This window comes from Glaciimonas sp. OK215, from assembly GCF_057787885.1.
The window spans coordinates 3,849,456-3,963,532 of sequence record NZ_CM173544.1; the positions used below are offsets into that span (position 1 = coordinate 3,849,456).

A 114,077-nucleotide genomic window follows, 5' to 3' on the forward strand; every position below is an offset into this window, starting at 1 on the left:
CCCATCCGCCGCCGTGCCAACCTCGGCACCCGACCCGGCCATCGACGAAATCCGTTCGTCTCTCTCCGTGTCGGGCGCAGTTGCCTGCCTTGTTGCGTCATCGATTTGCATCGAGGTCGGATGTCCTAATCGCGTTGTTCAATGTTCAGGCCTTCAGTCATGGCTCTCTCCGGCTCGCCGCCTCGTCCTCGACCTACTATGCCCTCTGCTGACTTCTGCATACGCATCCCAACACCTCTCGATGTCGGTAGCACTAGGCACGCATGCAGATCTCCCCGGGTATTGCGCACCTACCTTCACGCTTATGCCTGTCGGATCTACGTCATAGCCTTCCGGACAAGTATCGGGCTTTGATGATATTTGACATCTCACCCGGCTACGCCGCCTCATATCCGCTTCCTGTTCGTCAGGCCAGCGCTTTGCCTTCGGCTTCCTCCAGATTCGCAGTCGCCCGCGACACCCTTGCCTTCAGCTAACTCTTCCCCTTGTCGGGCGAGTAGAGGACTTCCACCTCCAAGTAAGCACGCCCTGCCGGGCGCACAAATAAAAAAGACAGGGCCAGCCTGTCTTCTTTTTCTACTAAATGACTTGATTACTTAGGTGCGGGCACTGTCGCATCCACCTTGACTTCGGTAGCGTCCGCTTTCGCTTTCGCCTTGGCTTTTACAGCCTTATGGTGCGCCTTCGCTTTTGTTGCCTTGGCGTCGGATTGAACGTCCGCTACTTTTGCATCGACTTTTGCATCGGTTTTCAATTCCTTTGCATCGGCTTTGACGTCAACCTTCGTTTCCTTCGCATCGGCTTTAGCAACTTTGGCGCTGAGTGCGGTTGGCGTTGCCGGAGCAGCCGGTGCAGCAGCTTGAGCGAAAACAGAAGTAGCGAACAGGCCGGCGATCAGAGTAGCGAGTAATTTATTCATTTGTATTCCTTTACGTTATCTTGATTTTCTCAAGTGATTCTTGAGGACTTGCGCTATAAACGACCGGCGCAAGAGTAACGTTGACCGCTATTACAACCCGTTACACTCTACGAGGAGCCTGTCGGACTTGGGAGTAATCGGCTGCAAAAATATCTGGACGGTCCATATTTCACCGCCTTCTCGGTCAATAGCTCGCTATTGACACTTCGAATCCGGCAAAATCTGTCCTCGCCCAGCTATTTTTTCGCTTCGATTCCCCAAGTCCGACAGGCTCCTAGGCATATGTGTCAGAATTGGATCGGCGCCGACGGTTAGCCCACAGAACCTGGAACCAAGAACCTGCATCTTTTCCGAACCGACTTCGTATACGTATTTCACGATCCGTTTTTAAGCGGCCCGGCGTGGCGTCACTAACCAAATGAAGGCTCAAACGATGAGACAACTTCGCTGGAGCAAGATGATGATGGGTCGGTTCCACTTTTCGCTTGCCGTGCTGCTGGTCGCGCTACTCAGCGGTTGCGCGTCGCTGCCGCCGGGTTCCGCTTTTCCAAAAACTGCTTCCTCGGCGCTGGCGCATCCGGAGCAGACCCGGCTTGGCCGCCAGTTTGAAACTGCGGCGCGCGAACATGACGGCAACTCCGGATTTCGCATCGTTCCGGTGGGCGCCGACGGGTTCCTGCTGCGCATGCAAATGATCAATGCCGCAGAACGCACACTCGACCTGCAATATTTCATTTTTCGCGGGGACGAAACCGGCCGGCTGCTGACCGACGCGGTATTGCATGCGGCCGATCGCGGGGTGCGGGTGCGGGTGCTGATCGACGATGGCGAAACGGTGGCCGGCGACGAGCAGCTTAGCGCGCTGGAAGCGCACGCTTCCATCGACATTCGCATCTTCAATCCCTTCGCGTATCGCGGCCACACTACGCTGTTTCGCGCCACTGAATTCATGCTCAACGCTTCCCGGCTCGACTATCGCATGCACAATAAATTGCTGGTGGTGGACAATGCCATGGCGCTCATAGGCGGGCGCAATATAGGCGATCAATACTTTCAGATCGACCCGGATTCGCAGTTCGCCGACGACGACGTATTTGCCGCCGGCCCTATCTCCCGACGACTCTCGGGAACCTTCGACGAATACTGGAACAGCGCACTGGCGATCCCGGTTCAGGCGCTTTCAGGTGGCAAGACGTCCCATGCCGACTTAAACGCGCATCGCACGGTATTGCACCAGCAGACCAGGCAGCTGAAGGCGGACGGTATCGACTATGTGAAGCGGGTGGCCACCGGCGAGCCGTTTAACGGGATCATCTCCGGCCGCTTGCCCTTGGTCTGGGCGCACGCGGAGGTGGTCTGCGACAGCCCCGACAAGAAGAAGGTGGAAAGCGGCGCGATGGTCGGCAGATTGATGCAGCGGGCGGTGGCGAATGCCGCTGGCGCGGTGCAATCCGAATTGCTGATGGTCACGCCCTACCTGATACCGGGGCACGAAGGCATGCAGTTGTTCAAAGACCTGCGCCAGCGCAACGTACGTGTCCGTATCCTGACCAGCTCGCTGGAATCGTCGACAGTGTTGGCGGCACAATCCGGCTACATGCATTATCGGGTGCCGCTGCTTGAGAGCGGCGTGGAGCTCTATGAGATCCGCTCGCTGCTGGGCAACACCAGAGGCAGCGGCGAAACGGCGGCCATCTCGCGCTATGGGAATTATTCGCTGCACGCAAAACTGTTTGTGTTTGACCGCCAGCGGCTGTTCATCGGTTCGATGAATTTCGATCAACGCTCGATGCACCTGAACACCGAAATTGGCGTGATCATTGACAGTCCCGCGCTTGCGCAACAGATCGCCGCGCGTTTTGAAGCCATGGTGCAGCCGGTCAATTCCTACATGCCGGCATTGCGTCCGCACGACACGGGGAGCGCGCCCGGTTTGGTGTGGCGCACCCAGGAAGACGGCAAAGCCGTTGAATACGACACCGAACCGGCGCGCAGTGACTGGCAAAGAATCAAGGTCCATATGCTATCGCTGCTGCCACTGGATAAGGAACTATAAACACTCTGGTTGATGAAATTCACAACTGGCAAACAGCGCCGCAGCCCATTCGACAAAGGCCCGTACCTTGGTCGATAAATGCCGGTTTTGCGGATATAAAACGTAAAATGGCCGGGCCAGGGTTGGGTACTGACTCAACACCACCCGGAGTTGTCCTGATGCGACGTAGCCCCGCATCAAAAGTGTTGGTAGCTGAGCGATGCCGAGACTGGCAAGACAAGCCTCGATACACGCGTCTGCATCGTTCAAGGCTATGCGCCGCAGCCCTTGCACCGTCGTTTGAATCCCATCGTTCACATATTCGAAGTGAAAAATCTTCCCTGTTTTTGGCGAAAAAAAGTTCACCAGCATGTGCCGCTCCAGGTCGGCCAGTGTCATGGGCGTGCCGGCTTTTTCAAGGTATGCGGGAGTGGCGCATGTCAACACTTGATAATTCCCCAGTCGTCGCGCAACCAAAGACTCATCCAGGATTTCGCCGCCGCGGATAACGCAATCGATGCCCTCCTGCAGCAGATCGACCGGGCGGTCGGTGCAGCCCACCTCAAGATCGATTTCGGGGTAACGCGCAAAAAAATCAGGCAGCGCGGGCACGATGAAGCGCCTTCCAAACGAACCGGGGACATCCACCCGCAGCCTGCCTTTGGGCACCATCGCGGCGTCGCTGACGGCGGCTTCGGTTTCTTCCAGATCACTGAGCAGACGGACGGCGCGTTCGTAGTAGGCCGCGCCGTCCGGCGTAACGCTGACATGGCGCGTGGTGCGGTTCAACAATTTCACGCGCAGGCGTTTTTCCAGGGCCAGCACCTGAGCTGACACGGTAGCCTTTGGCAGGCTCAGCGACGCGGCCGCCTTGGTAAAGCTAGTCAACTCGACCACTCGGGTGAACGCCAGCATGGTATCAAAGCGATCCATCAGATTACCCAGTAAATGAAGACAATACCGCTGATTTTAGCGCATTTATCTTGGTTGACTTGATGCCGAGCCTAACGTTGCGGCTTCACGGCGTGTGGAAAAATTGGCTTCATTTACCTCATCGGCCGATATTTCGCCGCCAAGCCTTGGATCTTATTATCCAATAAATCGAGACAGTGTTTCTAAATTTGCCTTATTTATCTTTCCCTATTGGATGCCTATACTCATCTCAACGCTTCACTATTGTACGAAGGAGATCCGAATGAAGACCAGTTTCCACCGCGTTACCGCTAATCAGGCGGGATGACATGATGCAACAATTACCTGCTTCCAGCGCCGCCTTGCATACAGCCTTTCGCGCCGCTTCGGGCGCCTCTGAGATCGCGCTGAACGTGTTTGGCAAAAGAGCCGGCGGCGCGGCGGCACCGCTCATCGTGTATTTTCATGGCGGCCTGTTCAATAGCGGCAGCTTGGAAGATGCGCAAAGCATCGCGCAGGTGCTGGCCGATAGCGCGGTGGTCGTCTGCGTCGACTATCCGTTGGCCCCAAAAACCCAATTCCCCGCGACCGTGGAAATTGCCTTCGAGGCGCTGCAATGGGCCTGGGCTCACGCCGCAGAACTCGGCGCGGATGCCGCCCGGGTTCTGGTCGCAGGCGATCAGGCCGGCGGCAATCTGGCGGCAGCGCTCGCCATGATGGCGCGCGATCGCGGCCTGTCCGCCACTAGCGGCGGCAAGCTCAAAGGCCAGATTCTTATCACCCCGATGCTCGATCCCATCCAAAGCACGCTGTCGATGCGCGCAGCCGCCGATTGCCCATGCCGGCAAGCCTGGGCCGACTACCTGCCGGCGGCCAGCGATGCGATCCATCCGTATGCCGCGCCGCTGCACTCCAGGCGCCTGGCCGGACTGGCGCCAACGCTGATCATCACGGCGGAACGCGACCCGCTGCGCGACGAAGCCGAACAATACGCCGCCAAACTGATCGCCGCCGGCGTTCCCGTGCAGGTACGTCGCCTTGAGGTGGCCGGCAGCGGCCCGCTCGATCAGCACTGCCCGCACTTTACAGCGGCCGCCGACGCGATCGTCCGGTTTATCGCCGACACCCTTTAAAAACCCAGCTTTCCACTGCGCTACTCGCCATCACCACACAGGGATATCCCATGAAAACGGTCACACCATTATTTTCCCGCAAGGCCATTGCCATTGCCGTAGGCATTCTGATTATCGCTGCCGCCGGCGGTTTTGCCCTCAGCAGCCGGGCCGCGAAACCGCTAGCCGCGGCACCCGCCCCCGCGTCTGTCACGGTCGCCGCAGTTCTGCAAAAATCGGTTACCGAATGGGACGATTTCTCGGGACGAATAGAGGCCGTCGAACGGGTTGAGATACGTCCGCGCGTATCCGGCACGATCGATGCAGTCCACTTCCAGGAAGGTCAACTGGTCAAAAAGGGCGACCTGCTGTTCACGATTGATCCGCGCCCCTATCAGGCCGATCTGGCGCGTGCCGTTGCCACCCAGGCCGGCGCGCAGGCGGGACTGTCCCTGGCTAAAACCGAACTGGCACGGACCAGCCGCCTGATCGAAGAACACGCAGTGGCACAGCGCGAACTAGACCAGCGCAACAATGCACTGCAAGAAGCCGATGCCAGCCTGAAGGCGGCAGAAGCCGCCGTGCTGAGCGCACGCCTGAACCTGCAATACACCGCGATTACCGCACCGGTCAGCGGTCGCGTCTCGCGCGCCGAAATCACCGTCGGCAATCTGGTCGGCGCCGGGGTCAGCTCCCCAGCCTTGACCACGGTGGTGTCGGTATCGCCGGTCTACGTCAACTTCGAAGTGGATGAGCAAACTTACATCCGTTACGCCGCCAACGGTGCCGTCGGCAACTCCGGCGTCAGCCGGCTGCCGGTCTCGATCGGGCTGGCCAGCGAAGACGGCTACCCGCACCAGGGCCAGATCAAGTCCTTCGATAACCGGCTCGATACCGCTTCCGGCACGATGCGCGTGCGCGCTGTCGTCGACAACCCCAATGGCGCCCTCACCCCAGGCATGTACGCCAGGGTCCGCACCGGCGGCTCAGCGGCAGAGACAGCCATGCTGATCGACGATAAGGCAGTCGGTACCGACCAGGACAAGAAATACGTGATGGTGCTGGGCACCGACAACAAGGTCGCTTATCGTCCGGTCAAGCTGGGCCCGATCGTCGATGGCATGCGTATCGTCCGCTCCGGGCTCAAGACAGATGAGCGCATCGTCGTCGACGGCTTGCAACGGATTCGCCCGAACGACGTCGTCACACCGGTGACGGTAGCCATGGGCGGGGAAAACCCGGCATCCGCGCAGGCGGCACCGGTTGTGGCGCTAGCCAAATAACCAGGGCGCCGGCGCTTACGCCAACTCGCATCGACCGCATCGACGCCAAATACCCAGCAGAACCCAACACCATGAATATTTCAAAATTCTTTATCGATCGCCCGATTTTTGCGGGCGTGCTATCTGCGATCATTTTGATCGGCGGGCTGCTGGCCATGCTCAATCTGCCGATCTCCGAATACCCGGAAGTGATTCCGCCGTCGGTGATCGTCAAGGCGCAGTATCCGGGCGCCAATCCACAGACCATTGCCGAAACCGTCGCCACCCCGATTGAAGAACAAATCAACGGCGTCGAAGGCATGCTTTACATGTCGTCGCAAGCGACCTCCGACGGCCTGCTGACGCTGACCATTACTTTCAAGCTCGGCACGTCGCCCGACCAGGCCCAGCAATTGGTGCAGAACCGTGTCAACCAGGCGCTGCCAAGGTTGCCGGACGTAGTCCAGCGGCTCGGCGTCACCACGGTCAAGAGTTCGCCCAACCTGACCATGGTCGTGCACTTGCTGTCGCCCAACGACCGCTACGACATGGCTTACCTGCGTAACTATGCGGTGCTGAACGTGAAAGACCGGCTGGCGCGCCTGCCTGGCATCGGTTCGGTGGCGCTGTTTGGTTCCGGCGACTATTCGATGCGGATCTGGCTCGATCCGCGCAAGGTCGCTGAACGCGGACTCGCCGCCAGCGACGTGGTCAACGCGATCCGCGCGCAAAACGTGAATGTCGCCGCCGGTGTGATTGGGGCCTCGCCGTCGGTGCCGGGCGTCAATTACCAGATTTCGGTGAATGCGCGCGGCCGGCTGGCCAATGAAGAAGAGTTTGGCAACATCGTGATTCGCACCTCGCCGGATGGCGTGGTGACTTATCTGAAAGACGTCGCCCGGATCGAACTCGGCGCCAGCGAATACGCGCTGCGCTCGCTGCTCGACAACAAGCAGGCGGTGGCGATTCCCATCTTCCAGGCACCCGGATCGAACGCGCTGGAAATCTCCGACAACGTCCGCCGCACCATGGCCGAGCTGAAGAAAGACATGCCGGAAGGGGTTGACTACAAGATCGTGTATGACCCGACCCAATTCGTCCGCGCATCGATCGAGGCGGTGATTCATACGCTGCTGGAAGCGATTCTGCTGGTGGTGATCGTGGTCATCATTTTCCTGCAAACCTGGCGCGCATCGATCATCCCGTTGCTGGCGGTGCCGGTATCGGTGATCGGTACCTTCGCGGTGATGCTGGGACTGGGCTTTTCCATCAATGCGCTGAGCCTGTTCGGACTGGTGCTGGCAATCGGGATCGTGGTCGACGACGCCATCGTCGTGGTTGAAAACGTCGAACGCAATATCGAAAGCGGCTTGTCCGCCAAACAGGCAACCTATAAGGCGATGCGCGAAGTCTCGGGACCGATCGTCGCGATTGCACTGACCTTGTGCGCGGTGTTCGTACCACTCGCCTTCGTCAGCGGTTTGACCGGACAATTTTTCAAACAGTTTGCGCTGACGATTGCGATTTCGACCGTCATTTCCGCGTTCAACTCGCTGACCTTGTCACCGGCGCTGGCGGCCTTGTTGCTGAAAGGTCACGGCGCCAAGAAGGACGGCTTCCAGCGCGCGATCGATCGCGTGTTTGGCGGTTTCTTTGCCGGTTTCAACCGAATATTCCAGCGCGGCTCGACCGCGTATGGCGGCGGCGTGACCGGCATCCTCAAGCGCAAGACGGCGGCGCTGGGCTTGTATGCGGTATTGATCGGCGTCACCGTGCTGCTGTTTCATACCGTGCCGAACGGCTTTATCCCGGCGCAGGACAAGCAATACCTGGTCGGTTTCGCCCAGTTGCCCGATGCGGCCTCATTGGACCGTACCGAAGACGTGATGCGCAAGATGTCCGAGATCGCGCTGAAGCAACCGGGCGTGGAATCGGCGGTGGCCTTCCCCGGCCTGTCGATCAACGGCTTCGTCAACAGCCCGAACTCCGGGATTGTCTTCACCACGCTCAAGCCGTTTGATGAGCGTCGCGCAGCCGATCAGAGCGGCGCTGCGATTGCGCAACAACTGAATCAGAAATTTGCCGCGATTCAGGGTGCCTTCATTGCCGTGTTCCCGCCCCCGCCGGTGCAGGGACTGGGTACCATCGGCGGCTTCAAATTGCAGATCGAAGATCGCGCCGCACTCGGTAACGAAGCACTGAATAACGGCTTGCAGGCATTCATGGCGAAAGCGCAAAAAGCCCCGGAACTGGCCGGTATGTTCTCCAGCTTCCAGATCAACGTGCCGCAGTTGTATGCTGACGTCGATCGCACCCGTGCACAGCAACTGGGGGTCTCGATCCCGTCGGTATTCGACACCTTGCAAATCTATCTGGGGTCCTTGTACGTGAATGACTTTAACAAGTTTGGCCGTACTTTCCAGGTCCGGGTACAGGCCGATGCACCGTTCCGCGCCCATGCCGAAGATATCGGCTTGCTCAAGGCCCGCAACGACAAAGGCGAGATGGTGCCGCTGTCGTCGCTGCTGAAGATGACGCAGAGCTACGGCCCCGATCAGGCGATGCGCTACAACGCCTTCCCGTCGGCGGATGTGAATGGCGGACCGGCGCCGGGTTACAGCACCGGCCAGGCCCAGGCCGCGGTCGAACGTATCGCTGCCGAGACACTGCCGCGCGGCATCGGTTACGAATGGACTGAAATCACTTATCAGGACAAGATCGCCGGCGACACGCTGTTCATCATCCTGCCATTGTCGATGTTGCTGGTGTTCTTCGTGCTGGCCGCGCAATACGAAAGTCTGGCGCTGCCGCTGGCGGTGTTGCTGATCGTGCCGATGGGCATCCTGTCGGCCATCGCCGGTGTCTGGCTGACGCGCGGCGACAACAATATCTTCACCCAGATCAGTCTCATCGTTTTGGTTGGCCTGGCGTGCAAGAACGCCATCCTGATTGTCGAGTTTGCCCGTGAACTGGAACATCAGGGCCGCAGCATCTACGCCGCCGCAATCGAAGCTGCCCGCCTGCGTCTGCGGCCGATCCTGATGACCTCGATCGCCTTCATCGCCGGTGTGGTGCCGCTGATTCTATCGAGCGGCGCCGGCGCCGAAATGCGCCATGCGATGGGTGTCGCGGTGTTCTCGGGAATGATCGGCGTGACCGCTTTCGGGCTGTTCCTGACACCGATCTTTTACGTACTGTTGCGCACCCTGGCGACCCGCTGGACCAATGCCAGACCGCAAGCCGGCCGGCCTGTCGAGACGGCTCCTGCACCAACAACCACAGCGTCGCCAGCCGTAGCAAGCGCTGCGCACATTGACGGAGTCTGAACATGAAAACTTTGCATTTAAAGCTCGCCACGCTGGTTGCGGCGCTGGTCCTGGCCGCTTGCTCGACCACCAAACCGCCGGAAAAGGTCGACCTCGATCTGCCGACCCGATATCGGGAAGCGGCGGCAACGCTGGATGGCAGCTGGAAAGTCGCCCAGCCCGCCGACGCCGCCGATCGCGGCGCCTGGTGGTCGGTGTTCGGCGATGCCGAGCTAAGCAAGCTGATTAGCGCAGCGACACAATCCAGTCCGACCCTGGCGATGGCCATGGCCCGCGTCAAGGAAGCGCGCGCCACTGCCGGCCTGGCCGATGCCGACCGCGCATTTCAGTTGGGGGCCGGCTTCGGCCCCACCCGCCAGGGCGATGCCGCTTCCGCCTCGACGCAGTGGCGCGCGCAATTCAACGCCTCATACGAAGTCGATCTGTTCGGCCGCCTGTCGGACAGCAGCCATGCCGCCCGTCTGGATGCAGAAGGACAGGAGGCGGCGTATCGCTCGGTCTTGCTGGCCTTGCAGGCTGATGTGGCGCAGCAGTATTTCGCCATCCGCTCGCTCGATTCCGAGCGCGATGTACTGCAACAAACGATCAAGCTGCGGCAAGACGCCTTGCGTCTGGTCCAGCATCGTTATGATGCAGGCGACACCAGCGAACTGGATGTGGCGCAGGCCAGGACCGAGCTGGCGGTAACCCAGGCCGAACAAGAAGGCGTCAGCCGCAATCGCGCCCAGCGCGACCATGCGCTGGCGATCCTGCTTGGCCGTGCCCCGGCCCAGTTCACGCTGGCAGTGGCGCCGCTGCAACCGGTCACCGTCAGCGTACCGCCCGGCTTGCCTTCGGATCTGCTGGAGCGGCGGCCGGATATCGCGCAGGCGCAGCGTCAACTGGCTGCCGCCAGCGCCCGCATCGGCGTGGCCAAGGCAGCGTTCTTCCCGAGCCTGGTATTGACCGGATCCGGCGGGTTTGAGTCGAGCGCGCTGCACAACCTGTTTCAGTGGTCGAGCCGCAGCTGGCTGCTGGGGCCGCTGGTCGGCACGATGCTGAATCTGCCGTTGCTGGACGGCGGGCGCAACAAGGCCAATCTGGCACGTGCCGATGCCAGCTACGAATCGGTGGTGGCCAATTACCGGCAACAGGTGCTGGTCGGCTTCCAGGACGTTGAAGACAATCTGAGCGCCCTGCGCACGCTGGATAATCAGATTCGTTTTCAAGAGGATGCGGTGAATTCGGCCCAACTCGCCGCCCGACTGGCCGATTCACGCTATCGGAATGGCTCTACCAGCTATTTTGAAGTGATCGATGCGCAGCGTTCGAGTCTTTCTGCCCAGCGCGCGAAAAGCCAAAGTGTCGGACAGCGGGCGGTGGCGTCGGTGGGCTTGATACGGGCGCTGGGCGGTGGTTGGGACCGTGCGGAGCCGGTTGCCCTGGCCAGGTAGCTCGCGCCGGAATTATTTGGTTCACCGAACAAAAGCGGCTCACATCGATGTGAGCCGCTTTTCATTACAGCTTGGTTTTTGGCTATACAGACTTCTCTCAAGGCAAATAATCGATACATCACTGTGAGTCAGGGAGCGTACACTAGTCACGACACAATCAAGAACTCCCGGCTTCTTAACTACCCTTGAAAGAGGTACGCATGGAAAACAAAATCACCACAAATTTTGCCACCCTGCAGGTCACACTGATGCGTAACTCGGATCCGCTCAAGGAGTCGCAGTTGCGAGTCGATGTGCGCTACGAGCTACCGACGCAGACAGATCCGGAATCTGTTCAAATATCTGTCCTTGTAACAGCTGGGGATCGAAGCCTGGTGGAAATTCAAAAGGAAGCGATCTCTCGCGCGATAGCGATACTTCAAGGTGTCGGCTTAGGAGACAATCGGTTCCCATTGCTTCAACCGCACGAGTAACGCGCATTTCCGCCGGAGCCGATTCCGGTTCCGGTTCCGGCAAGTCAGCGTCCGCTCCGACAAAGTCTAATGGTAGCCACCTTCGTTGTGACGTTCGCCGCCACCTTCATGTCGATCGCCCCTGTCATGGTCATGCCAATCGCCGCCATGACCATAGCCTCCGTCCCGTCCCGGGCCATACGGCCACACCACACATCCGCCGAGTAACACAGCCAGGGTAAGCAAAATAGTGAGACGTTTCATAGCAGACTCCACAATAATCGGCAACATTCAATTCGACGCCGAAATCTGCCTATGGTTCACTTCATATTTTCGATCAGACACCGGTCAAGTGCGCTGATAAGATTCCGGATACTTGCATCGGTATCTGTATGCATGCGCCTTAACTTTTCTCTGTAGTCTTGCAAGCTCAGATCGTAGCCGGCGATCAGAGATTCATCAAAATCTGACTGATTGGCATTAAATCTGACCTTCGCAGCCGCCGCTTCCTCAAGCAGAAAGGCATTCATTTTGACGGTCAGAATCAATCCACGCGCCTGGGCATAAGTTCCAATGATATTTCTACGCAGCGCCTCATCCGGAAGTTTGCCGACCTGGCCGACGCAAGCGTCAAAGGCCGTAAATTGCCTTTCAGCGGGATACCATTGGTACCGAAATAGTTTGCCATCCGCGCTGTCATCGAGCACGTCGCCAACGTGACTCGCAAGTCCTTCGCTCATCACCGCTATTTCATCGCGCAGACATTGCAGAACGCTGTTTATCTCATTTCTTTCCTTGGATGCATCGCGCTCTTTGCTCCTTTTGATCTGATCGAAAGCAACCCACACCGCGGCCGATATCGCGCCGATGCTGCCGAGCGCCTGCGCCCAAGCCAGGCTATTTTCACGGTTGTTCTCGAAAAATATAAGCGTCAAGATGGTGCTGACCGCTACCAGGCAGAGTATTCCGATTGCCAAACTTTTCTTTATTTCCACCGTTCCGCCCTTGCGATTTTGGGGAGAATCCTACCATGTCCCAAACCCGCTGCGGATACCTGTTCGACCCCATAGTCAACCTGCTGATGGACTACCCGAAGACATTCGACTTAACCCCATACGCATCGCTCGGCCAATGCAAGCCCGCCTACAGCCGGGAAGGATGTGGGTCAATGGATTCTCTACAGCGGATCTGTCTCAGGAAGCGGCTCTTGAATGGGATGCGGTATTCCACCGGGAATTGGCTCTTCGACCGGCGGTGGCGTCTCCGGGACAGGCTTACTGGGGGGCACTTCGTCTGGGGGCGGCTCTTGGGGCGTATGCATGGTCACTCCTTGCGCGATGTCGTCATGGACATCAGATTATGAACTCTGCCGATAGTTGCATGCGAGCCGGCAGGCTTGGGCATATTCGTTCAAGTAAATTAACAATTAACGGCTGGCATTGATCTATGCTGCCCTATAATCAAAAATAGTTTCCATAAGAAAATACTGATTGGATGCCGCGACTAATCCAAGTCCCCCAATCTCGCCAACCTCCGAATTTGTAGTAATTACGCCCGAAAAACCTATGAGCGGTCTCCTCGACATACCGGCACGCAAAGCTGGATTAACGACTAAACAGATACCGATTACGTTGCTGGGTGTGATTTTCGTGATTCTCGTTTGCCTCTCGCTTGTTTTCATTGATGGATGGCGCAGCTGGACGGCACGTCAAATACAGTTGCACGAAATGGAAATTTCCACGGTCAACATGGCGCGTGCAATAGCCCAGCATGCCGACGATACGATCAAAGAGGCCGACACCACCCTTGTGGGTCTCGTCGAACGCGCACAAACGGACGGCACCAGTCGCGCCGCCCTAAAGCGGCTACATGCGTTGCTGATGCTGCGGGTCGCCGAATTGCCCCAGCTCAACGGCATATTCGTCTATGACGAAAACGGCCGCTGGCTCGTCAATGCACAGCCATCGATGCCAACCAACGTGAATAATTCAGATCGGGATTATTTTGTTTATCACCGCACCCATCTTGATCGGAAACCATATATTGGCCTACCCATACGCAGCCGCTCGACGGGCGCCTGGATCATCACCTTGTCGCGCAGAATCAACCATGCCGATGGCAGTTTCGCCGGTGTCGCACTGGCAACGATCAGCATGGATTATTTCAATAAATTCTACGATAGCTTCAATATTGGCCGTCACGGTGCGATCGTGCTGGGTTTAGACACTGGCGTCATGCTGACCCGCAGTCCGCTTTTGAAGGATTCCGTCGGAAAAAACATGGTAGACACCGTCCTGTTTCGTGACAACGTAGCCAAGACGGCAGCCGGCACAGTTTCCATCACCTCGGCGCAGGACGGGGTGAAACGGCTGAACAGCTTTCGCCATCTGGAGCAATACCCCCTATTCGTCGCTGCAGCGTTGTCAGAGAAGGAAATTCTCGCCGCCTGGCTGGCAGACACTTATCTGCATTCAGCCGGCGTGGCGATCCTGCTCGTTGTACTGAGCCTGCTAGGATTTCATCTGGTTGGTCAAATCAAGCGACGCCTGGATGCCGAAGCAGAAATCGTTCGGACTCGCGATGCCCTGGAGACACTCAACCAGACACTTGAAAGGCTGTCGCTGCAAGACGGTCTCACCGGGCTGGCGAATCGTCGTCACTTCGACATTGCGCTGGACAAGGAGTTTAGTCGTGCGATACGCAGCGCAAGTTCACTGGCCCTGGTAATGATCGACGTCGACTGCTTCAAACAATATAACGACATCTACGGTCACGTGGCCGGCGACGAATGTTTACGCAAGATCAGTCAGGTCGTCCAAAGCAGTCAAAATCGGCCGGGGGATGTAGCCGCTCGCTACGGCGGCGAAGAGCTTGGCGTGCTGCTTCCCGGTACTGACGCGAGCGGAGCGATGGCGATTGCCGAAAAAATCCGCGTGGCGATACACAATCTGGGAATCGAACATGTCGGCAACCCGGCCGGCGTGGTCACGATCAGCGCCGGCGTCGACGCGTTTGTCCCTGTGCGGCACCAGAATAAGCCGCTGGAACTGATACAGGCTGCGGACAAGGCGCTTTACACCGCCAAAGCCAGCGGACGCGATCGTGTCTGCGACAATACCGGTTCGGCAGCCTGCGCTGATCCGTTGTCGGCCACGCTCCGGTAGCTGGCGGCATGCAAAGCTGAATAGCGTTCAAGTCTGAGGCAATCAGGCAAGCTGCTGATACAAGCCGGTAACGCCATCCATCACCTCCAGGATGCGCTCGCTGGTGGTAGCAACATTGCTGGCATATTGCTGGCGATTTCTCGGGTCTCCGCTTTGGCGCAGCGCATTGTCAAAAAACATCCATTGCTGTTGCGCCAGTGCCAGGTCGTCGCGGATTCTTGCCGTGTTGGCGGGCGCATTGTTCAGGGTCTGCATGCCGGCGATAAATTCCTTGCGCGCCAGTTCCAGCTTGCTCACGGCATCGGCGGGCGCCACGCCCCATTGCAGTGCCTGATAAAACTTGGCCATTCTTTGCGACAGCATGCGTTGACGACCCGAGATGTTCACCAATTGCCCGCTTGCACTGCCGGAATATTTTTCCAGTTGTACGGTAGCGGTTTGCGCCAGCGTCAGTAGCTCTTCATTGATGACCATGACGTTCCTGGCATCTTGCTGATTCGGTGTTTTCCCCATCAGTGCCTGCTTGTAACCGAGCCAGGCTTTTTCCATCTCGGCCAGTACCAGTTTATTCTCGGCAGTCGGAGCAAAAGTGCGAAGTTCGACCAACTGGCGATCAAACAGGCTGAGGGAAGTATCCAGAATTTTTTTGGAATGCTCGACATCAATGGCTTGCCCCAGTTGCAGATAAGCCTTGGCCAGGCGCTGCGACAACATCCTTTGTCGTCCCGATTTGTTGATGGCGTCGTTGATGTTGAGAACTTGTGCCACCGCGTAGGAAAGCAGCCCCACGCCACCCGCAATAACCAGCGTCCGGCCAATAAAACGTCTTCTATTCATCATGCTTTTCTCCCGTGATCAAGACAGTGCATGTTCACGGCAAGCAAGCTTCATGCCCAATATCATTCACCAAAATGATGCATGCCGCCATCATGATAGCGGCCCTGGCGCTACGTCTCGGCAACTGCGGCCGATCCTGGGCCCACTGCTGCGATTGCATGCCTCAGTTTTTGCCAGCGGAAAACCACGTCGGCCGCCAGGCTGCATACCTGAGAGCAGCGACGCGTAGATTACGAACCCGTTTCCGGCCGCTACCCTTGCGGCAAACTACATTTTGTGATCTTCGTGGTGACGGGGCTTCGCATGATGCGGTGCATGACGCATGTGCTTCGCACGGTCATGATCGTGATGTTCCATGGCGCCACGGTCATAGGACTCCATTCGCCGATCGTTACGTGCGTCTTCATGACCGGGCAGTCCCTCTGCCTGTGCGAGTGGCGTAAACGCCAGGATGAGTGCAGCAATGCCAAGTAGCTTTTTCATTTTCAATCCTTCGAATGGTTGGATTTCACTTTCCGCGTCAGCAGCGGTATGACCTAAAACGCGGCCGGGAATATTCGGTTGACAGCGGCCAATCCGCCAGGCCGTACAGGCTATTCCGAAGTGCCGACGTAACGGCTACTCCCGGGAAAGCCAATGCTTACTTAATGCTTGTCATGATGCATGTGCTCCATCATTTTGCGATCCCATGCGTTCTTCTCGAAGAGATCGAAGATTGTCTTTTGCTCTGCGCTCAAACCGTTATAAAAAATCTTGGTGTCCGCAGCGGTCTTGCTGAGGCTGTCGGCATGGGCGCGCATCATGGCGGCCATCTTTTCCATTTTCTCAGGCGTCGACATATTTTCGTAGTCGCGGCCGAGGGTGTCTTTCATTTTTTCCCTGGATTGCGCTTGCGCTCTGGCCTGAGCGGTCATCGCATTCGAGAACGTGTCCCATGCCGTTTGTTGGGATGGCTTCAGGTTCAGCTTCTGTTTCAGTTCAACCAGGCGTTTTTGTGTTGCAACGACCGGATCCTTCGTAGGGCTGTGCGATCCCTCCGCGCTCCCCTGTGCCGCAGGGTGCGCGGTGTGCGTTTCTTGCGCCATGGCATAAGAGCCCGCTCCGGCCATAAACAAACCGGATATCAAACATATGGCTGTGATAGATTTTTTCATTATTTTTCCCTATTCGCTGGGCGGAATTGACCTTGCCGGTACGAAAAATGAAAAAGAAGACAGGGCCTGCCTGTCTTCTTTTTCTACTAAATGACTTGATTACTTAGGTGCGGCTTCTTTCGCATCCGCCTTGTCTTCGGTTGCCTCCGCCTTAGCTTTGGCTTTCGCTTTTACAGCCTTGTGGTGAGCCTTTGCTTTCTTTGCGTCGGCGTCGGCTTGCGCGTCGCCTGCTTTCGCATCTGCCTTTGCGTCAGTTTTCATTTCCTTTGCATCTGCCTTGGCGTCAGCTTTGGTTTCTTTTGCTTCAGCTTTGGTGGTTGGTGTGGCCGGGACTGCCGGTGTAGCCGGCGCTGTAGCTTGCGCGAAAACAGAAGTAGCGAACAAGCTAGCGATCAGAGTAGCAAGTAATTTATTCATTTGTATTCCTTTACGTTATCTTGATTACCCCGGTGATTCCTGGGGGCCTGAGCGATAAACGACTGCGGCAAGAGTATCGTTGACCGCTCTTACAACCCGTTACAACATTGCCTGGTCGTCAAGATTGTAAAAATACCGCCCGTCAAGAACCTGTAATCCAAAAACAAAAAGGCGGCGCCCTAAGGCGCCGCCGCAAATCGACCATTCAAGGAGACTCAAAAAGCCGAGGAACTCAGGTTTGTGCGTCAATCGCAATCAACGCTTCAAATCGCCCAACCGCCTGCGTAGAAAACCACCAGTGCGATGGCAATGGCAACCGTACCTACGTTCAGTTTCCGATATTCGCCACCGACAACACGACCGATCACCAGCGTACAGAAGCCCAGCATGATGCCCGTCACGATATTGCAGGTCAGCACGATGAACACGGCGCATACCAGACCGGACAATGCATCGACCTTATCTTCCATATGCATGCGGCTCACGCTGCCAAGCATCAGCAAGCCGACATACATCAGCGCCGGAGCCGTCGCGTAGGAAGGCACCAGGCCGGCCAACGGCGAAAAGAAGATTACACCGAGAAAGAGCAGGCCGACTACGACTGCCGTCAGGCCGGTCTTGGCGCCGGCAGCTGTACCTACCGTCGATTCAATGTAAGCGGCAGCAGGTGCGCCACCGACCAGGCCTGCGAAAATCGAACTGAGCGAATCGGATGTCAGCGCGCGGCCGCCATTGTGAATGTAGCCTTTGTCATTGACTTGCCCCGCCTGACCGGCTACCGCCCGGATCGTACCGGTGGCATCGAATACCGCTGTCATCACCAACGCCAGCACACTCGGCAGCACAGCCATGCTCAGCGCACCCTTGATATCCATCGCGCCGATCAATGAGGCGTGACCAGGAGCGCTCAGCGCCGGCAAGGCAAACACGCCGGTGAATTTGACCGCCGGATCGAACATCAGGCCGATGGCCGATAAGGTGACAACTACGAGCAGAATTCCACCCGGTACGCGGCGATGCTCAAGACCGAAGATGGCAGCCAGGCCGAGTACGCTCATCACCACCGGAAACGCGGTGATATGGCCGAGCGCCACTGGCAAGCCAGGACCCGCATTTTTTACCACCAGCCCTACGCCGTTCGACGCGATCAGCAGCAGGAACAGACCGATGCCGACGCCAGTGCCGTGCGCCACGCCGGCAGGCAGGTTTTGCAGGATCCAGGAACGCACGCCGGTAACCGAAATAGCGGTGAAGACCAGGCCCATCAGGAACACCGCGCCTAGCGCCACGGCTGGCGACAAACCTTTGCCGAGCACCAGTCCGAAGGCAGTGAAAGCGGTCAGCGAAATCGCACAGCCTACCGCGATCGGCAAACGTGCCCACAAACCCATCAACAGCGAACCAAAAGCTGTGGTCAGACATACGGCAACGAACACCGCACTGACATCGAAACCGGCCTGACCCAACATGCCGGGCACAACGAAAACGGAATAAACCATCGCCAGGAAAGTGGTGATACCGGCAATAACTTCACGGCGTTGCGTACTGCCGCGTGCGGTAATCTGAAAGTATTCGTCGAGTTTACCTACGCCGACGGCGATAGGCGCGTCCAGGCCCACTGCGGGCTGGAGTTGTTGTTCAATCATGATCGAGCTGCTCCTGTATTTGTCCGCTGAAACGGTCTTCGTTCGACCGTCATCAGGGTGTCTCGTGTTATGTTTTTGAGTAGTCAGTGACCAATATGCCGAACCCTGGTAACTGGACTGCTCGCCGTGGGAAAGAAGATGAGCCCGGCGAAGACAGCTTATGGTATTGGAAGTGGCGAACCCATCATGGCAGCTAAATAGCCGCCATTTGCAATTCCACATACAGAGCTGTTCCCAGCCGGCAAGAAACGGATGAGAAACGGATGAAAAGCGGGATCATAAGCGGATGAGAAGCGGACGCTTGTCCATTGCAAGGCAATGACGGGGCATGGAGGAGCACTTCAGCATCAACTCAACGGCGCTAGCAGGAATTGCAGATCCTCCGTACTGAATTTGGGTGCCAGCGCAGCATCGCTACCCAGCACGCCTTCGGCCAAGGCCGCTTTGCGAACTTGCAGCTCCAGCATGCGTTCCTCGATACTGCCCTCGACCACCAGCTTGTAGACGAACACGACCTGCTCTTGTCCGATGCGGTGAGCGCGGGCGCTGGCCTGCTCTTCCACGGCCGGGTTCCACCACGGGTCCATATGGATCACGGTGTCGGCCGCGGTCAGGTTGAGCCCGATGCCGCCGGCCTTCAGACTGATCAGCAGGATGGGCACGCTTTTACTTTGGAATTGCGCCACCAGGGCAGCGCGTTTTGACGGCGGCGTCTTGCCGGTCAATGCCAGCCAGGGAAGTTGCAAGGCATCGAGTTCGGCTTCGATCATGCCCAGCATTTCCGTAAACTGGGAAAACACCAGGATGCGGCGGCCCTCGGCCACCAAGGCCGGCAGCATGTCGCGCAGCATTTCCAGCTTCCCGCGTTCCATGGTTTTAGCTGGCTTGATGCCCTTCAGCAGATACGGATCGCAACACACCTGCCGGAGTTTCAGCAGCGCGTCGAGGATCGTGATGTGTGCGCCGGCAAAGCCCTTGCGCCGCAGGACGCGACGCACGTGTTCGTCAGCGGCCACGCGCACGCTTTCGTATAGATCGCGTTGGTGGCCCCGCAATTGCAAACGTTTGACCACCTCGGTCTTGGGCGGCAACTCGGTGGCCACATCTTCCTTGCGTCGCCGCAAGATGAAAGGCCGCACCCGCTGCGCCAGCAACTGGGCCCGTAACGATTCTCCGTTGACCTCAATCGGCTTGCGCCACAAGCGCATGAAACTGCTGGCATCGCCCAGAAAACCGGGCATCAAAAAGTCAAACTGCGTCCACAGTTCGCCCAAGTGATTTTCCAGCGGCGTGCCGGTGATACAAAGACGGTGGCGCGCCTGTATGCGCCGCACGGCGTTAGCGCTGCGGCCCGCCGCGTTCTTGACGGTCTGCGCTTCATCCAGGATCAGCAGGTGAAACCGCTGTGCCTCCAGCGCTGCGCGGTCACGCCACAGCAACGGGTAGGTGGTCAGCACGACATCATGCTCGGCCATGCGGCAAAAATCCTGCTTCCTGTCTGGTCCTTGCAAGGTCAGCACGCGCAGACTGGGCGCCATGCGTTTTGCTTCGGCCTGCCAGTTGAATAGCAGCGAGGTAGGCAGGACCACCAATGCCGGACAGTCCAGCCGGCCGGAGCGCTGTTCGATCAACAGGTGCGCCAGCGCCTGCGCGGTTTTGCCCAAGCCCATGTCATCGGCCAGAATACCGGCCAGATGCTGCTCGCGCAGGTATTGCAGCCAGGCGACGCCGTGCAATTGGTAGGGCCGCAAGATCACCCCCAAACCCGCGGGGGCGTCGACCGGTTGCGGGCCAGCCGTCCCTTGCAATCTCTGCGCCAGGTCGCGTAGCCCCGCCTCTCCTCGCAATTGCCAGGCACCCTGCGCACCAGCGCGCTGCTGCCGGGTTTCCAGCAGGCTCAGCCGCATGGCATCGAGGCGATAAGCGTCCCAGGATGACAGTCGCAACGGGCCGTCTTTGCGACGGGGGTCGGTCAGCAGCTCCAACATGCTCCCCACGATGGCCTTGAGCGGCGCGGCCAGGGCCTCAATCCGCTTGCCGCCCGGCGCACGGAGCAGCACCAATGCATGGTCGTCAATCAAGCCGATCTGCCTGGCATCCAGCCAGCGCGCATCACGCTGCAGCAGATCAGCCAGCAACGGCGTCAAATCCAGCATCTCGCCATCGATCTCGATACCCAGCGTCAACAGCCACGATGCGCCAGCAGGTTGACCCAATGCCGTCACCGACGGAGTCCGGCCGCGCATGCGCGCAGCCACTTCTTTGCTGAGTACCTCGCCGGTCTCCGGGCTGACGATCAGGTGCCATGCATCTACCGGCACGCTCTCATGTGCAAAGCCGGGATGCACCGCCACGGCCCAGCCCTCGGCCTGCAAAGCGGGCAATTGCTCGGCCCAGAAATCGCCAAAGAAATCTTCTTGCACCAGCGTCCATAGGGGCTCATCACCTTGGCCCCCGTCTTCCGTGCGCCACTGCAAGGTCTCGGCAGGTAGCGGGTAGAAGCCCAGATCCCACACCCGGTCCAGCGCATCGGCCTCGGCCCCCAGGTCGCGCAGCAACACGCACTGTCCGCCGGCATCTTCAACCAACTGCGAGGACGCGGGACGGCGGTTCAACAGGGTGGTCGGTGCCGGGGTTTCCCAGTGCACGCCATCGTCAGTGGTATAGGTCCAGGTGATCCGTACCACCGTCACGTAACCGCCGCGCGGCCCAAACGGGCCGGACGGCTTCATTCCCAGCAGGCCGTCGCCACGGGTCAGGGTTTGCAACGTCAGACGAGGCCGGAAGTGGCCGGGGGATGCGGTCGTACGGATCATCTATCGCGCTGCGAAACGTACTGTCAACCGGCCGAGGTCGCCGTATTGAATGACGATCTCCTGTCCCAAAGGCAAGTCGACACTGCCCGCATACGACCCCGTGATCACGGCTTGGCCAGCTTGCAATCCCTGCCCTTTACTGCGCAAGAACTCGGCCAGCCAATACAGCGGCGCGTGTGGATGGGTGTCCGGGTGACGGCCCGCCAGCTGGATTTCGCCAGCGCTCTCAAGGCTGATCCGTAGCGCCATCTCGCTGGTCGTGCCTGCGCTCTCCCCCGCCACCTGCGGGCCGATGAACAGACCCTGATTGAGCAAGCCATCCGCCAAATTTTCAACAAAACCGGCGTCGGCGGAATCGCTGTAGCGGCTATCGATCAGCTCAAGAGCGAGGTGGGTTTGCTGAATCGCGGCATCGACTTCTGCCGGCGTGTAGGGGGTGTCGCGCGTGGGCAGATCCCGGCCCAGAATGAAAGCCAGTTCCGGCTCAACCCGCACTTGGCCGGCGCGGGCCCATACGGCGCAGGGACTGCCGGTATCAACGGTATGGATGGTGCCGGCATAGATCGGCGCCACGACCAAACGACCCGCGGCAGGCATGCCGCATTTCCAGGCCCCGATGCCAGCGCCGAGTTGCGCGGTCACGGCTTCTTGAATCGCCAACGCGGCGTCAACGTCGAGCGGCCGCAAGGATTCTGGCAGGCGCGGCCCTTGCTCGCCACATCTGCGGCGCGCCGCGAGGATGCCGGCGGCGATGGTGACGTGATGCTGAGCTTGCGACATGGTTGCCTTCGAATAGGGAACGGATTTGTGGTTCTGCAGGAGATCAAGCCGGCGCTGCCGTATTGATCTCCTGCAGACCTCCGCCTGCATTCTAGCCGAAGCGCTCAACCGAAGTGCTCATCCGACCTGGCCGCCATGTGTTACTTGGTGACCGCCAGTTGCTGGCGTTTACCATCTTTGTAGGTATACAGCGTGAGGACGCCTTCCTGCATGTCGCCTTTAGGATCGAAGGCGATATTCCCGGTGACGCCTTTGTGATGAATTTTGGCCAGCTCGGGCAGGTACTTTGCGGGTTGCGCGGAGCCCGCTTTTTGCATCGCCTCCGCCATGGTCATGACCGCATCATAGGCATACGGCGAATACGTCTGGACCTCGATGCCGAACTTCTTCTTATACGCCGCCTTGAAGTTCTCAATGCCGCTTTTCCCGGACTCTTCAACACCGCCGGCTTCGGCACAAATGACCTGGCCATTCACCATGCCGTTGCCTGCCAGTGCCGCCAGTCCTTCGGAGCAGATGCCGTCGCCGCCCATGAACTTGGCATTGATGCCCAGTTGTTTCATCTGGCGCAGCATCGGTCCGGCCACGGCATCCATCCCGCCGAAGAACACCAGGTCCGGGTTCTTGGCCTTGATCGCGGTCAGAATGGCATTGAAGTCGGTGGCCTTGTCGTTGGTGAACTGGGTCGCCACGATGTTCACGCCAGCGCTTTTTGCGCCTTTGCTGAACTCTTGCGCAACCCCTTGGCCGTAGGCGGTACGGTCATCGATGACGGCGACGTTTTTGGCTTTCAGGACCTGGGCCGCATAGCGGCCCAGGGTGCCGCCCAGTTGGCCATCGTTGGCGACCACGCGGAATGCCGTGTTAAAGCCTTGCTGGGTGTATTTCGGGTTGGTCGCAGCAGGTGAAATTTGGGGGATACCCGCTTCGAAATAGATCTTCGACGCCGGAATGGTGGTGCCGGAGTTCAAGTGGCCGATCACGCCGTTGACTTTTTCATCGACCAATTTCTGGGCGACGGCAGTTCCTTGCCGGGGATCGCCGCCGTCGTCTTCAGCCGCCAGTTCGAATCTGACTTTCTTGCCGCCGATGCTGGTCCCTTTTGCATTCAGTTCATCAATCGCCATGCGGACGCCATTCTCGACGTCCTTGCCCAGATGCGCGATGGGACCGGTAATTGGGGCGACCTCGCCGATCTTCACAACTTCCTGCGCGTAAGCAGCGCCTGCAAATACGACCGCAATCGCGCCGGCCAGCGGCATCATTTTCATTTTGAATTGCATCTCTCATCTCCTAAGGATTAAAAAGCCAGGAACTACAACACGCAGCTATTCGCCGATACGAACAGGTTGAACTTTGACAGATTGAGCGCTGACGAATCACTTGCAGCATTCCGCGATGCTGCCGCGCAACTTCATACAAATTGGGCTATCCGGGGGGCCGCTCCGGAAGACAGTGCGAACGGTTTTTGCGCTACAAACTGATACAAGTCTTTGGGATCGGATGGCGCGGGAATCAGGTCGATTTTTGTCCCGATATCCCGGGCTTCAGCCACGTCGCGCAGATAGCGCAGTGCAGAAAAGTCTTCCAGTGCAAAGCCGACGGAGTCGAATACGGTTACCTGTTCCGCACTTTCCCGTCCCACGGTCTGGCCCGACAGGACGCGCCAGAGTTCGATGACAGGGAAATCCGGGGCCAGCTGCTGAATATCGCCTTCGATGCGTGTCTGCGGCTCGAACTCAACGACAACCCGGGCATGGGTCAGGATGTCGGCATGCAACTCGGTCTTGCCCGGGCAGTCGCCGCCAACCGCATTGATGTGCATACCCGGTTCAATCATGTCCGGCGTCAGAATGGTGGCATTGGTCTTGTCTGCCGTCACGGTAGTGACAATGTCGGCGCCGCGCACGGCCTCGCTGGCAGAACTGGCGCGAATGATGGTCAAGCCCTCGATGCCGGCCATGTTGCGGGCAAATTTCTCCATCGCCGCCGGATCGATATCGAATACCCGAATTTCGTTAATGCCAAGGATGGCTTTGAAGGCAAGCGCCTGGAACTCGCTTTGCGCGCCATTCCCGATGATGGCCATCGACTTCGATTCAGGCCTTGCCAGCGCCTTGGCAACCAGCGCCGAAGTAGCCGCCGTGCGCAATGCGGTCGTGATGGTAAATTCGCTGAACAGCAGCGGGTATCCGGTATCGACTTCGGCCAGCACGCCAAAGGCCATCACCGTCAGCATGTTCTGTTTGGTATTCTTCGGATGGCCGTTGACGTACTTGAATCCGTATAGTTCATTGTCTGATGTCGGCATCAACTCAATGACCCCGCCCGGAAAATGGTTCGCCACCCGCGCCGATTTTTCGAATGCATGCCAACGCAAATAATCGGCGCGAATATACTCCGCCAAGGTCGTCATGAATGGTTCGGCACCAACCGTTGTTACCAGTTGCTGAATGTCGTTTACGTCAATATATCTAGTCATTTCTGTTTTCCTTCATCGATTTTTCCGGGATTGGACGACGCGTCCTTCCTGGATGGCGCACATTGCGCCAGCAGTAGCGCCCATGCTGAAACGCGTGCTCAGCGGCCTTCAAAGCCCAGCAACACGTTGACTGCATTCACGCCGATATCGTCCACCATGTAGCCGCCTTCCATGACGAACAGCGTTGGCTTGCCTACGCCGGCAATGCGTTCACCCATGCGCAGGTAATCGTCGCTTTCCAGCTTGAACTGGCTGATGGGATCGTCCTTGAAAGTATCCACGCCGAGCGACACCACGATCGCATCCGGCGCATACGCGGCCAGCCTGCTACAGGCATCGGCCAGCGCGACGCTGTAGGTATCCCAGGCGGTACCGTGCGCTAGCGGATAGTTGTGGTTAAAGCCGACACCGGCGCCGTGGCCTTGCTCGTCCCGATGGCCGAGAAAATACGGATACGAGTTTTTCGGATCGCCATGCAGCGAGATGAACAGCACGTCGGCGCGATCGTAAAAGATGCTTTGCGTACCATTCCCGTGGTGATAATCGACATCGATGACCGCCACCCGTTTGGCCCCCTTGGCAATGAAGCCCTGTGCCGCAATCGCGGCATTGTTCAGATAGCAGTAACCGCCCATGTATTCGGCTGCGGCATGATGTCCCGGCGGGCGGCATAAGGCAAAAGCACTGGCTGCACCGGCGGCTACTGCCTCCATGCCTGTCAACGCAAGGTTGGCGCTGGTTCGGACCGCTTCCCATGTGCCGGCTGTAATCGGCACACCGGCATCCATCGCGTAGAAGCCCAGCTTGCCATCGATATGCTCGGGTTCGATGTCACTGCGCATATCGCGTACCGGCCAGATCAGCGGCAATGCGTCATGCGAGCGCCCAATGGCGCCCCATTCGGCCCATGCATTCTCAAGAAAATTGACATAGCGCGCACTGTGGACGGAACTGTATGAGGAAGACGGATAGTCACGCGGCCCAATGATGTCGCCCAAACCGACAGTCCGAACGCGCGCCAACACCGTGTCGGCGCGGCCCGGCATTTCAACACTGGGTTTCAAGACGCCATCTTTCAGTTCAGTGCCATGATGCAGGCGATGATTATTGCTATATATAGTGAGCATATTGGCAAGACAGAGGAGGTAGAAGTTGGGATTATTATGACGCCGGGGAGATGGAATTACTTTGCTTTATTGGCGCACCAGAAGCTATGATTTGAGCATAACAAACTAAATAATGGCGAAAAATGAGTAGCAAGAAACTAAAATATGATCTGGACGACACTGATCGGACTATCTTGCGTCTTTTGCAGCAGGACGGCACCATGTCCAATCCCAAACTGGCTGAGCATGTTTCGTTAAGCGTTACGCCCTGCTGGCGGAGATTAAGGCGGCTGGAAGAAGACGGCTTCATCACCAGCTACCAGGCGAATCTTGATCGCCGCAAACTCGGCCTGGATGTCTTGGCTTTCGTCCAATTGAGCTTCCTCGTTGTGACGGATGTCTCGACTAAACATTTCGAGGAAGTGATCCTGGCGCATCCGGAAGTGTTGTCCTGCCACAAAGTCACCGGCCAGGCGGATTACTTGCTGCAGGTGGTGGCGGAGGACTTGGATGCCTACAGCGATTTTGTTGAGAATGTGCTGCGCGTCGTGCCCGGAATCAGTTTGATCCACTCAAGCCTCGCGATGCGCGAAATCAAATCATCGAGCCGGCTTCCGATACCCGCTTAGGCACGCGGTGTTGAGCGAACGCTTTTAGCAAAACCAGATGAATGGGGACGATGCACGCATCCCAAGGCTGGTTGCGAAAAAAAATCCCTTGAAATCAAGGGATTTTTTAACAACAAAAAGCATGTTCCAACCTTACGCAGGCTTCGGACCTTTGCGATGCGGCTTGGGTTTAGGCTTGCCGGCATCGGCGCGATTACTAAAATCGCTTTTGCTTTTGAACGGAGGCTTGTCACCCAGCTTTTCGCCCACCCTGCGATCGCCGCCTGTCTTCGGGGCAGCGAAAGGCTTGCTCTTGCCGGCGAACTTGTCGGTTGCCTGTGAACGCTCGCCGGCGTGGCTGATGCGTAGCTGCTGTCCCGCCACCCACACGGTTTTCAGATGTTCAAGAAGCTCTTTCGGCATGCCTTCCGGTAAGTCCAGCGTACTGTGGTCATCGAATATTTCGATGCGGCCGATATATTTGGAGTCCAGGCTGGCCTCGTTGGCAATGGCCCCGACAATATTGCTGGCTTTAACACCGTGCTCATGACCTACTTCGATTCGGAAACTTTCCATACCGACGTCTGCTTTGCGACCGCTGCGCTCCTTCTTGGGCAGATCGGGATGCGCAATTTGATCATTGCGCTCCGGGCGCTCTTTGCGTTCAAATTTATCCGAGCGCTCGCCTGCGCCGTCGCCTGCCTTGCTTGCGGCAAAAGACGCTTTCGTTCCAGCTGATTTAGCGGATACATCCGCATGCTCGCCATCGCGGCTGATGCGTAGCTGCTGCCCTGCTACCCACACAGTTTTGAGATGTTCGAGCTGTTCGGCTGGCATGCTATCCGGCAAATCCAGTACGCTGTAGTCATCAAAGATTTCAATGCGGCCGATATTTTTAGAGTCCAACCCCGCCTCGTTAGCAATCGCACCCACAATATTGCCGGGCTTGACACCGTGTGTATGACCAACTTCAATTCGGTAAGTCCGCATGCCGACATCGGCTGCGCGCTCGACACGCTCTTTCTTGGCGAAAGCAGGACGATCGCTACGCTCCGGGCGCTCACTGCGCTCAAACCTGTCCGAGCGCTCGCCTCTATCGCTACGTTCGGAGCGATCAAACTTACCCGCATGTGCAGGCCTTTCATCCGACCAGGAGGTCGTACTTTGTGGCTCGCGCTGATTTTTATCCAGCAATAGCGGCACACTGCCGCGCGCCATTTTGGCGAGTGCCGCTGCAATTTCAATCGCCGGAATATTATTCTCGCGCTCATATTCTTCAACGATGGATTGAAATTGATCCAGTTCGCCGAGGGACAAAATCTCGCCGATTTGATTTTTGAACTTGGCAATACGCACATCGTTGACGGCTTGAATACTCGGCAATACCAAGGGTGCTACCGGCTGGCGGGTAGCGCGCTCGATGGCCTTGAGCAGATTTTTTTCGCGCGGGGTAATAAATAAAATCGCCTCGCCGCTGCGACCGGCGCGCCCGGTGCGGCCGACACGGTGGGTATAGCTTTCCGGATCGTGGGGCACATCGTAATTGATCACGTGGCTGATGCGTTCCACATCAAGGCCGCGCGCTGCCACGTCGGTGGCGACCAGAATATCAATCCGGCCATCCTTTAGCTGCTGAATGGTGCGTTCGCGTTGTTGCTGTGCGATATCGCCATTAATCGCCGCCGCAGAGAAGCCGCGCGCCTGCAATTTGCTGGCTAATTCTTCGGTGCCCAATTTGGTACGCGAAAAAATGATCATGCCGTCAAACGTTTCGGCTTCCAGGATACGCGTGAGCGCGTCGAGCTTATGCATGCCGCTGACTAACCAGTAGCGCTGACGAATATTGTCGGCAGTGCCGGTTTTGGCTGCAATAGCGACCTCGGCGGGATCGCGTAAATAGGTCTTGGCGATGCGTTTGATCACCGACGGCATGGTGGCGGAGAAGAGTGCCGTCTGGCGTGTTTCCGGGGTTTTCTGCAAGATGTTTTCGACATCGTCGATAAACCCCATGCGCAGCATTTCGTCGGCCTCATCCAGCACCAGCGTTTTGAGTTGCGACAGATCCAGCGTGTTTTTGTCCAGGTGATCGATCACGCGGCCGGGCGTGCCGACGACCACATGTACGCCACGGCGCAATGCCCTGAGCTGCGGCTCATAACTTTGGCCGCCGTAGATAGGCAGCACATGAAAGCCGGGAATATGCGCGGCATAGCGCTGAAAGGCTTCCGCCACCTGGATCGCAAGTTCGCGCGTCGGCGCCAGCACCAGGGCTTGCGGCGAAGTTTGCTTGAGGTCGATGCGGGACAGGATGGGTAGAGCAAAAGCAGCGGTTTTACCGGTGCCGGTTTGCGCCTGGCCAAGTACATCGCGATTGGCTAGCAGGATAGGGATCGTGGCGGCCTGAATCGGCGACGGAGACTCATAGCCGACTTCCTTCAGCACCCGTAACAGCGGCTCGCTGAGGTTTAAATCGGCAAATAACGGAATAGGTATTTCAGACATGTCATAACTCGCAAGTTTGCTCGAATCGCACTATGCGAAACAATGTGCTGCGTAGTTTACTCTGTTGTTGCGCAGGCGGGGCTACTGCCTACAGAGTGACGAGCAACATGCAAGCGGAAAAATACCTGCGCAACCGACAGCTCCGGCACCAACCACGCGACGGAAGCGCGTCTGAACGCGATGGCAAATTTCATGCTCCGGTCATATATGAGGAGTATTGTCGCCTTCTCGTATCAAAAAATATAAAAACCATTGCCTTTAAGGCTGGAGACAGAAATTATGGATTTTGATATTGTGATCGTTCGCGTTCATGACGGCTATCGTGTCGCCCATGGACACCTCCATCTGGCCAGCGCCCTTAACACAGCGAATGAAGCGGTCGCCTATGTGCCGGGCGAGGGAAATGTCAAGGTCGTCAAGACCCGTCGCGGATTTCTTGTGGGCAAAGATAGCCAATGCTACCGGTTCTCGTCAATTGAGAGAAAGCAGTCGCTATCCGCTACGCAACTGCACTATCTTGGCCTTGTAGCCACAACGCGCCACTAAGTTTCGAACGTTTGTGCGGCACTCAAGCTAAATCGCGCAAAAAGTTGACGACACGTTCGCTGGACACCTTGAATCCGTTTGCGAGCAGCTTTTCCGCTTCTTCGACCTTCCCGGCTTGGGTCAGGCTTACTACATTCGATGCGTGGAAATGAAAATGCTTGTGCTCAGCGACAAGTTGCTGGAACGATGTGTACTTGCCCAGCTGCTCTCGCCCCGTCCCGTACAACCATTTCCCAAGCTCGCAGCGGTTATCAAAACAAATAGTTTCCGGACGTAAATCCTCGGTAGATTCGCCTGACAGATAGGCCGTCAATCTGGCTTTCCAGTTTTCATGCGCCGCTATGGCTGCGCGAATATCCAGTTCACGGATGGTGTTGAGCTCAATTTCGGAAACCTTTGTCGGAGCGTTATGCTTTGCGTCGGAACCCGATCCAAAGATATTTTTGAAAAAATTTAACATGATGTGCAGCGGTCCTGTGTTCTGATTTACGGGCAATTAAAGTTGAATTACAACAACATTACTTTAAATCAATTTTATTGGATCGAGGGAAATAATGATGTTTTGACCACAAACTTCAATTACTGGCAGCCTGGACAGAACTTGAAACGTAACGTTACCAAGAGAAATGTAACGAAAGATACGAGAAACATTTCTGGCATTCAGCGTTCGTATAATCGAATCACCCAAACAGCCAGGAATCCATCGTGAAGCTTCCTCTCAGCATCGCTGCGATCATCGCCCGCAAGTTTTCCGTCGTGAAATCTTTCCCAGAGAAATGCCCCGCAAGCATCGACATCGTTCTTAAAAATGCACCGCCGCCGCCAAAGGCGGAAGCGACGCCAAGCCCACGTGCCGGGCTGGTGTGGATTCCCGGATTCTGGAACTATGTCGGCGGCTGGTATGCATGGCAGGCCGGTGGCTGGGAACTGGCCCGGGAAGGACAACACTACGTGCATGCTGAATGGAAGCAATGCGTCGACGGCTGGCAACTTCATCGCGGCCGGTGGCAAGATCTGCCTGGCAAAAAGCACTTGGGCGATGACGATACCAACGCAAATTCCACTTACGATCCACTTGCGGCTTATCGCTGACAGCCGGCAAACGCGATCGACTTGAGCGTCTTAATGCTGAACCAGCTTTCAGCAAAGCCATGCTCACGAAAAATAACAGGCATCGCAACTTCCCATCAGTACGGCGCATTTAGCGCCGCCTGCCGCACTCCCCTTCTTCGCGCCATCGGCAACGCCGATGCGCTTCGTGACGTCCAGCCATTTCAAAGTCAAGTTCCAGACCGCAGCCGATCCGACTGCGCCAACTCTTGAACACAAAAAAGAGCCCGCGAACCTTGCGGTGGCGGGCTGAATCCAAACCTTGGGGGAATTGGAGGAGACGCATTCACTATATCGCACAGCAACATTTGGTCGTCACGCTTTTACACTCTCTTACAGCTGCAACAATATGAAAAAAAACGACACACGTACAAAACCGAGAACCTGTGCAGTTGATTCGCCTCGGTAGCTGCGTGAATTGGTGGTCCCTGCATCATCCGCTACGCCGCTCCCGGTCGATACGTTACTCAGCGCCCGCCAGGCAATATCAAAGCAGGCCGGCTGGCCCCTTTCCTACGTCGTAATGAGTAATCGTCCTACTTCGCGACCTGGATTCAGGGACTATAGTTAATTCTTAATTCGCCTTGAATGCACCGGCACGCGTCTATCCATATACGTGTTCGATGCCGCCGTTGACCACCAAGTAATGATGACGGCCGACATGGAACCCATCTGACAAGTCAAGCAAGAAGCGAATCCACCTGGCAAGGAGATCCAAATGTATATAGGCATCGGAACCATCGTCTTGATTCTCGTATTAGTTCTGCTATTTAGATAGCCAAAGCAGTTACCGGAAGTCTCATCGTGCAGCAGGAGTCCGCCCGGATTCTTGCTGCAACAGCATGCATGACAAGACGCCGTAATAGCCACCGCTGCTGTTCAAGACATCCGGCTGGAAATGGCTGTGCGTGTCCATGTCGTCGACATCCAGCATTAAACAGATCCTTACATCACAATTTATAGTGGATAATTCGCCCCCCAGCCAACAGCAACTCCCTGGCTCACCAATTATTGTCGGAGAATCCCGTGATCATCGAAGCACAACTACCTGCCATAACTGAACTTATTAAAAAAGCATCAATCTTGAGCGACAGCGTTGCTTTTAATGCCTTGTATGCGCTATTCCCGAAGAACACCCCGGCGCAAAAAGTCCATGCAACGCTTGACGCCGCCTGTACCGGCATCGTGGATTACGACCAGGCGATCTACTCGGTTGTCATGGTAAGAAAAGACACCGGCTTGCCTGGCGACGGTTTCTTTGCGACGTTTAGGGCCGTGCGCAATGCCGAGTACACAGCGATTGCCGGCGACACCGCCATCCTGAATTTAACGTTGGCGCAGAAGCAGTTGATGGTGAATGCTGAAAAAGCCAGAGTCTACGCGCACGCGAAAGCCTGATTAACTTCCTCAGCGGACGATATCGCGCAGCACCTGCCGCAAATCATCGGTAATCGGCACAATCGCTAACACCATCAAGGTCGCGGCGAGCGGCGCCGTTGCGATAAACCCGATGTTTTTAAATCCCAGCGCGCCGACAAAACCACCGCTGAAGAACAGGAAAACCAGGGTTGCCAGCAAGCGCAACTTGACCAAATCGGCGCGGACCGCGTATTTGGGGTCGTGCCGGGTACTGTTCCAATAAAACATCTTGCCCAGTTCTATGCCGATATCGGTGACCATCCCGGTCATATGGGTGGTACGAATTTCTGCCTTGGAGATTTTGGTAATAATGGCATTTTGCAAGCCCATGATGAAGCACAGGAGCAGCACCGTAACGGGTACAAATAACCACTTGTGACTTTCCAGATTGCCGCCCAGCAGGCCGAACAATAGTAGCAATGCAGCTTCCAGCATCAGCGGCAGTGCATATTCTCCGTGCAGGTGACGTTTTCTGCCCCAATTAATGCAGATTGCGGAACAAGCGGCACCGAACACGAAAAATAGCAACGATGCCAAACCGGCCAGCATCAGACCGACCGAGCCAAGCGCGAGATGATCGCCCATCGCGGAAATAATCCCGGACATATGCGAGGTATATTGTCCTACTGCCAGAAAGCCGCCGGCGTTGATAGCACCGGCAATAAACGACAGGAAGCACGCCAGATGGCGATTAGCTTGCTGGGTACGCTCTTTTCCGGTCAATTGCCTCAGGTACGGGATCGGCATTTACGCTCCATCATGGTGAGCACGAAGATAACCCGCTGCAATCAAATTACAGCCGGCCGGCAAGAAAGCCAACGCGTACCACAATACCACTTGCGTCAATACTTCCCACGGTAATCCGCCTTCAGCACTGCTTCGCGCACCTTGTCGTAACCCAGGTTAAACAGCAAGGTATACGGCAAGAAAAAGAGAACCAGACCGATATCGAGCAAGAATGCATCGAGCAGACGCATGTCCCACCACCACGCTGCCAGCGGAACCACTGTCACGATCAGTCCCAACTCGAACGAGACCGCATGAACGACGCGCACGCCAAATGTGCGGACCAGATTAAAGTGCCGCGCGATCCGGTCAAACAGCGTATTGAAGACCATGTTCCAGACCATTGCGATCAGTGAAATCATCAAGGTCAGGAGACCGGCAGCGGCCATCGACACGCCCATCAACCATGACAAGGCCGGAGCGCTGAGCATGATTGCCAGCACCTCAAAGGTCAGGGCATGGAAGAAACGTTCAGCGAAAGATTTGTTCCTGCTCATATCAGCTCCTAAGCTTTATTGAAAAACCGATGCTTGCTATTCTCTCCAGTTTTTTGGATACTACAAAAGCAGTAACCATCGGAATTTCCGATATATTGAAATACATCACAAACCTAAGCTGCCGCTCCCATGTCACATTCGTTCGAATCCCTGTTCATGTTTGTCGAAACGGCCGCGCTAGGTTCGTTCTCGGCGGCGGCGCGCAAACTTAACAAACAGCAATCGACTGTCAGCGAAGCCATCGCCAATCTGGAAATTGATCTGGGCCTGACACTGTTCGATCGCAGCACACGCCGGCCGACGCTGACCGAACACGGGAAGGCGATGTTGATTCATGCGCAGCAGGTGCTGGATGCCGGTGACCGGCTATCGCGTTCGGCGCATCGGCTGGCGGATGGTCTGGAGCCGACGCTCACGCTGGTGCTATCCGATACGTATCAGTCGAATCGTTTCGAATCCGTCCTGACGGAATTTGAGCAACGCTACCCCGCACTGGAACTCGAATGCATGATCGCCGAACACACCGACGTGGTGGCCTTGGTACAGGAGGGTCGGGCTCAACTTGGCTTGGTTGGGGCGCAGCCGGACTATCCGCCCGACGTCGGATTCGCGTCCATTTCCGAACGCTCTGAGATTGGACTGTATGTGAGCAAGCGTCATCCTCTGGCAGCGGTTACACACGTGACCACGGAAATGTTGCGCGCTGCACGTGAACTGCGCCTCAACACGTATCTGGACGACATCGTCGAGCGCCGACGCGGCCTCTGCTGGTCGTCGTCCAGCTACCTGCTGTTACTGGAAATGACCGAACTGGGATTCGGCTGGGCTGAGCTGCCGCGCTGGCTGGCGCAACGCTTCGCCGCCGATGGCTTGCTGGAATTGCAAGTGCGAGGCTGGCCCAAAACCGTTCAGGTCGACGCAGTGTGGTCGCGGCGCCATGGGCTGGGGCAGGCTGGCGGCTGGCTGCTGGATACCTTGCTGGCGCCCTAGCAACTCAAACCGCAAAAAACGCAATGCCCGTCACCATTTGAAACATTTCTTCGGACGGCAGTATCGCGGTTTCGACTTATAATGCAACACTGTTGCAGGCTGACGACATCGAACATTATTCAGTGCACTCCTGCGGCAACTCAGCATCAAAAAAAACATGAAAGGCATCATGAAACGAGTACTTTCCGGCTGGGCCGTCAGCGCCCTGCTCTGCACCGCATTCTCCCCCGCGATTGCCCACGAAGCGCATGTCCACGGTGTCGGAAAGCTGGACGTGGCGATAGATGGGTCGCAAGTCAACCTCCACCTGGATACCCCGTTAGCGAACCTGTTAGGGTTCGAACATGCCGCCAAAAGTGTGAAGGATCGTCAGGCCACCCAGCAAATGGGGCGACAACTGCGCGATGCCGGAAAAGTGTTTGTGACAACACCCGCCGCCGAGTGTCGGCCGGCGTCGGTCAAGCTGGTATCCGCCGCGCTTGATCCGGCATTGCTGGGAGAGCCGGCAACACCGGTTGCAACGGACAAACCCGCAGAACCGGGACATGCCGACCTGGATGCCGATTTCGTGTTCCAGTGCGCCCATCCTGAGCGCCTGCAAAGTATCGACGTCAGGCTGTTTACGCAATTCAAGGGTTTTCAGCAAATCGACGTGCAAATGGTTACCTCCAAAAAACAGCTGGCGGCCAAGCTGCTGCCATCAGCCACCCTTATTTCCTGGTAACAATATGAGTTCAGCGTCATGACCGAAGTTGTCATTCATCTACAGGATGTGTCCTTCAGCTGGCCGGGTCAGCCTGCGCCAACCTTGCAAATGGACGCATTCATGGTGGAGCGCCAGGATCAGGTCTTTATCTCCGGACCCAGCGGCAGCGGCAAGAGCACCTTGCTGGCACTGATCGGCGGCATCGTGGTGCCGCAACTCGGAACCATTACGATACTCGGCACCGAACTCCACAGCATTTCCGCTTCGGCGCGCGACCAGTTCCGGGTCGATCACATCGGCTTTGTTTTCCAGCAGTTCAATCTGATTCCGTACTTGTCGATTCTGGACAATGTGCTGCTGCCGTGCCAGTTTTCGCGCTATCGACGGCAACGCGCGCTGACGCAAGGCGCGACCTTGCGCAGCGCTGCCGAGTCGTTGCTGCGCAGTCTCGACCTGGTACCGTCGTTGTGGAGCAAACCCGTGACACAGCTATCGATAGGTCAGCAACAACGGGTTGCCGCCGCCCGTGCGCTGATCGGCCAACCGGAGATCATCGTCGCCGATGAGCCGACCTCGGCACTGGATGCCGACCGCCAGCAAGGCTTTCTGGATCTGGTACAGCGTGAATGCGAACAGGCACGCTCTACCTTGCTGTTCGTCAGTCACGATCAGCGCCTGGCGTCGCATTTCAGTCATCGGCTGGCATTGAATGAACTGAATCATGCCGCACACCTTGAGGATCAGGCATGAACATGTTGATCCGACTGGCCGCGCGCAGCGCCTGGAACCGCCGGTTTACGTTAGGACTGATCCTGCTGGCGATTGCACTATCGACCACCTTGCTGCTGGGAATCGAGCGTATCCGCCACGATGTGCGCGAGAGCTTTTCGCAATCAGTGTCCGGTACCGACCTGGTGGTCGGCGCCCGTACCAGTTCGGTACAGCTGATGCTGTATGCAATCTTTCACATCGGCGGCGCCACCAACAATATCGGCTGGGACAGCGCACAAAAACTGGCGCACAATCCCGCCGTGGCATGGACCATTCCGCTGTCGCTGGGCGACTCGCATCGCGGCTTTCCCGTACTGGCGACCAATGGCGACTATTTCACGCATTTTCATTACGACGACAAGCAAGCGCTGCGTTTCCAGGGCGGCCAGCCGTTTCACGATGTGTTTGACACCGTGCTCGGCGCCGAAGTAGCGCAACAACTGCATTACAAAATCGGTGACAAAATCACCCTCAGTCACGGCAGTGGCGTCCATCTGACCGAGCACGCCGATAAACCGTTCGTGGTCAGCGGGATTCTGGCCGGCACCGGCACGCCGGTCGATCGCACCGTGCACATCGGGCTGGACGCGATGGAAGCGATACATCTCGACTGGGAGGCTGGCGCGCCCATCAAGGGCCTGGTGATTCCATCCGAGCTGGTCAAAAAATTCGACCTGACGCCGAAGACGGTCACCGCCGTGCTGGTCGGTCTGAAGAACCGCGCCAGCGTATTTGCAGTGCAACGCGCCATCGCCGGCGACAAGGACGATCCGCAGATGGCGGTATTGCCGGGCGTGGCGCTGGATGAACTGTGGCAAGTCGTCGGTATCGGCGAAAAAGCCCTGCTGGCCGTCTCGGCCATGGTGGTCGTGGTCGGACTGGCCGGACTGGTATCATCTATCCTTGCCAGTCTTGGCGAACGGCGGCGCGAGTTAGCGATCCTGCGCTCAGTCGGTGCCCACCCGATCGATATCTTTTTCCTGTTGGCGCTGGAAGGCTTTGTCGTCATGCTGATCGGTGTGCTGCTGGGGATCGTGTTATTGAATGTCGCCATCCTGCTGCTGGGGCCGTTGCTATCCTCGCAATTCGGTATCGCGTTGCATCCTGCCCTACCGACCGCTGGAGAGCTGGAGTTACTGCTATGGACCGTGATTGGCGGCTTGATCGCTAGTCTGCTGCCCGGCTTGCGCGCCTATCGCTTGAGTTTGTCGGACGGCTTGACGCCCAGAGTTTAAGGTAAAGTTATGAAGATGTTTTTATGGATAGTGGCGATCGTCATCGCCGGTCTCGGCACCGGAACAGTGGGCCGCTATATTTATGCCGAGCGCCATGCCACAGCAGCGCTGAAAGCATCGGCAGCCGCACAAGCGGCCGCCCAGGACGGTGGATACAAGGTCGGGGATCGTCTGCAACAGGCCCCGCTGGTGGCATCAAAGCCAGGCACACCGGCCACTGCATCGCCCTTTCAGGAAATCAAATGGGAACAACTCGCCCCCGCCAGTTGGGACCCGATGAAGCCGTTCAAGGGGATCAATCTCGACAAACTCGACGATGCCGATCCGCGCGCCGATGAGGCGCTGCAAAAGGCCAGGGAATACTGGAAGAACGCGCCGGTCAATCCCGCCATGAACGGCAAGTCGATCAGGATTCCCGGCTTCGTCGTGTCGCTCGACCGCGAAGGCGAAGCCTTGAAAGAGTTTCTGCTGGTGCCCTACTTCGGCGGCTGCATCCACGTGCCGCCACCACCGGCGAATCAGATCATTCATGTGAATAGCCTCAAGGCCGTCAAAGGCGTGCGCACCATGGATGCGGTCTGGATCAGCGGCGTATTGAACGTCAAGCCGTCATCCACCGAGATGGGCGATGCCGGTTACTCGCTGGTGGCGCAAAGCGTGGAAATGTACAAGGATACGGATGCCAGGCAATGAGTGTGATCGGGATCATCCGCCCGACCAACGCTCAAGTATGCGGCAGCACAATCGTCGCCACCAGTCCGCCGTCAGGATGATTCGCCAATAACAACTCGCCGCCGTGCGCCTGCACGATATTGCGGGCAATCCCGAGCCCGAGCCCCATCCCGCCGGCGTTTTGAGCGCGTCCATGGTCGAGTCGCAGATACGGCTGAAACAGGCTGCCGAAGGCCTCTTCCGGCACACCGGGCCCGTGATCGCGGATCTGGATCTGGATGTTATCGGTCACCTGATCGCCAGACCGCGCGGTCACCTGGCGCACTGAAATCTCCACTTTTTCGCCGTAAAACAGCGCATTGTCGAACAGGTTGCCAAGCGCGCGTTTGAGTGCCAGCGGTTTCGCCATCACTGTCAGTCCCGCGTCGACGAACGCCACCTCATGTCCGGCCATCCGGGCGTCGCGGATCATCCGGTGGATCAGCGCATCGAGCCGGACCTCCGTGCGGTTTTCGTGGATATCGCTATCCTTTACCGACTGCAACGCGCCCTTCACCATCATGTCGAGTTCATCCAGATCCTCATGGAAATCGGCACGCAAGGCATCGTCATCGAGCAATTCCGTGCGCAGTTTCAGGCGCGTAATCGGCGTGCGCAAATCGTGCGAAATGGACGCAAAGAGTCGCTCCCGGTCTTCCAGATAACGCTTTATCCGTTCGCGCATGGCGCTAAAGGCGCGCGCCGTTTTGACAAACTCGCGACTGCCGGTTTCCGGCAATGCCGGTACCGTCTCACCTTTCCCGAAAGCTTCCGCGGCATCCGACAAAGCCGCCAACGGCCGCGTGGTCCAACGCACGACCAATATCGACAATAGCAACACCGCAGCCAACGACAAGGCCTGCAGCACCAGCCGATCCGGCGACAACGGACTGCTGCTTTCCAGAAAATACGGATTCGGCATCAGCGCCGCCAGATACAGCCACTTGCCCGGTTCGAGCTGGGTCTGGATCACCAGTACCGGCGCCGGATTTGGCTTGATCAGCAAAATATGCTGGACCCAGCTATCCGGCAGGTCGGCAACTTTCAGACCGTCATCGGATACGGTTAACTCATCCGGCCAGGCGAACACCAGTCGAAATTCGGGCAAAAACGGCAAGTCTTCCCTGAGCGTTTTGAGGACAGTCTGGCTGGCCATGTCGGCCAGCACGTTATCGCCTATCGCTTGAATCTGAAGCGGCGCATCATTCGCGTTGACAAAAAAACGGGTGCCGCCCATTTCGCGCAATTGCTGGATCATGAGCGGCCGGTAGTTCGCGGGCAAGCTTTTGAAAAACCGAATCGCGCTGGCGGCGCTGTGCCCAAGATGCTGCGCCGCGATCCTGGTTTCGATTTCGGATCTGGTACGCAACTGGGCCGCCCATATCAAGCCGCCGACCAACTGCGTCACCAGCACTCCGAGCACCATCACCACCGATAACTGCCCGAGTAAGGAATGCGGTAACGCCCACGCCAGAAAGCGGGTGGCAAGCCGACGGTGGGAGGCGCGTTCCGGCATGGCTCAGGTATCGGAGACGACGACGTCGGCAGAAAACACGTAACCCGCACCGCGCACCGTCTTGATCAGTTGCGGCGACTTGCCATCGTCATTCAGGCGCACGCGCAGCTTGCTGATTTGCACATCCAGCGAACGATCCAGCGGCCCCGCATCGCGCCCGCGGGTTTCTTCGCACAACACACTGCGGTCGAGAATATCGCCCGGATGCTCGACAAAATATTTCAGCAACTGATAATCCAGGCCGGTCAGCGCCACCGCCTGCCGATCGGCGTCGAGCACGGTGCGCTCCACGGTATCCAGTGTGAAGCCCAGAAAACGGTAGTAGCGCGGCGGCGCGGCATGATCGACGCCCATGCGGCGGTGGATCGCCTTGATGCGCGCCAGCAGTTCGCGCGGACTGTAGGGCTTGGCCATATAGTCATCGGCCCCCAGTTCCAGCCCGACCACGCGGTCGGTCTCATCCGAGCTGGCCGTGAGCATGATAATCGGCACGTTCGAACGACGCCGGACGATTTTGCACAACGCAAAACCGTCGGTATCGGGCAGCATCACATCCAGGATGACCAGCGACAACTCATCGACATAGCGCTGGAACTCCGCCAGAAAAGCTTCACCGTTATGTGCCAGCTTGACTTCGTACTGATTTTTTTCCAGATAGGCCTTTAACAGGGTCCGGGTTTTCTGGTCATCGTCAACGATCAAAATCTTACGCATGGTGTGTGCTCATCTTTGTGTTCGGGTCGTTTTGGTGCGAAGGTATTGCGCCCATTACTCCGACTTATCTGTTTTAGGCGAGGTCCGTGCAATCGCCGCCAGGCGGTGTTGCGTGTCGGCTTCGGTTATTTGATCGTCCATGAAATAGCGTCGTACTTCAGCCACGATGGCATCCTTGGTGATCTCATCGGTCGCCATTCTATGCACCAGACTCGGCGCCTGAAATGCCGCGCCTTTGCTGAAGCTCTGCCACGACGCCACCGAACAGCTATCCATTTTCGACAAGGCCGGAGAACGCCATACCGGGATCGCACCCTTGAATCGATTGTAATCGGTTTGAACTGGCGCAGACATCACGATCTGGGCCAGCTTCTCCTGCGCCTGCTGATGCGAATAATCGCCGGCAAACATGGCCAGCGTATCCACGCTATACAGATGATAGTCGGTGGTGCCCGGTACAGTGCTGCACCCGAAGTCGACATCCGTCGCCTGCCCCCAGGCATTCAATTCACCTTTGGCCCAATCGCCCATCACAAACATGGCCGCCTCACCATCGGCAAGTTGCTGCGTCATGTCGTTCCACGGTTGCTCCTTGAGCGGCGCCGGCATCCACTGCTTGAGCGCGCGCAGTCGTTTTAGCGCGTGCAGCAGACGCGCATCGTTGTAGGCGTTGGGATGCAACTCGACAAACAGCTGGCGATAATACGCCGGGCCGCTTTCGGCCAGCACCAGCGTCTCAAACAAGGTGGCGACCTGCCACGCTTCACTGCTCTGTGCCAGCGGCACGACACCCGCCTGCTTCAACTTAGCCGCGACGCGCTCGAAGTCGGCCCAGGTTTTGGGTACGGCCAGCCCCAATCGCGCGAACACCTTGCGGTTATAAAACAGCGTGTTGATGCGATGAATGCCGAGCGGAGCGGCGACCACATGATCGCGGTTTTGCACCAACGACCAGACCGTCGGAAACAACAGTTTTTTCCAGCCCGTGGCCACATCATCTAGTTCCAGCAGCAAGCCGAGATCGGCCCATTCCCCGAAGACTACGCCGTTAAGTTGCGTCACCTCCGGCGCATGGCCCGCCAGTATTCTGCTCTTCAGGACTTTACCGGCGCCAAGACCGGCGCCGCCCGGGATCGCCGCGTCGTGCCATGCGATATTTTCTTGCGCCAGTCTGGCGACCAGCACGTCGACCGCCTTGCGTTCGCCGGCCGAAGTCCACCAATGTAAAACCTGCAGCGAGGCCGCCTGGGAATTTGCCGGAACAGCCGCTGCCGCGCCATACGAAAACAGCGGCAGCACTGCACCCCCGACCAGCGCATGCCTGCACCAGTGCAGGACCCGGAATGCGCGCAGGTCCGTCTTCGATCGTTCGTTCGCTGGTTTTTTTATGGATATAAACATTTTCATCTTGTCCCACATCGCGAGTGACTATAGCGTAAGTCGGCTGCAAGACGTTAGTTCCCGCCCGTGTTCTGCCGAAGTTAACGCTTCGTTTTGTAAAGATTTGTAAAGATAAATTAATTTTCATTTCGACACCAAAGCAGCGCTCGCCTGGCGCCGGAAATTTACAGGATGAAAACAGAGGAGTGACCTGAGGCGAACGTAAATATATGTAATGCCGGCATTCTTGAGATAAGCAAACTTATCCATAAAAATCAATCACTTACAGAATTTCATTGCATGCAAACAAGTCGGATTGGCATCACAATTACTATGGTGCTACTGTCTTTTCGCGTTAGCAAAGAGCTGCGATCACGACACCTTCGGAATCCAACAAAGAGGAGACAAACAATGCATGCCGTTCGCAAAATTCGTACCATCCGCAATGCCGTACTCATCGCACTTGCCGCCGTCGGCACCGCCCAGGCCGGTACGCTGACCATAGAAAGCTGGCGGGTCGATGACAAGGCGTTGTGGGAAAGTGTCCTGATCCCCGCTTTCCAAAAGAAAAATCCCGGCATCCAGGTCAAATTTGCGCCGACCGCACCCACCGAATACGATTCCAGCCTGACCGCGCGTCTGGCCGGCGGCACCGCTGGCGACCTGGTCGCCTGCCGCCCGTTCGACGTTTCCCTGTCGCTGTATAACAAAGGCAACCTGGAAAAACTGGATGGCAAGCCCGGCATGGAAAACTTCCCGGCATCCGCCAAAGTCGCGTGGCAAACCGATGATGGCAAAGATACTTTCTGTATGCCGGTCGCCTCGGTGATGCACGGCTTCCTGTACAACCAGAAAATCTTCAAGGAACTGAACATTCAAGCGCCGAAGACCGAGGCGGAATTCTTCAAGATCCTCGACATCATCAAGGGCAATGGCAAATACACGCCGCTGGCGCTCGGCACCGCCGATCAGTGGGAGTCCAGTCAAATCGTATTTACCGGCGTCGGCCCCAACTACTGGAAAGGCGAAGAAGGCCGCAAAGCGCTGATCTCCGGCAAGGAAAAATTCACCGACCCGCAATTTGTCGCGGCCTTCGCCTATGAAGCCAGGCTCGGCAAATACCTGTCCAGGGGTGCCAGCTCGCAAACCTATGGCGACAGCCAAAACCAGTTTGCCTTGGGCAAAGCGGCGATCTATCCAACCGGCTCCTGGGATATCGCCTACTTCAACAGCAATGCCAAATTTGAAATGGGCGCCTTCCCGCCGCCCGTGCCTAAAGCTGGCGACAAATGCTACATTTCCGATCACAACGATATCGGCATGGGCATCAACAAGAAGTCCAGGAACAAGGAAGACGCCTACAAATTCCTGGCGTGGCTAGGCTCGCAGGAATTCGCCGACATCTACACCAACAAGGTCACCGGCTTCTTCTCGCTCTCGAATCACCTGATCTCGGTAAAGGATCCGGTCGCCAAGCAAATGATCGACTGGCGCAAGACATGCGCATCGACCATTCGCCTGAACGCGCAAATTCTTAACCGTGGCACGCCCAGCATGGAAAACGAACTGTGGAACGTGAATGCGCAAGTCCTCAACGGCAAACTGGCGCCCAAGGATGCCGCCGCGCAAATCGAGACCGGTTTTGCCAAGTGGTACAAGCCGCAGCAAAAATAAATGTCTGGAGATTCGCAGTGAAAAAAGCATTTCCCTGGCATATCGCAGTTTTTCTGGCGCCGGCGGTGGTCATCTATTCGATGTTCAGCGCGCTGCCGCTGCTGGACACACTCCGGCTCGGCTTCTACAGCAGCAGCGACGCCGGCGTCCATACCTTCGTCGGCCTGTCCAACTATCACACCATCCTGTTCGATTCCGACTGGTCCGCCGCGTTCTGGAATGCGATGTGGAACAACGGCAAGTTTTTCGCGATCCACATGCTGTTGCAAAACCCGATAGGACTGTTGCTGGCGACGCTGTTCAGCTTGAAAGGCCTGCGCTGGGCACGCAGCTATCGCACCATGATTTTTTTGCCGACGCTGTTATCCGTGGTCATCATCGGCTTCATCTGGCAACTGATTCTGTCGCCGTTGTGGGGCGTCGGTGAAAAGCTGATGGGCTTCGTCGGCATGGCCGACTTGTTCGCGCCATGGCTAGGCCAGCAAACTACCGCGCTGATCACGCTGGCGCTGATCTCGGTCTGGCAATACATCGGCATCCCGATGATGCTGATCTATGCCGCGTTGCTGGCCGTGCCGGAGGAAGTGCTGGAAGCCGCGCATGCCGAAGGCGCCGGCGGCTTGCGCATCTTCTGGCAAATCAAGCTGCCGCTGATTCTGCCCACCCTGGGGCTGGTGACGATTCTGACCTTCGTCGCCAATTTCAATGCGTTTGATTTGATCTACTCGGTCAAGGGCGCGCTGGCCGGACCGAATTATTCGACCGACCTGCTTGGCACATTCTTTTATCGCACCTTCTTCGGCTATCAGGCGCAAGTCGGCAGCCCGACCATGGGCGCCGCCGTGGCGACCCTGATGTTCCTGGTCATCCTGCACGGCGTTGCCGTGTATTTCTATTTCGTCCAGCGCAAGCTGACACGCTACGAACTGTAAATATGAACGCATCCTCTTACCTGCCACGTCGTCCATTCAGCAATCTCGGCCGCATCTGGGTCCACATCGTGCTGTGCGCGTATGCGCTGATTGCGCTGTTTCCGATTGCGCTGATCCTGATCAACTCGGTCAAATCGCGCGCCGCCATCTTTGACAATCCGCTGGCGTTGCCAGGCATGGACACCTTCTCGCTGATCGGTTTTCAGAAGGTGCTGACCAACACCAACTTCATGCTGTATTTCGGCAACAGCCTGATCGTCACGCTCGGCGCATTGCTGCTGATCGTATTGTTCGGCGCCATGGCAGGCTGGGCGCTATCGGAATACAAATTCCGCGGCAATCGCTGGATGGCGCTGTATCTGGCGCTCGGCATCATGATTCCGATCCGGCTTGGCACCGTGTCGATCCTGCAGTTGGTCGTGGCGCTCAACCTGATCAATACCCGCACCGCCTTGATACTGGTGTACGCCGCCCAGGGCTTGCCGCTGGCCGTGATGATACTGTCCGAATTCATTCGCCAGATACCAAAGGAATTGAAGGAGGCGGCGCGTTGCGACGGGGTCGGCGAATTCAAGATTTTTTTCCAGGTCATTCTGCCGCTGATTCGGCCGGCGATTGCCACCGTCGCGGTGTTCACGATGATTCCGGCCTGGAACGACCTCTGGTTCCCATTGATTCTGGCACCCGGCGACGACACCAAGACCGTGACGCTCGGCGTCCAGCAATTCATCGGCCAGTACGTCACCGACTGGAATTCGGTGCTGGCAGCCCTGTCGATGGCAGTGATTCCGATTCTGATTCTGTACGTATTGTTTTCACGCCAACTGATACGCGGCCTGACCTCCGGCGCGGTGAAATAAACTAACATCTCACGGTAAAACAGGTAAACACCATGGCTAACGTCAGTATCAAACAACTCAGAAAAACTTACGATGGCAAGCAGGATGTGCTGGCCGGGATCAATCTTGAAGTCGAGGACGGCGAATTCTGCGTGCTGGTCGGACCGTCCGGTTGCGGCAAATCGACCTTGCTGCGCATGCTGTGCGGCCTGGAAGACATCAGCGGCGGCGAATTGTCCATCGGCGATCAGGTCGTCAATCATCTGCCGCCGGCCGAGCGCGGTATCGCCATGGTGTTCCAAAGCTATGCGCTGTATCCGCACATGACGGTGTATAAAAACATGGCGTTCGGCCTGAAAGTCGCCGGTACCGACAAAGCGGCGATCGACCAGCGCATCCGCCATGCCGCCGGGATTCTGAAGATCGATCATTTGCTGGAGCGGCTGCCGCGTGAGCTATCCGGCGGCCAGCGCCAGCGCGTCGCCATCGGCCGCGCGATTGTGCGCGAACCGAAGCTGTTCCTGTTCGATGAGCCGCTCTCCAATCTGGATGCCGCCCTGCGCGTGCAGACCCGCCTTGAGATCGCCAAACTGCACCGGCAACTGGCGGCCACCATCGTCTACGTCACCCACGATCAGGTTGAAGCGATGACGCTGGGCGACAAAATCGTGGTCATGAACGATGGCCATATTCAACAGGCAGGGACACCGCTGGAGTTGTATCAGCAGCCGCAGAATTTATTTGTGGCGACGTTTATCGGCTCGCCGAAAATGAATCTGTTTCAGGGACTGGTGACTGCTATCGAAGCGGATTGCCTGACAGTGCAACTGGAGGGCGGCCAGGAAGTGCGTGCCGATGTCTGCGCCACCGAAGCCAATGGCATTCTCCGCATCGGTGATCAAGTCACCTTAGGCTTACGTGCCGAGCACATTCTGGAAAATCACAATGGCAGTGAAGCCTTCAGCGGCACGGTCAACATCGTCGAGCATCTGGGCGAAGCGAATTTCATTTATGTCACGCTGCAAAACGGTCAGGATGTGGTGGTGCGCGGCGACGGCAACAATCCCGTCCGTATCGGTGAGAACATTATCCTGTCGGCCGCCAGCAGCGCATTTCATGTATTCGATGCCAACGGCCAGGCGCTGCGCCGCGTCAAGCCGGGGAACATGATTTCATCCAAACAAACCACGCCGCCACAGCAGAACCTACAGAACCCTCCTATGTTAAATGTCCCCATCGGACAAGAAAATAGATAAACTTTTGCCCCTCTGCCCCAAAAAACAGGACTCGAAGTGAAAACAGCGCATGACTCGGTTTACGACTACTTGATCGGCGTCGACGGCGGCGGCACCAAAACCCAGGTGCGTATCGCACGTGCGGACGGCACCGGGATCGCCGAGGCCACCGGCGGACCATCGGCACTCATGCATGGCCGGGATAAAGCCTGGGCCGCTATCGGCTCCGCGATTAATGAAGGCTTTCGCAACGCTGGCGTAGCGCCGCCGCCCTACGAACGGATGGCGGCGGGTTTCGGCCTGTCCGGTGTAAATGTGCCGGCATGGGCTGCGGAGTTCACGGCGTTGAACCCGGGCTTCGGCCGCATTGCCGTCGTTTCGGATGCGATTACCACCCTGCTCGGCGCCCATCAGGGCCGGCCGGGGGCCATCATTGCGCTGGGCACCGGCAGTATCGGCGCGGTGCTCCAGCCCGATGGCGTACAACGGATAGTCGGGGGCTGGGGCTTTCCGTCCGGCGATGAGGCCAGCGGCGCCTGGCTGGGCTTGCTGGCGATCAATTATGTGCAACAGGTGTTCGACGGCCGCGCGCCATGCTGTCCGCTGGCCGCGAGCGTCATCGCGCACTGCGGCGGCGACGGCAGCGACCAGGGCAATCGCGCCAGCGTGCTCGGCTGGCTGGCGCAGGCTAACCAGAGCATGTATGCGCAATTGGCGCCCCTGATCGTCCAGCACGCCGCCCGCGACGACGTAGCGCGCAGTATGATGGATCAAGCCGGCCTGGAGATAGCCAGAATGGCATCCGCACTGGATCCATCCGGCCAGTTGCCGCTGGCGCTATGCGGTGGCCTGGCGCAGGCGCTGCGCGATTATTTGCCGCCGGCCTTGCAACTGCGCGCCGCCGCGCCGCTGGCGGATTCGGCAACCGGCGGCCTGCTGCTGATTCGTCAACACCTTGCGGAGCAAATCTGATGTCTTCGATCACACAACTGCACGGCAACGTGCTGACCACCCGGGGCTGGATCGCCGGTGCCATCAGCTTCAACGATCTGATCACCGGCATCAGCGGCGACGCCCTGGATGGCGATCCGACGCAAGACACCCATAGCGGCGACTACATCTTGCCCGGCTTTATCGATTTGCATGTCCATGGCGGCGGCGGCCGGGACGTCATGGATGCCGGCGAAGCGGTGCATGTGATCGCCAGGATGCATGCGCAGCATGGTACTACCAGCATGCTGGCGACCACCATGACAGCGCCGCCGGCCGATCTTGAAGCTGCATTGAGCGCCATCGGCCGCGCCTGTCTGGCGCGCCGCGCTGGCTGCGCGCGCGTGCTGGGCGCCCATCTGGAAGGTCCGTACATCAATCCGGGCAAACTTGGCGCGCAACCTGACTTTGCTGTGGAAGCAACACTCGAACAGGTCGACTGGCTGCGCAGTTTCGCGCCGCTGAAACTGATTACGATCGCGCCGGAAGTGGATGGCCATCTGGCCTTGCTCAAGACCCTGAGCGCCAGCGGCATGCGGGTGCAGATCGGTCATACGCTCGGCACCTACGAGGACGGCGTCGCCGCGCTCAACAATGGCGCCGCCGGATTTACGCATCTGTTCAATGCCATGAGTTCCTTCCATCATCGCGCGCCAGGCATGGCCGGCGCCGCCCTGGCGCATGCCGAATATGCCGAACTGATTCCCGACCTGCTGCACGTGCATCCCGGCGCCATCAAAACCGCATTGCGCGCCATTCCACGCTTGTATTGCGTGACCGATTCGACCGCAGCGTCCGGCATGCCGGACGGCGAATACATGCTGGGACGGCAAGTCGTCCATAAATGCCTGGGCGGCGTGCGCCTCGCCGACGGCACGCTGGCCGGCAGTACGCTGACCATGGATCAGGCCTTGCGCAACCTGGTGTCGCTCGGGCTCGATCTGGCCGAAGCCTCGTTGCGCACTTCGACTTATCCGGCCGATTATCTTGGCCTCACGGAACGCGGCCGTCTGAAAACCGGCTGTTTCGCCGACATTCTGGTGTTTGACCGCCAGCTCAACCTCAAAGCAGTGTACGTAGAAGGAGAATCGATTGACCTCAAGCTCACTCATGCTTAAAGAAGCCTGCTCGGCCAGCGCCCATGTAGCCGTCCAGCTGGGACAGGATCGTGAACGCTATGCCGAACTCGGCCGCAGGCTGCGCGCGGCACCGCCAGCCAGCATCCTGACCGTGGCCCGCGGCAGCTCGGATCACGCCGCCAGTTACTGCGCTTACCTGATCATGGCCCGGCTCGGACGCATCGTCGCGTCATTGCCGATGTCGCTGGTGACGTTGAACAAAGCCCCGCTGCTGGCGCGCGAGGCGCTCGCCATTGCGATTTCGCAATCGGGCCAGAGCCCGGATGTGATCGAACCGATCCGTTATTTCCGTGCGGGCGGGGCCACCACCGTGGCATTGGTGAACGACGCCGCATCAAAGCTGGCCACCAGCGCCGAATGGAGCATGCCGCTGCACGCCGGCGCTGAACTCAGCATCGCCGCCACCAAGAGTTTTATCGCCAGCCTGGTCGCCGGGGCTCTGCTGACCGCGCATTGGCAAGACGATCCGGCCTTCCTGGCGGCGCTCGATACGCTGCCGGAAGCACTGGATGCCGCCAGCCGTTGCGACTGGTCGGCCGCGCTGGAGGCACTCACGCCAGCCACCAATATCATGGTGGTCGGACGCGGCATCAGCTTCCCGCTGGCGCTGGAATCGGCGCTGAAATTCAAGGAAACCTCGGCCATTCAGGCCGAAGCATTCAGCGCTGCCGAAATCAAACACGGCCCCATGGCGCTGATCGCCGAAGGCTACCCTCTGCTGCTGTTCGCCACCCGCGGGCCAACCCAGGCCGGCTTGCTGAAACTCGCTGAAGAAATGCGCGGACGCGGCGCCAAAGTGTTGCTGGCAGCGCCGGACGACATCGCCGAACGCGACCTGACGCTGCCGACCGCAGCGACCCCCGATCTGGATCCGATAGTCGCCATTCAGGCATTTTATGTGATGGCCGCGCAGCTATCGGTCGCCCGCGGCATGGACCCCGATTGTCCGCGCCATCTGAGCAAGGTGACCAGAACCAGCTAGAGCGCAGTGTCAAACAACGCCATATCGTCGCTGCACATCAATCTTTCGATATCAAGCAGAATCAACATGCGTTGTTCTATCGCACCGAGTCCGGTCAGATATTCGGCCGCTGGCGCGGCGCCAAACTCCGGCGCCGGCTTGATCTGGTCCGCGCTGAGCGTCAGCACATCGGAGACGCCATCCACCAGGATGCCGACCACGCGCTTGCGGATGTTCAGGATGATGACCACGGTCTGCTGGTTGTATTGAATATTTTCCAGCCCGAACTTGATGCGCAAATCGACAATCGGCACGATGATGCCGCGCAAATTGGTCACGCCCTTGATAAATTCCGGCGCATGCGCGATGCGCGTCACGGCTTCATAATCACGGATTTCCTGCACCCGCAGAATGTCTATGCCGTACTCTTCGGTGCCGAGTGTAAAGACCAGGAATTTTTCTCCATCCCGTTCTGCGCCATCTTCCGGCGTATCCACTTTATTTAGCGCAACCATCTCTCTCCTTATGTAAGGGTCATGTTCATTTCACGCTGCCCGCGCTGCAATGTCGCCACATCGACAATCAATGCAACGCTGCCGTCACCCAAGATGGTGGCAGCAGAAATGCCGGGGACTTTGCGATAGTTGGTTTCCAGATTTTTCACCACAACCTGATGCTGACCGACCAGTTGATCGACCAATAATGCGAAACGCCGGCCTTCCGCCTGCACGATCACTACAATCCCTTGCGTCGGATCGCGGCGCGCAGCGGCGACATCAAACACCCGATGCAGTGCGTAGAGCGGCAAATATTCGCCGCGCACGTGCAGCACCCGCTGGTCGTGGGTGACAGCGTAGATATCTTCCGCGCGCGGCTGTAACGACTCGATCACGTAGTTCAGCGGCAAAATGTATACTTCGTTTCCGACCTGCACCGACATCCCGTCCAGAATCGCCAATGTCAGCGGCAGGACGATCTTGACGGTGCTGCCCTTGCCCTGCCGCGATGCGATGCCGACATGGCCGCCCAGCTCCTGGATATTCCGTTTGACGACGTCCATACCGACGCCGCGTCCGGAAACATCGGTGACTTTTTCAGCGGTGGAAAATCCTGGAGCGAAAATCAATTGCCAGACTTCGTCGTCCGAAATAGCCTCCGCGTCGTCTATCGGCATGCCCTGCTGCATCGCCTTGGCCAGAATTTTCTCTCGATCCAGGCCGGCGCCGTCATCGCTGACTTCGATCACGATGTTGCCGCCCCGATGCTGGGCCGACAGCAGCAAGCGGCCGAGCGGGTCCTTGCCGGCGGCGATCCGTTGTTCCGGCCTTTCAATCCCATGATCGAGACTATTCCGGACCAGATGCGTCAACGGATCAACGATACGTTCGATCAGGCTTTTGTCGAGTTCCGTCGCTTTACCCAAGGTCTCGAGCTGCACTTGCTTGCCCAGTTTGGCGCTCAGGTCGCGCACCAGGCGCGGGAAGCGGCTGAATACATACTCCATTTGCATCATCCGGATCGACATCACCGCTTCCTGCAAATCGCGGGCGTTGCGCTGCAACTGCCCCATGCCGCCGAATAGGCGCTCATGCAGGACGGAATCAAGGGTCGCAGCGGTTTGCGCCAGCATCGATTGCGTAATCACCAATTCGCCCACCAGATTGATAATCTGGTCGACCTTCTCGACATCGACGCGAATCGAACTGGATTCTTTTGCTATACCTGCGTGCGGGTCAGCGTTCGGGGCGGCTTGCGCCGGCTTGACCGCATCGACCGCTGCGCGACTGATCTCGATCTGGTCCACGTCGACAATAAAACAGCACACCGCGATGATGTCGTCGGGATCGCATGCGGTCTGCAACCACAGCGTCGAACTGTCCTCGGTTTGGGTCTGCTCAAGCACTTCACCCAGATTGGCCAACTCGCCGGTCAGCAAGGAACGATCGCTCTCGGAGATGTCGATAAAGCGAACCTTCAGGCGGGTTGAGCCCGCTGGGTTAGCTGGCGCTGCAGGGGACGGCAGCGCCATCGCTTCGGCGGCAGCGGCGCTTGCGCCACCTTCCTCCTCCATCTGCCGCAACAGCGCGCAGATGCGGGCAACCGACGCCGGTTCCGGTTCCGTGCCGGCGCGATAAGCGCCTAATTGTTCTTGCAACGCGTCTTTGGTTTCCAGAAAACCATCGATCATTTCCTTGCGCAACGTCAATTGACGTTGCCGCGCCCGGTCCAGCAGATTTTCCAGAAGATGCGTCGTCTCCGTCAGGGCGGCAAAACCGAACGTTGCAGCGCCGCCCTTGATCGAATGCGCGGCGCGAAATATGGCATTCAAATGCTCGCTGTCAGGCCTGTCGATGTCGAGTCCCAGCAGCAATTGCTCCATTTCAGCGAGCAATTCATCGGCTTCCTCAAAGAAGGTCTGGTAAAACTCGGTAATGTCCATGGGTAATCACATCCTATGACTTCGGCGCAAGTGGCTTGACCGCTGGCGCCGGCAATACCGCCCGCAATTGGCCGGCTGCATCTGGCGGGCCGGCCGTGCCGATATCGACGTTGTCACTGCCGGCATTTTGTTCCGAGGGGAGCCTGCCGGCGGCGTTCCTATTGGTGGCGTTCTCGCGCTCGATCTGCGTCTGCGCGCGTCGATTCAGCACAATAATGCTGATCCGCCGATTCACCGGATCCAGAGGATCTTCCTTGTTCAAATGCATGGTCGAGGCCACTCCCGTTACCCGCAACACCTTGGCCTCCGTCATGCCGCCGGCGACCAGCTCGCGGCGCGACGCGTTGGCCCGGTCAGCCGACAATTCCCAATTGCTATAGGATTTTCCACCCGCCACATAAGGCGTGGCGTCGGTATGGCCGGACAAGGTGATCTTGTTCGGCAAGTCATTCAGGACCGGCCCGATTTCTCGTAAGATCACGCGCATGTAAGGCTCGACCGTGGCACTCGACAGATTGAACATCGGCCGCTTCCGGCTATCGACAATCTGAATCCGCAAGCCTTCGCTGGTGATATCAATCAACAGTTGGGGCCGGAACTGCCTGAGCAGCGGATTGGCATCGATCACCTGATCCAGGCGCTGCTTCAACTCCCGCAACCGCTCAGTATCGCCGGCATCGCCAGCAGAGCGCCTGACTTCGCCATCCACCCGGCTCGGGTCCTGACCGCCGCCGGGAATGACGCCGCTGCTCATGCTGCTTTTGGGCCCGCCATTTATCGCCACCTTCAGCGGCATGCGGAAATACTCCGCAATGCCGGCCAGTTGTTTCGGCGACGCAATCGCCAATAGCCACATCACCAGAAAGAACGCCATCATCGCAGTCATGAAGTCGGCGTAAGCAATTTTCCAGCCGCCTCCGTGGTGCGGATGTTTGGCGTTTGCATGGCGTCTTACGACGATGCGATGTTTTTCTTTACTCATTGCCTCTCCGCATCACGGTCGTGCACAATAATCTATTGGTCATCAGCGGCTCTTGACTTCGCGTACATGCTGGTCGAGCTCGGAGAAGGATGGCCGTTCGGTGGAGTACAGCACCTTGCGGCCGAATTCGACCGCCAGCTGGGGCGCGTAACCGTTCAGGCTGGCCAGCAAGGTCACCTTCATGCATTGATACAGCTTGGTCGACTCGGCGACCTGATGTTCAATCAATGTCGCTAACGGCGACACGAAGCCATAGGCCAGCAAAATGCCGAGGAAAGTACCGACCATCGCATGGGCAATCAATTCCCCCATTTGCGCCGGCGGCAAATCCGCCGAGCCCAGCGCATGCACCACCCCCATGACCGCCGCAACAATCCCGAATGCCGGCAAGGCGTCGCCTACCTTGGACAAACTTTGGGCCGGCACCTCGGCCTCATGCTTGTAGGTTTCAATCTCGTGATCCATCAGCGATTCGATTTCGAACGCATCCATATTGCCGCTGACAATCAGGCGCAAATAATCCGTCAGAAACTCAATCACGCCGGGATCGCTCAATATCAACGGGTATTGCGCGAACACCGGACTGTTATTCGGATCGTCGATATCGGATTCCAGCGCCAGCATGCCGTCCTTCCGGCCTTTTGCCAACAGCACATACAACAGCGCCATCAGCTCCATATACAGCGCCTTGTCGTGTTTGGAACTGCGCAGCAGCTTAGGCAATTCCTTCAACGTGGCACGGATTGCCTTGCCGTTATTGCCGACCACAAAGGCGCCAATGCCGGCACCGCCTATCATCAGCACTTCGATCGGCTGAAACAGCACGCCCAGATGCCCGCCCATCAGTGCGTAGCCGCCGAACACCGATCCCAATACCACTGCATAACCAATAAAAACTAGCACTATCCATTCCCTCTTAAAAAGCCCTATGCCGGACATGCACCCTGTGCATCCGGGCCGATGCAGCACACGTGCGATTACGTGCGCTTATGTGTGATTGCGCGCTATTCCGGCTGCGCAAGCGCAATCCCTGCTGCCGCCGGCGTGCAGGCATAAGCTGTTTGATTGTTGAGATGATTCTGCGCCGCTTCAGCTTTCGCCTGAATGCCGGCAGCCCGCTTGCGGGTCTTGCCCGCGCGTGAAGGCGGCCGGCACAGGACGCAGACGAAGCCCTGTTGCGGGTCATGCGCATGCGCCACAAACCGGCCGTTGCAACGGCTGCAGGCGGTGAGTTGCAACATGCCGCTATCGAAGAAACGCGCCAGCGTCCAGGCCCGTGTGAAATCGAGAACCGGTGCGCCGTTTTGTTGCTGCGCCTGTTCCAGATACAGCCGATAACTTTTGACGACCGCGACAATCTGCGCGCATTCACCGTGCGTGACCATGAAACGATAGGTGTTGTAGAACATCGACGAATGGATGTTGGACAACCACGTCATGAACCAGTCGGTGGAGAAAGGCAACAAACCTTTAGGGGGCGAGATCCCTTTGATTTCTTTGTACAACTTAATCAACCGGTCACGACTGAGGCTGGTTTCGGCCTCCAGAAAATGCAGCCGCGCCCCAAGCTTGATCAGATCCATTGCCAGCTGGATTTCCTGCGCTTCCAGAATCACACTTTTTCTAGTCATGACGCAGTACCCGCAACGCATGACAGGTGGCGCCGGTGATTGCAGCAACGCTGAAGCCACGATGAAGGGTAACCATCAACGTATCCCTTCAAGCTGCTGCCCGGCCAGCAAAATCGCTGCATGCGCCTGTTGCAGGCTGTTGTCTTTTCCCTCATGCGTCAACGATGACAGGATGGCGTGGTCGTTAAAGCGAAAGCGGCACAACAACAAACTTGAACCTGCCAGCCTGACCACCTGCGACAACGATAAATTTCCAAGCAGATCCGCCAGCTCCCCGGACAGTCCGAGGCGAAACATGGCTGTCGCCCGATCTTCTCTCAACAGCCGCTGCGCCAGCAGCAGATAAGACAAGTTCACTTCCCCGATTTCATTCCCAATGCCGCCCATGTCTTCCTCCTTAGATAAAGCCCGTTACCCGACAACATTTCGACTACTGTTGCCCTTGAGCAATTATCAAATATTTCCACACGGAAATAAGTCGGCACTGGTCTCAATCTGAAAGAAATATTCGGGCAATCCGTTGTAGGAACTACTTCTACAAAAAAACATGCGTCAACATCTCGACCGGATGCCGACAACCTGGCGTGAAGCCCCGGATCCTGCTGGATTCAGCCTGGAAACAAACCAGGTATGGTGCGGCCATTCGGTGCTTGCTCCACTTTAGCGATATGGCGGCGCAAATGGTCCAACAGGTATTCCAGGCGATCGGATGCAGCACTCAAACCGGCAGTCAGCCCGAGCCGCGACTGGGTTTCTATTTCTGTCGCCGCTTGCGCGATTTGCGCACATTGCAATACCGCTGCTGCGCCGCGCAAACCATGCGCGATGGCTGCTGTCTGATCCAGCGCGCCGGTGTTGATGCTGCTGCGCAATCGCAGCAACTGATCCTCACCGAACTGCACCAGATCGACCAGCAAGTCGCGCGGCATACCGGTTATTGATGCATTCAGGCAATAGGAGGGGTTGGCAAGAACAGCCGCATGCTGGCGGCATTCGGCTTGCATCAGGGAGGAACTTGCATCGATTTGCGCCAGCACCGCGCGCAATTGGCTACGGCTGATCGGTTTAGTGATAATCGCGGCGTAATCGAGCCCGCGAGATTCCAGCTTCAAATAGTCGAGCGACATGCCGCTATACAGGATCATCGGCAGGCGCGCATGGCTGGCAGCGCTATCCGGCTTGCTGGCGGGGTTGCCGGCGGCGGCAGCCAGTTCCGCTTCCCATGCGCGCACCCGATGCAGCAACTCGATGCCGGTCATATCCTCCAGCACATAATCCGTCACCACCGCTGCCACCACCGCCGCCGACAGCAGTTGGCTATCTGCATGGCGCCGAGCCAGCCAGAGCAAGGCTTCCGCACCGGTCGCCGCCACCTCGCTCTGCCAGCCTTCGGCAGCTAGCTGTGCCTGCAACAGACGACGATTGATGGGATGGTCTTCGACCACCAGAATGCGTGGCGAGCGCATCGTCACTACGCCACTGAGACGAACGTGAACGTCCGAAGTGACAGCATTTCTTGCCCCCGGAATTTTGTGTTGCTTTTACGCTCTATTAGGACTTACGCAAAATTGTCTCGGCATCCATGGGAATAGTGAGTTCGACCACCGTCCCGACACCGGGCTCGGACTCAATGCGAATACTCCCGCCAATCAATTCCGTGAATTCTTTTGCCAGGGAGAGTCCCAGCCCCAACCCATGTCCACGCTGTGCGCGTACCGTGTCGGTTTGATAAAAATGTTCAAACAAGTGCTTCAGGTCTTTTTTTTCCATACCGGGACCGGTATCCGTCACCCTGAAGCGAATTTCCCTTTTCAGCGCCGCTATCTCCAGAGCAATACCACCATGTGCCGTAAATTTTATGGCGTTGTCCAGGAGATTGTTCAGCACTTGCGATAAGCGCAGCCGGTCGCTAAAAAACTGCGCCGGCAGGTCTGGCGCCAGCAACAGCCGGAAACTTAACTTCTTCTTCTGCGCCGCGAGTTGGTGCAGCGCACCGATGTAGCTGAAAAATGGCGCTGCCTGTATCGGCTCACGAAATATCGCCACCTTGCCCGCTTCAATTCTCGCCAGGTCGAACAATGTGTTGAGCAAGCTATGCAGATGGATCGCACTTTGATAAATCAAATCGCTGAATTCCCGACTCAGTGCATCGCTGCTCTCATCCCGTACCAGTTCGGAATAACCCTGAATACCGGTCAACGGCGTCCGCAGTTCGTGCACCACGGTCGCCAGGAAGCGTGATTTGCGCTTGCTTGCCTCCACTGCACGACGCCGCATTCCATCATATTTGCGCACCACCATATACTGACGCCGCAGCGTCTGGTAAATGAAAAACATTAATACCGATATCAGTAGCGTCGGTATCACAGCGAACGTCATGTAAGCGCCCAGCTTGCGCCTGGCCAGCCTCTCGCCAGCGCCCGCCACATCGGCATGGCGATCAACATCCGGCACGGGCGGCAAGCGCGACGGCGCTTGCGTTTTGTCGCCGCTTCCCGAATAGTCGGCGCACAGCTGTCGCAACAATCGATTCCGCTCCTCAATTTCACGCACCAGGACTGCCCGCTCTCGCAGCGACGCGTTCAGCTCACGGTCAAGCTCAGCCTCGATGCGATAGCCTGCATGCAGCCAGATATAAGCAATCGTCAACGCAGCAACGATCGCGATAGCACGCAAATGCCGCATGACGCGCATCCCGCGAACGACGTTTCCTTCCTGAACCGTGTCGGACCGGCGTGGCCGGCGCGAGATGAATCTTTGCATCACGGTCGCCAGAATGTCAGTTGGAAGCTGTGACAACATCACCGTCCTGGTGCTAAATAAAACAAATTAATCTGGCCTTGACGTAAGCAACGCTTATTTCCGGAACACTGAATATAAACAGAACGACGCTACATTAATGCTTCGAAATGGGCGTCAAACAGCAGGCAGTTTGCTGCATCGGAACCGTGCTTCATCGGCGCTTATCTTTTGCGGGGTTTACGCAAACCAGGAAAATATCGCCTATCCGTTCGGACTGGAATGTGTTGGATTGGATTGATGGAAATCAATATCCGGCCCGTTCGGACCGGGTAGCCCGCAGGGTGCAATGGGGAGTGGAAATTTTTAGCCGGTCCAGCAGCCATTTCCCGGTTAGTCGAGTAAACCATGCTTGATAACGTATTGCGTCAGCTGTGCATTGGTACGCACGCCCATTTTTTCAAATACGCGTGAACGATAAACACTGACGGTCTTCGGGCTGATCGACAAGGTTTGTGCAATTTCGGTACGTGTCTGCCCCGCGGCGATCATCCGGACCGTTTGAAATTCGCGATCGGATAGCGTCTGATGCGGCATCAAATCGTCCTCGCCGACGACATGATTGGCCAGCGATTCGGCCATGCCTCTGGTGATGTATTTCTTGCCGCGCGCGACAACGCGAACGGCCTCGATCAATTCGTCCGGCGCCGCGTCTTTGGTCAAATAGCAGGCAGCACCGGCTTTCAGTGCGCGCACCGCAAATTTTTCCGGACCATGGCTGCTGAGAACCATGATCCGCAACATGGGTTCGCGTTTCTTAATAAGATGCAAAATTTCGATGCCGTCTTTCCCCGGCATCGAAATATCCAGCAACAACACATCGCACGGTTGCTCACGCAGCACCTGAGTGATGCCGCCATAATCGCCGGCCTCCCCGACCACCATGATGCCGGGACTGGAACTCAAAATATGCGACAAACCTCTCCTGACAATCCGATGGTCGTCGGCAATCACAACCCGGATTGATGATGCTGCAGTCGTATTCATACCTTTTTGCCTTGCCTGTCGCCGGAGCGGTCCGCTGAATCTCCGGATACGGCACACTTTTAAACCTAGAAACGGCAGTTGACCGCTTCAAGTTACCTATAAAAGATTGAATAAATTGAAGATTTCTTCAATCAATACAATCACCTGTTGGGTGACCCCGCTACCGGCACGATTGCACGCTTTTCCGGCTCCCTGGCGGTTGTGCGGGGAATTCTGGCGACATGTCGCCTGCCCGCGCAACGGTGTTCCCTTGCAAGGGAACACTCCTGCCCTACAGGGCCACGGGCGTTGCTCCTCCTTGCAGGGAAAGCCCTGCCGCGTCGTCGCCCTTGCAGGGCGCATATCCGCTTGCAAGCGGATATCGTTTCGCAGGCAGACGGCATGCCGTCTGAAACCCCTGCTACACCCTAGCCAGAAAGCCGGAAAAACGCACACTCCTGCCGGTCCAACTACCGTTTCTAGGTTAAATTGAATTGCCCGGCTTATTACCAATGCCGATTATTCTGCAGAGGAAGAATTAAGGTGTATGTAGGAAATATCCGAGATGGCGTGTTGCAACTGCAATAAAGGCTGAAAGTGGAGAGCCGCACAGGATGGGACTATCCCCTGCGAGGGCGGCTCTCGCGGCCCGTCAAATCTGGGCCACCCTTGCATTCATATTGCCAAGAACATTGCTGAGGCTGGTCAAGTTGACGTCGGTATTGACCACGGTAGGCGCAAACACGCCGATTTGCGTGTTGGGGCTGGCAAACCCGCCGCCTTGAAGTGCGGCCTGGTTGAAGCTGCCGATATTCGAGACATTAAAACCGCCCCGTACGGCAGCCATTTCACGGCCGTCGAGTTGTTGGTCGAGGGACAGGTCTTTGATCATCAGAGTCGATTTCATTTCAGTTCTCCTAAGGGTAAGGATCGGGTGAGCATGCCGTTGCAATTGCACCCATGTTGTAGCTGTAAAATTGCCTGGAACGGAAAAGCGGAGAGCAGCACAGGAGGGGACTATCCCCTGCGAGGGCGGCTCTCGCGGCCCTTTAAATCTGGACCACCCCTGTACGCATATTGCCAAGAACATTGCTGATGCTGGTCAAATTGACGTCGGTATTGGTCACGGTAGGCGTAAACACGCCGATTTGCGTGTTGGGGCTGGCGAACCCTCCGCCTTGAAGTGCGGCCTGGTTGAAGCTGCCGATATTCGAGACGTTAGAACCGCCGCGTACGGCAGCCATTTCACGGCCGTCGAGTTGTTGGTCGAGGGACAGGTCTTTGATCATCAGAGTCGATTTCATTTCAGTTCTCCTAAAAGTTTGGTTCCGGTTGGATGAGCATTTCGTTGCGCTCGATGAACATAGAGCATAGGCCGTGCCAGCCCGGGTCATGTGCTGTGCAAATAAACGCAAGTGATTGAAAAATATAAGGATATTTTGATTTCAGCCCATCGTTTCGCGATGCATTTCGAAATGGCCGGAGATCAAGTGTCTGGCTGCACCAAACACATTTCATGGCAACTGTCGGATCGAACCCAACACCTTCGCCGCTATCGTAGAAATTCGGCCTTAACGTAAGCCTGATTCAGATTCTGCTGACGCCGCAGGCTGTCCATCAGGGCGCTCAAGCGCGCAAACTGCGGCGCCGCCAGATCGCGAATCTCTGCATCGTCGGCCAATATCCGTTCGAGCAACAACTGTTTTTGCGCCAGTTGCGATTGATCGAGCACATGCCCCGGCTCTATCGTTTTCAGACGCTCGACACAGGATTGGAATTCCTCTTGCAGCGCCGTCATGGCATCCCAATCGCCGGCACGCGCCAATGCCAGCATATGTCCGGTGATCGGCACAATTTGCGCGTAGCAATGCATTACCTCGCTTTGATCTTCCATCGCACTCTCTTGATTGTTCGGTATCCGGTACTCCGCCGGACCGTTCCCGGGCAGACTAGCCCGATATCTTGTTGCCATCGATTTCACGCCAGGCAGAACCGATATTTTCCAATAAGCGCTCCGCCTCATCCAGCAACGCCGGATCGTTGCGCAGGTTGGCGAACAACAAACGCTGATTGATATAGTCGTACAACGCAGATAAATTCGCCACCAGCTCGGCGCCCGCCCGGCCGCCGGCTTCAGCGTCGAGACTGGCCTTGAGACCGTTCTCGATAATGTCGATGGCCTTGGAGATCGCGTTGCCTTTGGCGCCAATCTCCTTATTTGCCATATGCTGGCGCGCCATGCCGATAGCGGCCCTGGCGCCGGCGAACAACAGGCTGATCAGTTGATGGGGCGAGGCGCTCAGCACCGCGCTTTCGACGCCCATCCTGGCATAGGCGCGTGCGCCCGGATTGACGACTGGACTGGATCCTGGTGGCTGGTACATGGCTATTTACCTTTTATTCAGCGCGTCGAACTGCTCGGTCAAATATGCGCTGGTCTTATTCAGTCTGGCGACCAACAGATCGAGCGCCGTAAACTGCTTTTTATAGCGCGCCATCGTGTCATCCAGGCGAGCGGACATAGTGTCGTACTTCTTGTTTAAATCATCCCGTGTCTTCGTCGCTCCTGCCGTCGCCAGCGTCAACAAGCCGCCGGTTCCACCAAAATCCTTCAGCAGGGATGCCATTTGTGTTGCGTAACCAGTGCTACGACCATCACCGCTGCCGACAAATAATTTGCCGACCGCATCCGGATTGATGTTGAGTTCCCTGGTCAGCTTGTCGGCATCGAGCGCCAGTGTGCCGTCCTTCTGCAGCGACACCCCGATTTGCATCAGTGAAGTCAGCCCGCCGCCGCTACCGTCTTGTTGCGTGGTGAGCAAGGACCGAATCCGGCTCTGGATCGCGTGCAAGGCTGAGTCGCCAGATAATACCGGCGATACCCGCTCGTCTCTTTTTGTCAGGTCATTGTATTTTTTTGCGCCATCGTATTTGGTGAATGCCGCGGCAGCGTTTTGCAGATTGTTATACGCCGTCACAAAAGCATTCACCGCCGTCGCCGCTACGGGCGTGTCGCGCGCCACCGCAACGGTCGAACTGCCAGTAGCCACCAGCGTCATGGTGACACCCGGTACTGCGTCTTGCACAACGTTGCCGGCTCTTGCGACAGCAATCCCGTTGACGGTCAGTTCGGCATTCCTGGCAGCCACCGTTTGCTGCATGTTCTGCGCCCCGCCGCCGACATCCTGCGCCAGCAGTTTTTGCAGCGCCGGATCGCCCGCCACCGAAATCTGCATGCTGGAGGCGGCGCCGGTGGCGTTTGAGGTCAGTACCAGGCGATGCGGACTGCTGCTGCCGTCATTCATAATCGTCGCCGTGACGCCAGGCGCCGTGCTTTTGTTGATCGCATCGCGGATGCCCTCCAGCGTGTTATTCGCACTGTCAATCGTCACGGAAGCTGCGCTACGGTCTGCATCTGCGGTAAATTTCGCATCGTTATATTTACCGGTCTTCAGGTCCAACGTACCGCCCGAAATTGTCCCGAATGCGATAGTCACCGTGCCGTTTCCAACGACGGTTTTCGCACTGGACAGTCCGGCAGTGGCGAGCGACTGCGCTTGCGCCAGTTGCGTGACGTTGACAGCATACGAGCCGACAGCGGCGGTCGCGCCCGCGCTGGCGCTCAATACGCCCGCAGCGCCCGAGCCGGCCTTGACTGCCTGATACAGCGAGGCCGCAGCCAGTCCTGTAGAAGCTGCCTGAAAAGCGCCCAGCAGACTTTTCAGCGTGCCATAGGCCGACAACCTGGCGGTATAACTGTTCGACTGATTCTGAATCTCCACTAGCGACTTCTCTTCGAACTTCCTCAATTCAGCCAGCGTTTTCGCCAGCGGAAGCCCCGAGCCGACGCCATCGGTAACGATACCCGCCATGATAATCCTCCGAATTCCCTAAAATGCGCGCCATCCGCGCTATCCGTACAACTTGCGCCAGGCGGCGCCCGCCGACGCATCAGGCCGGCGGAGCCCCGCCGGCCTGACATGACTACCGGCAGGCATCGGATCGACATGCCTGCCGCCGTCAAGCTTATTGCAGCAACGACAGAACGCTTTGGGTGGTCTTGTTCGCTTGCGCCAACACCGAAGTACCGGCTTGTTGCAGTATTTGCGAACGTGTCATGTTCGACACTTCGGTCGCGTAGTCGGCGTCTTCAATCCGGGAACGTGAAGACGACAGATTGACAGTGGTCGTGCCGAGGTTGGCGATAATGGAATTAAAACGGTTTTGTACCGCACCCAGCGCGCTGCGCAGGTCGTCGACTTGCGTTAATGCCTTGTCGATCGTTCCCATCGCCGATCCGGTGGCAGCCGAGCTCAGCTCGGACAAACTGATTTTGGCGGTATCGATTTTGAAGTCGGCTTTTTTACCATCCGTCGATTTCTCCGCTGCTTTCGGATCCAGTGCAATGTAGAAATTGACCGTCGCACCGCCTGCAATATCGAAGCCATTGGCTTTCAGCTTATCCGACTCAGCCTGGTCCTTTGGCTTGATCGCCACTTCGGCATACCAATTCCCCGATTTATCGACCATAGTGGTCTTGGTAAACTTCGCGCCACCGGCGGCAAGACCGAGACGCGTGGACAAAGCATCAGCAGTAACCTCGGCAGAGTCACTGCTGGTCACCGCTGTACTGTCGCCAAAAGCAGCCTTGAATTCAGGCGCGCCCGCAGCACGCACACCACCTTGCGGTCCGCTGACATTGAAGCCTTGCAGACCCAATGATTTCGAACTGATTTCTTTCAAACCGATCGAAATCGTCTCGCCGTCGTTCGCGCCGACCTGAACGCTCAGGGATTTGGCCGACGCAGACAACACTTTGACCCCGTTGAAATCGGTTTGCGCCGAGGTCCGGTCGATTTCCGCCAGGCGCTGGGTGATTTCATCCTGGATCGATTTCAGATCGCTGCGCGAGTTGCTGCCGTTGGCCGCCTGCACCGCCAGTTCACGCACACGCTGCAGGTTGTTGTTGACTTCGTTCAACGCGCCTTCGGTGGTTTGCGACAGCGAGATGCCATCGTTGGCGTTGCGCGATGCCTGGGTCAGGCCTCTGATGTTTGCAGTAAACCGGTTGGCAATGGCTTGACCGGCGGCGTCGTCTTTGGCGCTGTTGATGCGCAGGCCGGACGACAGGCGTTCGATTGCCGTGCCTAACGTGCCTTGCGACTTTGTGAGGTTATTCTGGGTCAGCAACGAGAGGGAATTGGTGTTAATGACTGATGCCATGGTACGACTCCTGTTTACAAAGAAAGATTAAGGTTGCCGGCTACGGTGCCGTAACGCTGGCCGTGCTGCTTCGTGCAAGCCACCGTTGTTCAGGTTATCGGCAGGTGTCGGGCAAACCTTTAGGGCCGCCTTGAAAAAACCTGAAATCACCTGCGCTGACCGCATGCCAGCAACACCTCAGGCAGGCAGATTCATAATTTCCTGATAGGCGGAAACCACTTTATTCCGTACCTGCAGGCCCATCTGAAAACCGACATTGGCTTTTTGCAAGTCCACCATCACATCATTCAGCGCCACCCCCGGCTTGCCCAGTTCAAACGCTTCCGCCTGTCCCGTCGCACGCGTCTGCGCGGCACTGATGCGCTCCAGCGATTTTTTCATTTCGTCGGCAAAGCCGCCGCCGACCGGACCCGCGCCCGCGCTGGAAAATGCGGATCCCGCCGCCTGGGCCGTCGCCCGTAATTGCTGCAGTACGGATTCAATTGCCGCTATCGCCATGTTGTTCTCCGATGTTGAAATCCTGCAGCCTACCAGCTGTGCATGTGCGGCAAAGCGCCAGGTGACGGCAAAAATCCCGGCTATTCAAGCGATCGAAAGCGGGCCAGGCGGCCGACAATCGATAAGGTCGTCAGAGCCCGCACAGAGTCTCTGCCGCGCGTTCTGTATCGACACCAACTCTCACATCTTTAAGAAAGACTGCTGTATGTCACCCAAGCAGAAGCATGAAGTGAACGACACAAATCACAGGCGCCACTTATCTTCTACGGACCAGCCTTGCCGGTCGTTGCTGTTGGCATCCGCCAACTGCATTCTCCGGGTGTCTGCATGAGCCCGGCGGGCACAAATGCCGGGACATCGGGCAACGGCAAGCCGGCGCTGCTGGCGCAGCTGCGGGCCATGCCGCGGCTGCCGTTGATGATTGGTGCGGCCGCGGCGATTGCCACGATGGCGGCAGTATGGCTGTGGAGCCGCGCCCCCGACTATCGTGTGTTGTACAGCAATCTGTCCGATCGCGACGGCGGCGCGATCATCGCCTCGCTGCAGCAAATGAATATTCCGTACAAATTTGCAGAGGGCGGCGGCGCCGTGCTGGTAGCCTCCGGACAAGTCCACGAAGCACGCCTGAAGCTCGCCTCCCAGGGCTTGCCGAAAGGCGGCTCGGTCGGCTTCGAGTTAATGGATAACCAGAAATTCGGCGTCAGTCAGTTTGCCGAGCAGGTCAACTACCAGCGCGCTCTGGAAGGCGAGATCGCCCATTCGGTCGAGTCGATTGCGGCGGTAGCGTCGGCCCGCATCCATCTCGCGATTCCCAAACCGTCGTTGTTTGTGCGCGACCGGCAGAAGCCCAGCGCCTCGGTCATACTCACGCTGCAGCGCGGGCGTTCGATTGACGACGGCCAGGTCGGCGCCATCGCCCACCTGATTTCCAGCAGCGTGCCCGACTTGAACGCAAACAACGTGACGGTGGTCGATCAGGCCGGGAATTTGCTGTCGGCGCCGCATGCCGGGAATCGCGGACTGGATGCCAGCCAGCTGAAATACGCTCAGGAAATAGAACAAAACACCATCCGTCGGATCGAAGCGATTTTGCAGCCGATCGTCGGCGCCGCCAACGTCAAGGCGCAAGTCGCCGCCGATATCGATTTTTCAACGGTCGAAAATACCGACGAAAAATACCGTCCGAATCAGGACCCGGCGAGTGCGGCGATCCGCAGCCAGCAATCGAGCGATTCCAATCAGCAAGGCGCGACGCCGCCCGGCGGCGTTCCCGGCGCGTTGTCGAATCAGCCGCCGCTTAACCCCACTGCTCCGATCACCGCTGCCGCGAGCCAGGCAAATGCCTCCCCTGGCGCGAACGCCAACCGCAGTTCCAGCAACGTGCGGCGCGACGTCACCACCAATTACGAGGTGGACCGGACGATTCGCCATGTGCGACAAGGCGTCGGCGGCGTCAAACGCTTGTCGGTGGCGGTAGTCGTCAACTATCGCGGCGTGCGCAACGCCCAGGGCAAGGCAAGCGCGCAAGCGATGCCGGCGGCGGAACTGGAACAAGTCAGGAACCTGGTCAAGGAAGCCATGGGATTCAGTGCCGAACGCGGCGATTCGCTGAACGTCGTCAATAGCCAGTTTGTAGCGACCGACAATGTGGCAGCAGATTTGCCATGGTGGCGCCAGCCGGACAACATCGCGCCGGCCAAAGCCGGTGGCCAGTACCTGTTGCTCGCCCTACTCGGCCTGTGGCTGTGGCTGGGTGTTGTGCGGCCGTTGTTGCGCAAGCATTTGGCGCCCCCGGTCGTCGCGCCGCTGGCGTTGCCCGGCGGTGCGGCTGGCGCTGCAGAGCCTGCGCCCGTCGCCTTGAGCCCCGAAGCGCAGGAGCGGCTGGACCAGCGGTATCAGGACAACCTGGAACACGCGCAAGCGATCGCGGAAAAAGATCCACGGCAAGTCGCCATGGTGATTAAGAACTGGATGGAAAGCGGGACGGACAGCAATGAGTGACGACGGAATCAGAAAAAGCGCCATCCTGTTGATGGCGCTGGGTGAAGACAGCGCCGCCGCTGTGTTCCAGCATTTGGCCCCACCCGAAGTGCAGAAGCTCGGCTTCGCCATGTCCACATTACGGCATGTGACACGGGCGCAGATCGCCGCGGTGCTGGAAGAGTTCCGGCTTGAAACCGAGCAGTTCTCGGCCATCACGCTGGATCCGGGCAGCTATATCCGGGCCGTACTCAACAAGGCGCTCGGCAGCGATCGCGCTGCCAGCCTGATCGAGGACATTCTGGAATCGGGCCAGAATGCCAGCGGTATCGATAGCCTGAATTGGCTGGAGGCGAGCGAAGTCGCCGAGCTGATCCGCGAGGAACATCCGCAGATTATCGCTACCATGCTGGTCCACCTGGATCGCAGCAAGGCCTCGGAAGTGCTGGAATTGTTCAGCGAACGGCTGCGCCACGACGTCATTCTGCGGGTCGCCACCTTCGGTGGTGTGCAGCCTGCCGCGCTCGATGAATTGACCGATGTGTTGTCGGGATTGCTCTCCGGCCAGGGCGTCAAGCGCAGCCGCCTGGGCGGCGTCCGCGCCGCCGCCGAGATTCTGAACCTGATGAGCAGCGCCCAGGAAGAAAGCGTGATCCGCCACGTGCGGGATTTCGACGGCGACCTGGCGCAGCGCATCATCGACGAGATGTTCCTGTTCGAAAATCTGCTGGAAATCGAAGACCGCGGCATCCAGTTGCTGCTCAAGGAGATCGAATCGGAATCGCTGATCATCGCGCTCAAAGGTGCGCCGCAAGAACTGCGCGACAAGTTCCTGGGCAACATGTCGCAACGTGCCGCCGAGATGCTGCGCGAGGACCTGGAATTGCGCGGCCCGGTACGGGTCTCCCAAGTCGAGACCGAACAGAAAGCCATTCTGCAAACCGTGCGCCGCCTGGCGGATGCGGGCGAACTGGTCCTTGGCGGACAAGGCAGCGACGCGTATGTCTGAGTTCTACGACCACCCCGCCGGAAAACTGTCCATCAGCGCCTGGCAGCGCTGGGAAATGGGGGCTTTTCCGCCGCCGCCGGACCCAGCGACGGACGCGCACAGCGACCGCGCCACCCACGCGCCGCCAAGTGCCACATCCGCGCTCGAACAATTCCAGCCGATCCTGCTGATCGATGAAGCCGAACTGACCCGCCTGCGGCTGGAAGCGCAGCAGGCCGGCGCAGAAGAAGGCCGCCAGCTCGGCTATCTGGAAGGCCGGCAACAAGGTTATGCAGCGGGCGCGGCGCTGGCCGCCAGCGAGCTGGCGCAGTTGTCCACCCTCGCCGCCGCGCTGCCTGCAGCGTTGCGGAATGCCGATCGGGAAATCGCCGATGCGTTGTTGACGCTGGCACTGGACATCGCCCGACAGCTGGTATTGCAGGAATTGACCGCCGACCCGGAAGTCGTTCTGGCCGCAGTACGCGCGTTGCTGCAAACCGAACCGGCCCTGAGCGGCAGCCCCCGGCTATGCATGCATCCCGAAGATCTGGCCCTGGTGCAGCACTATCTCGCCGAAGATTTACACGCCGCAGGCTGGTTGCTGCGCGCCGACCCGAGCCTGAGCCGCGGCGGTTGCCGGGTCCATGCCGGCAGCGGTGAAATCGATGCCACGCTGGAAACCCGCTGGCAGCGCGTCACGGCGGCACTCGGCCGCAGCGACGCCGGCAGCGGCCGCTTACTCCCTCCCGCTCATGACTAAGGACGACACCGGCAGCGCCAACCCGCATCTGCTCAGCTGGCGGCGCAGCCTTGGCAACGCCGGCATCAACGTTGGCCGCAGCATGCCGATCCGCAGCTACGGCCGCCTGACCCGCGCGGTCGGCCTGGTGCTGGAAGCGGTCGGACTGCGTTTGCCGGTCGGCAGCGATTGCCTGATCGAACTGCCGCCCGGTTATTCCCAACGCAGCACCGAAGCCGAAGTGGTCGGCTTTGCCGGCGAGCGCATCTTTCTGATGCCGCGTAGTGAAGTCGCCGGCCTGATACCGGGTGCGCGCGTGTATCCGATGGAATCGGCCCCGTCCTCCTCTGCCTTGGGCGGCAACCCGCTCAGCGCTGGCGAGCCTGCGCTCCAGGCCGGCGCGAAGCGGCTGCCGGTCGGCGCCGGCATGCTGGGGCGCGTGGTAGACGCCAGCGGCCGGCCGCTGGACGATCTGGGACCGCTCGATTTTTCCCGCGAAGTGCCGCTCTCCGCCGCCCCGATCAATCCGCTGGCGCGAGCGCCGATCGATGCCGTGCTGGATGTCGGCGTGCGTGCCATCAATGCCTTGCTCACCGTCGGCCGCGGCCAGCGCATGGGCCTGTTCGCCGGTTCCGGGGTCGGCAAGAGCGTGTTGCTCGGCATGATGGCGCGTTATACCAGCGCTTCGGTGATCGTGGTCGGCCTGATCGGCGAACGCGGCCGCGAGGTCAAGGATTTCATCGAAAACACACTCGGCCCGGAAGGCATGGCGCGCGCAGTGGTGGTCGCCGCCCCAGCCGACACCTCACCCTTGCTGCGTTTGCAAGGCGCTGCGTATGCGACCTGTCTGGCCGAGTATTTCCGCGATCAGGGCCAGGACGTGCTGCTGATCATGGACTCGTTGACCCGCTACGCCATGGCCCAACGCGAAATCGCCCTGGCGGTCGGCGAACCGCCCGCCACCAAGGGTTATCCGCCGTCAGTGTTCGCCAAGCTCCCGGCCCTGGTCGAACGGGCCGGCAACGGCGCCCGCGATGCCAACGGCGCAGGCGGTTCGATCACCGCGTTCTACACCGTGCTGACCGAAGGCGATGACCAGCAGGACCCGATCGCCGATGCCGCCCGCGCGATCCTGGACGGCCATATCGTCTTATCGCGCAGCCTGGCGGAAGCAGGCCACTACCCGGCGATCGATATCGAAGCCTCGATCAGCCGAGCCATGACGGCCTTGATCAGCAGCGCGCAATTTGCATCGGTGCGGCGCTTCAAGCAGATGCTATCGCGCTATCAACGCAATCGCGACCTGATCAGCGTCGGGGCGTATGCCGCGGGTAACGATTTGCAACTGGACCAGGCCATCGCGCTCTATCCGGACATCGAGGCATTTTTGCAGCAAGAGATGGATGAGCGTACCAGTTACGCAGATTCCAGCGCCCGCTTAGATGCCATTTTCTCCAACGACTAACCTGAAAGAACCGCATGTCTCATGCCTTACCGCTCGCCATGTTGCTCGAACTGGCCCAGAGTAAAACCGATGATGCCGGCCGTCGGCTCGGCCAGCTGCAAAGCCTGCAAACCAGTGCGCTGCAAAAGCTGGCGTTGCTACAGGAATATCGCAAGGAATATGCCGACAAACTGCAAGTCCAAATGCGCGCAGGCGTTCCGTCGGCACGCTGGCGCAACTTTCAGCATTTCATCGGCAGCCTGGACGGCGCCATCGAACAACAACGCGCCATTGCCGACCAGGCCGATACCCGCCTGGCGCACGGCCGCAGCGACTGGCGGCAAAACAAGCGCCGCCTGTCATCGTTCGGCACACTGGCCGAGCGCGTGCGGCAACAACAGGCGCGCCTGCTCAACCAACGCGAACAGCGCGACAACGACGAGCATGCGGCCAGACAGTTCCAGTTGCGTAGCGTCACCGATTGATTTTTTAAGGAACTTCCATGCTTACTCCGACAGTCGTCAACCAGAGCAGCGCGCCGGCGGCCAACTCTTTGCTCAAAAACACTGACCGGCAAAATAACCCGGACAGTTTCGGTCAGGTGCTCAATCGTTCCCTGGCCGGGAATGACAGCAGCACGGCCAAAGCATCCGAAAAGCAAACTGAACCAACCAGACGACCGGCTGCGCGCGCCGGTGACGAGCGGGATCAGCAGCCGGATCAAAACCCCGCATTGGGGCTGGCGCTGATGCAAATCGACGGAAAGCTTGCCACGGTTGCGGCAGACAATGCGCAGGCAGGCGTCGGCAACACGCTCCGTACCTCGGCGGATAGCCAGTTCGTCGGCACAACCGGCGCGGCAGCTGCCAGCCGCGAGAGTGTCGATACAGATCTGAAGCCAGCCGCGGATAAAGCCGACCCGGCGCCGACCCGGGATGCCGGGATGGATCCAACCATACAACTCACCGGCATCGGTAGCGCCGCCAATGCACGGCTGTCGGTCAGCGCCGGGACAGAACCAGGCCCGGCCACGCTAAGCGCCAAGGATGACAACACCGGCCTGGCCGACGGCAAGGCCGGCACGATCGCCGCCGAGGCCATGATCGCGCAAAGCGCCTCAACCAACGGCGGCGGCAATCGCCCATCTCATCACGGCGACAGCGCCGGCAATGCCAGCGAACAATTCAAGGTTGCAGCCTCAACCGCAATGATGCCGCCGGCACCGGCAGTACAGTTGCCGTCCGCCATGGCCGGCATCGACGCCAGCGCGACAACCGCCGTACAGCTGCCGCTGACGCCCGCAGTCGGCAGCAGCGAATGGGGTCCCGCACTGGGCAAACAGGTGCTCTGGATGGGCAACAACCACCAGGCGCTGGCTGAGCTGCATCTGAACCCGCCTGAGCTGGGTCCGTTGAAAGTGGCCCTGAGCTTTAACGACAACCAGGCGCAAGCCCTGTTCGTATCGGCCCACCAGTCGGTCCGCGCAGCCATCGAGGCCGCCCTGCCGCAGTTGCGCGCCGCACTCGCCGACAATGGCATCAGCCTGGGCAACACTTCCGTCAGCGCCGACACCCGGCAACAGCAACCAGGCGCGTTCGGCCAGCAGCAGGGCAACCAGTCCCACTACCGCAGCTCGGATTCAGCAGCACCGGTGCAGCCAGCCGCAACCGAGCGGCCGACAGTCGCAGCAACCCGGTCCGCCAGGCGTAGCGCTATTGATACGTTTGCCTGATGGATTTCGGTCGTCGTTATCTAATACGGTTGCTACTCCGTGGAAGCTAGTCGGGGGTGGCCCGACAGCCAGTCGCTTTTCTTGCTTCGCCAAGAGCGGTTCGGTCGTCGTTAATTGAAACGGTCGCTGCTCCGTGGGTACAAGCCGGGGGTGGCCCGGCAGCCAGTCACTTTTCTTGCTTCGCCAAGAAAAGTAACCAAAAGAAGGCGACCGCAAAGCCACTGCCCTCCCGTTGGTCGGGTCCCCAAATGAGCCAACTGGCATTCGGGAGGGGAAACAAACTCGCTGCGCTCAGACAAGTTTCCCCTCTTTATCCGAATGCCAGTCGTCTCATTTGGCAGCGTCTCAATGCGGAAGATCAACAGCAACGTCAACAGCAACGTCAACAACAACCCCTCGGCGCTCCGTGGTGGGTTAAGCGGGGCGCAGTCATTCGGCACGCTCGCTGCCTGATAAACACAGTCCCCGATTCACCGCAGAGGCTGTGGGTTTTGACGTTGCTTTTGACGTTGCTTTTGAATTCCGCATTGAGACGTTGCCAAATGGGGCGGCTGTCAGTCGGGAATTGTGGGGAAACTTGTCTGAGCGCAGCGAGTTTGTTTCCCCACCCGACTGGCAGACGACCCATTTGGGAACCCGCCAACGGCGGGCAACGGCTTTGCGGTCGCCTTTCTTTGCTTACTTTCTTTGGCGAAGCAAAGAAAGTGAGCGGCTGCCGGGCCGCCCCCGGCTAGTATCCACGGAGTAGCAACCGTGTTATTTACGCGACGACCGAACCGCTCTTTGCGAAGCAAGAAAAGTGACTGGCTGTCGGGCCACCCCCGACTAGCTTCCACGGAGTAGCTACCGTTTTAGATAACGACGACCGACCGAAATACAACAGCCACCCAATACTCAAACCCCCGAGTTAAACCCATTTCTCCCCCTTGATCAGCAATTAGCCCCCACCCCATATCGCCAACAATGACCGCTGGAATATCAAGCAGAAACAACATGGCAACCACCACCGACAATCAAGCAACCTTACCAAAAAAAACCAAGATAGCCATCGCCATAGCGCTGCTACTCGTCGCCGCCATCGCCGGCGCTGCCGCCTATTACCTCGGCGGCAGCCGCGCACCGACCGCTGCCGCACCGGCGACCAAGGCCGAAGCGCCGATCTTCGTCGCGCTGGAACCGTTCACGGTGAATTTGCGCCAGGAAGAGCACGAGCGCTTCCTGCACATCGGCGTCATGCTAAAAGTCAGCGATGCCAAATCGCAAGCCAGAATCACCGAATATCTACCCGAGGCGCGCAGCCGGATTCTGCTGATGCTGGCGAACCGGCAACCCGATTCGCTGGTCACGGCAGAAGACAAAAAACAGTTGGCCGCCGAAATCCTCAAGACGCTGAACCAGCCCTTCTCCGCCGACCAGCCGGCACAGCAGATTACCGATGTCCTGTTTACTGCGTTTGTGGTGCAGTGACACCCGGCTCCTGCACATCCGCACCGGTCCAACCTAGGATTAATTAATGGCTTATGAACAGCTACTGTCTCAGGACGAAGTAGACGCACTCCTGCAAGACGTTACCGGAGAGTCCGATCAGGCGCCCCCGCCAGCGCTTGCGCCGGAGGGTGTCCAAACCTATAACCTGGGCACCCAGGAGCGTATCGTGCGCGGCCGCATGCATACGCTGGAAATCATCAACGAACGCTTCGCGCGCCAATTGCGCAGCGGACTGTTCAACTTCATGCGGCGCAGTGCCGACATTTCGGTGGGCGCGGTGCATATTCAGAAATACGGCGAATTCATCCGCCATCTGCCGGTACCGGCCAACATCAATCTGCTGCATATGAAGCCGCTGCGCGGCACCGCACTGTTTGTATTCGATCCCAACCTCGTGTTTCTGGTGGTCGACAATCTGTTCGGCGGCGACGGTCGCTTTCCCATGCGAGTCGAAGGCCGCGATTTCACCCACACCGAGCAGCGCATCATCAAACGCTTGCTGGATCTGACACTCGACAGTTACCGCAGCGCATTCAATCCGATCTATCCGATCGAATTCGACTATGTGCGGGCCGAGATGCATACCAAATTTGCGAATATTGCGACACCCAACGAAGTGGTGGTCAACACCACTTTCCATATCGAATTCGGACCGATCGGCGGCGCTCTGCACGTCTGTATGCCGTATTCGATGATAGAACCGATCCGCGCCTTGCTATCCAACCCGGTGCAGGATGAAGTGGAAATTGACAAGCGCTGGGTCAGGCAACTATCGCAACAGGTGCAAAGCGCCGATGTCCGGCTGACAGCGGACTTCATCGCCTTGCCGTCCACCATCGGCCAGCTGTTGCAACTCAAAGCGGGCGACGTCCTGCCGCTCGCGATGCCGGAAACAATCCTGGCCAAGGTCGACAATGTTCCGGTCATGGAATGCGCTTACGGCACGTCGAACGGCCACTATGCGTTACGCGTACGGCAAATGATTAATCACCGCGAGAGCGATGTCAGCAAGGGGAACGAGCATGAGTGACGAGCAGCAACAGGATCAAACCGGCGAGATGGCAGATGACTGGGCCAGCGCGCTGGCGGCGCAAAGCGCGGCAGCGCAGCCGGCGACGGCGACACCGGAAGCGGACCCGGCAGAAAGCAGCGCCAGCGTATTTCAGCCATTGAGCGGGGAAGCTGCCGGCGCAGGCGCTCCTAAAACCGATATCGACATGATTCTGGATATCCCGGTGCAACTGACGGCCGAATTGGGACGAACCCGCATCACCATCAAGAATTTGCTGCAGCTGGCGCAAGGCTCGGTAGTCGAGCTGGACGGTCTGGCCGGCGAGCCTATGGACGTGCTGATTAACGGCTATCTGATTGCGCAGGGTGAAGTCGTCGTTGTGAATGACAAGTTCGGCATCCGCCTGACCGACATCATCACGCCATCCGAACGTATTCATAAACTCAATCGATGATGACGATCATGCAGCGCTCTCCAGTACTCCAACGATTGGCCGCTGGCTTGACTATCCTGGCGGCATTGCCGGCCGCTGCGGTGCCGACGTCAGCGGCAGGAGGCGTCGCAGCAGCAAGCGAGGCGGCCGCTTCCAGCGCTGCCGCGAGCGCACCGGCATGGGGTGCAACCGGTTTGTTGCAAGCCGCCTTGGGTCTGACAGGCGTGTTGGCGCTGATTTTCCTGTGTGCCTGGGCAGCGCGTCGTCTGGGCCTGCAACGCCAGGGCGGCGGCAATCTGCTGAAGGTGGTCGGCAGCAGCATGCTCGGCCAGCGCGAACGCGTGGTGATTGTCGAAATCGGCGGCGCGTGGCTGGTGCTCGGCGTGACGCCGGGCCGGATCAATGCGCTCCACACCATGCCGGCCGCAGCCGCAACGCCGGCGCTTGTCCCCGACCATGCTTTTTCCGGCGGCGCATCATTTGCCGCCAGCCTTGCCCAAAAACTCCAGAACGCGCTAGGTAAGCCGATGCAAAAGCCTTTCGCACAATCCGCAGAACCTCCAAAACAGTCCGACTAATGTACGCCTCCTCCCTGCTCTCCCGCCGCACCCGGCGCTTATCCGCCGTCACCAGCGCTGTCGTGCACCTATTGCTGGCGCTGGCGCCGGTGTTCGCCGGCGCCCAGGGCATCCCCGGCATCACCGCCACACCTGGCCCGGGCGGCGCGCAAACCTGGTCGCTCAGCGTCCAGACCATGTTGCTGCTGACCTCGCTGTCATTCCTGCCGGCGCTGTTGCTGACGATGACCGGTTTCACCCGCATCATCATCGTGCTGGGACTGCTGCGCACCGCCATCGGCGCCCAATCCTCACCGCCGAATCAGATACTGGTCGGGCTGGCGCTGTTCCTGACCTTGTTCGTGATGTCGCCGGTATTCGACCAGGCCTACAGCGACGCCTACAAACCTTTCTCCGAAAATAAAATCAGCGCCGAACGGGCGCTCGAACGCGGCGTGCAGCCGTTCAAGAAATTCATGCTGAAACAAACGCGCGAGGCGGATCTGGCCTTATTCGCGAGACTCGCCCACAGCGGGCCGATGCAGGGACCGGAAGAAGTGTCGTTAAGAATACTGGTGCCGGCATTTGTCATCAGTGAATTGAAAACCGCTTTCCAGATCGGCTTCACCATCTTCATCCCGTTCCTGATCGTCGACCTGGTCGTCGCCAGCGTGTTGATGTCGATGGGGATGATGATGGTCCCGCCCGCCACCATCGCCTTGCCGTTCAAGCTGATGTTGTTTGTATTGGTCGATGGCTGGCAACTGCTGGTCGGGGCGTTGGCGCAGAGTTTTTATACGTAGAACTTACACAGACCGCCCCAGTGGCGTTACGCCCACAACCGTTCCAATTACCGCATATCGAGTACCGAAAATGACCCCCGAATCAGTCATGGCCCTGGGCTACCAAGCCATGAAAATATCCCTGCTGCTAGGCGCTCCTCTCCTGCTGGTCGCCCTCGTCACCGGCCTCATCGTCAGCCTGTTTCAGGCGGCAACCCAGATCAATGAGATGACCCTCTCGTTTATCCCGAAACTGCTCGCCGTATTCGCCACACTGGTCATCGCCGGTCCGTGGATGCTCAACGCCATTCTTGACTACATGCGCCAGCTGTTCTCCGGCATTCCCCAACTGGTCGGCTGATGCAGCCGGTGCTGGCGCTCACCTCGGCCCAGCTTAGCGCCTGGGTCGCTGCGTTTTTGTGGCCGTTCGTGCGCATGCTGGCGCTGATCGGCACGGCGCCGGTATTTGGCGAAGCGATCGTGCCACGGCCGCTTAAAATCGGACTCGCAGCGCTGCTGGCAATCGCGATCGGGCCGACTCTCGGTCCCCTGCCTGCCGCTCCGCCGGTCTCCGCCGCCGGCGTCTGGATCCTGATGCAACAAGTCATCATCGGCGCTGCCATGGGCTTTACCATGAAACTGGCATTTGCCGCGGTACAGGCGGCAGGCGATTATGCCGGCCTGCAAATGGGCCTGTCGTTCGCCTCATTCTTCGACCCCACCAGCGGCGGCAACACCATGGTGCTGGCGCGGCTGCTGAACATGCTGGCGCTGCTGATTTTCCTGGCGGGAGACGGTCATCTGATGGTGATCGCGACGCTGGCGCAGAGCTTTGCGATCTTACCGATTTCCGATGCACCGCTGGCCGCCGGCGGCTGGCGCCTGCTGGTGCTGGCAGGCGGCAATGTGTTTTCTGCCGGCCTGATGCTGGCACTGCCGTTAGTGACCGCGCTGCTGACACTGAATCTGTCAATGGGCATTCTCAACCGCGCCTCGCCACAGTTAAGTATTTTTGCAGTCGGCTTCCCGCTGACCTTGCTGGGCGGCATCCTGGTCCTACAAATGCTGATGCCGCACCTGGCCCCGTTCCTCGAACAGGAATTCGCCCACGCGCTGACTGCCATGTTGCAGGTTGTCCAAGGATTGCGGCAATGAAATCAGATACACAAACGAGGAGGATGTTGCCTATCCATTCGGGCTGGGTATGTGTTGAATTGGATTTATGGAAATCAGCACCCCGGCCCGTTCGGGCTGAGTAGCCCGAACGGGCGTATCGAAGTCAGCGCTGATGCAAGCGCGAAAAGTAGCTTTTGTGGAGTTGGAAGCAACGAGGGCACAGCACTGCACTGTGCCCTGGCGGTTATTCAGGAAGCTGAAACCGGCATTGCCGGCAAGCTCTGCATCACAAATAATTCATCAACGAAATTTTCTGAATTTTCATGAAAGCCAACTGCGTTGCCTGCAACGACACCTGGCGCTGGGCCAGCTCGACACTCGCGCTCATGACGTCCAGATCCTGCAACTCGGATAAATAGCTCTGATCCGAGATCTTGCGCATGGCGCCGCTGGCGTCGAGCGCATCGACTTCGTTCAGGCGCGAACCGACCGACGCAGTCACCGTCAATACGTTGTCAAGCGCGTTGGCCAGTTTGACGTTGCCGGTACTCAGCGCATTCAGCAATTGCGCACGATCGGCAGCTGTCCCCTTGTCCACCGGCTTGCGCAACGCCGCGATCATGTCGCCCAACGCCGCAAAGATATCGCTGCCGGCATTTTTTGCAGTCGATACATGCAGCGTATCGCCGTCGGCAGGCGCGCCGCTGACCTTGATCTGCAGGCCGCCGAACGTGATCGGGGCACCGTCGTTGTAGGCACCGGTCGCCACCGTCACCGGCGGCGTGGCGATCGTCGCGACAGTGTAGTTGCCGCCGGTGAAGCGAATGCTGAAATCCTTGCCGAAATCGGCATTCGCCGCATCGACCACCGCGCCGGGTCCGAATACGGCAGTACCGGTATTCGGACCCGGCGCTGACGTGACGTACCGGGCTCCGCCCTGCACCGACTGAAAAATCGTCCGGCCATCGTCACTCGCAGCCATCTGACGCGATGCGTCAACCTGCGTCAGACGCCGGCCCTGATCGCCGAGGTAGGAAACGCTCCCGTCCGCCTGCCTGACGAACGGCGGGCTGCCGCTCTGAAAACCGGCAAACAGGAACTGGCCGTTGCCATCGTCGGTATTCGCCAATCCCAGCAACTGATCGGCATGGCTTTGCAAGCTCGTGGCGATGGCGGCACGGTCGGCATCCGACAGGACGCCGCCGCCCTGCACCACCAGCGTTTTGACGTTGTTGAAAATATCCGTGACATTGCCGAGAATATTCCCTTCCAGCGACAAGCTGTGTTTAACCTGATTGCGGCTGGCGGCATACTGCTCATTGAGTGCAATCGCTTGCGCTACTGCCAGCGCGCGGGTGGCGGCAATCGGGTCATCCGACGGCGCCAGCATCCTGCGGGTGGCCCCGATTTGCTGTTGCACACGCAACAGGCTGGCTTGCTGCATGTTCATCGCAGCCTGACTTTGCTCATAAAACGATTGGGTGCTGATGCGCATCGTATTCTCCAGACAGTTTTAATTAGTCATAGGGCTTAGTTGCCGACTTGTTTACCGCATCAGCTCCGGATCCCCAACACCGCGTCAAACAGGGTGGAGGCAGTCTGAATCACTTTGGCATTGGCTTGATACATTTGCTGAAACATCAGCAGATTGGCGGTTTCTTCATCCTGATTCACACCTGACACCGCTTGCTGCGCTGCCTTGATCTGGGCGCTCAGGCTGGTTTGGGCGGACTGCGCGATCTGCACTTGCCTGGTCTTGTTACCGACCGAACTCACCAGCTGGGCGTATGCATCGTTAAAGCTGGCGCTGCCGCCTGCCATGGTTTTTTTACTTTGCAAGGCCCCCAGCAGCAGCGCGTTGCTACCGTCGGAAACACCGCCCAGATTCGGCTTCAACGTGAACTTGTCGCCATTCGCCGGGCTGCCGCCGAGCGCTATCGAAATCCCGTTGAAACGCATCGTCGCAGCGGCCGTCAGCGGTACCGGGACCCCCGGCCCGTAGGTGTGTGCGCTACCGTCGGCCAGCGTCACCGTCACGCTCGCTGCAGCCGGGAAACCGCTCAGCGTGTTGCTTGCTTTGTCATAGGTCAGTGTGGTGATTCCGGCCAGCGGAGCGTCGCGATAGGCGGCATCGATGCTGGCCGGACCGAGCGCGCCGCTGCCTTGATTGGCGGCCGGATTCCCGCTCAGAACCGGGTTGGCGGCAGCCACCCTGGCCGGATCCGTCACCAGGACACTCAGATCGCGGGCGCCGTTGCGGGTCGGCTGGATCAGGAATGAATCGCCGGGCTGCGCCGTACCGCTGCCCAGCGCCAGCGTGACGCCATCGAACGTCACCGGAAAATCCGCATCGGCATAGGTGCCGACGACGTTCTGGTCCGACAAGCGCGTCAACGCATACTGCAAGGCGCCGGGAGCGCCGCTGACGCGCAGTGCATAGTCGCTGGTGGTCAACTGACCGACATCGGAAAATCCCGGCGCCAGTCTCATGTCGCCCTTGTTGCGCGCATTCGAGAGCGCCGCAGGACCGGCTTGCGTGAAGAAATCCTGGCCCAGCGCGCCATGCAAATCGACGCCCAGCTTGTGCTGCGCATTGAACCTGTCAGCCACTGCAATCGCCATCCGCCCCAGCGCATTTTGTGCCGCGCCCAAGGTTTCATTGCGGAACTGCAGCAGGCCGCCCAGCGTGCCGCCGCTCAGCATACTGTCCTGCATTTCGACCGGCTTGCCGTTGGCATTCACCAGCGCAACCGCGCTGCGGCCCGGATCGGCGGCGGAATTCACCGCCTGTAACTTCGAGGCCTGATCGCCCAGCACCAGCGTCTGCCCGTTGCCGATAAACACGTTGTACTGGCCGCCATCCTGCAGCACGACCCTGGTCGAAACCAGCTGGCCCAGGTCGCTCACCAGCTGATCGCGCTGGTCCAGTAAATCGTTAGGCGCCTGCTGTCCACCCACGCCGCCTGCCAGCGCGATCTGCTTGTTGAGGTTGGCAACCTGATCCGCCAGGGTATTGATCTGTTCGAGATTGCCGGCGATGTGCTGATTGACCCCGCTATTCATATTGCTCAGCTGTAAACTCATCGAGCGGTACTGGTTCGCGAGCGCTTGCGCCCCGCTGATCATCTGCTGGCGCGCGGCGGGATCGGCAGGCGTATTGGCAACACCTTGCACACCGCTGAAAAAAGTCTGCATCAGCGGTGCCAGACCGGCAGCCTGATCGGCCAGCAAATTATCAATCTGCTTAATCTGCGAAGAATAAGCAGACAGTGCCTGATTCTCCCCTTGGACCTGATTCAGTTGCGCGCTCAGGTAGTGGTCATAGCTGCGGACCACATTCGTGACTGCCGCGCCGTTCCCGAAAAAACCGACGCTCGGCAGGTAAGTACCGCCATTGGTCGCGACGACAGCCGTCTGGCGACTGTAACCGGGCGTAGCGAAATTTGCCGAATTATGTCCGGTGGCAAGCAGCGAGGACTGGGCGGCGTTCAAGCCGCTTAGACCGATATAAAACATGTTGTTCGACATCATTCCATCCTGAAAAAAATGCGGGTGAACGCCGCTGCGAGCGCGGCTGATATTCGGTATAACGGCAATTGCGCTGAAAAATTAAGGGGGTCAGCTCATCTGCCGCATAATGCGCAGCAACTTTTCCCCATATTGCGGATCGGTCGCATACCCGGCCCGCTGCAGGCCATGCGCCGCCGCAGCCGGATCGCGCGCCGCCAGCACCGCCGCATAGCGTGGGTTACCCGCTAAAAAGCTGGCGTAGTCGGTGAACGCCTCCTGATACGAGCCGTAAGCCCGGAACTTCGCGCGCGTGTGCTGCGCCACGCCGTCCACGTATTCAGTGGTAGCCGTTTCCACCACCGCCCCCTTCCAGCTCTTGCCGGCCTTGATCCCGAACAGGTTGTAACTGGGGGAGCCGTCATCCGCCTTGATTACACGACGTCCCCATCCGGACTCCAGGGCGGCCTGCGCCAGAATCAACTGCGACGGCAAGCCGCTGGCCTGGCTGGCCGTCTGCGCGGATGCCGCCATGCTGCCGACAAATTGATCGATCTGTGCTTGCGAGGTACCGCCGGCACCGGCCGGTCGGCCGGATTTACCCGAGGCCGCGTCGTAAAACGACAAGTTCGGCAGCGCCACCGCGCGCTGCAACCCGGCTTCAGACATCTGTTGCAGATTGTGAGACGGTTGCAGCGGCATGGGCTGCGGCGGCGACTGCCCGCGCTGCGCAGCCGCCTGTTGCTGCGCGCGTTGATTGACATCGCGCGTCAGTTGCGCCTGCATCGCCTCGGCCAGCCCCAGTCCGCGGCCTGACAGATTTTGCGCCAGCTGCTGATCCAGCAGCGAGGTGTAGGTCTGCGCTTGCTGGCTGTCGAACAGGCCATCGGACGGGGTCGCGTCGCGCATGCTTTTCAGGACCATCTGCATGAACATCGCCTCAAACTGGCGCGATACCTGCCTGATACCTTCGGCCGGCGCGGTTCTGCTGGTCCGGCGCAAGGCATCGACGCCCTGCACATCGAGCGCGAAGCGCTGATCGAGATCGCCGCTGCGGTTGGCTGGACTGACCGAACCGGCGGTACTCGCTGCTGCAGGTCCAATGGGCAGATTGCCGGGGGATGGGATGAGATTCATGCTCGCCTTAATCTAAATGATTTCCAGCTCCGCGCGCAAAGCCCCGGCGGCTTTCATCGCCTGCAATATCGATACCAGATCCTGCGGATTGGCCCCCAGGGTATTCAAGCCGCGCACCACATCGGCCAGCGCTGCGCCGCCACGCACTACCTGCAACGCGCCACCGCCCTGATTCAATTCGATTTGCGAAGTTTGTGCGACGACGGTCTTGCCGCCCGCCAATGGATTCGGTTGACTGATCACCGGCTGGGTATTGATCACCACCGACAGATTGCCGTGGGCCACGGCGCAATCTTGCACCCGCACCGTTTGATTCATCACCACCGAACCGGTGCGGGCATTGATGACCACCTTGGCAGATGCCTGGACCGGCGTCACGTCGATATTTTCAATCCTGGCCAGGAAGCCGACCCGGGCTTCCGCTTGCGTCGGGCCGACGACTTGAATCACGCGCGCGTCCAGCGCCTGCGCGGTACCCGAACCGAACGTCCGGTTGATCGCATCCACCGCTTTTTGCGCAGTGCCGAAATCCGAGAGATTCAGTTCCAGCGTGAAGGTCCCGCCATCGCCCAGCGGCGATGCCAGCGCGCGTTCGACCATCGCCCCGGCAGGAATCCGGCCGGCGCTCAGCTGATTGACCTGTACCTTGCTGCCATTCGCCGAGGCACCGGCGCCGCCGACCACCATATTGCCCTGTGCGACCGCATACACCACACCGTCGGATCCTTTCAATGGCGTCATCAGCAAGGTGCCGCCGCGCAGGCTCTTGGCATTCCCCAGCGACGCCACCGTGACATCGATATGCTGACCGGGCCGGGCGAACGACGGCAGGCTTGCCGTCACCATCACGGCAGCCACGTTTTTAAGCTGCATGTTGTTACCGGATCCCACGGAAATCCCCAGTTGCGACAACATATTGCTCAGACTCTGGGTGGTGAATGGCGTTTGCTGGGTCTGGTCGCCGGTGCCGTCCAGCCCCACCATCAGGCCGTAGCCGATCAGCGGATTGTCGCGCACCCCTTGAATGCTGAGCAACTCCTTCAGCCTTTCCGCCCGGACCGGCGTGGCGAGCAGCAGAGCGCAGCAAAAAATGCCGGATAACAGCGCAGCGCCAGTCCTGGCCACGCGCAGCTGAAGAGAACGGAATGTCATAGGCATAAATGGATGAAGACTCAGAACGGTAAAACATTAAGGAAGAAGCGCTGCAGCCAGCCCATGTTCTGCGCCTCGTCGATATAGCCTTTGGCGCTATATTCGATCCGTGCATCCGCCACCTGGCTGGATGAAACCGTATTGCTGCCGGAGACGGTGCGCGGGTTGACGACACCGGAGAAACGGATGAATTCGGTGCCCTGATTGATCATCATCTGCTTTTCGCCGCTGACGATCAGGTTGCCGTTGCCGAGTACTTCGGTGACGGTGACCGTAATCACGCCATTGAAGGTATTCGCCGCATTCGCGCCGCCCTTGGCGCTCAAGGCATTCTTGCCCTCGGCCCCGGCATCGAGGTTGCCGAACAAGCCACTGAATATTTTTGGAATCGCCTTGAGTCCGCTGCCAGCGCTGCCGCTGCGGCTGGCATTGGCGCCGGAATTCTTGCTGGCGTTGACGTTTTCGTTGACGACAATGGTCAGAATATCGCCGACGTTGCGCGGCCGCCGGTCTTCAAACAGGGCTTGCGCGCCATATCCTGACTGAAAAATGGCGCCGTTCACCGGCGCGGCTGGCGGACGCGGTTCGGCGCGTGCCGTCATCGGCTGCTGCACCAGCGGGTCGCGCGGAATCTGGGCGCAAGCACTGATTAATGCGAGCGCCAGCATCAGGCACTTGCCGGCAAATTTATCAGCAGCATGCATTCCTATAGGCCCCGTCGTCACAACTGCGTCAGTTTCTGCAGCATCTGGTCGGACGTGGTCACCGCCTTGCTGTTGATTTCATACGCACGCTGGGTCTGAATCATGTTGACCAGCTCTTCCACCACGTTGACATTGGAGGCCTCGACATAGCCCTGGCTGAGTATGCCGCCGCCATTCTGACCAGGTGCGGTCTGATTGGCGCCGCCCGAGGCGTCGGTTTCGACGTACAGATTTTCGCCCTGGCTTTGCAGACCGGTCGGATTCAGGAAGGTGGCCAATTGCAGTTGTCCGATCTGCACCGCGCTGCTGCTGCCGGCCTGCATCACCGACACCGTGCCATCGCGCGCTATCGTCATGCTGGTGGCGTTTTGCGGCAGGGTGATCGCCGGTTGCACCGGAAAGCCGCCGGCAGTCACCAGCTGACCGTTCTGATCGGACTGAAACGAACCGTCGCGGGTGTAGGCGGTCGTGCCGTCCGGCATCAGCACCTGGAAAAACCCGTCGCCGTTGATGACGACATCCTTGGCATTATCGGTCTTGGTCGGATTGCCCTGCGTATGGATGCGCTCGGTAGCGACCACGCGCACGCCGGTACCGATTTGCAAGCCGGACGGCAAGCGGGTCTGATCCGACGTCTGGGCGCCGGCCTGACGCAGGTTTTGATACATCAGATCTTCGAATACCGCGCGGCTGCGCTTGAAGCCGGTGGTGCTGACGTTGGCGAGGTTATTCGAAATTACGTCGAGATTGGTCTGTTGAGCATCGAGACCGGTCTTGGCAATCGAGAGGGAACGCAACATTTTAGAACTCCTGGTAAGCCTGGGTTTAACTATTTATGCTGAGCAATTGATTCGCATGCTGATCGTTGCTATCGGCGCTCTGCACCACTTTCATTTGCATCTCGAACCGGCGTGCATTGCTGATCATGTCAACCATCGCCTCGACCGGATTGACATTGCTGCCCTCGATCGCACCGGTGGTGAGCGTCACGCCGGGATCCGCTTCTGCTGCGGCCAGGCCGTCGCGCAGGCGGAACAAGCCATCGTCGCCGCGCACCAGGTCGGCATGGACCGGCCTGACCAGCTTCAGACGGCCGACTGCGCCGGTGCCGGTGGCCGGATCGCCCGCGCCCAATGCGCTGACCAGGCCGTCTTTGGTAATCATCACCTGCGCCCCCGGCGGCACCACCATCGGGCCGGCCTCGCCCAGCACCGGGCGTCGGTCCATGGTGGTCAACTGACCGTCGGCCGCGACCTGCAGATTGCCGACGCGGGTGTACGCCTCGCCGCCCGCAACCTGCAGCGCCAGCCAGCCGTCGCCATTGATGGCAACGTCCAGTGCGCGCCCGGTTTCCGTGATCGGACCGCTGGCCATATCCGCACCGGGGGTCGACGCCACCACAAACGCCCGGGTAGCCGCCTCTTCGCCCAGCACCGGTACCGCGCGAAAGTTGTTGAGCTGGGCCCGGAAACCGGGGGTCGAGACGTTGGCCATATTGTTCGCCACCGAAGCTTGCTGCTCCAGGGTGTGCTTGGCGCCGCTCATGGCGACATAAATCATCCGGTCCATGTTGTCTCCCTGATGCGTTGAGCGGCGTAATGTAAATTAAGCGATGGCGTGTTCATCAGCGCATGCTCACCAGTGTCTGCATGACCTGATCCTGGGTCTTGACGGTTTGTGCATTGGCTTGATAGGTACGCTGCGCAATGATCATGTTGACCAGTTCGGCGGTCAGATCAACGTTGGAGGCTTCCAGCGCGCCGGAGCGCAAAGCGCCGAGTTTGGTGCCGACGCCAGGTGCGCCGGTCAGCGCCTGGCCGGACGCCGCCGTTTCGGCATAGCCATTGTTGCCGATCGGCTTGAGGCCATCCGGATTGGCAAATGCGCTGAGTACGATCTGGCCCAGCGCCTTGGTTTGCTCGTTCGAATATTTGCCTGTGACAGTGCCGTCCTGGTTGACCGCAAAAGCCGTCAGCGTGCCGGAGGTATACCCGTCCTGGGTCTGCCTCTTGGCTTCGCTGGTGTTCCCGAACTGGCTGGTGCCGGCGATATCCATGCTGAACGCCAGCGGCGACGAACCGTTGCCGAAATTCAAGCCGGCGAAATTGATTTTTCCGCCGGCCGGGCTGATCGGTTGACCGCCGGCATCCAGCGCCAGCTTGCCGTTGCTGTCGAATGCAATCGCACTAAGCGCCGCGCCGCCGTTCGCCGGCCTGGCCGGATCGGCCGGATCGGCGGGCACCTTGGCGCCCTTCGCATCCAGCGGCCAGCCGTCGGCGCTGGCGTACATGCTCCAGGCATTGGCGCCGGTCTTGACAAAGTAAGTGGAGATTTCATGCGCATTCCCCAGCGAATCAAAAATTCTGGTGGCATTCGGATAATTGTAGGTGGTCGAATCGTTCGCATCGAATGGCGTTTTGGCTGGCACCGCACTGCGCGCATCCAGATTGAATTGCGCCGCGATCGCCGTGGTCGGCTGCGGCGCCAGCGCTGCTTGCGGCAATTGCAGCGCAGTCGGACTACCGCCGGCAAGACTGCCGTTGGCCGTCACCGGATAGCCGGTCAGACGCAAGCCGCCAGGACTGACGATGTAGTTATCTTTATCGACATTGAACTGCCCGTTCCGCGAATACGATATTTCGCCGCCAGGGCTGGCCAGACGGAAAAACCCATCGCCGCCGGTGATCGCCATATCGAGCGCGCGGGTGCTGCTCTGGACCGCACCCTGCGTGAAATTTTGCGAGACGCCGGCAACCTGCGTGCCGAGCCCGACCCGCGAACCAGCATACACGTCCGCAAACAATACGCTGCCGGTCTTGAAACCGACCGTTCCCGAGTTGGCAACGTTATTGCCGATGACATCGAGATTACCGGACGCGGCATTTAAACCGCTGACTCCCTGCGCAAAACCCATTCCGTTCCCCTTTTCAGATTACTTTTGAACAAACCGATTGATGCATTTGGTGCGGCTACAGAATCAACTTAACGTCTCTCAGACCGACCTTGGCCGACCTGCCCAGATCGAGCGAAACGCTGCCGCCGTCCTGGACGACGCTGGCGACTTTCTCGTAGGTGAGGGTATTCGCCGCGACGCGCTGCGCGCCATACACAGCCGCCACGCTGATGCTGTAGGCACCGTCGGGCGCCGCCGTCCCGTCTTCGCGCTTGCCATCCCACACCAGGTTCTTGACGCCCTGCGGCTGCGCACCCAGATCGAAGTTGCGGACCACTTCCCCCCTGGCATTCAGCACGCTGACGCTGACCTTTTCCGCGGAACCGAGCATTTCAAGCCCGAACCTGGTGTCGCTACCGCTCGCATGCCTGATCTCCGTACCCGGCACCAGCACGGTACGGCCGATCAGCGCAGCTGCCTGCAAAGCCTGATTGGGGCCGCTTTGATTGACCAGAGAATCGAGCGTGGCATTCAGTTTCTCGATGCCGCTCACGGTGCTCATCTGCGCCAGTTGCGAAGTCAGCTGGGCGTTGTCGAGCGGGTTCAGCGGATCCTGATTATTCAATTGGGTGACCAGCAACTTGAGGAAACGCTGCTCACTGTCTGCGCTCGCTTTAGCGTTGGCCGACAGCGCCGCCGTGCCCTGACCGTTCAGTGAATTTGCCGCGTTGATTGCCATAAGAATTTTCCTCTCCGGTATTACGTGATCTGTCCGCTTATTGACCGACGGTCAGCGTCTTCAGCATCATGGTCTTAGCCGTATTCAACACTTCGACGTTGGCCTGGTAGGAACGCGATGCCGACATCATGTTCACCATTTCCTCGACCACATTGACGTTCGGCATGCTGACGTAGCCATCTGCCGCCGCCAGTGGGTTCCCGGGGTCGTACACCATCCGCAGCGGCGACTGATCCTCGACCACGCCTGCGACTTTGACGCCGCCGATATCGCTTTGGTCAACCGACGCCACTTCAAATACGACTTGCCTGGCGCGGTACGGCTTGCCGTCGGGACCGCTGACGCTGTCGGCATTTGCCAGATTGCTGGCGCTGACGTTCATGCGTTGCGATTGCGCGCTCATGGCGGAACCGGCAACGTCGAAGATATTCATGGAGACATTCGATGGCATGTGTTTATCCTTGTCTGACTTACGACTGCACTGCTGAGAGCATGGATTTGATTTGCATACCAATCACGGTCAGGCTCGATTCGTAGTGCAACGCGTTATCGGCAAAATTGACCCTTTCGGCATCCATTTCCACGGTATTGCCGTCGATGCTGGATTGGCTTGGCGTCCGATACAGCAATGCCGCATCGTTGCTTAGCGCTTGCTCTCCCGCCAGATGCCGTGCAGAGGTGACCGACATCGACATCGCATGCGCGTGCCGGCCGCGCTCGACCGCTTGCGTCAGCGTGCTGCTGAAATCGAAATCGCGGGCCTTGTAATAAGGAGTGTCGGCATGGGCGATGTTCGCCGACAGGATCTCTTGCCGCCGCGCGCGCAAATTCAGCGCCTCCTGCTGAAAACGCAGTGCATTATCAAGTTTGTCGAGCATGTTTTTTCCTCACCGTTGAAGTTCCCATACCTGTTAATGAAAACAATTATAGGTAGCCGGATGCAATCGCAATCGCCGGAACAGGCGGGGAATTCCAGTGCAATTCAAACCTTGCCGGCGTCGAGGATTCGATAGCATCGCCATGCTGGACAATCCGGAAATATGGCCAACGGCAGCCCATCGCCCGCGCCCGGCCCCACCAACAACGAGCTCACACCATGCATTCATACAGAAGTCATCAGCGCCCGGTCCGCACACGATGGAGCGCACTCTTGCCGCTCACCGCTGTCACCGCGCTGTGCGGCATCAACCCAGCCGCCGGCCACGCCGGCACGCAACGTCCCGCGCCGCTGACCGGCCCTGCGCAAGCCGTCATCCAGCAGTTTCTATCCAGTCAGGCCGTCGGCCTTCCGGGCAAAGTAGTCATTTCCATCGACACCCCGATGTCCGGCGCACTGCCGCCGTGCGACGCGCCGGAAGCGTTTCTGCCAAGCGGTGCGAAGATATGGGGAAGAGTTTCCGTGGGTATCCGCTGCAATGGCGCAGCGCCGGCAGCCGAGTCTGCAACCGCCTCGCCCGGCCGGCAGGCATGGAGCCGCTACGTCCCGGCGTATGTCGCCGTCATCGCACCTTATCTGGTAGCAACCCGTCCGATCAACGCAGGCGAGACCTTAACCGCGGCTGACTTCACGCTGCGCGAAGGCGATCTGACAACCCTGCCGCGCAACATCCTGACCGGCACGGCCCAGATCGACGGCATGGTCGCGCTGAACCGGCTTGCCGCGGGCGCACCGGTACGGCCGGAACTGCTGCGCGGCGCCATCGTGGTGCAGCCCGGACAAAACGTCAAAGTCATGGCGCAAGGCGCAGGTTTCGTGGCCAGTACAGAAGGCCGCGCCATGACCGGCGCCGCCATCGGCACCCGCTTGCAGGTCAAAACCCAGGGCGGCCAGATGGTGGTTGGCATAGTACGTGCGGATGGCAGTGTGGAGTTATCGAATTAGATCCTATGATCTAAAGTAAGGAAACCGATTGCAAAATAAATTAAAGTTTCTCCGCCATCTGCCGTTATACCGGGGGAGAGCCCCTTGAGGAAACATCTTGAAAATCAATCAACCCGCAAATTCGCCGAACAACGTCGCCAGCCAGGCCGCTACCGGCAACAGGCAAAACCCAACCCGCGCCCGGACCAATGACGCGCCAGCTAGCGCAGCGGTAAACGCCAGCGCGAATAGCGCCTCCCCGCTGGCAACCCGGATGCGTCAACTGCAAAGTCAGCTGATACAACCGGGCAGCGGCGATTTCAACGCCACCAAGGTAGCGGAAATTCGCCAGGCCATCAGCGCAGGCCGGTATCAGATCAGCACCTGCAAGATCGCCGATGGCCTGCTGGACACAGTGCGTGATCTGCTGGCCAAAGCAGCCGCCCGGTAATCATCATGAGCGCTCCTCTCCTCCATCGTCTGAACCAGGAATGCGCCGCCGTGGAAGCGTTTCTGCTATTACTGGATCAGGAATCGGCAGCGTTAATCCAAGGCAATTTTTCCGGATTGCCGCTGCTGACGGCGCGCAAAGGCCAACTGGTCGATCGCATTGCCCTGCTCGATCAGGAACGTGAGCAACAGTTGCAGCAACTGGGCTATCCGGCTAACCGCGCAGGTGCCGACGCTGCCGCGGCAGCCGGCGGTGACAGCCTGCAACAAGCCTGGCATGCATTACTGGCACGCGCAGCCGAAGCGCGCGAGCGCAATCATCGGAATGGCATTCTGATCCATACGCATCTGGACTTCAGCCGTCAGGCGATCAATTTTTTGAGCGCATGCGGGCAGTCGCTTTATGGGCCTGACGGGCAGCATCAGGTTGGGCGAGGGCTAGGCGCCCCCCAGCAGTTCGGTCGTCGTTAATTGAACCGGTCACTGCTCCGTGGAAGCAAGCCGGGGGGCGGCCCGGCTAGTATCCACGGAGTAGCTACCGTTTTAGATACGCAACGACCGAAAACAATGAAGAACAACAACCAACCTCACCCCCTCCCAACAAACGGCATATTAGTCGCCATCACAGTCATAAACTGCACATTCGCCTCCAGCGGCAGCCCCGCCATATACAACACCGCCTTCGCCACATTCTCGACCGCCATCGTAGGCTCAACCGCAATCGCCCCGCTCGCCTGCAAAATCCCCTTTTCCATCCGCTCCGTCATATCGGTCGCCGCGTTACCAATATCAATCTGACCGCAGGCAATGTTGTACTTGCGGCCGTCGAGCGAAGTCGACTTGGTGAGCCCGGTCATGGCGTGTTTGGTGGCGGTATAGGCGACCGCATTCGGCCTTGGCGCATGGGCTGAAATCGAGCCGTTATTGATGATCCGGCCACCGCCCGGCTGCTGCTCCTTCATGATGCGGAAAGCCTCCTGGGTGCACAGGAACGCCCCGGTCAGATTGATATCGACAGAAGCTTTCCAATGCGCATAGTCAACTTCTTCGAGCGAAGCCGGCGGCGTAAAAATACCCGCATTATTAAATAGCAGATCAAGCCGGCCAAAGCGCTCGCGAATCTTCGCAAACAACAATTTTACCGACACCGGATCGCTGACATCCGCCGACACCGCCAGCGCATTCACACCGAATTCACCGGCTGCGGCCACAGTCGATTCCAGCGCCTCAAGGCGCCGCCCCGCCAGCACCACGGAATAGCCATTGCAGAGCAATGCCAGGGAAATATATTTGCCGATGCCGGAACCGGCACCGGTAACAAGTGCAATTTTTTGTGCTGAACCCGTCAGGGCGGAAGACTGCGTCAAAGTCATAGCGATACTCCTTGATGATCGTTGGTAGTTAGCGCATCATTTTAACTACCTTCCGGCCCCAATAGGAAATCCGAAACCGGTGGTCCGGCCGGATTCGGTAAATCCGATGACAGGTTCGATCGTATGCTATAAAAGCTTAAACATGCCCGATTCTTGAAAATGGAATCCAGCCTTTAGATAAAGGCTTTTCGCAGGATCGTTATTAGTAAAAACGTGTAAGCGAATATCTTTCAAACCTAGTTTTCTTGCATAACTTTCTATGTTTTTTTCAGGACTGCTGTGGCTAGGCCGGATCTTTGAAAGGCTGTGAAAATATAGATATCGTAAATAAATAAAGTTTCCATATTACTATCCACATGAAACCAAAGTGCTCCTGCGACATTGCTTATTCTACCGACACAAATCGAATAGAATTGGTGTCCGTCGGTACTTTGTCCAGCCGGCAGAATATTTTTAAATATTGCACTAGCTGTTTCAATCGGACCAGAATTCAAGGTTACATTTTCTGTTAAATTTTTCGCATAGCGAGCAATTGATCCGCGAGAGAAGTCTCGGAATGTCGTTTGCGACATCGGAGTTAGTATCAACATGGATAATTTTAACTAAATATGAGACCAACGAAATTTCACAATAACAAGCGAAAAAACAATGAAACTTAAAATCGCTGTTATTAAGATCATAAAAAGTAAATTTGTAACGATCGCAGTGCCCATTGTACTAACCATAGCGCCAATTACTCCTCCTCCAATAAATCGTAAAGTATTTGCAGCAGCAGCAGCAGCTGTTCCTGCCATATGATCAAACAGAGTCATTGCTTCTGTCGCTGTGGCCGGCCGTATAAGAATAGTACCGGCCGTGCAAAAAATCATTGGTACTAACACTGATACTATTGGCTGTGTTACTAAGTAGTGTAATACCCCCATCAGGATCGCTGAAACTGTCATCAAAACCAAGCCCAAAAAAATCTGTTTATGACTATCTACAATTTTTGAAATGTACGTGGCGGCTATTCCCCCTAGTACGTAAGCAGCTCCATAAAAAAGCAGAATCAACGAATACTCATAAGCAGTCATTTTCATTTCAACTAGAAAAATTAATGGCGACACGATGATAAAGGAAAAATGGCAAGAAAAAGCAAAAGTGCCAATCAACGAGTAAGAAACAAAGAGTTTATTTGAAAATATTTTTATATAGGCGCGAAAATGCGATTTCTCTCGTAAATTTGATTTTTCAGCTGTCTCAACAAAGCAGAAAAATATTTGCACCAAAATTATGAGTGATAAAAAAATGAAAAATACAAAGCTTCCACGCCAACCTATAAAATATTGCAGCACTGTCCCGAGCAACGGTGAGCACGAAATACAAACCCCGCCAAATGTAGTAACAAATATACGAACAAAATGTCCTTTTTGACCTTTGAATGCGTCTTGAACGATGGCTTGCGCTAGTACAAAGCAAGCACATCCTATTGATTGAACGACCCGAAAAACCAAAAATAATATATAGTCAGAGGATAACGCGCAGCCTATGGCGCCAACGATTGCAACTACCAAGCCGATCATCAAAAATATTTTCCGCCCGTATTTATCTGAGAGTGGCCCCACAAATAATTGTGCAACGGAAAATCCGACCGCAAATAGACTGATAGATAGGGAAATTCTATTGGTGTCGATGCCAAAATTTCCAGCCAGAGCGGGAAATGACGGAAGCATTACATCTAAAGGGATTGCACTAAGAGCAATCAATGCACTGATCAAGAATAATAATGCGCCCATAGTCATCCGTGACGTAACGCCTGAGGTCATAAAGACAGCCTACTTTTCCCGTCAATCAGCCCTTGCTTCACAAATATATCGACATAGGAAGAAGTCGAAAAAAACGAAGTTTTTTGCAAGGCGCATAAGGTCGCGCTCCATCCATTTCGCGCACGTTCGAGATTCGCTTGGTCGGAATTTCGATCGGATGAAATATCTGTCGCAATATCCTGGGAAACTCCAACCTCCATCAAGTTTTTTCGTAACCACTCTTTTTCAAGTCGAAAACATTCAAAGATGATTTTTGGTAGCTGCTCTGCGCAAAAGTCCTTTTCATTTATTGATAAGCGCTTCCAAACGTACGCGAACATTGCGCTAAAGTAGCGACTATGCGCCCATTCATCCTCTAGATGGTCTCGCAACATGTTGTAGACCGGCTTTACTATCGTGGATTTTCCCATTCGCAGAAACTCTTTAGTAATAACCGTTTCGGATACGAATCCTATTAAAAACCATCCCAACGAACAAAAATTTTTATCAAAGCCTGCCGCCAGTTTTTCTAACCGTAAAATTCGGCTAAAATTTTTCTGGTCTGAACCTAATCCGTATACATCCGCCACCTGCGCCGCCACATTGGCGGAAATAACTGCGTGAAATCCTTCTTTTGTTAGCCGTTGCGTCAAACTCCCGAGCCTCAACGATTTTCAACAGTCGCGTTATATGGGCGAAATCGAGCGAATATTGCTGATGCGATTTAAAATCCCAAAGCACCACTCCTCTTTGCGTAAAGAGAAAAAAGATATTTGGGTTGAGGTAGAGTTTCATTTTTTAAAGAAAGAAGGCAACCAGTAACTGGATGCCTTCTGTTTCTTACTTACTCTTTAACTGGACAGGTAACGTTAGTCCAATTAGCCATTTGATTTGACTCGAGAGTTATTTTTTCCATGATAATCTCCTTAATGTAAAAATAGAAATGCCTGACCAAGATGATGCGACACGAAAATCCTAACAAAGAAAATTCAGATTTCATCAATCACTTTTGAACATATAGGGATTTTTCTTATGGCCAGGCGGCGCGTTTGCGGAGAAACTGCCGCAAGCCATCCATCTTCCGAAACGGCAGCATGTCAAACCGCCTGCGCGCCGACCGTTTCCCGCATCCGTGCGCGCAAGCGGCTGATGGCCTGGCTGTGCAGCTGGCAAACCCGCGACTGGCTGACTTCCAGTACGGCACCGATTTCACGCAGATTGAGTTCCTGTTCGTAATACAGACTCAGCAGGAGACGCTCACGCTCAGGCATGCCTTCGATCGCCGCCAGCAGCGCGTGACGCAAGCCGCTTTGCAGCAATTGGTGCAAAGGGTCGCCTTGATCGGCGTGCCTGCTGTTGTCGTGTCGATTTTCGCGATCCAGTTGTTGATCAAGGAAGGAATTTTCATTATTTCCGCCTTCGAAATCTTCGTAATACACCAGCTGGCAGCCGTGGATATCCTGCAGCAACTGTTGGTATTCCTCCAGCGGCAACTGCATGGCCTGCGCGACTTCGCGCTCGGTCGGCGGGCGCGCGAGTTTTTGCTGCAGTCCTTGCAACGCCGCTTCGACGCTGCGCGACGACTGCCGCAAACCGCGCGAGAGCCAATCGTTGGCGCGCAATTCATCCAGCATCGCACCGCGAATGCGCTGGCTGGCGTAGGTTTCGAACTGCGCTCCCTGATTTTCCCGATAGCGATTGACGGCATCCAGCAAGCCCAGCATACCGGCCTGTATCATGTCATCGAGCTCGACGCTGGGCGGCAGCTTGGCAATCAACTGCAAGGCCAGACGCCGCACCAGCGGCGCGTACTTCGTCAGCGTGCCGGGCATATCCATTTTTCCCTGCGCGGTATACATTGCGGTGTCCTTTTCTATCCTGGTTGACCCTGCAGGCAAAGTTGCCACCTTCTTTCAATGCAACGCCAGCATTGCCTGGCTGGCGTTGTCGCCGGCTGCCTTATGTGCTGCCTTATGTGCTGCGTTATGCGCTGCATTAGCGGCACTTCCGTGGAGCTTATTGGCGGCGTTCAAACTTCCCCCCCGATCGTGGCGCTGATCCTGATATGCCGGCTATCCGGAATTTCGGCCAGCGACAGCACTTTTAGCTGTGGCAGGCTGCGCCGCAGGAAGCGCGCCAGCAGCGCGCGCAACGGCTGCTGCACCACCAGCACCGGCGTCTGCCCCAGTTGTTGCTGGCGGTCGATGGCCGCCTGCGTCTGGGCCAGCAAGCTGTCCGCCAGACCCGGCTCCAGACCGCTGTCCGTACTCAATGCCTGCAGCAGCACGCGGTCGAGCGCGCCATCCAGGCCAATCACCTGCAATTCGCCGTTGCCCGGGAACAGCTGCTGGGTAATCGCCCGCCCCAATGCCAGACGCGTCAGCGCGGTCAGTTGGTCGGCATCGCTGACGCTCGGCGCATGTTCTGCCAAGACCTCCAGGATGGTGCGCATGTCGCGGATAGGAACGCTTTCGTCCAGCAGGTTCTGCAACACTTTCTGCAAACCGGTCAGCGACAATACTTTCGGCACAAGGTCCTCGCTCAACTGCGGCGCTTCCCGGCCGATCCGGTCCAGCAGTTGCTGCACCTCCTGGCGGCCCAGCAGTTCGGCAGCGTGGGCATGGATCAGATGATTCAGATGGGTCGCGACCACCGTGCTGGCATCGACCACGGTGTAGCCGTAAATCTGCGCCTGTTCGCGCAGATTGCCATCGATCCAGATCGCCGGCAGGCCAAAGGCCGGATCGGTGCCCGGGGTACCCGGCAACGCGGCGCTGACCTGACCCGGATTAATCGCCATCCATTGGCCCGACAGCGCTTCGCCACGGCCGATTTCAACGCCTTTCAGCGTAATCACGTAAGCGTTGGGCTTGAGCTCCAGGTTGTCGCGGATGTGGACTACCGGCACCAGGAAGCCGATGTCCTGGGCGAATTTTTTGCGGATACTCTTGATGCGCCCCAGCAGCGCGCCGTTCTGGGCGCGATCCACCATCGAAATCAGGCGGTAGCCGACTTCCAGTCCGAGCGGATCGATCAGCGCCACATCGTCCCAGCTAGCCTCCGCCGGTTCCATCGAAGCAGCAGTTGCGTCCGGTGCAGCCGCCGTAGCGGCCGCCGCCCTGCGCTGCAGCACGCGGCGCCCCAGCCACACCAGACTGCCGGCAATTGCCAGAAAAGCGAGATGCGGCATGCCCGGGATCAGTCCCATCAGGCCGATGATGCCGGCGGTCAAAAAAAGTACCTGCGGATTGGAGAACAATTGCCCCATCAGCTGCTCGCCGACGTTTTCGTCGGTGGTCACGCGCGAGACGATGACGCCGGCCGCGGTCGAAATCACCAGCGCCGGAATCTGCGCCACCAGACCATCGCCAATCGTCAGCAATGTATAGCTCCTGGCGGCAACGGCAATATCCAGCCCGTGCTGGGCCACCCCGACCACCAGGCCGCCGATGACATTGATCAGCATGATCAGCAGACCGGCGATGGCGTCGCCGCGCACGAACTTGCTGGCCCCGTCCATCGAGCCGTAAAAGTCGGCTTCCTGCGACACTTCCGCACGCCGCTGGCGCGCCGCATCTTCGCCGATCAGACCCGCATTCAGATCGGCGTCAATCGCCATTTGCTTGCCCGGCATCGCATCCAGCGTGAAGCGCGCGCCCACCTCGGCAATCCGCCCGGCGCCTTTGGTGATGACCATGAAGTTGATCAGCACCAGAATGATAAAGACCACGATCCCGACCGCGAAATTGCCGCCGACCAGAAAATGGCCGAAAGCCTCGATCACCTTGCCGGCGGCATCCGGCCCCTTGTGGCCTTCCATCAGCACAACGCGGGTCGAGGCGACGTTCAGCGACAGGCGCAGCAAGGTCGAAAACAGCAAAATCGCCGGAAAGGCGGCAAAATCCAGTGCCTTCATGGTGTACATGCTGACCAGCAACACCATCACCGACAACGCGATATTGAAGGTGAACAGCAAATCGAGCAGGAACGGCGGAAGCGGCAAAATCATCATGCCGAGGATCAGGATGATCAGGATCGGCCCGGCCATGCCCCTGATCTGATTGCCGGCCATCAGTAACTTCGGCAGTTGCATGAAGGAGCGCAAGGCCGCGCCCGAGGTTGAAACGGAAAACTTCATGCCGGACTTCCTAATGGATCGAGTGATTCGGGTACCGCTAAATCTGCGGGAGCGCGCGGCCGGTCGCCGGTGCTGCTGCCGTCGCGCCAGCGCTGCAGTTGATAAACCCAGGCCAGCACTTCGGCCACCGTCGCATACAATGCCGCCGGGATTTCGTCGCCGAGATTGGTATGGCGGTACAGCGCACGGCTGAGTGGCGGCGCCTCCAGGATCGGCACATTGTTTTCGGCACCGATGGCGCGAATCCGGAGCGCGATCAGATCGCTGCCTTTGGCAACTACCCGTGGCGCCCGCATTTCCTGATCCCGATATTTGAGCGCCACCGCAAAGTGGGTTGGATTGGTGATCACGACGTCGGCGCCGGCGACTGCCGACATCATGCGGCGGCGCGCCATCTGTTGCTGCTGACGGCGGATCCTGGCCTTGACCTGCGGATCGCCGTCGCTCTCCTTATGCTCTTGCCGGAGCTCTTCACGCGACATGCGCAGCTTCTTGTGAAAACTCCAGAGCTGATACGGCACATCGCTGGCCGCTATCAGGAACAGCGCGGCGACAATCAATCCACAACAGTTGGCGACCAGCCGCACCATGTGGGGCAAGGCCGCATGGACAGGCTCGGTCAGCAGCGCCAGGATCGCCTCCATCCTGGCAGAAATGACCGTGTAGGCAATCCCGCCAACCAGCAACGATTTGGCGATCGCTTTGGTCAATTCGGCCAGCGACTGGGTAGAAAACAGGCGTCCGATGCCGGCCACAGGATTCAGTTTGGAGAATTTCGGCGCCAGCGATTCAATCGAAAACAGCCAGCCGCCCAGCATCAGCGGCGCCGCCAGCGCAGCCGCCAGCAGCATGCCCAGCAGCGGCAAGATGGCCTGCAATGCTTCGATCCAGACCAGGCCGGCTTGCGCCAGCATATGCGCGGTATCGAACGCCGCGGCCCGCTCGAATTGCAGCCCATGCTGCAACGCGCGCCCCAGATGTTCGCTCATGGGTTGCGCCGTCAGCCAGAGTCCGCCGATGCCGGTGACCAGCAATACAAATGTGGTCAATTCTCGCGAACGGGCAACCTGACCTTCTTCCCGCGCCTTTTCCAGACGGCGCGGAGAGCCGGGTTCCGTTTTTTCGAGATCGCTTTCTTGCGCCATGCATGCTCCCAGCAAGAGGGAGCGAAGATCGCTCCATCAGGAGAGATTATTGATGCGGAAGCAACGATTCGATCGGCGGAACAGGGGCGGGATCGGGGCGTTTCTTGGGCAATCCGGGGAAAATCGCCCAGTTGACAGCTCTCCGCACATCCCCCAAAAAAATCGTATAACTGATATTGCCATTTGCAATTGGCGCATTACATTGGCGCGACATATGCTGTATGCAGCAGCATTAATTTAATAAGCCGTCAGGAAGATCATGGCCGCTTCACCTTCTGCTCTGGCCTGTTCTTTTCCAGATACGCGTGCCACGCACTGATGTAGCGCCGGACAGCTGAGTCCGAAGTCATTCACTACACTTTTTGGAGAATAAAATGCATGCTAAACAATTGATCGCGGTTGTTGCCGTGTTGACCGCCAGCACTTCCACCTTTGCCAGATCGCTGCCCAGGATTGATCTCTTGGGCGATCCGATACCGGTATCAGCAGCCGCCCGAACAATCGTCATTACTCCGGACACCAAGTACGTGAACGTCACCGGTGGCGAAACGGTCAGGTTCATTGTGGGCGATAAATCATTCGCCTGGAATTTTGATGGCTCAGTAGTGGTTTCCTCATTCGACTTAAACCGGACTGCACCAGCAAGCGTGCTTGACCACAGAGTGATCGCCTATGTCGCACCCAATCCTCTTTACGTGCCATGACCATGGGCGCGGTGGAGAGCGGGCAAATCCGGAGGCATCCGGATACTATGAATGAAGGCGGGTCGGCAAGATACACAAAACAATCCTGACCATCATTTTTTTGTTCACCTGATCTTTTCGAATATCCTGGTGATTTTTTCTTCCAGAGTGGCGGCGGTAAACGGCTTCACTACATAGCCGTTCGCGCCGGCCTGTGCCGCGGCAATGATGTTTTCTTTTTTTGCTTCCGCGGTCACCATCAGCACCGGCAATCTTGCCAGCGCAGGGTCGGCACGGATAGCCTGCAACATGGCCAGACCGTCCATGTTGGGCATATTCCAGTCGGAGACGACGAAACCGAAGTTGCCGCCCTTTAATTTTTCCAGACCGGCAGCGCCGTCTTCCGCTTCGTCGACGTTGATGAAATCCAGCTCTTTGAGCAGATTGCGGACAATCCGGCGCATGGTGGGGAAATCGTCTACTACCAGGATTTTGATGCTTTTATCGACCATGATTACTCCAGACTATGTTGACTATGGGCATGTTGCTGCCGTAACTGTTTCCTTGAGGACTTCCGCAAAACCGCCGTTTCCAGGTTTAAACACGATTGCTTGTTTCCCCAAACGCCGTCAGGCGCACCATCAGGCGCTGACTCATCTCGTTGATGCCGGCCACTTCGCTGGCCGCGCCGATCGCTATCGCTTCGCGTGGCATGCCGAACACCACGCAACTGGCCTCGTCTTGCGCCAGCGTATAAGCACCGGCCTGGCGCATCCGTAGCAAACCGGCAGCGCCGTCGCGGCCCATCCCGGTCAAAATGACGCCGATGGCGTTCTTGCCTGCGTACCTGGCGACAGAGTCGAACAGCACGTCGATCGATGGCCGGTGTCGATTTACCGCTGGCTCCTGATCCACGTGAGCGACATAGTTGGCACCGCTGCGCGCCAGCGACAGGTGATGACCGCCCGGTGCAATATAGGCATGGCCGGGCAATACCCGTTCGCCCTGCACGGCTTCCTTGACCGTGATCCGGCACAAGCCGTTCAGGCGCTGGGCAAACGAATTGGTAAAACCTGGCGGCATGTGTTGCGCGATCATGATGCCCGGACAATCCGGCGGCAATGGCCGCAAGACTTCCCGAATCGCTTCGGTGCCGCCGGTGGAGGCACCGATGATGATGAGTTTTTCGGTGCTCAATAACGGGTTGCGCAACAGCGGCGGCGCCGTTGCGCCGGCCGTTGCAGCGCTGCCGCCGCCCGGGCGGCGTGCCGGTTGCAGGCGTGCCCGTGACGCTGCCCGGATTTTGTCGGCAATCAGGTCGGTGTATTCAAGCAGGCCGTCGCGGATGCCGAGCCGCGGCTTGGTGACAAAATCAACCGCACCCAGTTCCAGCGCGCGCAAGGTGATTTCCGAGCCGCGTTCGGTCAGCGACGACACCATCAACACCGGCATGGGCCGCAAGCGCATCAGCTTTTCCAGAAAATCCAGGCCGTCCATACGCGGCATTTCGACATCCAGCGTCAGCACATCCGGATGCAATTGCTTGATCAGATCACGCGCGACGAGTGGATCCGGCGCGGTCGCCGCCACGGTCATATCGGGCTGGCTGTTGATGATCTCGGTCATCAGACTGCGGATCAATGCGGAATCGTCGACACACAGCACCTTGATCTTGTTGGTCGTCACATGCCCTCCTTATTTTTTATCAATAACCCCGCACTTTGGCGGAAGCCAGTTCATAGACGGTCTGACCGCGCAACCTGAACGCTTGATCGGCGCAGGAAAAATTCTCGGAATGCCCGGCAAACAGCAAGCCATGCGGCTTCACCAGCGGCGCAAAACGCTGCAGGATCTTGCCCTGCGTCGGCTTGTCGAAATAGATCATCACGTTGCGGCAGAAAATCGCGTCGAATGGCGCTTTGACGGCCCAATGCGGATGCAGCAGATTCAATGGCGCGAAGCGCACCAGCTTTGCTACTTCCGGCCGGATTCTGACCTTGCCCGCCTGGGCCCCGGAACCTTTCAAAAAGAAGCGCTTGAGGCGTGCCGGTGGCAACTTGCTCACCTGCTCCATGCTGTACACACCGGTCGCCGCCGTTTCCAGCACCTGCGTATCGATATCGGTTGCCAGCACCCGGACCGCGCCGGCGCGGCTGCCGAGCGCTTCGATCAGCGTCATCGCAATCGAGTACGGCTCTTCCCCGGTGGATGCCGCCGCACACCAGACGGTCATCGGTTGCGGACAGTTGGCGGCATGCTGCGCCAGCAGCGGAAAATGATGCGCCTCGCGGAAAAAAGCGGTCAGATTGGTAGTCAGCGCGTTGGTAAACGCCTCCCATTCGGCGTGGTCCCGGTCAGACTCCAGCAGCGCCAGATAGAAAGAAAATTCCGTCAATCCCAGTGCGCGCAAGCGGCGCGCCAGGCGGCTATAGACCATCTCGCGTTTTTGCTCCCCCAGAGCTATTCCGGCGCGCTGATGAATCATGCTGCGCACGCGAGAAAAATCGTGGTCGGTCAAGCTGAAGTCGCTGTGCAGATATTCCGGTAACGCGCCCATCATCAGAAGGTTTGCCAGTCATCGTCGGAAGCTGGCGCTTTGGTGGCGGCTAAACCGGGAGCCTGCCTCAAGCCAGGCTGATGGCCGGCCCCTGACTTAGACTGAATACCGGCTTTCACCCTCGTTGGCGCATATGCGCTCGCCTGCGCGGCAACCGCTGTCAACCGCTTCGATGGCGTTGCCAACGCATTCTGCGAATGCGCTGACCGCATAGCGGCGCTCTGCGCCTGCGGTGTGATAGCGAACTCCCGATTCAGCTTGAATGCACTGACGACGTGCGACAGGGTTGCCGCCTGATCCTGCAGGCTTTCCGCGGCGGCGGCGGCCTCTTCCACCAGCGCGGCATTTTGTTGTGTGACCTGATCCATCTGGTTGACCGCCTGATTGATCTGCTCGATACCGGCGGTTTGCTCGTGGCTGGCGGCGCTGATTTCGCCCATGATGTCGGTCACGCGGCGGATGCTGTTGACGATTTCATCCATGGTGCTGCCGGCCTGATCGACCAGCCTGGAGCCGACGCCGACTTTGGCCACCGAGTCGTCAATCAATGCCTTGATTTCCTTGGCCGCACTGGCAGATCGCTGGGCCAGATTCCTGACTTCAGCCGCCACCACGGCAAACCCGCGCCCCTGCTCGCCGGCCCTCGCCGCTTCTACCGCCGCATTCAGCGCCAGAATATTGGTCTGGAACGCAATCCCGTCAATGACACCGATAATGTCGACAATCTTTTTCGACGACGCATTGATCGAACCCATGGTACTGACCACCTGCGTCACTACCGCACCGCCGTGGACGGCAACTTCCGAAGCGGATACCGCCAGCTGGTTGGCTTGACTCGCATTCTCGGCATTTTGTTTGACGGTCGATGTCAGCTGCTCCATCGACGCCGCTGTTTCTTCCAGCGAACCGGCCTGTTGTGCGGTACGCGACGACAGATTCTGGTTGCCGGCGGCAATCTGGCCGGATGCGGTGGCAATCGTGTCGGTGCCGCTGCGCACGTCGCCAACGATCTTCAGCAGGCTCGCATTCATGTCTTTTAAGGCCTGCATCAGTTGCCCGGTTTCGTCGGCCGAGCCGACTGCGATATCCGCGGTCAAATCGCCATCCGCCACCCGCCGCGCAACTTCTACCGCAAACGCCAGCGGCTGCGCGACAATGCGCGCCAGCCACAATGCCAGGCCGACGCCGAGTGCAATCATCACGACCAACAGCACGCAGATGGCGAAACGGGCGCTTTCAAACAAGGATTTCCCGGTTGCATTGGCTTGTCTGATACCGTCGCCATTAAACTTTTCCAGCTGGTCGACCTGGGTATTCAATGCCATATACACCGCCAGGGACTCAGCGCGCATATGCTTCAACGCCCCGTCTTTTTCCAGCGCCCGCGATTGGGCCATGATCGTGTCATCCAGCGCAAAATAATCTGCCACGCCGGCTTTGATTTTGCCGAAAATCTCTTTTTCTTCCGGCGCGAAAGCGATCTTTTTTTCATACGCGCCCAGCGTCTTCCGTAACGCGTCTTTTATCTCCAGTATTTGGGTTGCGTAGTCTTCCATGTGGGTAACATCGGTAGACAGAATATGTTGCAATTCCAACGTGCGCAAACGCGCCGCCTGCGCTTTCATCAGCAGTACATTGTGCACACTCGGCAACCAGTTACCGCTCATTTCGATTGCGGTGTAATTCACCCGCGCCAATTGGATAATCGAAAATGCCCCCAGCAACACTGTCATCATCAGCATCAGGGAAAATGCAAGCAGCAGCTTCTTTGCAATCTTCAGGTTATAGAACCAAGTCATCATTTTCTTTCCAAATCGCGTGATACAAATCGCGTGTCCATTCCTATCCAGAAATCACCATCGCCGCGCTGAATCCGCCGGCTTAATGGGGTTAACGGCAGCGTGCAGGATTTATTCAGGGCTTGAGGGATATCGGGTACTACGGAAAAAGAGGCAAATGCGCGTAAGCCGCGCAGTAGAATGCGCTGTGCATTTCCTTTTGGAAGCGCTGAGTAAGCGTGGCCTCAGCTAAAGCTGACCTGGTCCAAGGTCAGGAGGAGAAGCGCAGTCGTACGCTAGTACGATGAGCATCGCAGTCCTGAGATTGGGCCGCGCAGTAGCTTAATCAGAACTTCCTTATTTTTACTATCGAAAGTCGGCATGCTTAGATTAAGTCTGGACGCGTTGCAAATCCTCGACGCCATTGATAGACGCGGTTCGTTTTCGGCAGCGGGCATTGAGCTGCATCGCGTTCCCTCGACCATTTCATACACCGTCGCCAAACTCGAACAGGATCTGGGAGTCCAGGTATTCGAACGCCTGGGGCCCAAAGTCAAGCTGACCCGCGCCGGCGCAGAACTGCTCAAGGAAGGGCGTTACCTGCTCAAGGCCGCCGAAGATCTTGAACATCGGGTGCGGCGGGTTGCCTCCGGCTGGGAAACCGAACTGACTGTCGGTCTGGATTCGGTGTTTTCACCGGCGGCGCTGGTCGACGACATTGCGGCTTTTTATCTGGTAGCCGACCGAACACGGTTACGGTTTTCCCGCGAGTCGCTGACCGGAACCTGGGAAGCCTTGCTCGACCGCCGCGTCGATTTACTGATCGCCGCGCCCGGCGAGGGCCCGGCCGGCGGCGGTTATATTGCAGAACCGTTAGGGACCATCCCGTTCGTCTTTGCAGTGGCGCCGACGCACCCGCTGGCACAGGTATCGACCCCGCTCGGGAAGGCTGACATGCATCCGTATCGCGCCATCACGGTGGCGGATTCCGCCAGAAAAATGGCGGCGCGTACGGTCGGACTGCTATTTGGGCAAGACACGCTGACGGTGCCTGACATGCAGAGCAAGTATGCATTGCAGGTGGCCGGCATCGGCTTCGGTTTTCTGCCGGAACCCTGCGCCCGGGCAGCGCTTGCGGCAGGCCTGCTGATTGCGAAAGAGGTAGAGGAGCCAAGGCAAGCCGAAGTGTTTTATCTGGCCTGGCGTACCGGTGAAGATGGCGCCGCGTTAGCCTGGTGGATAGACCGGATGCGTGGGTCCGATGCGATGCTGCGACTGACTGAACGGATGGCGCGTTTTATATGATGAACGCAAACGGAGCGGGATGGTCAGTGTTGCCCGGCTTCGATATTCAAAGTAGGTTACTGTGAGCGGTACGCTTTTGAATCAAGGCTGTTCGACCGGAGCGATTTTCATCATGATCAAATATCTTCACAGGTTAATACTCATAGTTGGCATGTGCATTTTTGGCCAGCCGATCGCATTTGCCGACCAGGGGCAGGCGCAAGACTTTGCGATAGCAGTTAAAAAAAGCGGGGAAATACTGGTGGTTGACGTCAGCTTCACGGTGGCGGCAACGCAGCACGAAGCTTGGGATGTATTGACAGACTACGATCACATGCAGGAATTTTTACACAACCTTCAACTCAGCAAAATAATCAACACCGCCGGCCATACAATTCAAGTGTTGCAAAAGGGCAAGGCATCGTATGGCCCGCTGTCGTTTGCATTTGACTCGGTGCGCGAAGTGGAACTCAGCCCCTACAAGGAAATTCATTCACACGTCATTAGCGGAACCATTAAGCAGGCCGACGGGACGACGCGACTGACCCCGGAAGGAGATGGCACCCGCATTACTTATCACAACGAATCCGTGACCAATGTCTGGCTGCCGCCGGTCATCGGCCCATCGTTTGTCAAAAGAGAAACCCTTGCGCAATTCACGGATATGAGAAATGAAATATTGCGGAGAAAAGCCGCGCAGCAAAAATAAGGCCGGTTGAGCTACAGGTTACTGCGCCTTCTGCTGGCGCGAATACTCATTCCGTTTCATGTCGAGGTAGGCGGCGCGATCCATTTCATGCAACTGCCTGCGATACAGCTCGGTGGCAGTAAACCAGTTCTGCAAGCGTATTTCGAGCTGTGCCGGAGGCGGCGCGGCAAATGCGGCGAGATAGGCGTCGATCGCGAGGTAATAGCGCATGGTATTGCGCTCGATCAGGCCGCGCACGCCACCGATATAGTCGGGCTGACTGCCGGGCTGGCTGGCGGACTGCTTGCCCCTGCTGGTGAATCCCACCTTGTCGCGGCCGATTGTGGCGAGATAGCCTTGCATGGCCAGACGCCCTGTAAAACTATAGGCGTACGAATAGGTGAGATGCAGGAAAGTCTTGCCGCCCTGGACAGAAACTGCTTCCAGCTGGATGTGATAGTCGCTGGTGTTCAGCGGCCCCGTCTTTGCGTTAAGACGGACCCCGAAATATTCGGGCGTCGTCGCTGCGACGCTATAGGTAAACCTGACCTGGTAAGCGTCAGCAAGCGGCCTGTCGTATTTGGCCCCGATGCCGACCATGAGGATATTGCCGGCCTGCTCTGTCGACGCATGACAATACTTTATATTCAGATGCAGCGACAACACGTCGCACCAATGCGCCGGGTTGTTGAGCGCGGCATTCACGGTGGCAAACGGATAGGCGACCAGCGCGTAGATATCGCCCTTCAAATGGCTGGGAGATTCAACCGAATCGAGATATAACGGCCGCTTGAACTGGTTGTGGCTAAGTTGTCCATCCAGTTCGGCGTACTTGACACGCAGCAATGCCGCGGAATCCGTATCCGGCCCGGCGGCAATAGCCAGCCCTGCGCCTGCACACGCCACACAGACGACTAGCAGCCGTATCATTCGCCATATCGGATTCATCTGGAATATCTTTGTCATCTGCGCCTATCTTACGCTTGCAACGATCATTCGTTGGAAATTCATGGCTGCGCACAGAACGACTTTCCTTAAAGTTAACTTGTAGCCGGCATGCCGGCAACTATAGTTACACCATGCGCTACAAACTATATTACTGGCCGACGATACAGGGACGCGGAGAGTTTATACGCCTGGCATTGGAACAGGCTGCTGCGGCCTATACGGATGTCGCGCGCCGCTCGGAACGTAGCGGCATGGGGGTAGCGGCCATGCTGCGCCTGATGGAAAGTCAAAAAGCCGCTTCTCCATCCTTCGCACCGCCATTCCTGCAGGCGGGCGATCTGCTGATTGGACAAACGGCGAATATCCTCCTGTTTCTGGGACCCCGGCTGGGATTGGTGGCGCCGGATGAAGCGAGCCGATTGTGGGCGCACCAGTTGCAACTGACCATCGCCGATCTGGTGACGGAAGTCCATGACACCCACCATCCGGTCGCCAGCGGCCTGTATTACAAGGATCAAAAGCCGGAAGCGCTGCGCCGCGCCGCTGACTTTACCGCTGCCAGGCTGCCGAAATTCCTGGACTATTTTGAGGCCATCCATGCGCGCAATCCGCACAGCGACGACTATCTGTTAGGCGATACGCTATCCTATGTCGACCTGTCGATGTTTCAGGTGATCGCGGGCTTGCGCTACGCATTTCCAAAGACCATGAAACGGCTGGCGCCTGACTACCCGCGCTTGCTGGCACTCCATCGACTGGTCGCATCGCAACCGCGTATCGCCAGGTATCTTGCCTCCACCAGACGGCTGGCCTTTAACCAGCAGGGTATTTTCCGGCGCTATCCGGAGCTGGACATTTAGTGCTAGCCCTGCCCGGGCGAACCGGCTTGCACCCTTCTCAAAACAAAATTGACTAATGGATTCCAGTAAATATACTGTATATTCATACAGTAAAATGCTGTCACGCCTTTCCATTTCATTTTGCCAACTCAGCCATGTCCGCCACAGCACGCATTAATCCGCCATGCAACATATCGTCCGCCGCGCAATCGCTGGCGGAGACGCTGCCGCATGCGTTGTGGCGCGGTAATCAAATGGCATCTTTCCGGAGTGCCGTCATCGCATCCGGCCACCCGCTGCTGGATCGGGAATTGCCCAACGGCGGCTGGCCGCATGCGGCGCTGATCGAACTGTTATTGCAGCAAGCGGGCAGTGGCGAAATACACCTATTGCAGCCGGCATTGGCCGCCCTCACCCGACAGCGCCGGCGGATCGCGCTATTACAGCCGCCGCATCTGCCGCAGATCGCAGCCTGGAGCGGCTGGGGCCTGGCCGCCGACTGCCTGCTCTGGATCAAGGCCGCCGGCAGTGCGGATGCAGTATGGTCGGCGGAACAGATTTTACGCAATGGAAGTTGCGCTGCGCTGCTGTTCTGGCAATCCCATATCCGCACCGATGCGCTACGCCGTTTGCATCTGGCAGCACAAGCCAGCGACACCATGCTGTGGATGATCCGGCCGCTGAGTGCCGCTCATGAATCATCGCCCGCACCGTTACGGCTGTTGCTGCGCCCGGCCAGTAACGGCATCGCAGTGCAGCTGCTCAAACGGCGCGGACCGCAACACGAGCAACCGCTGTATCTGGCGTGGACAGATGACGCGACCGATGCTTCTTTCGCGACGATTGCATCCGCCCATACGCAGCTTAAGACAACCCCGGAAACCGCAGCGATGATGGTGCAATCCCTGGCGGCGCACACGCGCCCTGCCGGGACAGCCAGCATCACCGAGCCGGGATTGGCGCATGCGGCGGGTTAATCAGGAGAGCTTGAATCATGCCTTTATGGATCGGCGTCCATCTGCCGCTACTGCCGCTGGAAACCTTGCGCCCGCGCTGGTCCGAGCCCGGCGTGGTGGCGGTGCTGGAGCACGAGCAAGTGCTGACGATGACGCCTGGCGCTGCCGCCAGCGGCATCCGCCGCGGCATGCGGCGCGGCGGTGTGCTGGCAATCGCACCGCAAGCCACGCTCTGCGAGCGCGATCCGGCGCAGGAACAAAGTGTGCTGGACGCGATTGCACTGACATTGCTGCAATACACACCTGAAGTCGCACACGCCGAAGAAGCCAGTCTGCTACTCGACGTCAGCGCCAGCCTGAGCGCCTTCGGTGGCCGGCTGGCGCTATGCCGCCGGGTGCGCGCAAGCCTTGACACGCTCGGCTTCAGCGCACAAATCGGCATGGCGCCGACCGCACAGGGGGCCTGGCTGCTGGCGCGCTATCGCCCTCATCCGCGGCTGCGCAAACAACGCCGCAGCCTCCGTATCGACAGCATGGCGCGCTACATCGATGCATTGCCGTTTGCGATATTGCCGGCGACGCGCCCCTATCGGGAATGGCTGGATGCGATCGGCTGCCGCACTCTCGGCGATCTCCGTCAACTGCCAAGGGCCGGACTGCAACGGCGCAGCGACCGGCGGATACTGGAAGCGCTGGATCGCGCCCATGGGATCGCACCGGAAGTGTTTGAATGGGTGCAGGCACCGAAAGAATTTTCGGCACATCTGGAATTGCCGGATCGCATCGAACATGCCGAAGCGGTCCTGTTCGGCGCGCGCCGCCTGCTCCAGCAAATGATAGGCTGGCTAGTCGCACAACAACTGGCCGTCTCCGGTTTTACGCTGGCACTGGAACACGAACGCGGGCGTCAGGCGATCGCCCCCAGCACACTCGACATCACACTGGCCGAGCCGGCCTGGCATGAAGATCATTTGCTGCGCCTGCTCAAGGAGCGGCTCAGCCGCTTTCAGTTAAGCGCCCCCATCATCGCCCTGCGCCTTTGCGCCACACAGGTCACGCCGATGCTGCCGCCCACCGCATCGCTATTCCCGGAACCGGGCGGCACCGCAGCGGATTATCACCGCCTGCTGGAACTGTTAAGCGCGCGCCTCGGCACCGAAAACGTCCTGACGCCGGCAGCACTGGCAGACCATCGGCCAGAGCTGGCGAATGCCTGGCAAGCCGCCAGTCACCACCCGGCACCGGCAGCAGCAGCCATCGTTCCCGGTCAACGGCCATTCTGGCTGCTGCAACAACCGCTGGCCCTGCTGGTACGCGATCACCGGCCGTTTTACGGATCGCCGCTGCGGCTGCTATCCGGCCCGGAACGGATCGAAGCCGGCTGGTGGGACGGCGGCCTGGCCGTACGCGATTATTTCATCGCGGAAGGCAGTGAGACAGCGCGCTATTGGGTCTATCGCGAACGCGCTGCGGAGGAAATAAACTGGTTTTTACATGGGCTGTTTGCCTAAAATGAACAATCCCTCCCAACAATCACCCCTCCCCGCCTACGCCGAACTCCAGTGCGCAAGCAACTTCAGCTTCCTGCGCGGCGCCTCGCATCCCGAGGAACTGGCAGCCCGCGCTGCGCAATTAGGCTACAGCGCCCTGGCCATCACCGATGAATGCTCGCTGGCCGGCGTCGTCCGCGCCCATACCGAAGCCAAGACACACAAACTGCAGCTCCTGATCGGCAGCCAGTTTCAATTGGTCGACAAAGAGGGCAAGCCGACTTTTTCGATCATCGTGCTGGCGCAAAACCGCGAAGGCTACGGCAACCTGTCGGAGCTGATTACGCTGGCCCGCACGCGCGCCGCCAAAGGCGCTTACCGCCTGAGCGCCGACGATCTCGGCGCGACCGGCAACCCCGATGAGGCCGACCATGCCTACGCCCACCTGCGCAACCTCCCCGACTGCCTGATCATCCTGCCAGCCAGTCATGGCATCGGCGCCAACGCCCTCGCCGCGCAAGCGCAATGGCTGCGCGACACCTTCCCGCAGCGCGCCTGGATCGGCCTGACGCTGCACCATCGGGCCGACGATGAGCGGCACCGCGCCACTGTCGAACTTGTAGCGAGCCATCATTCAATTCCGGTGGTCGCCAGCGGCGATGTCTGCATGCACGTCCGCTCGCGCAAGCCATTGCAGGACACGCTGACCGCGATCCGCCTGGGCCGGCCGGTCGCTGCCTGCGGCTACGCTCTGGCACCGAATGCCGAGCAGCATCTGCGTAGCCGGCTACGTCTGGCAAACCTGTACCCGCCGGCAGCATTGGCAGAAACCGTCAGGATCGCCGGTTTGTGTCATTTTTCGCTGGATGAATTGCGCTACGAATATCCGGATGAACTGGTGCCGGCGGGTCAGACGCCGACCACCTATCTGCGCCAGGAAACCTATATCGGCGCGCGCCAGCTATTTCCGCAAGGCATCCCGCTCAAAGTCCAGAAACAGCTCGAACAGGAACTCGACCTGATCAACGACCTCGGCTATGCATCCTACTTCCTGACGGTATACGACATCGTCCGCTTTGCCCGCAGCCAGGACATTCTGTGCCAGGGACGCGGCTCCGCCGCCAATTCGGCAGTCTGTTATTGCCTCGGCATCACCGCAGTCGACCCGGCCCGCAGCACGCTGCTGTTTGAACGCTTCATCAGCAAGGAGCGTAACGAGCCGCCGGATATCGATGTCGATTTCGAGCATCAGCGGCGCGAAGAAGTGATCCAGTACATTTACAACAAATACGGCCGGCTGCGCGCAGCACTGACTGCTGTGGTCGTCAGCTATCGTCCGCGCAGCGTGTTGCGCGATGTCGGCAAGGCCCTCGGCGTCGATCCCGGCGTGGTCGATCAGGTCGCCAAATCGCATCGCTGGTGGGACGACAGACACCAGCTGGAACAGCATTTCCTTGAATGCGGCATCGATCCGCACACAGCGCTGGTGCAACAATGGTCCGGGTTGGCGCACACGCTGCTGGGATTCCCGCGCCACCTGTCGCAACATCCGGGCGGCTTTGTGATTTCACGCGGCAAGTTGTCGCGCCTGGTACCCATCGAAAACGCTGCGATGAAAGACCGCAGCGTGGTGCAATGGGACAAGGACGATCTGGATGCGCTGGGCCTGCTCAAGGTCGACATCCTGGCGCTCGGCATGCTGACCATGCTGCGGCGCGCGCTGGCGCTGGTGGCACAGCAACGGGGCGAAGCTTTTGAACTGCACAACATTCCATCCGAAGATCCGGCGACCTACGAGATGATCTGCAAGGCCGACACCATCGGCGTATTCCAGATCGAAAGCCGGGCCCAGATGAGCATGCTGCCGCGCTTGCGACCGGAAAAATTTTACGATCTGGTGATCGAGGTGGCCATCGTCCGACCGGGGCCGATTCAGGGCGGCATGGTTCATCCCTATCTCCTGCGCAAACAAAACAAGGCGCCGGACACGCTTCCTCACGATGAATTGAGAGAAGCCCTGGGCCGCACCCTGGGCATACCGATTTTTCAGGAACAGGTGATGCAAATCGCCATCATTGCCGCCGGTTTCACTCCGGGCGAAGCGGACGGCCTGCGCCGCTCGATGGCAGCATGGAAACGCAAAGGCGGACTTGAAAAATATCGCGACAAGCTGATCGACGGCATGACCGCAAACAATAAATACGACCGGCAATTTGCCGAAGCCATCTTCAACCAGATTCAAGGCTTCGGCGAATACGGCTTCCCCGAAAGTCACGCCGCCAGTTTTGCCTTGCTGGCGTATGCCAGCGCCTGGCTGAAATGTCATGAGCCGGAAGCTTTCCTGTGCGCACTGCTGAACAGTCAGCCCATGGGATTTTATTCACCGTCGCAACTGACGCAGGACGCGCGCCGGCATGGCGTCGAAGTGCTGCCGGTCGATGTCAACCTCAGCAACTGGGAGGCGACACTCGAAACCTCCACCCAACCGCATGCAACGCGCCCGGCCGTGCGGCTGGGCCTGAACCTGGTACGCGGCCTGAGCCCGGACAGCGGCGCGGAGATGGAAGCCGCACGTGCCGTCAGGGCATTTAGCGACATCCACGACATGGCCTTGCGCGCGAATTTAAAACGCGACCAGTTGCAGGCGCTGGCGGCAGCCAATGCGCTGCTTGCGATGTCCGGCAATCGGCGTCAGGCACTATGGCAGGCACTGGTCAGCGCGCCCGGCAAAGACTTGCTGAAAGCCGCAAAAATAGAAGAACCGCCGCTGCTGCAGGGCGCCCCCGGCGAAGCAGAAAGCATAGTCAACGACTACCGCGCGCTGGGCCTGACCCTGGGCCGCCATCCACTGGCATTGTTGCGCGAACAATTAAGCGCCAAACGCTTTGTCCCCGCCGCTGTCCTCAACACCTTTGCCAACGGCCAGCCGGCACGCGGCTGCGGCATCGTTACCGTACGTCAGCGCCCCGGCACCGCCAAAGGCACAATGTTCGTCACCATCGAAGACGAGACCGGCCCGGTCAACGTCATCGTCTGGCCTGCACTGGTCGACCAGCAACGCAAGGAACTGCTTGGCGCATCGCTCCTCGGCGTGTATGGCATCTGGCAAACCAAAGATAATGTCAGTCATCTGGTGGCCAAACGGCTGGTGGATTTATCACCGCTACTGGGACGATTGCAAACCGGCAGCCGGGATTTCTGTTAAGCGCGCACTCAAGCGGGGATGCGAAGTTGCAAGCGCAACTTATCCGTGTCAGGATGTGCCGACACTAGCAGCCTTTTGTCTGCGTACAAAGACCTGACAACCCGGTCGCAATGATGACTATCGAAGCTATCAAACAGCATCGCCTCTTTTACGCCATATGGCCCGACGCGGCCACCGCCGAGCGCCTGATCCGGCTGCAGGCGCCTTTGCATGGACGCAAAACGCAGCCCGATGATTTTCATATCACGCTGGTGTTTCTGGGCAGGCAATCATCAGAGTTACTCCCCACTTTCCAGGAAATCCTGACGCACTTGCCCAGGATCAAGATGACGCTTGAAATTGACCGGCTCCGGTATTCTCAACGCAATCGCATTGTCCGGCTTGAGATGAAAGCAGCGCCCCCTGCGCTCTTTGAATTGCAAAGCGAGCTGACCCGGGAACTGACGCGCCACCAGATTCCATTCCATGCTCACCCTGAATTCAGGCCGCACATTACCTTGGCGCGGCATGCCGATGCGCCCGGCGAACTGCCATTTTCTCCGCTCATCTGGCATGCCGGCCGCATCGCTTTGGTTGAGTCATTGAGCGCTGTTGAGGGTGCCAAATACAGGGTTCTGGCAATGCGGTGACGCAATCCTTGGTAGCGGGCCGGCAGCAAGCCGATGCCCGATGGCATTGTCGCGGTCAGGTGATGGAATACAACGTCGCGGCGCCCCAAGCAACCAACAGGACGCCGGCGCCACGGCCGATCCAATGGCCGGCGGGCGCAAGCTTTTCGATCAGGACAAACAGGGCGATCCCGCCGATCCACGCAAAGTTCATCACGCCACCGACGAACAGCAGCAGCATCAGCAACCAGCAGCAACCAACGCAATACGCACCGTGCCGAAAACCCATCACAAACGCGCCGCGTACCCCGGCACGCCAATGCATCGTCAGGAACTCAAGGGGCGAACGGCAGTGGCGCAGGCAAAACTGCTTGAGTGGTGTCCATTGGTACAGGCCGGCGGCGATCAGCACCGCTCCCGCCAGGACGATGCTCGTCGTTTCCATCATCGGCGACATCAGCGCGGCCTGCTCCAGCCCAAACTGAAGCGCCGCAGCGGCCAGGCTGAACGTCGCCCAGACCGCGACGTAGCCAAACGTGAAGCCACCCGCTGCGGTCACCGACCCGCCTCTTGCGGCTTGCTTGCGCGCGATGGTGCCATACAGCAGGATGACCGGCGCGGCGCTGGGCAACATCATGGCCGCCATCATGGCCGCCCACATAGCGAACACAAGAACGGCATGGCCGAGCGTCCACGGCCCCGTGCTCATCGGCATCAGCATGTCGCCCATCTCTTGCAGCATGCCGGCGCCGGTCAGCAGATACGCCCAGGACAGAACGACAACGACCAGCAGCCCGGCGACGACGAGCAACCGATCGTGCCGCAGCGCCCTTTGCGTTAGTGAGCTCCCCGCCACTCAGGCCGCCACGCCTTGCGGTGTCTGCACTACGCGGGCAAGCGAAGCGTGCCCGCCCTGCGTCTCGAACTTGATGGCCCCGCTGCTGCGGATGTTGGAGGAGGCCACCTCGGCCTCGTGGTGCTCGAAACCTTCCGGCATCACGACTTGAATGCGGTGCGGCTCGCCGGTCGCCGGGTTCTTGATCGGTTCCACCTCGGTTTCGAGCACGCCGGGGATGACGACGCGTGCGGTCCGGGCGGCCTGATCGAACTGGAACGTTATGGGAGCGAAGATGGGATCGTCCATCTTGGTCACAATGAGGCTGAAGATATGGAACAGCGTCCCTTCCGCCGAATTCTGCCCCGACATGATGTTGAACAGCGCCTCGCGCTGCGCCGGGCTGGCCCGCTCTTCAATGATCGGTTGCAACTCGCCGTTTCCTTCGTGCAATGGGCCCGGGAAGGACACCACCACGAAGAAGCTCAATCCATCGAGGTTGGTGGCGTCGAAATGGCCCTTGGTGATGCGCATGCCGGCGAGGCCTTTGCAACTGCCTTGCGTCGGCGGCGCATTGAAATCGCATGGGCATCCGAATGCGCAGGTGCAGTTCTTGATCCATTCGCCTTCGAGGCGCCAGTTGGCTTGTGTCATGTGATTCTCCTGTCAGAGTTTGTGCACGAATCAAACTTTCGACGCAATCAAAAAACCTGATCGAAACAAGCCGGAAAATCCTTTGATACAGTCCAGAAATGTTGCGCCTCGGCATTGACACGCTCTACAAACGAAAGATGATGCATTCATCATCAAAATGCGTTTTCACTAAGTAGAGATTAGTGCACGCCCTCACCTATTTCAAACAAATTCATACTGTTCCCGTGACCCTGGCCAGGTTTCACGGATACGCTCTGAGACTCGCCCGGATCGGCACGCGACCTCCCGGTTATCGGAGTCGACCGCAGCGCATCGGGGGCCATATCACTCCGGAAACCGAAGTCGTCACATATTGCACGATCGGCAATCGGGCCTGTCCCGCTCATCCGCCAATTACCGCAACGAACTTGGTGTGATGCCGAACTCGCGTTTGATCAACTTGCGTAACGCCGTACTATCCCGATAACCGACCTGCGCCGCAACCGCTTCGATCGAGAGTGTGGTCGTTTCGATCAAATGCGAGGCGCGCGATAAGCGGCGCCGCTGGATGAACTTGATCGGCGGCACTCCCGTTGCCGCTTCAATGCGGCGCGCCAGTGTCTTCGCCGAAATGGCCAATTCGGATGACAGCGCCTTGACTGTCATCGGCTCCGCAAGATGGGCGTCGATCCAGCGCTCCGCCGCGATCACGGTCTCGTCTTCATGTATCAGGTGGCTCTGCATCATGTAACGCGCCTGCGAGGAG

General features: G+C 58.3%; 112 protein-coding genes and 1 pseudogene (2 of these 113 cut by a window edge). 47 read left to right on the forward strand and 66 right to left on the reverse strand.

Annotated features, from left to right (window positions below; all coding sequences use genetic code 11):
* Positions 1-111, reverse strand: the 5' portion of a protein-coding gene (gene ltrA / locus AC3CHX_RS17715; protein WP_488629011.1) for a group II intron reverse transcriptase/maturase. 1,284 nt of this gene lie to the left of the window's left edge; the window shows 111 of its 1,395 coding nt (coding positions 1-111); it begins with the start codon at positions 109-111; its stop codon lies off the left edge, out of view.
* A 481-nt stretch (positions 112-592) separates the two neighbouring features.
* Complete coding sequence (locus tag AC3CHX_RS17720) at positions 593-919, reverse strand: hypothetical protein (RefSeq protein ID WP_488629343.1); 327 nt, start codon at positions 917-919, stop codon at positions 593-595.
* Positions 920-1,352: 433 nt separating this feature from the next.
* Here AC3CHX_RS17720 and AC3CHX_RS17725 point away from each other — a divergent pair, with 433 nt between their 5' ends.
* The gene (locus AC3CHX_RS17725; RefSeq protein WP_488629344.1) at positions 1,353-2,975 is read left to right on the forward strand and encodes a phospholipase D family protein; all 1,623 of its coding nucleotides are present in this window, start codon (positions 1,353-1,355) and stop codon (positions 2,973-2,975) included.
* Here the strand turns inward: AC3CHX_RS17725 and AC3CHX_RS17730 are convergent.
* Positions 2,970-3,887: a LysR family transcriptional regulator gene (locus AC3CHX_RS17730; protein WP_488629345.1), complete on the reverse strand. Its 918-nt coding sequence runs from the start codon at positions 3,885-3,887 to the stop codon at positions 2,970-2,972. The two genes, AC3CHX_RS17725 and AC3CHX_RS17730, sit on opposite strands and share 6 nt — an antisense overlap.
* Before the next feature lie 308 nt (positions 3,888-4,195).
* Here AC3CHX_RS17730 and AC3CHX_RS17735 point away from each other — a divergent pair, with 308 nt between their 5' ends.
* The 5 genes from AC3CHX_RS17735 to AC3CHX_RS17755 all read left to right on the forward strand — a co-directional run bounded on the left by AC3CHX_RS17735 (position 4,196) and on the right by AC3CHX_RS17755 (position 11,472).
* Complete coding sequence (locus AC3CHX_RS17735) at positions 4,196-4,999, forward strand: alpha/beta hydrolase (protein ID WP_488629346.1); 804 nt, start codon at positions 4,196-4,198, stop codon at positions 4,997-4,999.
* Between the two features lie 50 nt (positions 5,000-5,049).
* Complete coding sequence (locus tag AC3CHX_RS17740; protein WP_488629347.1) at positions 5,050-6,261, forward strand: efflux RND transporter periplasmic adaptor subunit; 1,212 nt, start codon at positions 5,050-5,052, stop codon at positions 6,259-6,261.
* Between the two features lie 71 nt (positions 6,262-6,332).
* Positions 6,333-9,566: an efflux RND transporter permease subunit gene (locus tag AC3CHX_RS17745; protein WP_488629348.1), complete on the forward strand. Its 3,234-nt coding sequence runs from the start codon at positions 6,333-6,335 to the stop codon at positions 9,564-9,566.
* Between the two features lie 2 nt (positions 9,567-9,568).
* Positions 9,569-10,999: an efflux transporter outer membrane subunit gene (locus tag AC3CHX_RS17750; RefSeq protein WP_488629349.1), complete on the forward strand. Its 1,431-nt coding sequence runs from the start codon at positions 9,569-9,571 to the stop codon at positions 10,997-10,999.
* A 200-nt stretch (positions 11,000-11,199) separates the two neighbouring features.
* Positions 11,200-11,472, forward strand: a complete 273-nt coding sequence (locus AC3CHX_RS17755; RefSeq protein ID WP_488629350.1) for a hypothetical protein — start codon at positions 11,200-11,202, stop codon at positions 11,470-11,472.
* 66 nt (positions 11,473-11,538) lie between these two features.
* Here the strand turns inward: AC3CHX_RS17755 and AC3CHX_RS17760 are convergent, their stop codons facing one another.
* Positions 11,539-11,715: a hypothetical protein gene (locus tag AC3CHX_RS17760; RefSeq protein WP_488629351.1), complete on the reverse strand. Its 177-nt coding sequence runs from the start codon at positions 11,713-11,715 to the stop codon at positions 11,539-11,541.
* A gap of 56 nt (positions 11,716-11,771) precedes the next feature.
* Positions 11,772-12,446: a hypothetical protein gene (locus AC3CHX_RS17765; RefSeq protein WP_488629352.1), complete on the reverse strand. Its 675-nt coding sequence runs from the start codon at positions 12,444-12,446 to the stop codon at positions 11,772-11,774.
* 570 nt (positions 12,447-13,016) lie between these two features.
* Between AC3CHX_RS17765 and AC3CHX_RS17770 the strand changes: the two genes are divergently transcribed.
* Positions 13,017-14,615 carry a sensor domain-containing diguanylate cyclase gene (locus AC3CHX_RS17770; RefSeq protein ID WP_488629353.1) on the forward strand — a complete coding sequence of 533 codons (1,599 nt, stop codon included), beginning with the start codon at positions 13,017-13,019 and terminating at the stop codon, positions 14,613-14,615.
* Between the two features lie 42 nt (positions 14,616-14,657).
* Here the strand turns inward: AC3CHX_RS17770 and AC3CHX_RS17775 are convergent, their stop codons facing one another.
* From AC3CHX_RS17775 to AC3CHX_RS17820, 10 genes are all read right to left on the reverse strand, one after another.
* Positions 14,658-15,455 carry a type IV pili methyl-accepting chemotaxis transducer N-terminal domain-containing protein gene (locus tag AC3CHX_RS17775; protein WP_488629354.1) on the reverse strand — a complete coding sequence of 266 codons (798 nt, stop codon included), beginning with the start codon at positions 15,453-15,455 and terminating at the stop codon, positions 14,658-14,660.
* A 264-nt stretch (positions 15,456-15,719) separates the two neighbouring features.
* Positions 15,720-15,935, reverse strand: coding sequence for a hypothetical protein (locus tag AC3CHX_RS17780; protein WP_488629355.1), 216 nt, complete (start codon positions 15,933-15,935; stop codon positions 15,720-15,722).
* 161 nt (positions 15,936-16,096) lie between these two features.
* The gene (locus AC3CHX_RS17785; protein ID WP_488629356.1) at positions 16,097-16,606 is read right to left on the reverse strand and encodes a Spy/CpxP family protein refolding chaperone; all 510 of its coding nucleotides are present in this window, start codon (positions 16,604-16,606) and stop codon (positions 16,097-16,099) included.
* Between the two features lie 99 nt (positions 16,607-16,705).
* On the reverse strand, positions 16,706-17,023 hold the full coding sequence (locus AC3CHX_RS17790) for a hypothetical protein (protein ID WP_488629357.1): 318 nt from the start codon (positions 17,021-17,023) through the stop codon (positions 16,706-16,708).
* Between the two features lie 263 nt (positions 17,024-17,286).
* Positions 17,287-18,669 (reverse strand): NCS2 family permease, encoded by a 1,383-nt coding sequence (locus AC3CHX_RS17795; RefSeq protein ID WP_488629358.1) that lies wholly within the window; start codon positions 18,667-18,669, stop codon positions 17,287-17,289.
* A 347-nt stretch (positions 18,670-19,016) separates the two neighbouring features.
* Positions 19,017-21,485, reverse strand: coding sequence for a DEAD/DEAH box helicase (locus tag AC3CHX_RS17800; protein WP_488629359.1), 2,469 nt, complete (start codon positions 21,483-21,485; stop codon positions 19,017-19,019).
* On the reverse strand, positions 21,486-22,265 hold the full coding sequence (locus tag AC3CHX_RS17805) for a 2-keto-4-pentenoate hydratase (protein WP_488629360.1): 780 nt from the start codon (positions 22,263-22,265) through the stop codon (positions 21,486-21,488). It lies immediately after the preceding gene.
* 140 nt (positions 22,266-22,405) lie between these two features.
* Positions 22,406-23,548: a branched-chain amino acid ABC transporter substrate-binding protein gene (locus tag AC3CHX_RS17810; protein ID WP_488629361.1), complete on the reverse strand. Its 1,143-nt coding sequence runs from the start codon at positions 23,546-23,548 to the stop codon at positions 22,406-22,408.
* Between the two features lie 131 nt (positions 23,549-23,679).
* Entirely contained in the window at positions 23,680-24,747 is a 1,068-nt protein-coding gene (gene ocd / locus AC3CHX_RS17815; protein WP_488629362.1) for an ornithine cyclodeaminase, read from the reverse strand.
* Between the two features lie 98 nt (positions 24,748-24,845).
* Positions 24,846-25,874: a histone deacetylase family protein gene (locus AC3CHX_RS17820; protein ID WP_488629363.1), complete on the reverse strand. Its 1,029-nt coding sequence runs from the start codon at positions 25,872-25,874 to the stop codon at positions 24,846-24,848.
* Positions 25,875-25,996: 122 nt separating this feature from the next.
* Here AC3CHX_RS17820 and AC3CHX_RS17825 point away from each other — a divergent pair, with 122 nt between their 5' ends.
* A complete protein-coding gene (locus tag AC3CHX_RS17825; protein ID WP_488629364.1) occupies positions 25,997-26,482 on the forward strand; it encodes an Lrp/AsnC family transcriptional regulator in 486 nt (161 codons plus the stop codon).
* Between the two features lie 132 nt (positions 26,483-26,614).
* Here the strand turns inward: AC3CHX_RS17825 and AC3CHX_RS17830 are convergent, their stop codons facing one another.
* A complete protein-coding gene (locus AC3CHX_RS17830; RefSeq protein ID WP_488629365.1) occupies positions 26,615-28,963 on the reverse strand; it encodes a DEAD/DEAH box helicase in 2,349 nt (782 codons plus the stop codon).
* Positions 28,964-29,242: 279 nt separating this feature from the next.
* On the opposite strand from AC3CHX_RS17830, the gene AC3CHX_RS17835 reads away from it, so the two are divergent.
* The gene (locus AC3CHX_RS17835) at positions 29,243-29,509 is read left to right on the forward strand and encodes a hypothetical protein (protein WP_488629366.1); all 267 of its coding nucleotides are present in this window, start codon (positions 29,243-29,245) and stop codon (positions 29,507-29,509) included.
* 22 nt (positions 29,510-29,531) lie between these two features.
* Here AC3CHX_RS17835 and AC3CHX_RS17840 read toward each other — a convergent pair whose 3' ends face one another.
* Complete coding sequence (locus tag AC3CHX_RS17840) at positions 29,532-29,969, reverse strand: CZB domain-containing protein (protein ID WP_488629367.1); 438 nt, start codon at positions 29,967-29,969, stop codon at positions 29,532-29,534.
* Positions 29,970-30,214: 245 nt separating this feature from the next.
* Between AC3CHX_RS17840 and AC3CHX_RS17845 the strand changes: the two genes are divergently transcribed.
* Positions 30,215-30,601: a YXWGXW repeat-containing protein gene (locus AC3CHX_RS17845; RefSeq protein WP_488629368.1), complete on the forward strand. Its 387-nt coding sequence runs from the start codon at positions 30,215-30,217 to the stop codon at positions 30,599-30,601.
* 63 nt (positions 30,602-30,664) lie between these two features.
* On the opposite strand, the gene AC3CHX_RS17850 is transcribed toward AC3CHX_RS17845, so the two are convergent.
* Complete coding sequence (locus tag AC3CHX_RS17850; RefSeq protein WP_488629369.1) at positions 30,665-30,787, reverse strand: hypothetical protein; 123 nt, start codon at positions 30,785-30,787, stop codon at positions 30,665-30,667.
* A gap of 631 nt (positions 30,788-31,418) precedes the next feature.
* The gene (locus tag AC3CHX_RS17855) at positions 31,419-31,553 is read right to left on the reverse strand and encodes a hypothetical protein (RefSeq protein WP_488629370.1); all 135 of its coding nucleotides are present in this window, start codon (positions 31,551-31,553) and stop codon (positions 31,419-31,421) included.
* A 149-nt stretch (positions 31,554-31,702) separates the two neighbouring features.
* Between AC3CHX_RS17855 and AC3CHX_RS17860 the strand changes: the two genes are divergently transcribed.
* Positions 31,703-32,017 (forward strand): hypothetical protein, encoded by a 315-nt coding sequence (locus AC3CHX_RS17860; protein WP_488629371.1) that lies wholly within the window; start codon positions 31,703-31,705, stop codon positions 32,015-32,017.
* A 36-nt stretch (positions 32,018-32,053) separates the two neighbouring features.
* On the opposite strand, the pseudogene AC3CHX_RS17865 reads toward AC3CHX_RS17860, so the two are convergent.
* Positions 32,054-32,785: pseudogene (locus tag AC3CHX_RS17865) on the reverse strand (YoaK family protein); the annotation flags it as partial.
* A 95-nt stretch (positions 32,786-32,880) separates the two neighbouring features.
* Positions 32,881-33,321 carry a multidrug/biocide efflux PACE transporter gene (locus tag AC3CHX_RS17870; protein ID WP_488629372.1) on the reverse strand — a complete coding sequence of 147 codons (441 nt, stop codon included), beginning with the start codon at positions 33,319-33,321 and terminating at the stop codon, positions 32,881-32,883.
* Between the two features lie 129 nt (positions 33,322-33,450).
* On the opposite strand from AC3CHX_RS17870, the gene AC3CHX_RS17875 reads away from it, so the two are divergent.
* The 5 genes from AC3CHX_RS17875 to AC3CHX_RS17895 all read left to right on the forward strand — a co-directional run bounded on the left by AC3CHX_RS17875 (position 33,451) and on the right by AC3CHX_RS17895 (position 37,716).
* Positions 33,451-34,311 (forward strand): LysR family transcriptional regulator, encoded by an 861-nt coding sequence (locus tag AC3CHX_RS17875; protein ID WP_488629373.1) that lies wholly within the window; start codon positions 33,451-33,453, stop codon positions 34,309-34,311.
* Positions 34,312-34,480: 169 nt separating this feature from the next.
* A complete protein-coding gene (locus AC3CHX_RS17880) occupies positions 34,481-35,035 on the forward strand; it encodes a DUF2796 domain-containing protein (RefSeq protein ID WP_488629374.1) in 555 nt (184 codons plus the stop codon).
* An 18-nt stretch (positions 35,036-35,053) separates the two neighbouring features.
* The gene (locus AC3CHX_RS17885) at positions 35,054-35,767 is read left to right on the forward strand and encodes an ABC transporter ATP-binding protein (protein ID WP_488629375.1); all 714 of its coding nucleotides are present in this window, start codon (positions 35,054-35,056) and stop codon (positions 35,765-35,767) included.
* Positions 35,764-37,023 (forward strand): ABC transporter permease, encoded by a 1,260-nt coding sequence (locus tag AC3CHX_RS17890; protein WP_488629376.1) that lies wholly within the window; start codon positions 35,764-35,766, stop codon positions 37,021-37,023. The genes AC3CHX_RS17885 and AC3CHX_RS17890 overlap by 4 nt, the downstream gene beginning before the upstream one ends.
* Before the next feature lie 9 nt (positions 37,024-37,032).
* Entirely contained in the window at positions 37,033-37,716 is a 684-nt protein-coding gene (locus AC3CHX_RS17895) for a DUF3299 domain-containing protein (RefSeq protein WP_488629377.1), read from the forward strand.
* Positions 37,717-37,747: 31 nt separating this feature from the next.
* Here AC3CHX_RS17895 and AC3CHX_RS17900 read toward each other — a convergent pair whose 3' ends face one another.
* From AC3CHX_RS17900 to AC3CHX_RS17910, 3 genes are read right to left on the reverse strand one after another with little or no spacing between them, the layout of a single operon-like run.
* Complete coding sequence (locus tag AC3CHX_RS17900) at positions 37,748-39,250, reverse strand: ATP-binding protein (RefSeq protein ID WP_488629378.1); 1,503 nt, start codon at positions 39,248-39,250, stop codon at positions 37,748-37,750.
* Between the two features lie 3 nt (positions 39,251-39,253).
* Positions 39,254-39,964, reverse strand: coding sequence for a response regulator (locus tag AC3CHX_RS17905; protein ID WP_488629379.1), 711 nt, complete (start codon positions 39,962-39,964; stop codon positions 39,254-39,256).
* A gap of 54 nt (positions 39,965-40,018) precedes the next feature.
* Positions 40,019-41,365 carry an ABC transporter substrate-binding protein gene (locus AC3CHX_RS17910; RefSeq protein WP_488629380.1) on the reverse strand — a complete coding sequence of 449 codons (1,347 nt, stop codon included), beginning with the start codon at positions 41,363-41,365 and terminating at the stop codon, positions 40,019-40,021.
* 390 nt (positions 41,366-41,755) lie between these two features.
* Between AC3CHX_RS17910 and AC3CHX_RS17915 the strand changes: the two genes are divergently transcribed.
* Genes AC3CHX_RS17915 through AC3CHX_RS17945 form a run of 7 tightly spaced genes read left to right on the forward strand, consistent with a single transcriptional unit; the run spans position 41,756 to position 49,135 of the window.
* A complete protein-coding gene (locus AC3CHX_RS17915; protein WP_488629381.1) occupies positions 41,756-43,018 on the forward strand; it encodes an ABC transporter substrate-binding protein in 1,263 nt (420 codons plus the stop codon).
* Positions 43,019-43,035: 17 nt separating this feature from the next.
* Positions 43,036-43,950: a carbohydrate ABC transporter permease gene (locus AC3CHX_RS17920; protein WP_488629382.1), complete on the forward strand. Its 915-nt coding sequence runs from the start codon at positions 43,036-43,038 to the stop codon at positions 43,948-43,950.
* A gap of 2 nt (positions 43,951-43,952) precedes the next feature.
* Positions 43,953-44,810 (forward strand): carbohydrate ABC transporter permease, encoded by an 858-nt coding sequence (locus tag AC3CHX_RS17925; protein ID WP_488629383.1) that lies wholly within the window; start codon positions 43,953-43,955, stop codon positions 44,808-44,810.
* 32 nt (positions 44,811-44,842) lie between these two features.
* Entirely contained in the window at positions 44,843-46,045 is a 1,203-nt protein-coding gene (locus AC3CHX_RS17930) for an ABC transporter ATP-binding protein (protein WP_488629384.1), read from the forward strand.
* 36 nt (positions 46,046-46,081) lie between these two features.
* The gene (locus tag AC3CHX_RS17935) at positions 46,082-46,996 is read left to right on the forward strand and encodes a glucosamine kinase nucleotide-binding domain-containing protein (RefSeq protein WP_488629385.1); all 915 of its coding nucleotides are present in this window, start codon (positions 46,082-46,084) and stop codon (positions 46,994-46,996) included.
* Positions 46,996-48,132, forward strand: a complete 1,137-nt coding sequence (gene nagA / locus AC3CHX_RS17940; protein ID WP_488629386.1) for an N-acetylglucosamine-6-phosphate deacetylase — start codon at positions 46,996-46,998, stop codon at positions 48,130-48,132. Before AC3CHX_RS17935 ends, nagA begins: the two co-directional genes overlap by 1 nt.
* Entirely contained in the window at positions 48,125-49,135 is a 1,011-nt protein-coding gene (locus AC3CHX_RS17945) for an SIS domain-containing protein (protein ID WP_488644853.1), read from the forward strand. The genes nagA and AC3CHX_RS17945 overlap by 8 nt, the downstream gene beginning before the upstream one ends.
* On the opposite strand, the gene AC3CHX_RS17950 is transcribed toward AC3CHX_RS17945, so the two are convergent.
* The 16 genes from AC3CHX_RS17950 to fliE all read right to left on the reverse strand — a co-directional run bounded on the left by AC3CHX_RS17950 (position 49,132) and on the right by fliE (position 63,653).
* Positions 49,132-49,629: a chemotaxis protein CheW gene (locus AC3CHX_RS17950; RefSeq protein ID WP_488629387.1), complete on the reverse strand. Its 498-nt coding sequence runs from the start codon at positions 49,627-49,629 to the stop codon at positions 49,132-49,134. The genes AC3CHX_RS17945 and AC3CHX_RS17950 overlap by 4 nt on opposite strands.
* Positions 49,630-49,637: 8 nt before the next feature.
* A complete protein-coding gene (cheA, locus tag AC3CHX_RS17955) occupies positions 49,638-51,554 on the reverse strand; it encodes a chemotaxis protein CheA (RefSeq protein WP_488629388.1) in 1,917 nt (638 codons plus the stop codon).
* Positions 51,555-51,567: 13 nt separating this feature from the next.
* Positions 51,568-52,536 carry a flagellar motor protein MotB gene (gene motB, locus AC3CHX_RS17960; RefSeq protein ID WP_488629389.1) on the reverse strand — a complete coding sequence of 323 codons (969 nt, stop codon included), beginning with the start codon at positions 52,534-52,536 and terminating at the stop codon, positions 51,568-51,570.
* Between the two features lie 42 nt (positions 52,537-52,578).
* Positions 52,579-53,439: a flagellar motor stator protein MotA gene (motA, locus tag AC3CHX_RS17965; RefSeq protein ID WP_488629390.1), complete on the reverse strand. Its 861-nt coding sequence runs from the start codon at positions 53,437-53,439 to the stop codon at positions 52,579-52,581.
* 101 nt (positions 53,440-53,540) lie between these two features.
* A complete protein-coding gene (gene flhC, locus AC3CHX_RS17970; protein ID WP_488629391.1) occupies positions 53,541-54,167 on the reverse strand; it encodes a flagellar transcriptional regulator FlhC in 627 nt (208 codons plus the stop codon).
* Between the two features lie 75 nt (positions 54,168-54,242).
* The gene (gene flhD, locus AC3CHX_RS17975) at positions 54,243-54,554 is read right to left on the reverse strand and encodes a flagellar transcriptional regulator FlhD (protein ID WP_488629392.1); all 312 of its coding nucleotides are present in this window, start codon (positions 54,552-54,554) and stop codon (positions 54,243-54,245) included.
* 221 nt (positions 54,555-54,775) lie between these two features.
* Entirely contained in the window at positions 54,776-55,633 is an 858-nt protein-coding gene (locus AC3CHX_RS17980) for an Hpt domain-containing response regulator (protein WP_488629393.1), read from the reverse strand.
* Positions 55,634-55,718: 85 nt separating this feature from the next.
* Positions 55,719-56,930 (reverse strand): sensor histidine kinase, encoded by a 1,212-nt coding sequence (locus AC3CHX_RS17985; RefSeq protein WP_488629394.1) that lies wholly within the window; start codon positions 56,928-56,930, stop codon positions 55,719-55,721.
* A 369-nt stretch (positions 56,931-57,299) separates the two neighbouring features.
* Positions 57,300-57,953: a response regulator gene (locus tag AC3CHX_RS17990; protein WP_488629395.1), complete on the reverse strand. Its 654-nt coding sequence runs from the start codon at positions 57,951-57,953 to the stop codon at positions 57,300-57,302.
* A gap of 631 nt (positions 57,954-58,584) precedes the next feature.
* Positions 58,585-58,839, reverse strand: coding sequence for a hypothetical protein (locus tag AC3CHX_RS17995; RefSeq protein WP_488629396.1), 255 nt, complete (start codon positions 58,837-58,839; stop codon positions 58,585-58,587).
* A gap of 142 nt (positions 58,840-58,981) precedes the next feature.
* Positions 58,982-59,236: a hypothetical protein gene (locus AC3CHX_RS18000; RefSeq protein ID WP_488629397.1), complete on the reverse strand. Its 255-nt coding sequence runs from the start codon at positions 59,234-59,236 to the stop codon at positions 58,982-58,984.
* Positions 59,237-59,484: 248 nt separating this feature from the next.
* The gene (locus tag AC3CHX_RS18005; RefSeq protein ID WP_488629398.1) at positions 59,485-59,826 is read right to left on the reverse strand and encodes a flagellar protein FliT; all 342 of its coding nucleotides are present in this window, start codon (positions 59,824-59,826) and stop codon (positions 59,485-59,487) included.
* 55 nt (positions 59,827-59,881) lie between these two features.
* Complete coding sequence (fliS, locus tag AC3CHX_RS18010) at positions 59,882-60,316, reverse strand: flagellar export chaperone FliS (RefSeq protein ID WP_488629399.1); 435 nt, start codon at positions 60,314-60,316, stop codon at positions 59,882-59,884.
* Positions 60,317-60,322: 6 nt separating this feature from the next.
* Positions 60,323-61,804 (reverse strand): flagellar filament capping protein FliD, encoded by a 1,482-nt coding sequence (fliD, locus tag AC3CHX_RS18015; RefSeq protein ID WP_488629400.1) that lies wholly within the window; start codon positions 61,802-61,804, stop codon positions 60,323-60,325.
* Positions 61,805-61,958: 154 nt separating this feature from the next.
* Positions 61,959-63,155 (reverse strand): FliC/FljB family flagellin, encoded by a 1,197-nt coding sequence (locus AC3CHX_RS18020; RefSeq protein WP_488629401.1) that lies wholly within the window; start codon positions 63,153-63,155, stop codon positions 61,959-61,961.
* Between the two features lie 177 nt (positions 63,156-63,332).
* Entirely contained in the window at positions 63,333-63,653 is a 321-nt protein-coding gene (fliE, locus tag AC3CHX_RS18025) for a flagellar hook-basal body complex protein FliE (protein ID WP_488629402.1), read from the reverse strand.
* Positions 63,654-63,980: 327 nt separating this feature from the next.
* Here fliE and fliF point away from each other — a divergent pair, with 327 nt between their 5' ends.
* The 13 genes from fliF to fliR all read left to right on the forward strand — a co-directional run bounded on the left by fliF (position 63,981) and on the right by fliR (position 75,963).
* Positions 63,981-65,654: a flagellar basal-body MS-ring/collar protein FliF gene (fliF, locus tag AC3CHX_RS18030; protein WP_488644854.1), complete on the forward strand. Its 1,674-nt coding sequence runs from the start codon at positions 63,981-63,983 to the stop codon at positions 65,652-65,654.
* Positions 65,647-66,642, forward strand: a complete 996-nt coding sequence (gene fliG / locus AC3CHX_RS18035) for a flagellar motor switch protein FliG (RefSeq protein WP_488629403.1) — start codon at positions 65,647-65,649, stop codon at positions 66,640-66,642. The genes fliF and fliG overlap by 8 nt, the downstream gene beginning before the upstream one ends.
* Complete coding sequence (gene fliH, locus AC3CHX_RS18040; RefSeq protein WP_488629404.1) at positions 66,635-67,381, forward strand: flagellar assembly protein FliH; 747 nt, start codon at positions 66,635-66,637, stop codon at positions 67,379-67,381. The genes fliG and fliH overlap by 8 nt, the downstream gene beginning before the upstream one ends.
* Positions 67,287-68,825 carry a flagellar protein export ATPase FliI gene (gene fliI, locus AC3CHX_RS18045; RefSeq protein ID WP_488629405.1) on the forward strand — a complete coding sequence of 513 codons (1,539 nt, stop codon included), beginning with the start codon at positions 67,287-67,289 and terminating at the stop codon, positions 68,823-68,825. Before fliH ends, fliI begins: the two co-directional genes overlap by 95 nt.
* Positions 68,826-68,839: 14 nt before the next feature.
* Positions 68,840-69,289: a flagellar export protein FliJ gene (gene fliJ / locus AC3CHX_RS18050; RefSeq protein WP_488629406.1), complete on the forward strand. Its 450-nt coding sequence runs from the start codon at positions 68,840-68,842 to the stop codon at positions 69,287-69,289.
* 17 nt (positions 69,290-69,306) lie between these two features.
* Positions 69,307-70,536 carry a flagellar hook-length control protein FliK gene (locus AC3CHX_RS18055; RefSeq protein ID WP_488629407.1) on the forward strand — a complete coding sequence of 410 codons (1,230 nt, stop codon included), beginning with the start codon at positions 69,307-69,309 and terminating at the stop codon, positions 70,534-70,536.
* Between the two features lie 993 nt (positions 70,537-71,529).
* Positions 71,530-72,003 carry a flagellar basal body-associated protein FliL gene (fliL, locus tag AC3CHX_RS18060; RefSeq protein WP_488629408.1) on the forward strand — a complete coding sequence of 158 codons (474 nt, stop codon included), beginning with the start codon at positions 71,530-71,532 and terminating at the stop codon, positions 72,001-72,003.
* A gap of 46 nt (positions 72,004-72,049) precedes the next feature.
* Positions 72,050-73,054: a flagellar motor switch protein FliM gene (fliM, locus tag AC3CHX_RS18065; protein ID WP_488629409.1), complete on the forward strand. Its 1,005-nt coding sequence runs from the start codon at positions 72,050-72,052 to the stop codon at positions 73,052-73,054.
* On the forward strand, positions 73,047-73,490 hold the full coding sequence (fliN, locus tag AC3CHX_RS18070; RefSeq protein ID WP_488629410.1) for a flagellar motor switch protein FliN: 444 nt from the start codon (positions 73,047-73,049) through the stop codon (positions 73,488-73,490). Before fliM ends, fliN begins: the two co-directional genes overlap by 8 nt.
* Before the next feature lie 8 nt (positions 73,491-73,498).
* Positions 73,499-74,047: a flagellar biosynthetic protein FliO gene (gene fliO / locus AC3CHX_RS18075; protein ID WP_488629411.1), complete on the forward strand. Its 549-nt coding sequence runs from the start codon at positions 73,499-73,501 to the stop codon at positions 74,045-74,047.
* Positions 74,047-74,829 (forward strand): flagellar type III secretion system pore protein FliP, encoded by a 783-nt coding sequence (fliP, locus tag AC3CHX_RS18080; RefSeq protein WP_488629412.1) that lies wholly within the window; start codon positions 74,047-74,049, stop codon positions 74,827-74,829. Before fliO ends, fliP begins: the two co-directional genes overlap by 1 nt.
* A 70-nt stretch (positions 74,830-74,899) precedes the next feature.
* Positions 74,900-75,169 carry a flagellar biosynthesis protein FliQ gene (fliQ, locus tag AC3CHX_RS18085; RefSeq protein ID WP_488629413.1) on the forward strand — a complete coding sequence of 90 codons (270 nt, stop codon included), beginning with the start codon at positions 74,900-74,902 and terminating at the stop codon, positions 75,167-75,169.
* Positions 75,170-75,177: 8 nt separating this feature from the next.
* Positions 75,178-75,963: a flagellar biosynthetic protein FliR gene (gene fliR, locus AC3CHX_RS18090; RefSeq protein WP_488644855.1), complete on the forward strand. Its 786-nt coding sequence runs from the start codon at positions 75,178-75,180 to the stop codon at positions 75,961-75,963.
* A 247-nt stretch (positions 75,964-76,210) separates the two neighbouring features.
* Here fliR and flgL read toward each other — a convergent pair whose 3' ends face one another.
* The 11 genes from flgL to flgB all read right to left on the reverse strand — a co-directional run bounded on the left by flgL (position 76,211) and on the right by flgB (position 86,934).
* Complete coding sequence (gene flgL, locus AC3CHX_RS18095) at positions 76,211-77,419, reverse strand: flagellar hook-associated protein FlgL (protein ID WP_488629414.1); 1,209 nt, start codon at positions 77,417-77,419, stop codon at positions 76,211-76,213.
* Positions 77,420-77,478: 59 nt separating this feature from the next.
* Entirely contained in the window at positions 77,479-79,455 is a 1,977-nt protein-coding gene (gene flgK, locus AC3CHX_RS18100; RefSeq protein ID WP_488629415.1) for a flagellar hook-associated protein FlgK, read from the reverse strand.
* 87 nt (positions 79,456-79,542) lie between these two features.
* Positions 79,543-80,568 (reverse strand): flagellar assembly peptidoglycan hydrolase FlgJ, encoded by a 1,026-nt coding sequence (gene flgJ, locus AC3CHX_RS18105; RefSeq protein WP_488629416.1) that lies wholly within the window; start codon positions 80,566-80,568, stop codon positions 79,543-79,545.
* A 12-nt stretch (positions 80,569-80,580) separates the two neighbouring features.
* A complete protein-coding gene (locus AC3CHX_RS18110; protein ID WP_488629417.1) occupies positions 80,581-81,726 on the reverse strand; it encodes a flagellar basal body P-ring protein FlgI in 1,146 nt (381 codons plus the stop codon).
* Positions 81,727-81,740: 14 nt separating this feature from the next.
* Entirely contained in the window at positions 81,741-82,424 is a 684-nt protein-coding gene (locus AC3CHX_RS18115) for a flagellar basal body L-ring protein FlgH (RefSeq protein ID WP_488629418.1), read from the reverse strand.
* Positions 82,425-82,441: 17 nt separating this feature from the next.
* Positions 82,442-83,224 (reverse strand): flagellar basal-body rod protein FlgG, encoded by a 783-nt coding sequence (flgG, locus tag AC3CHX_RS18120; RefSeq protein ID WP_488629419.1) that lies wholly within the window; start codon positions 83,222-83,224, stop codon positions 82,442-82,444.
* A gap of 25 nt (positions 83,225-83,249) precedes the next feature.
* Positions 83,250-83,993 carry a flagellar basal body rod protein FlgF gene (locus AC3CHX_RS18125; protein ID WP_488629420.1) on the reverse strand — a complete coding sequence of 248 codons (744 nt, stop codon included), beginning with the start codon at positions 83,991-83,993 and terminating at the stop codon, positions 83,250-83,252.
* A 55-nt stretch (positions 83,994-84,048) separates the two neighbouring features.
* Positions 84,049-85,338 carry a flagellar hook protein FlgE gene (flgE, locus tag AC3CHX_RS18130; protein WP_488629421.1) on the reverse strand — a complete coding sequence of 430 codons (1,290 nt, stop codon included), beginning with the start codon at positions 85,336-85,338 and terminating at the stop codon, positions 84,049-84,051.
* A gap of 55 nt (positions 85,339-85,393) precedes the next feature.
* Complete coding sequence (locus tag AC3CHX_RS18135; RefSeq protein ID WP_488629422.1) at positions 85,394-86,056, reverse strand: flagellar hook assembly protein FlgD; 663 nt, start codon at positions 86,054-86,056, stop codon at positions 85,394-85,396.
* A 37-nt stretch (positions 86,057-86,093) separates the two neighbouring features.
* Positions 86,094-86,489: a flagellar basal body rod protein FlgC gene (flgC, locus tag AC3CHX_RS18140; protein ID WP_488644856.1), complete on the reverse strand. Its 396-nt coding sequence runs from the start codon at positions 86,487-86,489 to the stop codon at positions 86,094-86,096.
* Between the two features lie 37 nt (positions 86,490-86,526).
* The gene (gene flgB, locus AC3CHX_RS18145) at positions 86,527-86,934 is read right to left on the reverse strand and encodes a flagellar basal body rod protein FlgB (protein WP_488629423.1); all 408 of its coding nucleotides are present in this window, start codon (positions 86,932-86,934) and stop codon (positions 86,527-86,529) included.
* A gap of 218 nt (positions 86,935-87,152) precedes the next feature.
* Between flgB and flgA the strand changes: the two genes are divergently transcribed.
* From flgA to AC3CHX_RS18160, 3 genes are all read left to right on the forward strand, one after another.
* Positions 87,153-87,938 carry a flagellar basal body P-ring formation chaperone FlgA gene (gene flgA, locus AC3CHX_RS18150; RefSeq protein WP_488629424.1) on the forward strand — a complete coding sequence of 262 codons (786 nt, stop codon included), beginning with the start codon at positions 87,153-87,155 and terminating at the stop codon, positions 87,936-87,938.
* A 97-nt stretch (positions 87,939-88,035) separates the two neighbouring features.
* Positions 88,036-88,368, forward strand: a complete 333-nt coding sequence (gene flgM / locus AC3CHX_RS18155) for a flagellar biosynthesis anti-sigma factor FlgM (protein ID WP_488629425.1) — start codon at positions 88,036-88,038, stop codon at positions 88,366-88,368.
* A 5-nt stretch (positions 88,369-88,373) separates the two neighbouring features.
* Positions 88,374-88,838 (forward strand): flagella synthesis protein FlgN, encoded by a 465-nt coding sequence (locus AC3CHX_RS18160; RefSeq protein ID WP_488629426.1) that lies wholly within the window; start codon positions 88,374-88,376, stop codon positions 88,836-88,838.
* A 116-nt stretch (positions 88,839-88,954) separates the two neighbouring features.
* On the opposite strand, the gene AC3CHX_RS18165 is transcribed toward AC3CHX_RS18160, so the two are convergent.
* The 7 genes from AC3CHX_RS18165 to flhB form a co-directional block, all read right to left on the reverse strand.
* Positions 88,955-89,740, reverse strand: coding sequence for an SDR family oxidoreductase (locus AC3CHX_RS18165; protein WP_488629427.1), 786 nt, complete (start codon positions 89,738-89,740; stop codon positions 88,955-88,957).
* A 257-nt stretch (positions 89,741-89,997) separates the two neighbouring features.
* Complete coding sequence (locus AC3CHX_RS18170) at positions 89,998-90,330, reverse strand: hypothetical protein (protein ID WP_488629428.1); 333 nt, start codon at positions 90,328-90,330, stop codon at positions 89,998-90,000.
* Between the two features lie 12 nt (positions 90,331-90,342).
* Complete coding sequence (locus AC3CHX_RS18175; RefSeq protein WP_488629429.1) at positions 90,343-91,545, reverse strand: Bcr/CflA family efflux MFS transporter; 1,203 nt, start codon at positions 91,543-91,545, stop codon at positions 90,343-90,345.
* Positions 91,542-92,177: a diiron oxygenase gene (locus AC3CHX_RS18180; protein WP_488629430.1), complete on the reverse strand. Its 636-nt coding sequence runs from the start codon at positions 92,175-92,177 to the stop codon at positions 91,542-91,544. Before AC3CHX_RS18180 ends, AC3CHX_RS18175 begins: the two co-directional genes overlap by 4 nt.
* Before the next feature lie 444 nt (positions 92,178-92,621).
* Positions 92,622-93,383, reverse strand: a complete 762-nt coding sequence (locus AC3CHX_RS18185) for an RNA polymerase sigma factor FliA (protein WP_488629431.1) — start codon at positions 93,381-93,383, stop codon at positions 92,622-92,624.
* A gap of 170 nt (positions 93,384-93,553) precedes the next feature.
* Positions 93,554-95,617: a flagellar biosynthesis protein FlhA gene (gene flhA, locus AC3CHX_RS18190; RefSeq protein WP_488644857.1), complete on the reverse strand. Its 2,064-nt coding sequence runs from the start codon at positions 95,615-95,617 to the stop codon at positions 93,554-93,556.
* 41 nt (positions 95,618-95,658) lie between these two features.
* The gene (gene flhB / locus AC3CHX_RS18195; protein WP_488629432.1) at positions 95,659-96,807 is read right to left on the reverse strand and encodes a flagellar biosynthesis protein FlhB; all 1,149 of its coding nucleotides are present in this window, start codon (positions 96,805-96,807) and stop codon (positions 95,659-95,661) included.
* 374 nt (positions 96,808-97,181) lie between these two features.
* Between flhB and AC3CHX_RS18200 the strand changes: the two genes are divergently transcribed.
* Positions 97,182-97,511 carry a CzcE family metal-binding protein gene (locus AC3CHX_RS18200; protein ID WP_488629433.1) on the forward strand — a complete coding sequence of 110 codons (330 nt, stop codon included), beginning with the start codon at positions 97,182-97,184 and terminating at the stop codon, positions 97,509-97,511.
* A 104-nt stretch (positions 97,512-97,615) separates the two neighbouring features.
* Here AC3CHX_RS18200 and cheY read toward each other — a convergent pair whose 3' ends face one another.
* The 4 genes from cheY to AC3CHX_RS18220 form a co-directional block, all read right to left on the reverse strand.
* Complete coding sequence (gene cheY, locus AC3CHX_RS18205) at positions 97,616-98,002, reverse strand: chemotaxis response regulator CheY (RefSeq protein ID WP_488629434.1); 387 nt, start codon at positions 98,000-98,002, stop codon at positions 97,616-97,618.
* Positions 98,003-98,087: 85 nt separating this feature from the next.
* Complete coding sequence (locus AC3CHX_RS18210) at positions 98,088-99,176, reverse strand: protein-glutamate methylesterase/protein-glutamine glutaminase (RefSeq protein WP_488629435.1); 1,089 nt, start codon at positions 99,174-99,176, stop codon at positions 98,088-98,090.
* A 19-nt stretch (positions 99,177-99,195) separates the two neighbouring features.
* On the reverse strand, positions 99,196-100,050 hold the full coding sequence (locus tag AC3CHX_RS18215) for a CheR family methyltransferase (protein ID WP_488629436.1): 855 nt from the start codon (positions 100,048-100,050) through the stop codon (positions 99,196-99,198).
* On the reverse strand, positions 100,050-101,846 hold the full coding sequence (locus AC3CHX_RS18220; protein ID WP_488644858.1) for a methyl-accepting chemotaxis protein: 1,797 nt from the start codon (positions 101,844-101,846) through the stop codon (positions 100,050-100,052). The genes AC3CHX_RS18215 and AC3CHX_RS18220 overlap by 1 nt, the downstream gene beginning before the upstream one ends.
* A gap of 360 nt (positions 101,847-102,206) precedes the next feature.
* Here AC3CHX_RS18220 and AC3CHX_RS18225 point away from each other — a divergent pair, with 360 nt between their 5' ends.
* Positions 102,207-103,130 (forward strand): LysR family transcriptional regulator, encoded by a 924-nt coding sequence (locus AC3CHX_RS18225; protein ID WP_488629437.1) that lies wholly within the window; start codon positions 102,207-102,209, stop codon positions 103,128-103,130.
* Positions 103,131-103,242: 112 nt separating this feature from the next.
* Positions 103,243-103,818: an SRPBCC family protein gene (locus tag AC3CHX_RS18230; RefSeq protein WP_488629438.1), complete on the forward strand. Its 576-nt coding sequence runs from the start codon at positions 103,243-103,245 to the stop codon at positions 103,816-103,818.
* Positions 103,819-103,836: 18 nt separating this feature from the next.
* Here AC3CHX_RS18230 and AC3CHX_RS18235 read toward each other — a convergent pair whose 3' ends face one another.
* A complete protein-coding gene (locus AC3CHX_RS18235) occupies positions 103,837-104,763 on the reverse strand; it encodes a hypothetical protein (protein WP_488629439.1) in 927 nt (308 codons plus the stop codon).
* A 113-nt stretch (positions 104,764-104,876) separates the two neighbouring features.
* On the opposite strand from AC3CHX_RS18235, the gene AC3CHX_RS18240 reads away from it, so the two are divergent.
* The 5 genes from AC3CHX_RS18240 (at position 104,877) to thpR (ending at position 111,864) form a co-directional block, all read left to right on the forward strand.
* Entirely contained in the window at positions 104,877-105,605 is a 729-nt protein-coding gene (locus AC3CHX_RS18240) for a glutathione S-transferase (protein ID WP_488629440.1), read from the forward strand.
* Between the two features lie 134 nt (positions 105,606-105,739).
* Positions 105,740-106,561 (forward strand): translesion DNA synthesis-associated protein ImuA, encoded by an 822-nt coding sequence (imuA, locus tag AC3CHX_RS18245; protein WP_488629441.1) that lies wholly within the window; start codon positions 105,740-105,742, stop codon positions 106,559-106,561.
* A gap of 17 nt (positions 106,562-106,578) precedes the next feature.
* On the forward strand, positions 106,579-108,051 hold the full coding sequence (locus tag AC3CHX_RS18250) for a Y-family DNA polymerase (RefSeq protein ID WP_488629442.1): 1,473 nt from the start codon (positions 106,579-106,581) through the stop codon (positions 108,049-108,051).
* Between the two features lies 1 nt (position 108,052).
* A complete protein-coding gene (locus AC3CHX_RS18255; RefSeq protein WP_488629443.1) occupies positions 108,053-111,235 on the forward strand; it encodes an error-prone DNA polymerase in 3,183 nt (1,060 codons plus the stop codon).
* A 110-nt stretch (positions 111,236-111,345) separates the two neighbouring features.
* Positions 111,346-111,864, forward strand: coding sequence for an RNA 2',3'-cyclic phosphodiesterase (thpR, locus tag AC3CHX_RS18260; protein ID WP_488629444.1), 519 nt, complete (start codon positions 111,346-111,348; stop codon positions 111,862-111,864).
* A 55-nt stretch (positions 111,865-111,919) separates the two neighbouring features.
* Here the strand turns inward: thpR and AC3CHX_RS18265 are convergent, their stop codons facing one another.
* The 3 genes from AC3CHX_RS18265 to AC3CHX_RS18275 form a co-directional block, all read right to left on the reverse strand.
* On the reverse strand, positions 111,920-112,699 hold the full coding sequence (locus AC3CHX_RS18265; RefSeq protein WP_488629445.1) for a DUF2182 domain-containing protein: 780 nt from the start codon (positions 112,697-112,699) through the stop codon (positions 111,920-111,922).
* On the reverse strand, positions 112,700-113,332 hold the full coding sequence (locus AC3CHX_RS18270) for a DUF1326 domain-containing protein (RefSeq protein WP_488629446.1): 633 nt from the start codon (positions 113,330-113,332) through the stop codon (positions 112,700-112,702).
* A 393-nt stretch (positions 113,333-113,725) separates the two neighbouring features.
* Positions 113,726-114,077 carry the 3' end of a GlxA family transcriptional regulator gene (locus AC3CHX_RS18275; protein WP_488629447.1) on the reverse strand. The gene runs 614 nt beyond the window's last position, so the window shows 352 of its 966 coding nt (coding positions 615-966); its start codon lies off the right edge, out of view — the gene reads right to left on this strand; the stop codon is at positions 113,726-113,728.

What these genes read in the sequence shown, in the direction of transcription:
- AC3CHX_RS17720 (WP_488629343.1), bottom strand. Translation starts at nt 919, where the DNA reads ATGAATAAATTACTCGCTACTCTGATCGCCGGCCTGTTCGCTACTTCT.
- AC3CHX_RS17725 (WP_488629344.1), top strand. Translation starts at nt 1,353, where the DNA reads ATGAGACAACTTCGCTGGAGCAAGATGATGATGGGTCGGTTCCACTTT.
- AC3CHX_RS17730 (WP_488629345.1), bottom strand. Translation starts at nt 3,887, where the DNA reads ATGGATCGCTTTGATACCATGCTGGCGTTCACCCGAGTGGTCGAGTTG.
- AC3CHX_RS17735 (WP_488629346.1), top strand. Translation starts at nt 4,196, where the DNA reads ATGATGCAACAATTACCTGCTTCCAGCGCCGCCTTGCATACAGCCTTT.
- AC3CHX_RS17740 (WP_488629347.1), top strand. Translation starts at nt 5,050, where the DNA reads ATGAAAACGGTCACACCATTATTTTCCCGCAAGGCCATTGCCATTGCC.
- AC3CHX_RS17745 (WP_488629348.1), top strand. Translation starts at nt 6,333, where the DNA reads ATGAATATTTCAAAATTCTTTATCGATCGCCCGATTTTTGCGGGCGTG.
- AC3CHX_RS17750 (WP_488629349.1), top strand. Translation starts at nt 9,569, where the DNA reads ATGAAAACTTTGCATTTAAAGCTCGCCACGCTGGTTGCGGCGCTGGTC.
- AC3CHX_RS17755 (WP_488629350.1), top strand. Translation starts at nt 11,200, where the DNA reads ATGGAAAACAAAATCACCACAAATTTTGCCACCCTGCAGGTCACACTG.
- AC3CHX_RS17760 (WP_488629351.1), bottom strand. Translation starts at nt 11,715, where the DNA reads ATGAAACGTCTCACTATTTTGCTTACCCTGGCTGTGTTACTCGGCGGA.
- AC3CHX_RS17770 (WP_488629353.1), top strand. Translation starts at nt 13,017, where the DNA reads ATGAGCGGTCTCCTCGACATACCGGCACGCAAAGCTGGATTAACGACT.
- AC3CHX_RS17775 (WP_488629354.1), bottom strand. Translation starts at nt 15,455, where the DNA reads ATGATGAATAGAAGACGTTTTATTGGCCGGACGCTGGTTATTGCGGGT.
- AC3CHX_RS17780 (WP_488629355.1), bottom strand. Translation starts at nt 15,935, where the DNA reads ATGAAAAAGCTACTTGGCATTGCTGCACTCATCCTGGCGTTTACGCCA.
- AC3CHX_RS17785 (WP_488629356.1), bottom strand. Translation starts at nt 16,606, where the DNA reads ATGAAAAAATCTATCACAGCCATATGTTTGATATCCGGTTTGTTTATG.
- AC3CHX_RS17790 (WP_488629357.1), bottom strand. Translation starts at nt 17,023, where the DNA reads ATGAATAAATTACTTGCTACTCTGATCGCTAGCTTGTTCGCTACTTCT.
- AC3CHX_RS17795 (WP_488629358.1), bottom strand. Translation starts at nt 18,669, where the DNA reads ATGATTGAACAACAACTCCAGCCCGCAGTGGGCCTGGACGCGCCTATC.
- AC3CHX_RS17800 (WP_488629359.1), bottom strand. Translation starts at nt 21,485, where the DNA reads ATGATCCGTACGACCGCATCCCCCGGCCACTTCCGGCCTCGTCTGACG.
- AC3CHX_RS17805 (WP_488629360.1), bottom strand. Translation starts at nt 22,265, where the DNA reads ATGTCGCAAGCTCAGCATCACGTCACCATCGCCGCCGGCATCCTCGCG.
- AC3CHX_RS17810 (WP_488629361.1), bottom strand. Translation starts at nt 23,548, where the DNA reads ATGCAATTCAAAATGAAAATGATGCCGCTGGCCGGCGCGATTGCGGTC.
- ocd (WP_488629362.1), bottom strand. Translation starts at nt 24,747, where the DNA reads ATGACTAGATATATTGACGTAAACGACATTCAGCAACTGGTAACAACG.
- AC3CHX_RS17820 (WP_488629363.1), bottom strand. Translation starts at nt 25,874, where the DNA reads ATGCTCACTATATATAGCAATAATCATCGCCTGCATCATGGCACTGAA.
- AC3CHX_RS17825 (WP_488629364.1), top strand. Translation starts at nt 25,997, where the DNA reads ATGAGTAGCAAGAAACTAAAATATGATCTGGACGACACTGATCGGACT.
- AC3CHX_RS17830 (WP_488629365.1), bottom strand. Translation starts at nt 28,963, where the DNA reads ATGTCTGAAATACCTATTCCGTTATTTGCCGATTTAAACCTCAGCGAG.
- AC3CHX_RS17835 (WP_488629366.1), top strand. Translation starts at nt 29,243, where the DNA reads ATGGATTTTGATATTGTGATCGTTCGCGTTCATGACGGCTATCGTGTC.
- AC3CHX_RS17840 (WP_488629367.1), bottom strand. Translation starts at nt 29,969, where the DNA reads ATGTTAAATTTTTTCAAAAATATCTTTGGATCGGGTTCCGACGCAAAG.
- AC3CHX_RS17855 (WP_488629370.1), bottom strand. Translation starts at nt 31,553, where the DNA reads ATGCTGGATGTCGACGACATGGACACGCACAGCCATTTCCAGCCGGAT.
- AC3CHX_RS17870 (WP_488629372.1), bottom strand. Translation starts at nt 33,321, where the DNA reads ATGAGCAGGAACAAATCTTTCGCTGAACGTTTCTTCCATGCCCTGACC.
- AC3CHX_RS17875 (WP_488629373.1), top strand. Translation starts at nt 33,451, where the DNA reads ATGTCACATTCGTTCGAATCCCTGTTCATGTTTGTCGAAACGGCCGCG.
- AC3CHX_RS17880 (WP_488629374.1), top strand. Translation starts at nt 34,481, where the DNA reads ATGAAACGAGTACTTTCCGGCTGGGCCGTCAGCGCCCTGCTCTGCACC.
- AC3CHX_RS17885 (WP_488629375.1), top strand. Translation starts at nt 35,054, where the DNA reads ATGACCGAAGTTGTCATTCATCTACAGGATGTGTCCTTCAGCTGGCCG.
- AC3CHX_RS17890 (WP_488629376.1), top strand. Translation starts at nt 35,764, where the DNA reads ATGAACATGTTGATCCGACTGGCCGCGCGCAGCGCCTGGAACCGCCGG.
- AC3CHX_RS17895 (WP_488629377.1), top strand. Translation starts at nt 37,033, where the DNA reads ATGAAGATGTTTTTATGGATAGTGGCGATCGTCATCGCCGGTCTCGGC.
- AC3CHX_RS17900 (WP_488629378.1), bottom strand. Translation starts at nt 39,250, where the DNA reads ATGCCGGAACGCGCCTCCCACCGTCGGCTTGCCACCCGCTTTCTGGCG.
- AC3CHX_RS17905 (WP_488629379.1), bottom strand. Translation starts at nt 39,964, where the DNA reads ATGCGTAAGATTTTGATCGTTGACGATGACCAGAAAACCCGGACCCTG.
- AC3CHX_RS17910 (WP_488629380.1), bottom strand. Translation starts at nt 41,365, where the DNA reads ATGTTTATATCCATAAAAAAACCAGCGAACGAACGATCGAAGACGGAC.
- AC3CHX_RS17915 (WP_488629381.1), top strand. Translation starts at nt 41,756, where the DNA reads ATGCATGCCGTTCGCAAAATTCGTACCATCCGCAATGCCGTACTCATC.
- AC3CHX_RS17925 (WP_488629383.1), top strand. Translation starts at nt 43,953, where the DNA reads ATGAACGCATCCTCTTACCTGCCACGTCGTCCATTCAGCAATCTCGGC.
- AC3CHX_RS17930 (WP_488629384.1), top strand. Translation starts at nt 44,843, where the DNA reads ATGGCTAACGTCAGTATCAAACAACTCAGAAAAACTTACGATGGCAAG.
- nagA (WP_488629386.1), top strand. Translation starts at nt 46,996, where the DNA reads ATGTCTTCGATCACACAACTGCACGGCAACGTGCTGACCACCCGGGGC.
- AC3CHX_RS17945 (WP_488644853.1), top strand. Translation starts at nt 48,125, where the DNA reads ATGCTTAAAGAAGCCTGCTCGGCCAGCGCCCATGTAGCCGTCCAGCTG.
- AC3CHX_RS17950 (WP_488629387.1), bottom strand. Translation starts at nt 49,629, where the DNA reads ATGGTTGCGCTAAATAAAGTGGATACGCCGGAAGATGGCGCAGAACGG.
- cheA (WP_488629388.1), bottom strand. Translation starts at nt 51,554, where the DNA reads ATGGACATTACCGAGTTTTACCAGACCTTCTTTGAGGAAGCCGATGAA.
- motB (WP_488629389.1), bottom strand. Translation starts at nt 52,536, where the DNA reads ATGAGTAAAGAAAAACATCGCATCGTCGTAAGACGCCATGCAAACGCC.
- flhC (WP_488629391.1), bottom strand. Translation starts at nt 54,167, where the DNA reads ATGACTAGAAAAAGTGTGATTCTGGAAGCGCAGGAAATCCAGCTGGCA.
- flhD (WP_488629392.1), bottom strand. Translation starts at nt 54,554, where the DNA reads ATGGGCGGCATTGGGAATGAAATCGGGGAAGTGAACTTGTCTTATCTG.
- AC3CHX_RS17980 (WP_488629393.1), bottom strand. Translation starts at nt 55,633, where the DNA reads ATGCGCTCGCCACGCATTCTGGTGGTCGAAGACCATCCCATCAATCGT.
- AC3CHX_RS17985 (WP_488629394.1), bottom strand. Translation starts at nt 56,930, where the DNA reads ATGCAAAGATTCATCTCGCGCCGGCCACGCCGGTCCGACACGGTTCAG.
- AC3CHX_RS17990 (WP_488629395.1), bottom strand. Translation starts at nt 57,953, where the DNA reads ATGAATACGACTGCAGCATCATCAATCCGGGTTGTGATTGCCGACGAC.
- AC3CHX_RS17995 (WP_488629396.1), bottom strand. Translation starts at nt 58,839, where the DNA reads ATGAAATCGACTCTGATGATCAAAGACCTGTCCCTCGACCAACAACTC.
- AC3CHX_RS18000 (WP_488629397.1), bottom strand. Translation starts at nt 59,236, where the DNA reads ATGAAATCGACTCTGATGATCAAAGACCTGTCCCTCGACCAACAACTC.
- AC3CHX_RS18005 (WP_488629398.1), bottom strand. Translation starts at nt 59,826, where the DNA reads ATGGAAGATCAAAGCGAGGTAATGCATTGCTACGCGCAAATTGTGCCG.
- fliS (WP_488629399.1), bottom strand. Translation starts at nt 60,316, where the DNA reads ATGTACCAGCCACCAGGATCCAGTCCAGTCGTCAATCCGGGCGCACGC.
- fliD (WP_488629400.1), bottom strand. Translation starts at nt 61,804, where the DNA reads ATGGCGGGTATCGTTACCGATGGCGTCGGCTCGGGGCTTCCGCTGGCG.
- AC3CHX_RS18020 (WP_488629401.1), bottom strand. Translation starts at nt 63,155, where the DNA reads ATGGCATCAGTCATTAACACCAATTCCCTCTCGTTGCTGACCCAGAAT.
- fliE (WP_488629402.1), bottom strand. Translation starts at nt 63,653, where the DNA reads ATGGCGATAGCGGCAATTGAATCCGTACTGCAGCAATTACGGGCGACG.
- fliF (WP_488644854.1), top strand. Translation starts at nt 63,981, where the DNA reads ATGAGCCCGGCGGGCACAAATGCCGGGACATCGGGCAACGGCAAGCCG.
- fliG (WP_488629403.1), top strand. Translation starts at nt 65,647, where the DNA reads ATGAGTGACGACGGAATCAGAAAAAGCGCCATCCTGTTGATGGCGCTG.
- fliH (WP_488629404.1), top strand. Translation starts at nt 66,635, where the DNA reads ATGTCTGAGTTCTACGACCACCCCGCCGGAAAACTGTCCATCAGCGCC.
- fliI (WP_488629405.1), top strand. Translation starts at nt 67,287, where the DNA reads ATGCCACGCTGGAAACCCGCTGGCAGCGCGTCACGGCGGCACTCGGCC.
- fliJ (WP_488629406.1), top strand. Translation starts at nt 68,840, where the DNA reads ATGTCTCATGCCTTACCGCTCGCCATGTTGCTCGAACTGGCCCAGAGT.
- AC3CHX_RS18055 (WP_488629407.1), top strand. Translation starts at nt 69,307, where the DNA reads ATGCTTACTCCGACAGTCGTCAACCAGAGCAGCGCGCCGGCGGCCAAC.
- fliL (WP_488629408.1), top strand. Translation starts at nt 71,530, where the DNA reads ATGGCAACCACCACCGACAATCAAGCAACCTTACCAAAAAAAACCAAG.
- fliM (WP_488629409.1), top strand. Translation starts at nt 72,050, where the DNA reads ATGGCTTATGAACAGCTACTGTCTCAGGACGAAGTAGACGCACTCCTG.
- fliN (WP_488629410.1), top strand. Translation starts at nt 73,047, where the DNA reads ATGAGTGACGAGCAGCAACAGGATCAAACCGGCGAGATGGCAGATGAC.
- fliO (WP_488629411.1), top strand. Translation starts at nt 73,499, where the DNA reads ATGCAGCGCTCTCCAGTACTCCAACGATTGGCCGCTGGCTTGACTATC.
- fliP (WP_488629412.1), top strand. Translation starts at nt 74,047, where the DNA reads ATGTACGCCTCCTCCCTGCTCTCCCGCCGCACCCGGCGCTTATCCGCC.
- fliQ (WP_488629413.1), top strand. Translation starts at nt 74,900, where the DNA reads ATGACCCCCGAATCAGTCATGGCCCTGGGCTACCAAGCCATGAAAATA.
- flgL (WP_488629414.1), bottom strand. Translation starts at nt 77,419, where the DNA reads ATGCGCATCAGCACCCAATCGTTTTATGAGCAAAGTCAGGCTGCGATG.
- flgK (WP_488629415.1), bottom strand. Translation starts at nt 79,455, where the DNA reads ATGATGTCGAACAACATGTTTTATATCGGTCTAAGCGGCTTGAACGCC.
- flgJ (WP_488629416.1), bottom strand. Translation starts at nt 80,568, where the DNA reads ATGAATCTCATCCCATCCCCCGGCAATCTGCCCATTGGACCTGCAGCA.
- AC3CHX_RS18110 (WP_488629417.1), bottom strand. Translation starts at nt 81,726, where the DNA reads ATGCCTATGACATTCCGTTCTCTTCAGCTGCGCGTGGCCAGGACTGGC.
- AC3CHX_RS18115 (WP_488629418.1), bottom strand. Translation starts at nt 82,424, where the DNA reads ATGCATGCTGCTGATAAATTTGCCGGCAAGTGCCTGATGCTGGCGCTC.
- flgG (WP_488629419.1), bottom strand. Translation starts at nt 83,224, where the DNA reads ATGTTGCGTTCCCTCTCGATTGCCAAGACCGGTCTCGATGCTCAACAG.
- AC3CHX_RS18125 (WP_488629420.1), bottom strand. Translation starts at nt 83,993, where the DNA reads ATGGACCGGATGATTTATGTCGCCATGAGCGGCGCCAAGCACACCCTG.
- flgE (WP_488629421.1), bottom strand. Translation starts at nt 85,338, where the DNA reads ATGGGTTTTGCGCAGGGAGTCAGCGGTTTAAATGCCGCGTCCGGTAAT.
- AC3CHX_RS18135 (WP_488629422.1), bottom strand. Translation starts at nt 86,056, where the DNA reads ATGGCAATCAACGCGGCAAATTCACTGAACGGTCAGGGCACGGCGGCG.
- flgC (WP_488644856.1), bottom strand. Translation starts at nt 86,489, where the DNA reads ATGAATATCTTCGACGTTGCCGGTTCCGCCATGAGCGCGCAATCGCAA.
- flgB (WP_488629423.1), bottom strand. Translation starts at nt 86,934, where the DNA reads ATGCTCGACAAACTTGATAATGCACTGCGTTTTCAGCAGGAGGCGCTG.
- flgA (WP_488629424.1), top strand. Translation starts at nt 87,153, where the DNA reads ATGCATTCATACAGAAGTCATCAGCGCCCGGTCCGCACACGATGGAGC.
- AC3CHX_RS18160 (WP_488629426.1), top strand. Translation starts at nt 88,374, where the DNA reads ATGAGCGCTCCTCTCCTCCATCGTCTGAACCAGGAATGCGCCGCCGTG.
- AC3CHX_RS18165 (WP_488629427.1), bottom strand. Translation starts at nt 89,740, where the DNA reads ATGACTTTGACGCAGTCTTCCGCCCTGACGGGTTCAGCACAAAAAATT.
- AC3CHX_RS18170 (WP_488629428.1), bottom strand. Translation starts at nt 90,330, where the DNA reads ATGTTGATACTAACTCCGATGTCGCAAACGACATTCCGAGACTTCTCT.
- AC3CHX_RS18175 (WP_488629429.1), bottom strand. Translation starts at nt 91,545, where the DNA reads ATGACCTCAGGCGTTACGTCACGGATGACTATGGGCGCATTATTATTC.
- AC3CHX_RS18185 (WP_488629431.1), bottom strand. Translation starts at nt 93,383, where the DNA reads ATGTATACCGCGCAGGGAAAAATGGATATGCCCGGCACGCTGACGAAG.
- flhA (WP_488644857.1), bottom strand. Translation starts at nt 95,617, where the DNA reads ATGCAACTGCCGAAGTTACTGATGGCCGGCAATCAGATCAGGGGCATG.
- flhB (WP_488629432.1), bottom strand. Translation starts at nt 96,807, where the DNA reads ATGGCGCAAGAAAGCGATCTCGAAAAAACGGAACCCGGCTCTCCGCGC.
- AC3CHX_RS18200 (WP_488629433.1), top strand. Translation starts at nt 97,182, where the DNA reads ATGCATGCTAAACAATTGATCGCGGTTGTTGCCGTGTTGACCGCCAGC.
- cheY (WP_488629434.1), bottom strand. Translation starts at nt 98,002, where the DNA reads ATGGTCGATAAAAGCATCAAAATCCTGGTAGTAGACGATTTCCCCACC.
- AC3CHX_RS18215 (WP_488629436.1), bottom strand. Translation starts at nt 100,050, where the DNA reads ATGATGGGCGCGTTACCGGAATATCTGCACAGCGACTTCAGCTTGACC.
- AC3CHX_RS18220 (WP_488644858.1), bottom strand. Translation starts at nt 101,846, where the DNA reads ATGACTTGGTTCTATAACCTGAAGATTGCAAAGAAGCTGCTGCTTGCA.
- AC3CHX_RS18225 (WP_488629437.1), top strand. Translation starts at nt 102,207, where the DNA reads ATGCTTAGATTAAGTCTGGACGCGTTGCAAATCCTCGACGCCATTGAT.
- AC3CHX_RS18230 (WP_488629438.1), top strand. Translation starts at nt 103,243, where the DNA reads ATGATCAAATATCTTCACAGGTTAATACTCATAGTTGGCATGTGCATT.
- AC3CHX_RS18235 (WP_488629439.1), bottom strand. Translation starts at nt 104,763, where the DNA reads ATGACAAAGATATTCCAGATGAATCCGATATGGCGAATGATACGGCTG.
- AC3CHX_RS18240 (WP_488629440.1), top strand. Translation starts at nt 104,877, where the DNA reads ATGCGCTACAAACTATATTACTGGCCGACGATACAGGGACGCGGAGAG.
- imuA (WP_488629441.1), top strand. Translation starts at nt 105,740, where the DNA reads ATGTCCGCCACAGCACGCATTAATCCGCCATGCAACATATCGTCCGCC.
- AC3CHX_RS18250 (WP_488629442.1), top strand. Translation starts at nt 106,579, where the DNA reads ATGCCTTTATGGATCGGCGTCCATCTGCCGCTACTGCCGCTGGAAACC.
- AC3CHX_RS18255 (WP_488629443.1), top strand. Translation starts at nt 108,053, where the DNA reads ATGAACAATCCCTCCCAACAATCACCCCTCCCCGCCTACGCCGAACTC.
- thpR (WP_488629444.1), top strand. Translation starts at nt 111,346, where the DNA reads ATGATGACTATCGAAGCTATCAAACAGCATCGCCTCTTTTACGCCATA.
- AC3CHX_RS18270 (WP_488629446.1), bottom strand. Translation starts at nt 113,332, where the DNA reads ATGACACAAGCCAACTGGCGCCTCGAAGGCGAATGGATCAAGAACTGC.